At 66.4% G+C, this 113,182-nt stretch carries 108 protein-coding genes, 1 tRNA gene and 2 pseudogenes (1 of these 111 cut by a window edge); 51 read left to right on the plus strand and 60 right to left on the minus strand.

All coding sequences use genetic code 11. The annotated features are described in order from the left end of the window. The 3 genes and pseudogenes from RBB34_RS06540 to RBB34_RS06550 form a co-directional block, all read left to right on the plus strand. Nucleotides 1-218: pseudogene (locus RBB34_RS06540) on the plus strand (P-type conjugative transfer ATPase TrbB); the annotation flags it as partial. 38 nt (nt 219-256) lie between these two features. Continuing rightward, nucleotides 257-544, plus strand: coding sequence for a TrbC/VirB2 family protein (locus tag RBB34_RS06545; protein ID WP_306118548.1), 288 nt, complete (start codon nt 257-259; stop codon nt 542-544). Next, entirely contained in the window at nt 544-816 is a 273-nt protein-coding gene (locus RBB34_RS06550) for a VirB3 family type IV secretion system protein (RefSeq protein WP_306118396.1), read from the plus strand. The genes RBB34_RS06545 and RBB34_RS06550 overlap by 1 nt, the downstream gene beginning before the upstream one ends. A 10-nt stretch (nt 817-826) precedes the next feature. On the opposite strand, the gene RBB34_RS06555 is transcribed toward RBB34_RS06550, so the two are convergent. Next, on the minus strand, nt 827-1,159 hold the full coding sequence (locus tag RBB34_RS06555) for an SH3 domain-containing protein (RefSeq protein ID WP_306118397.1): 333 nt from the start codon (nt 1,157-1,159) through the stop codon (nt 827-829). Between the two features lie 77 nt (nt 1,160-1,236). Between RBB34_RS06555 and trbE the strand changes: the two genes are divergently transcribed. From trbE to trbK-alt, 3 genes are read left to right on the plus strand one after another with little or no spacing between them, the layout of a single operon-like run. After that, a complete protein-coding gene (gene trbE / locus RBB34_RS06560; protein ID WP_306118398.1) occupies nt 1,237-3,708 on the plus strand; it encodes a conjugal transfer protein TrbE in 2,472 nt (823 codons plus the stop codon). Then, a complete protein-coding gene (gene trbJ, locus RBB34_RS06565) occupies nt 3,705-4,460 on the plus strand; it encodes a P-type conjugative transfer protein TrbJ (protein ID WP_306118399.1) in 756 nt (251 codons plus the stop codon). The genes trbE and trbJ overlap by 4 nt, the downstream gene beginning before the upstream one ends. Before the next feature lies 1 nt (nt 4,461). Next, nucleotides 4,462-4,734, plus strand: a complete 273-nt coding sequence (gene trbK-alt / locus RBB34_RS06570) for a putative entry exclusion protein TrbK-alt (protein ID WP_306118400.1) — start codon at nt 4,462-4,464, stop codon at nt 4,732-4,734. Between the two features lie 5 nt (nt 4,735-4,739). Here the strand turns inward: trbK-alt and RBB34_RS06575 are convergent, their stop codons facing one another. Continuing rightward, entirely contained in the window at nt 4,740-5,162 is a 423-nt protein-coding gene (locus RBB34_RS06575) for a cytidine deaminase (RefSeq protein ID WP_306118401.1), read from the minus strand. A 41-nt stretch (nt 5,163-5,203) separates the two neighbouring features. On the opposite strand from RBB34_RS06575, the gene trbL reads away from it, so the two are divergent. The 5 genes from trbL to RBB34_RS06600 are packed head-to-tail and all read left to right on the plus strand — an operon-like array spanning nt 5,204 to nt 9,673. After that, entirely contained in the window at nt 5,204-6,490 is a 1,287-nt protein-coding gene (trbL, locus tag RBB34_RS06580; RefSeq protein ID WP_306118402.1) for a P-type conjugative transfer protein TrbL, read from the plus strand. Beyond that, nucleotides 6,487-7,176, plus strand: coding sequence for a conjugal transfer protein TrbF (gene trbF, locus RBB34_RS06585; protein WP_306118403.1), 690 nt, complete (start codon nt 6,487-6,489; stop codon nt 7,174-7,176). Before trbL ends, trbF begins: the two co-directional genes overlap by 4 nt. After that, nucleotides 7,173-8,195, plus strand: coding sequence for a P-type conjugative transfer protein TrbG (gene trbG, locus RBB34_RS06590; protein ID WP_306118404.1), 1,023 nt, complete (start codon nt 7,173-7,175; stop codon nt 8,193-8,195). Before trbF ends, trbG begins: the two co-directional genes overlap by 4 nt. Then, nucleotides 8,192-9,409, plus strand: a complete 1,218-nt coding sequence (locus RBB34_RS06595; protein ID WP_306118405.1) for a TrbI/VirB10 family protein — start codon at nt 8,192-8,194, stop codon at nt 9,407-9,409. Before trbG ends, RBB34_RS06595 begins: the two co-directional genes overlap by 4 nt. Before the next feature lie 3 nt (nt 9,410-9,412). Then, complete coding sequence (locus RBB34_RS06600; RefSeq protein WP_306118406.1) at nt 9,413-9,673, plus strand: DUF2274 domain-containing protein; 261 nt, start codon at nt 9,413-9,415, stop codon at nt 9,671-9,673. Here the strand turns inward: RBB34_RS06600 and RBB34_RS06605 are convergent. Continuing rightward, a complete protein-coding gene (locus tag RBB34_RS06605) occupies nt 9,582-10,526 on the minus strand; it encodes a LysR family transcriptional regulator (RefSeq protein ID WP_306118407.1) in 945 nt (314 codons plus the stop codon). The genes RBB34_RS06600 and RBB34_RS06605 overlap by 92 nt on opposite strands. Before the next feature lie 75 nt (nt 10,527-10,601). Next, entirely contained in the window at nt 10,602-11,561 is a 960-nt protein-coding gene (locus RBB34_RS06610; RefSeq protein ID WP_306118408.1) for an SGNH/GDSL hydrolase family protein, read from the minus strand. 99 nt (nt 11,562-11,660) lie between these two features. On the opposite strand from RBB34_RS06610, the gene RBB34_RS06615 reads away from it, so the two are divergent. Further along, complete coding sequence (locus RBB34_RS06615; RefSeq protein WP_306118409.1) at nt 11,661-12,188, plus strand: PadR family transcriptional regulator; 528 nt, start codon at nt 11,661-11,663, stop codon at nt 12,186-12,188. Between the two features lie 250 nt (nt 12,189-12,438). Here RBB34_RS06615 and RBB34_RS06620 read toward each other — a convergent pair whose 3' ends face one another. After that, nucleotides 12,439-12,903, minus strand: a complete 465-nt coding sequence (locus tag RBB34_RS06620; RefSeq protein WP_306118410.1) for an Lrp/AsnC family transcriptional regulator — start codon at nt 12,901-12,903, stop codon at nt 12,439-12,441. Between the two features lie 122 nt (nt 12,904-13,025). Here RBB34_RS06620 and RBB34_RS06625 point away from each other — a divergent pair, with 122 nt between their 5' ends. After that, nucleotides 13,026-13,571, plus strand: coding sequence for an alpha/beta hydrolase (locus RBB34_RS06625; RefSeq protein WP_306118411.1), 546 nt, complete (start codon nt 13,026-13,028; stop codon nt 13,569-13,571). Between the two features lie 5 nt (nt 13,572-13,576). Here the strand turns inward: RBB34_RS06625 and RBB34_RS06630 are convergent, their stop codons facing one another. Further along, nucleotides 13,577-14,428, minus strand: coding sequence for a LysR family transcriptional regulator (locus tag RBB34_RS06630; RefSeq protein WP_306118412.1), 852 nt, complete (start codon nt 14,426-14,428; stop codon nt 13,577-13,579). 98 nt (nt 14,429-14,526) lie between these two features. Here RBB34_RS06630 and RBB34_RS06635 point away from each other — a divergent pair, with 98 nt between their 5' ends. The 3 genes from RBB34_RS06635 to RBB34_RS06645 all read left to right on the plus strand — a co-directional run bounded on the left by RBB34_RS06635 (nt 14,527) and on the right by RBB34_RS06645 (nt 17,083). Then, complete coding sequence (locus tag RBB34_RS06635) at nt 14,527-15,864, plus strand: hypothetical protein (RefSeq protein WP_306118413.1); 1,338 nt, start codon at nt 14,527-14,529, stop codon at nt 15,862-15,864. 65 nt (nt 15,865-15,929) lie between these two features. Next, the gene (locus tag RBB34_RS06640; RefSeq protein ID WP_306118414.1) at nt 15,930-16,496 is read left to right on the plus strand and encodes a hypothetical protein; all 567 of its coding nucleotides are present in this window, start codon (nt 15,930-15,932) and stop codon (nt 16,494-16,496) included. Beyond that, on the plus strand, nt 16,493-17,083 hold the full coding sequence (locus tag RBB34_RS06645; RefSeq protein WP_306118415.1) for a cytochrome b/b6 domain-containing protein: 591 nt from the start codon (nt 16,493-16,495) through the stop codon (nt 17,081-17,083). Before RBB34_RS06640 ends, RBB34_RS06645 begins: the two co-directional genes overlap by 4 nt. Nucleotides 17,084-17,366: 283 nt before the next feature. Here the strand turns inward: RBB34_RS06645 and RBB34_RS06650 are convergent, their stop codons facing one another. Then, nucleotides 17,367-18,206 carry a DMT family transporter gene (locus tag RBB34_RS06650; RefSeq protein WP_306118416.1) on the minus strand — a complete coding sequence of 280 codons (840 nt, stop codon included), beginning with the start codon at nt 18,204-18,206 and terminating at the stop codon, nt 17,367-17,369. A 268-nt stretch (nt 18,207-18,474) separates the two neighbouring features. Between RBB34_RS06650 and RBB34_RS06655 the strand changes: the two genes are divergently transcribed. Together RBB34_RS06655 and RBB34_RS06660 are read left to right on the plus strand one after the other, a co-directional pair. Continuing rightward, nucleotides 18,475-19,368, plus strand: a complete 894-nt coding sequence (locus tag RBB34_RS06655) for a LysR substrate-binding domain-containing protein (protein WP_306118417.1) — start codon at nt 18,475-18,477, stop codon at nt 19,366-19,368. Nucleotides 19,369-20,380: 1,012 nt separating this feature from the next. Further along, complete coding sequence (locus RBB34_RS06660; protein ID WP_306118418.1) at nt 20,381-20,689, plus strand: hypothetical protein; 309 nt, start codon at nt 20,381-20,383, stop codon at nt 20,687-20,689. A 103-nt stretch (nt 20,690-20,792) separates the two neighbouring features. On the opposite strand, the gene RBB34_RS06665 is transcribed toward RBB34_RS06660, so the two are convergent. The 8 genes from RBB34_RS06665 to RBB34_RS06700 form a co-directional block, all read right to left on the minus strand. After that, complete coding sequence (locus RBB34_RS06665; RefSeq protein WP_306118419.1) at nt 20,793-22,013, minus strand: DUF6596 domain-containing protein; 1,221 nt, start codon at nt 22,011-22,013, stop codon at nt 20,793-20,795. Beyond that, nucleotides 22,010-22,363, minus strand: a complete 354-nt coding sequence (locus tag RBB34_RS06670; RefSeq protein ID WP_306118420.1) for a YciI family protein — start codon at nt 22,361-22,363, stop codon at nt 22,010-22,012. The genes RBB34_RS06665 and RBB34_RS06670 overlap by 4 nt, the downstream gene beginning before the upstream one ends. 24 nt (nt 22,364-22,387) lie before the next feature. Further along, complete coding sequence (locus RBB34_RS06675) at nt 22,388-22,888, minus strand: SRPBCC family protein (protein WP_306118421.1); 501 nt, start codon at nt 22,886-22,888, stop codon at nt 22,388-22,390. 137 nt (nt 22,889-23,025) lie between these two features. Next, entirely contained in the window at nt 23,026-24,258 is a 1,233-nt protein-coding gene (locus RBB34_RS06680) for a DUF6596 domain-containing protein (RefSeq protein ID WP_306118422.1), read from the minus strand. Beyond that, nucleotides 24,255-24,608, minus strand: a complete 354-nt coding sequence (locus tag RBB34_RS06685) for a YciI family protein (RefSeq protein ID WP_306118423.1) — start codon at nt 24,606-24,608, stop codon at nt 24,255-24,257. Before RBB34_RS06685 ends, RBB34_RS06680 begins: the two co-directional genes overlap by 4 nt. A 102-nt stretch (nt 24,609-24,710) precedes the next feature. Beyond that, nucleotides 24,711-25,493, minus strand: a complete 783-nt coding sequence (locus RBB34_RS06690) for an SDR family NAD(P)-dependent oxidoreductase (RefSeq protein ID WP_306118424.1) — start codon at nt 25,491-25,493, stop codon at nt 24,711-24,713. Between the two features lie 67 nt (nt 25,494-25,560). Continuing rightward, on the minus strand, nt 25,561-26,184 hold the full coding sequence (locus tag RBB34_RS06695; RefSeq protein ID WP_306118425.1) for a hypothetical protein: 624 nt from the start codon (nt 26,182-26,184) through the stop codon (nt 25,561-25,563). Nucleotides 26,185-26,535: 351 nt separating this feature from the next. Beyond that, a tRNA-Arg gene (locus RBB34_RS06700) sits at nt 26,536-26,612 on the minus strand. 668 nt (nt 26,613-27,280) lie between these two features. Between RBB34_RS06700 and RBB34_RS19850 the strand changes: the two genes are divergently transcribed. After that, nucleotides 27,281-28,117, plus strand: a complete 837-nt coding sequence (locus RBB34_RS19850) for an N-acetyltransferase (protein WP_346432530.1) — start codon at nt 27,281-27,283, stop codon at nt 28,115-28,117. A 48-nt stretch (nt 28,118-28,165) separates the two neighbouring features. Here the strand turns inward: RBB34_RS19850 and RBB34_RS06710 are convergent, their stop codons facing one another. From RBB34_RS06710 to RBB34_RS06725, 4 genes are all read right to left on the minus strand, one after another. Further along, nucleotides 28,166-30,862 (minus strand): dipeptide ABC transporter ATP-binding protein, encoded by a 2,697-nt coding sequence (locus tag RBB34_RS06710; protein WP_306118426.1) that lies wholly within the window; start codon nt 30,860-30,862, stop codon nt 28,166-28,168. A gap of 10 nt (nt 30,863-30,872) precedes the next feature. Then, nucleotides 30,873-32,084, minus strand: coding sequence for an ABC transporter permease (locus RBB34_RS06715; protein WP_306118427.1), 1,212 nt, complete (start codon nt 32,082-32,084; stop codon nt 30,873-30,875). A gap of 18 nt (nt 32,085-32,102) precedes the next feature. Further along, on the minus strand, nt 32,103-33,140 hold the full coding sequence (locus tag RBB34_RS06720; protein WP_306118428.1) for an ABC transporter permease: 1,038 nt from the start codon (nt 33,138-33,140) through the stop codon (nt 32,103-32,105). Nucleotides 33,141-33,255: 115 nt separating this feature from the next. Beyond that, nucleotides 33,256-34,902 carry an ABC transporter substrate-binding protein gene (locus RBB34_RS06725; RefSeq protein ID WP_306118429.1) on the minus strand — a complete coding sequence of 549 codons (1,647 nt, stop codon included), beginning with the start codon at nt 34,900-34,902 and terminating at the stop codon, nt 33,256-33,258. Between the two features lie 460 nt (nt 34,903-35,362). Between RBB34_RS06725 and RBB34_RS06730 the strand changes: the two genes are divergently transcribed. Continuing rightward, on the plus strand, nt 35,363-36,169 hold the full coding sequence (locus RBB34_RS06730; RefSeq protein WP_306118430.1) for an undecaprenyl-diphosphate phosphatase: 807 nt from the start codon (nt 35,363-35,365) through the stop codon (nt 36,167-36,169). Nucleotides 36,170-36,176: 7 nt separating this feature from the next. Here the strand turns inward: RBB34_RS06730 and RBB34_RS06735 are convergent, their stop codons facing one another. From RBB34_RS06735 to RBB34_RS06755, 5 genes are all read right to left on the minus strand, one after another. Continuing rightward, nucleotides 36,177-37,169 (minus strand): complex I NDUFA9 subunit family protein, encoded by a 993-nt coding sequence (locus tag RBB34_RS06735; RefSeq protein WP_306118431.1) that lies wholly within the window; start codon nt 37,167-37,169, stop codon nt 36,177-36,179. A 117-nt stretch (nt 37,170-37,286) separates the two neighbouring features. Then, nucleotides 37,287-37,796: a peptidoglycan-binding protein LysM gene (gene lysM / locus RBB34_RS06740; protein ID WP_306118432.1), complete on the minus strand. Its 510-nt coding sequence runs from the start codon at nt 37,794-37,796 to the stop codon at nt 37,287-37,289. A gap of 131 nt (nt 37,797-37,927) precedes the next feature. Continuing rightward, a complete protein-coding gene (arfB, locus tag RBB34_RS06745) occupies nt 37,928-38,365 on the minus strand; it encodes an alternative ribosome rescue aminoacyl-tRNA hydrolase ArfB (RefSeq protein ID WP_306118433.1) in 438 nt (145 codons plus the stop codon). Continuing rightward, complete coding sequence (locus RBB34_RS06750; RefSeq protein ID WP_306118434.1) at nt 38,355-39,041, minus strand: nitroreductase family protein; 687 nt, start codon at nt 39,039-39,041, stop codon at nt 38,355-38,357. Before RBB34_RS06750 ends, arfB begins: the two co-directional genes overlap by 11 nt. 91 nt (nt 39,042-39,132) lie before the next feature. Further along, nucleotides 39,133-40,737 (minus strand): phosphoenolpyruvate carboxykinase, encoded by a 1,605-nt coding sequence (locus RBB34_RS06755; RefSeq protein ID WP_306118435.1) that lies wholly within the window; start codon nt 40,735-40,737, stop codon nt 39,133-39,135. On the opposite strand from RBB34_RS06755, the gene RBB34_RS06760 reads away from it, so the two are divergent. The 13 genes from RBB34_RS06760 to ychF all read left to right on the plus strand — a co-directional run bounded on the left by RBB34_RS06760 (nt 40,736) and on the right by ychF (nt 59,081). After that, entirely contained in the window at nt 40,736-40,864 is a 129-nt protein-coding gene (locus tag RBB34_RS06760; RefSeq protein ID WP_306118436.1) for a hypothetical protein, read from the plus strand. The two genes, RBB34_RS06755 and RBB34_RS06760, sit on opposite strands and share 2 nt — an antisense overlap. 243 nt (nt 40,865-41,107) lie before the next feature. Beyond that, a complete protein-coding gene (locus RBB34_RS06765; RefSeq protein ID WP_306118550.1) occupies nt 41,108-41,815 on the plus strand; it encodes a response regulator transcription factor in 708 nt (235 codons plus the stop codon). A gap of 74 nt (nt 41,816-41,889) precedes the next feature. Beyond that, nucleotides 41,890-43,647 (plus strand): sensor histidine kinase, encoded by a 1,758-nt coding sequence (locus tag RBB34_RS06770; RefSeq protein ID WP_306118551.1) that lies wholly within the window; start codon nt 41,890-41,892, stop codon nt 43,645-43,647. Continuing rightward, on the plus strand, nt 43,640-44,104 hold the full coding sequence (locus RBB34_RS06775; RefSeq protein ID WP_306118437.1) for an HPr kinase/phosphorylase: 465 nt from the start codon (nt 43,640-43,642) through the stop codon (nt 44,102-44,104). The genes RBB34_RS06770 and RBB34_RS06775 overlap by 8 nt, the downstream gene beginning before the upstream one ends. A 139-nt stretch (nt 44,105-44,243) precedes the next feature. Beyond that, nucleotides 44,244-44,645 (plus strand): PTS sugar transporter subunit IIA, encoded by a 402-nt coding sequence (locus tag RBB34_RS06780; protein WP_306118438.1) that lies wholly within the window; start codon nt 44,244-44,246, stop codon nt 44,643-44,645. 14 nt (nt 44,646-44,659) lie between these two features. After that, entirely contained in the window at nt 44,660-44,959 is a 300-nt protein-coding gene (locus tag RBB34_RS06785; protein WP_306118552.1) for an HPr family phosphocarrier protein, read from the plus strand. A 124-nt stretch (nt 44,960-45,083) separates the two neighbouring features. Continuing rightward, the gene (ahcY, locus tag RBB34_RS06790) at nt 45,084-46,499 is read left to right on the plus strand and encodes an adenosylhomocysteinase (RefSeq protein WP_306118439.1); all 1,416 of its coding nucleotides are present in this window, start codon (nt 45,084-45,086) and stop codon (nt 46,497-46,499) included. Between the two features lie 198 nt (nt 46,500-46,697). Beyond that, nucleotides 46,698-49,247, plus strand: coding sequence for a PAS domain-containing sensor histidine kinase (locus RBB34_RS06795; protein ID WP_306118440.1), 2,550 nt, complete (start codon nt 46,698-46,700; stop codon nt 49,245-49,247). A gap of 52 nt (nt 49,248-49,299) precedes the next feature. Next, nucleotides 49,300-50,790, plus strand: a complete 1,491-nt coding sequence (tsaE, locus tag RBB34_RS06800; protein ID WP_306118441.1) for a tRNA (adenosine(37)-N6)-threonylcarbamoyltransferase complex ATPase subunit type 1 TsaE — start codon at nt 49,300-49,302, stop codon at nt 50,788-50,790. Beyond that, a complete protein-coding gene (gene addB / locus RBB34_RS06805; protein ID WP_306118442.1) occupies nt 50,790-53,918 on the plus strand; it encodes a double-strand break repair protein AddB in 3,129 nt (1,042 codons plus the stop codon). The genes tsaE and addB overlap by 1 nt, the downstream gene beginning before the upstream one ends. After that, the gene (gene addA, locus RBB34_RS06810; protein WP_306118443.1) at nt 53,911-57,456 is read left to right on the plus strand and encodes a double-strand break repair helicase AddA; all 3,546 of its coding nucleotides are present in this window, start codon (nt 53,911-53,913) and stop codon (nt 57,454-57,456) included. The genes addB and addA overlap by 8 nt, the downstream gene beginning before the upstream one ends. 67 nt (nt 57,457-57,523) lie before the next feature. Continuing rightward, nucleotides 57,524-57,847 (plus strand): thioredoxin, encoded by a 324-nt coding sequence (gene trxA, locus RBB34_RS06815; protein WP_306118444.1) that lies wholly within the window; start codon nt 57,524-57,526, stop codon nt 57,845-57,847. A gap of 130 nt (nt 57,848-57,977) precedes the next feature. After that, the gene (ychF, locus tag RBB34_RS06820) at nt 57,978-59,081 is read left to right on the plus strand and encodes a redox-regulated ATPase YchF (RefSeq protein WP_306118445.1); all 1,104 of its coding nucleotides are present in this window, start codon (nt 57,978-57,980) and stop codon (nt 59,079-59,081) included. Nucleotides 59,082-59,157: 76 nt separating this feature from the next. On the opposite strand, the gene RBB34_RS06825 is transcribed toward ychF, so the two are convergent. From RBB34_RS06825 to RBB34_RS06855, 7 genes are all read right to left on the minus strand, one after another. Beyond that, entirely contained in the window at nt 59,158-59,367 is a 210-nt protein-coding gene (locus RBB34_RS06825; RefSeq protein ID WP_306118446.1) for a DUF2892 domain-containing protein, read from the minus strand. Between the two features lie 73 nt (nt 59,368-59,440). Next, entirely contained in the window at nt 59,441-60,316 is an 876-nt protein-coding gene (locus tag RBB34_RS06830; RefSeq protein ID WP_306118447.1) for a DMT family transporter, read from the minus strand. Nucleotides 60,317-60,323: 7 nt separating this feature from the next. After that, nucleotides 60,324-60,863 (minus strand): adenine phosphoribosyltransferase, encoded by a 540-nt coding sequence (locus tag RBB34_RS06835; protein ID WP_306118448.1) that lies wholly within the window; start codon nt 60,861-60,863, stop codon nt 60,324-60,326. Between the two features lie 115 nt (nt 60,864-60,978). Beyond that, nucleotides 60,979-61,815, minus strand: a complete 837-nt coding sequence (locus tag RBB34_RS06840; RefSeq protein WP_306118449.1) for a cytochrome c1 — start codon at nt 61,813-61,815, stop codon at nt 60,979-60,981. Nucleotides 61,816-61,844: 29 nt separating this feature from the next. Continuing rightward, nucleotides 61,845-63,161 carry a cytochrome b N-terminal domain-containing protein gene (locus RBB34_RS06845; protein ID WP_306118450.1) on the minus strand — a complete coding sequence of 439 codons (1,317 nt, stop codon included), beginning with the start codon at nt 63,159-63,161 and terminating at the stop codon, nt 61,845-61,847. 13 nt (nt 63,162-63,174) lie between these two features. After that, nucleotides 63,175-63,750, minus strand: coding sequence for a ubiquinol-cytochrome c reductase iron-sulfur subunit (gene petA / locus RBB34_RS06850; protein WP_306118451.1), 576 nt, complete (start codon nt 63,748-63,750; stop codon nt 63,175-63,177). A gap of 157 nt (nt 63,751-63,907) precedes the next feature. Next, nucleotides 63,908-65,818: an ABC transporter ATP-binding protein gene (locus tag RBB34_RS06855; RefSeq protein ID WP_306118452.1), complete on the minus strand. Its 1,911-nt coding sequence runs from the start codon at nt 65,816-65,818 to the stop codon at nt 63,908-63,910. A gap of 108 nt (nt 65,819-65,926) precedes the next feature. On the opposite strand from RBB34_RS06855, the gene RBB34_RS06860 reads away from it, so the two are divergent. Both RBB34_RS06860 and RBB34_RS06865 read left to right on the plus strand, forming a co-directional pair. Continuing rightward, nucleotides 65,927-66,118: a type II toxin-antitoxin system HicA family toxin gene (locus RBB34_RS06860; protein ID WP_306118453.1), complete on the plus strand. Its 192-nt coding sequence runs from the start codon at nt 65,927-65,929 to the stop codon at nt 66,116-66,118. Between the two features lie 48 nt (nt 66,119-66,166). Beyond that, on the plus strand, nt 66,167-66,589 hold the full coding sequence (locus tag RBB34_RS06865) for a type II toxin-antitoxin system HicB family antitoxin (RefSeq protein WP_306118454.1): 423 nt from the start codon (nt 66,167-66,169) through the stop codon (nt 66,587-66,589). A 20-nt stretch (nt 66,590-66,609) separates the two neighbouring features. On the opposite strand, the gene RBB34_RS06870 is transcribed toward RBB34_RS06865, so the two are convergent. Further along, nucleotides 66,610-68,460, minus strand: a complete 1,851-nt coding sequence (locus RBB34_RS06870; RefSeq protein WP_306118455.1) for an ABC transporter ATP-binding protein — start codon at nt 68,458-68,460, stop codon at nt 66,610-66,612. 11 nt (nt 68,461-68,471) lie between these two features. Further along, nucleotides 68,472-68,747 carry a hypothetical protein gene (locus tag RBB34_RS06875; protein WP_306118456.1) on the minus strand — a complete coding sequence of 92 codons (276 nt, stop codon included), beginning with the start codon at nt 68,745-68,747 and terminating at the stop codon, nt 68,472-68,474. A gap of 267 nt (nt 68,748-69,014) precedes the next feature. Here RBB34_RS06875 and RBB34_RS06880 point away from each other — a divergent pair, with 267 nt between their 5' ends. After that, on the plus strand, nt 69,015-69,494 hold the full coding sequence (locus RBB34_RS06880; RefSeq protein ID WP_306118457.1) for a tRNA (cytidine(34)-2'-O)-methyltransferase: 480 nt from the start codon (nt 69,015-69,017) through the stop codon (nt 69,492-69,494). Between the two features lie 6 nt (nt 69,495-69,500). Here RBB34_RS06880 and RBB34_RS06885 read toward each other — a convergent pair whose 3' ends face one another. Continuing rightward, nucleotides 69,501-69,962: a GNAT family N-acetyltransferase gene (locus tag RBB34_RS06885; RefSeq protein ID WP_306118458.1), complete on the minus strand. Its 462-nt coding sequence runs from the start codon at nt 69,960-69,962 to the stop codon at nt 69,501-69,503. Between the two features lie 4 nt (nt 69,963-69,966). After that, nucleotides 69,967-70,209, minus strand: coding sequence for a hypothetical protein (locus RBB34_RS06890; RefSeq protein WP_306118558.1), 243 nt, complete (start codon nt 70,207-70,209; stop codon nt 69,967-69,969). A gap of 145 nt (nt 70,210-70,354) precedes the next feature. Between RBB34_RS06890 and hemF the strand changes: the two genes are divergently transcribed. Both hemF and RBB34_RS06900 read left to right on the plus strand, forming a co-directional pair. Next, nucleotides 70,355-71,269 (plus strand): oxygen-dependent coproporphyrinogen oxidase, encoded by a 915-nt coding sequence (gene hemF, locus RBB34_RS06895; RefSeq protein ID WP_306118459.1) that lies wholly within the window; start codon nt 70,355-70,357, stop codon nt 71,267-71,269. A 128-nt stretch (nt 71,270-71,397) separates the two neighbouring features. After that, nucleotides 71,398-71,577 carry a DUF1059 domain-containing protein gene (locus tag RBB34_RS06900; protein ID WP_306118460.1) on the plus strand — a complete coding sequence of 60 codons (180 nt, stop codon included), beginning with the start codon at nt 71,398-71,400 and terminating at the stop codon, nt 71,575-71,577. Between the two features lie 2 nt (nt 71,578-71,579). Here RBB34_RS06900 and RBB34_RS06905 read toward each other — a convergent pair whose 3' ends face one another. Genes RBB34_RS06905 through RBB34_RS06915 form a run of 3 tightly spaced genes read right to left on the minus strand, consistent with a single transcriptional unit; the run spans nt 71,580 to nt 74,064 of the window. Then, nucleotides 71,580-72,812, minus strand: coding sequence for a CCA tRNA nucleotidyltransferase (locus tag RBB34_RS06905; RefSeq protein WP_306118461.1), 1,233 nt, complete (start codon nt 72,810-72,812; stop codon nt 71,580-71,582). Beyond that, entirely contained in the window at nt 72,809-73,444 is a 636-nt protein-coding gene (locus RBB34_RS06910; protein ID WP_306118462.1) for a CoA pyrophosphatase, read from the minus strand. The genes RBB34_RS06905 and RBB34_RS06910 overlap by 4 nt, the downstream gene beginning before the upstream one ends. Beyond that, a complete protein-coding gene (locus tag RBB34_RS06915) occupies nt 73,441-74,064 on the minus strand; it encodes a DUF1285 domain-containing protein (protein WP_306118463.1) in 624 nt (207 codons plus the stop codon). Before RBB34_RS06915 ends, RBB34_RS06910 begins: the two co-directional genes overlap by 4 nt. A 160-nt stretch (nt 74,065-74,224) precedes the next feature. Between RBB34_RS06915 and RBB34_RS06920 the strand changes: the two genes are divergently transcribed. From RBB34_RS06920 to RBB34_RS06935, 4 genes are read left to right on the plus strand one after another with little or no spacing between them, the layout of a single operon-like run. Further along, entirely contained in the window at nt 74,225-75,229 is a 1,005-nt protein-coding gene (locus RBB34_RS06920; protein WP_306118464.1) for a MoxR family ATPase, read from the plus strand. Between the two features lie 9 nt (nt 75,230-75,238). Further along, on the plus strand, nt 75,239-76,177 hold the full coding sequence (locus tag RBB34_RS06925; protein WP_306118465.1) for a DUF58 domain-containing protein: 939 nt from the start codon (nt 75,239-75,241) through the stop codon (nt 76,175-76,177). Beyond that, nucleotides 76,177-78,999, plus strand: coding sequence for a DUF4159 domain-containing protein (locus RBB34_RS06930; protein WP_306118466.1), 2,823 nt, complete (start codon nt 76,177-76,179; stop codon nt 78,997-78,999). The genes RBB34_RS06925 and RBB34_RS06930 overlap by 1 nt, the downstream gene beginning before the upstream one ends. Before the next feature lies 1 nt (nt 79,000). Then, the gene (locus tag RBB34_RS06935; protein ID WP_306118467.1) at nt 79,001-81,085 is read left to right on the plus strand and encodes a hypothetical protein; all 2,085 of its coding nucleotides are present in this window, start codon (nt 79,001-79,003) and stop codon (nt 81,083-81,085) included. Nucleotides 81,086-81,193: 108 nt separating this feature from the next. On the opposite strand, the gene RBB34_RS06940 is transcribed toward RBB34_RS06935, so the two are convergent. Further along, a complete protein-coding gene (locus RBB34_RS06940; RefSeq protein ID WP_306118468.1) occupies nt 81,194-81,727 on the minus strand; it encodes an N-acetyltransferase in 534 nt (177 codons plus the stop codon). A 243-nt stretch (nt 81,728-81,970) separates the two neighbouring features. Here RBB34_RS06940 and RBB34_RS06945 point away from each other — a divergent pair, with 243 nt between their 5' ends. Then, nucleotides 81,971-83,011 (plus strand): glutathione S-transferase family protein, encoded by a 1,041-nt coding sequence (locus tag RBB34_RS06945; RefSeq protein ID WP_306118469.1) that lies wholly within the window; start codon nt 81,971-81,973, stop codon nt 83,009-83,011. Here RBB34_RS06945 and RBB34_RS06950 read toward each other — a convergent pair. Further along, complete coding sequence (locus RBB34_RS06950) at nt 82,948-83,436, minus strand: NUDIX domain-containing protein (protein WP_346432531.1); 489 nt, start codon at nt 83,434-83,436, stop codon at nt 82,948-82,950. The two genes, RBB34_RS06945 and RBB34_RS06950, sit on opposite strands and share 64 nt — an antisense overlap. A 56-nt stretch (nt 83,437-83,492) precedes the next feature. Here RBB34_RS06950 and RBB34_RS06955 point away from each other — a divergent pair, with 56 nt between their 5' ends. Then, nucleotides 83,493-84,410 carry a metallophosphoesterase gene (locus RBB34_RS06955; protein WP_306118470.1) on the plus strand — a complete coding sequence of 306 codons (918 nt, stop codon included), beginning with the start codon at nt 83,493-83,495 and terminating at the stop codon, nt 84,408-84,410. Here the strand turns inward: RBB34_RS06955 and RBB34_RS06960 are convergent. The 14 genes from RBB34_RS06960 to RBB34_RS07025 all read right to left on the minus strand — a co-directional run bounded on the left by RBB34_RS06960 (nt 84,407) and on the right by RBB34_RS07025 (nt 101,887). Continuing rightward, nucleotides 84,407-85,087 (minus strand): hypothetical protein, encoded by a 681-nt coding sequence (locus RBB34_RS06960; RefSeq protein ID WP_306118471.1) that lies wholly within the window; start codon nt 85,085-85,087, stop codon nt 84,407-84,409. The genes RBB34_RS06955 and RBB34_RS06960 overlap by 4 nt on opposite strands. A gap of 121 nt (nt 85,088-85,208) precedes the next feature. Next, nucleotides 85,209-85,865, minus strand: coding sequence for a hypothetical protein (locus RBB34_RS06965; protein ID WP_306118472.1), 657 nt, complete (start codon nt 85,863-85,865; stop codon nt 85,209-85,211). Nucleotides 85,866-85,993: 128 nt separating this feature from the next. Then, a complete protein-coding gene (gene leuA / locus RBB34_RS06970; RefSeq protein WP_306118554.1) occupies nt 85,994-87,727 on the minus strand; it encodes a 2-isopropylmalate synthase in 1,734 nt (577 codons plus the stop codon). A 385-nt stretch (nt 87,728-88,112) separates the two neighbouring features. Beyond that, a complete protein-coding gene (locus tag RBB34_RS06975; protein ID WP_306118473.1) occupies nt 88,113-89,060 on the minus strand; it encodes a LysM peptidoglycan-binding domain-containing protein in 948 nt (315 codons plus the stop codon). A gap of 66 nt (nt 89,061-89,126) precedes the next feature. After that, on the minus strand, nt 89,127-91,301 hold the full coding sequence (locus tag RBB34_RS06980) for an anthranilate synthase component I (protein ID WP_306118474.1): 2,175 nt from the start codon (nt 91,299-91,301) through the stop codon (nt 89,127-89,129). Nucleotides 91,302-91,760: 459 nt separating this feature from the next. Then, nucleotides 91,761-93,440: a formate--tetrahydrofolate ligase gene (locus tag RBB34_RS06985; protein ID WP_306118475.1), complete on the minus strand. Its 1,680-nt coding sequence runs from the start codon at nt 93,438-93,440 to the stop codon at nt 91,761-91,763. Between the two features lie 301 nt (nt 93,441-93,741). After that, on the minus strand, nt 93,742-94,845 hold the full coding sequence (locus tag RBB34_RS06990) for a DUF2333 family protein (RefSeq protein WP_306118476.1): 1,104 nt from the start codon (nt 94,843-94,845) through the stop codon (nt 93,742-93,744). Between the two features lie 31 nt (nt 94,846-94,876). After that, nucleotides 94,877-96,160, minus strand: a complete 1,284-nt coding sequence (locus tag RBB34_RS06995; protein WP_306118477.1) for a DUF6638 family protein — start codon at nt 96,158-96,160, stop codon at nt 94,877-94,879. Continuing rightward, the gene (locus RBB34_RS07000) at nt 96,157-96,576 is read right to left on the minus strand and encodes a type II toxin-antitoxin system VapC family toxin (RefSeq protein ID WP_306118478.1); all 420 of its coding nucleotides are present in this window, start codon (nt 96,574-96,576) and stop codon (nt 96,157-96,159) included. The genes RBB34_RS06995 and RBB34_RS07000 overlap by 4 nt, the downstream gene beginning before the upstream one ends. Continuing rightward, nucleotides 96,573-96,830, minus strand: a complete 258-nt coding sequence (locus RBB34_RS07005) for a type II toxin-antitoxin system prevent-host-death family antitoxin (protein ID WP_306118479.1) — start codon at nt 96,828-96,830, stop codon at nt 96,573-96,575. Before RBB34_RS07005 ends, RBB34_RS07000 begins: the two co-directional genes overlap by 4 nt. Nucleotides 96,831-96,904: 74 nt before the next feature. Beyond that, nucleotides 96,905-98,815, minus strand: a complete 1,911-nt coding sequence (locus tag RBB34_RS07010) for an AAA family ATPase (protein WP_306118480.1) — start codon at nt 98,813-98,815, stop codon at nt 96,905-96,907. A 204-nt stretch (nt 98,816-99,019) separates the two neighbouring features. Continuing rightward, on the minus strand, nt 99,020-99,406 hold the full coding sequence (locus RBB34_RS07015; RefSeq protein ID WP_306118481.1) for a DUF559 domain-containing protein: 387 nt from the start codon (nt 99,404-99,406) through the stop codon (nt 99,020-99,022). Nucleotides 99,407-99,604: 198 nt separating this feature from the next. Next, the gene (locus tag RBB34_RS07020) at nt 99,605-100,747 is read right to left on the minus strand and encodes a hypothetical protein (protein WP_306118555.1); all 1,143 of its coding nucleotides are present in this window, start codon (nt 100,745-100,747) and stop codon (nt 99,605-99,607) included. 51 nt (nt 100,748-100,798) lie between these two features. After that, a complete protein-coding gene (locus RBB34_RS07025) occupies nt 100,799-101,887 on the minus strand; it encodes a hypothetical protein (protein ID WP_306118482.1) in 1,089 nt (362 codons plus the stop codon). A gap of 191 nt (nt 101,888-102,078) precedes the next feature. Between RBB34_RS07025 and RBB34_RS07030 the strand changes: the two genes are divergently transcribed. From RBB34_RS07030 to RBB34_RS07040, 3 genes are read left to right on the plus strand one after another with little or no spacing between them, the layout of a single operon-like run. Then, nucleotides 102,079-102,858: a DUF2470 domain-containing protein gene (locus RBB34_RS07030; RefSeq protein WP_306118483.1), complete on the plus strand. Its 780-nt coding sequence runs from the start codon at nt 102,079-102,081 to the stop codon at nt 102,856-102,858. After that, complete coding sequence (locus tag RBB34_RS07035) at nt 102,855-103,694, plus strand: isocitrate lyase/phosphoenolpyruvate mutase family protein (RefSeq protein ID WP_306118484.1); 840 nt, start codon at nt 102,855-102,857, stop codon at nt 103,692-103,694. Before RBB34_RS07030 ends, RBB34_RS07035 begins: the two co-directional genes overlap by 4 nt. Next, nucleotides 103,691-104,497, plus strand: a complete 807-nt coding sequence (locus RBB34_RS07040; RefSeq protein WP_306118485.1) for an RNA methyltransferase — start codon at nt 103,691-103,693, stop codon at nt 104,495-104,497. The genes RBB34_RS07035 and RBB34_RS07040 overlap by 4 nt, the downstream gene beginning before the upstream one ends. Before the next feature lie 7 nt (nt 104,498-104,504). Here RBB34_RS07040 and RBB34_RS07045 read toward each other — a convergent pair whose 3' ends face one another. Together RBB34_RS07045 and RBB34_RS07050 are read right to left on the minus strand one after the other, a co-directional pair. Then, nucleotides 104,505-105,731: a hypothetical protein gene (locus RBB34_RS07045; protein ID WP_306118486.1), complete on the minus strand. Its 1,227-nt coding sequence runs from the start codon at nt 105,729-105,731 to the stop codon at nt 104,505-104,507. Between the two features lie 116 nt (nt 105,732-105,847). Further along, nucleotides 105,848-106,330: pseudogene (locus tag RBB34_RS07050) on the minus strand (EipA family protein); the annotation flags it as partial. Nucleotides 106,331-106,806: 476 nt separating this feature from the next. On the opposite strand from RBB34_RS07050, the gene RBB34_RS07055 reads away from it, so the two are divergent. Further along, complete coding sequence (locus RBB34_RS07055; RefSeq protein ID WP_306118487.1) at nt 106,807-107,436, plus strand: histidine phosphotransferase family protein; 630 nt, start codon at nt 106,807-106,809, stop codon at nt 107,434-107,436. A gap of 138 nt (nt 107,437-107,574) precedes the next feature. Continuing rightward, nucleotides 107,575-107,934 (plus strand): response regulator, encoded by a 360-nt coding sequence (locus RBB34_RS07060; protein WP_306118488.1) that lies wholly within the window; start codon nt 107,575-107,577, stop codon nt 107,932-107,934. A 77-nt stretch (nt 107,935-108,011) separates the two neighbouring features. Here the strand turns inward: RBB34_RS07060 and RBB34_RS07065 are convergent, their stop codons facing one another. Then, entirely contained in the window at nt 108,012-108,713 is a 702-nt protein-coding gene (locus RBB34_RS07065) for a response regulator transcription factor (RefSeq protein WP_306118489.1), read from the minus strand. A 404-nt stretch (nt 108,714-109,117) separates the two neighbouring features. Between RBB34_RS07065 and RBB34_RS07070 the strand changes: the two genes are divergently transcribed. Next, complete coding sequence (locus RBB34_RS07070) at nt 109,118-109,507, plus strand: flagellar export protein FliJ (RefSeq protein WP_306118490.1); 390 nt, start codon at nt 109,118-109,120, stop codon at nt 109,505-109,507. A gap of 236 nt (nt 109,508-109,743) precedes the next feature. On the opposite strand, the gene RBB34_RS07075 is transcribed toward RBB34_RS07070, so the two are convergent. Next, on the minus strand, nt 109,744-110,019 hold the full coding sequence (locus RBB34_RS07075) for a DUF1153 domain-containing protein (RefSeq protein WP_306118491.1): 276 nt from the start codon (nt 110,017-110,019) through the stop codon (nt 109,744-109,746). Nucleotides 110,020-110,200: 181 nt separating this feature from the next. Here RBB34_RS07075 and mnmA point away from each other — a divergent pair, with 181 nt between their 5' ends. After that, entirely contained in the window at nt 110,201-111,394 is a 1,194-nt protein-coding gene (gene mnmA / locus RBB34_RS07080; RefSeq protein WP_306118492.1) for a tRNA 2-thiouridine(34) synthase MnmA, read from the plus strand. A gap of 42 nt (nt 111,395-111,436) precedes the next feature. On the opposite strand, the gene RBB34_RS07085 is transcribed toward mnmA, so the two are convergent. Further along, nucleotides 111,437-112,579, minus strand: coding sequence for a DegT/DnrJ/EryC1/StrS aminotransferase family protein (locus tag RBB34_RS07085; protein ID WP_306118493.1), 1,143 nt, complete (start codon nt 112,577-112,579; stop codon nt 111,437-111,439). Between the two features lie 115 nt (nt 112,580-112,694). Continuing rightward, a protein-coding gene (locus RBB34_RS07090) for a Gfo/Idh/MocA family oxidoreductase (RefSeq protein ID WP_306118494.1) crosses the window boundary here: on the minus strand, nt 112,695-113,182 show its 3' portion. It continues 487 nt past the right edge of the window; 488 of the gene's 975 nt are visible here — the last part of the coding sequence; its start codon lies off the right edge, out of view — the gene reads right to left on this strand; it ends in the stop codon at nt 112,695-112,697.

Genomic DNA, 113,182 nt, shown 5'->3' on the forward strand with positions numbered 1-113,182 from the left:
ATGCCGGCTCCGCCGTCGGCGCGCTGCGCCGTCTCGAACAACTCATCCAGGAAGCCGTCGTCACCGTCCCGCGCGCGCTGATCGCCGAGACGATCGATCTCGTCGCCGTGCTCTCCGGCCGCGGCGCTGACCGGCGCCTCGCCGAACTCGCCTGCGTCACCGGCCTCGATTCCCAAGGCGATTACGCGCTCAGCCCCACAGAAGGAGACCCTCAGTGACCAGAACATCCATCCTCTATCCGCGCTGGCCTTACTATCTGACAGCGTTCTTGCTCGGCGTCCTTATCGCCGATCCGGCTTACGCGGCCGGCTCCGGCATGCCCTGGGAGGAGCCGCTGCAGGCGATCCTCGAATCGATCGAGGGGCCGGTCGCCAAGATCGTCGCCGTGATCATCATTATCATCACCGGGCTCACGCTTGCTTTCGGCGACTCCAGCGGCGGCTTCCGCCGGCTGGTGCAGATCGTTTTCGGCATCTCGATCGCCTTCGCAGCTTCGTCCTTCTTCCTCACCTTTTTCGACTTCGGCGGCGGGGCGCTCGTCTGATGGATCGTGAAGTCGACATTCCAGGCTTCATCGCTCCCGTGCACCGGGCGCTGATCGAGCCGATCCTGCTCGGCGGCGCGCCACGGGCGATCGCCATCGCCAACGGCACACTCGCCGCCGCCGTCGGCTTGGGTCTTCGGCTCTGGATCGTCGGCCTGTTGCTTTGGCTGGTAGGGCATCTGCTTGCGGTCTGGGCCGCCAAGCGCGACCCGGACATCGTCGACGTCACGCGCCGGCATCTGCGGTTCCCGACCTGGTTCGGAGCTAGATAAGATGCCGCTTTCAGTTCACCGCAAGCTCGACGGCTCCGTCCGGCACCCAACCTTTCTCGCCGCGCGCGTTCTCGACGAACAGAAAACCGCTCTCTCCAAAGTGCGCGAGAAAGCGATCGCCCGGTTCGACGTTGAGTTCCAATGCCGAGAAATCCCGCTGGATGACCCACTCCTCGCCTCGACGCTCAAGCCAGGCCTGCGGCGTCCAGCCCTCACGCCCGTCTCGCCCGCGGCACCAGACCCAACCGATGATGTCCGTCGATTTGCTCTCGACTTCATCCAACCGCACGGCGTCGCCGGCTCGGACAGAGATCGGGTTTTCGTAGGGCCTCTCATAGCGCATGCGGCCAAGAACTATCGTGTCAGGGGGAAACTGGAAAAACATCTCTCGATCTCAGCGCTCGTCGTCTGGTGCGCACAATGCTGAACCTTCGGGAGTATCGCAACAGATCGCAAAGGCTCGCCGACTTCCTGCCCTGGGCGGCGCTGATCGCGCCCGGTATTGTCCTCAACAAGGACGGCAGCCTTCAGCGGACGGCGCAGTTCCGCGGACCCGATCTCGACTCGGCTACGCCGGCGGAACTGGTCGCCACCGCCGGCCGGCTCAACAGCGCCTTCCGCCGGCTCGGATCGGGCTGGGCGGTGTTCGTCGAAGCGCAACGGCTCCCGGCGCGCGATTATCCGCTCTCGGAATTTCCCGACCCGGTCTCGGCGCTAGTCGATGCCGAACGACGCGCGCAGTTCGAAGAAGCGGGCTCGCACTTCGAGAGCGCCTATTTTCTGACGCTCGTCTGGATGCCGCCGGCGGACGACACGAGCCGCGCTGAGCACTGGCTCTATGAGGGCGCGGAAAACGGCGCCGCCGATCCGCGCGAGCATCTGACGAGCTTCATCAGCCGCACCGACAGCCTGCTCGGGCTGCTCGACGGCTTCATGCCAGCGGCGGCCTGGCTCTCAGACGAAGAGACGCTGACCTATCTGCATTCGACGATCTCGACGCGGCGCCAGCGTGTGCGCGTCCCCGAAACACCGATGTATCTCGACGCGCTGCTTGCCGATTGCGGTCTCGTCGGTGGGTTGGCGCCCAGATTGGGCGATACGCATCTCAAGACATTAACCATCGTTGGATTCCCGACCGCGACCTGGCCGGGCCTGCTCGACGAACTCAACGGTCAGGCCTTCGAATATCGCTGGGCGACCCGTGCCATCTGTCTCGATAAGACCGACGCGGCCAAGCTCTTCACCCGCATCCGCCGGCAATGGTTCGCCAAGCGAAAGGGCATCGCCGCAATCCTCAAGGAGGTGATGACCAACGAAGCCTCGACGCTCATGGATTCCGACGCCGCCAACAAGGCGGTCGACGCGGACGAAGCGTTGCAGGAGTTAGGCTCGGACATGGTTGGCGCCGCCTATGTCACCGCCACCGTGACGGTTTGGGACGAGGACGAGCGCACAGCTGAAGCGAAGCTGAAAACCGTCGAGAAGATCGTCCAGGGCCGCGACTTCACCTGCATGATCGAGACGCTGAACGCGGTCGAGGCCTGGCTCGGATCGCTGCCGGGCCATCTCTACGCCAATGTTCGGCAACCGCCGATCTCGACGCTGAACCTCGCCCACATGATCCCACTTTCGGCAGTCTGGGCCGGGCCGGCGCGCAATGACCATCTCGACGGCCCGCCGCTGTTCTTCGCCGATACGGAAGGCTCGACGCCGTTCCGCTTCTCGACCCATGTCGGCGATGTCGGCCACACGCTGATCGTCGGGCCGACTGGGACGGGCAAGAGCGTCTTGCTCGCGCTCATGGCGCTTCAGTTCCGGCGATACGAGCAAGCCCAAGTCTTCGCCTTCGATTTCGGCGGGTCGATCCGCTGCGCGACGCTCGCCATGGGCGGCGACTTCGAGGACCTCGCCGGCGCGCTGTCGGACGCCGAGGATGCGGTCTCGCTGCAGCCGCTCGCCCCGATCGACGACGCACCCGAACGGAGTTGGGCACAGGACTGGCTGGCCGGTCTGCTCGGGCGCGAAGGGGTGACGATCGATCCGACCGCCAAGGATCATCTCTGGTCGGCGCTGACCTCGCTCGCCTCCGCGCCGGTCGAGGAGCGCACGCTCACGGGCCTTTCGGTCCTTCTTCAATCGCAGGAACTCAAACGCGCTCTTCAGCCTTATTGCATTGGCGGACCCTTCGGCCGGCTGCTCGACGCCGAGCACGAGGCGCTGGGCACCGCCGACGTCCAGGCCTTCGAGACCGAAGGGCTGATCGGAACGCCGGCCGCCCCGGCCGTGCTCGCCTATCTCTTCCACCGCATCGAGGGCCGTCTCGATGGACGGCCGAGCCTGATCGTCGTCGATGAGGGTTGGCTCGCGCTCGACGACGCCACCTTCGGCGGCCAGCTCAAGGAATGGCTGAAGACGCTGCGCAAGAAGAACGCCAGCGTCGTCTTCGCCACCCAGTCGCTGTCAGACGTGGACGCATCAAACATCGCCCCGGCGATCATCGAAAGCTGCCCGACGCGGGTGTTCCTGCCGAACGAACGCGCGTTTGAACCCCAAATCGCCAACATCTACCGGCGCTTCGGCCTCAACGACCGGCAGATCGAGATCCTCGCCCGCGCCACACCGAAGCGCGACTACTACGCGCAATCCCGGCGCGGCGACCGGCTGTTCGAGCTTGGCCTTGGCGAAGTCGCGCTCGCCTTCACGGGCGCGTCGTCCAAGACCGATCACGCGGCCATCACCGAACTGTTCGCCGAACATGGGGCCAGCGGCTTTCCCGCCGCTTGGCTCCAGCATCGCGGCCTCGACTGGGCCGCCGAGCTTCTGGCCTCGAGCCAAGACGCCGAAACAACCTCCGCCGAACCTGCCACCCAAGAGAAGGAGACCCGACCATGACCCGTCAACGCCTGCGCGGCGCACTGCTTGCCGCCGCCGCCTTCACCCTGCCGATCGCCAGCGTATTGACGCTCTCGGCGCCGCCGGCCTACGCCATCCCGGTCTTCGACTCCGCCAACTACGCGCAGAGCATCCTCCAGGCGGCCCGCGCCCTCGAACAGATCAACAATCAGATCACGCAGCTTCAGAACGAGGCGCAGATGCTGATCAACCAGGCGCGCAACCTCACGAGCCTGCCGCATTCGTCGCTCGCCGAGCTGCAGGCCTCTGTTCAGCGCACCCAGCAACTTCTGAGAGAGGCGCAGCGCATCGCGCACGATGTCGCCGACATCGAGCGCGCCTTCACCGAACGCTACGGCGAAGCGGCCGCCGCGGGCGATCACGACGCCATGGTCCAGGGTGCCCGGGAGCGCTGGGCCGACTCCGTCGCGTCATTCGAGGATGCGCTGCGCGTCCAGGCCGGCGTCATCGGCAACATCGACGGCGCCCGCGACGAGATGCAGGCGCTCGTTGCCGAGAGCCAGGGAGCCACTGGCGCTTTGCAGGCCGCGCAAGCCGGCAACCAGCTCCTCGCCCTGCAATCGACCCAGATCGCCGACCTCACCGCCGCCATCGCGGCACAGAACCGCGCCCAGGCGCTCGAAGCCGCGCGGCGCGCCTCGGCCGAGGCCCAGGCGCGAGAGAATTTCAGCCAGTTCCTCGACTATGGCACGGGCTATGAGCCCACCACCGTGCGGATGTTCCAGGACTGAGATGGCGCGCGATCCGCAGATCTTGCTGCGCGCCGTCGCAGTCATTGCCCTGATCGCGGCGACGCTGGCGACGGCCGTTCAGCTCGATCACGAAAGTGCGTCCGATCGCAGCGCCGATACACCGCCCACCGACGACCCGCTCCGCGCCGAACTCGAACGCTGCCAGACGATCACCCCGGAAGAGCTCGCAACCGACACCGCCTGTCAGGCGGCCTGGGCCGAGAATCGCCGCCGCTTCTTCGCGGAAATTGGGTCGTCCGGAGAAGACGAATGATGAGGTCAGAACCTATCGCGCTGGTACTTCCCGGGAAGGAGATCGGAAATCGGCACCGGTGTCCAACTCTCTTCATCATCTGCGTCTGGCATGAGAACGACAGCGCTGGGCGCATAGTCGCAGATCATTTCACGGCACATTCCGCATGGTGCCACGATCCGGATCTTTCCGTCTGCCGAGTGATAGACAGCAACAATCGTCTCGATATCGGACGAACCAATCTCCGTTACAGCACGCCCGAGCGCGATGGCTTCCGCGCAGACGGCGATTCTGCCGATATCCGCTTCCAGATGGACACCGGTAACAACCTCACCCGAGCGCAACCTGAGGGCCGCGCCAACCGCGTGCCATCCATCCCTGAAGCGGCGCTCAAGCACGTCCTTTGCCTCCTGCACGAGATGAGCGTTATCGCTGTTCAAGTAGGCCATCGGTTTCGTCATCCAGAATTCTCTATGACGGCACTATAGAGATGGAGGGCGTCGGCGTCATCGACCGCTTCCTGGACGTCTTCACGTCCTATATCGACTCAGGTTTCGGGCTGCTCAGCGGCGACGTCGCTTTCCTCGCGACCACGCTGATCGTCATCGACGTCACGCTCGCCGCGCTGTTCTGGGCCTGGGGCGCGGACGACGACATCATCGCGCGGCTCGTCAAGAAGACCCTCTTCGTCGGCGTCTTCGCCTTCATCATCGGCAACTGGAACGTCCTGGCGCGCATCGTCTTCGAGAGCTTCGCCGGGCTCGGCCTGATCGCCTCCGGCGGCAGCCTCTCAGCCGGCGAGTTGCTCCAGCCGGGCCGCATCGCACAGGTCGGCCTCGACGCTGGACGGCCGCTGCTCGAAGCCATCGGCGAACTGATGGGCTTCGTCTCCTTCTTCGAGAACTTCATCCAGATCGCGATCCTGATGTTCGCCTGGGTGATCGTGCTGCTTTCCTTCTTCATCCTGGCGATCCAGCTCTTCGTGACGCTGATCGAGTTCAAGCTGGCGACGCTCGCGGGTTTCATCCTCGTGCCCTTCGGCTTGTTCGGTAAGACCGCGTTCATGGCCGAGCGCGTGCTCGGCCTCGTCATCTCCTCGGGCGTGAAGGTGCTGGTGCTCGCCGTCATCGTCGGCATCGGATCGACCATCTTCGGCGAGTTCACGGCAGGCTTCGCCGGCGAGCCGACCATCGAAGACGCGATGGCCGTGGTGCTTGCGGCGCTGTCTCTTCTGGCGCTCGGCATCTTCGGACCCGGTATCGCCAACGGCATCGTCTCCGGCGGGCCGCAGCTTGGCGCCGGCGCGGCGGTGGGCACGGGTCTCGCGGCCGGTGGTCTCGCTGTGGGCGGCGCCATGGCCGGCGGCATGGCCGCTGGCGCCGTTGGAGCAGGCGCGCGCGGGGCGGCCTCCGTCGCCGGCGGCGCATCGACCGCCTACCGCCTTGGCAGGTCTGGCGCTGGCGGCGGCGCATCCGGGGTCGCCGCTGGTCTCGCAAATGTCGGCAAGGCCGGGATGAGCGCAGCCGTCAGCCCGCTGAAGCGGGCCATGTCCGACAGTTATCAGGCCGGATCGCGCGCCGCCTTCACCGCCACCGGCGGCAAGTTCTCGAACACGCCCGATCTGCCCGCGCCCGCCAATGGCGGTCCGCCCGCCTGGGCGCGGCGCCTCAAACGGCAGCAAGCCATGCACCACGGCGTCGCCACGGCCGCCCATGTCGTCCGCTCCGGCGACCATGGCGGCGGTGGGACGTCGGTCAGCCTTTCGGAGAAACCATGAGCCTGTTCAAACGTCCCAGTGTCCGCTACGCCACAAGCCCCGAGCCAGTCACGCCCTATCAGAAGGCGGCGCAAGCCTGGGACGAGCGCATCGGATCGGCCCGCGTTCAGGCGCGCAACTGGCGGCTCATGGCCTTCTGCTGCCTCGCGCTTGCCGGCGGACTCGCCGCCGCGCTGGCGTGGCAATCGACGCAAGGGACCATCGTCCCTTATGTCGTCGAGGTCGACGAGCTGGGACAGGCCCAAGCCGTGGCGCCCGCGACCGCGGACTATCGACCGACCGATCCCCAGATCGCCTTCCACCTGGCCCGCTTCATAGAGAATGTCCGGCAGGTTCCGGCCGATCCGATCGTGCTCAGGCAGAACTGGCTGCGCGCCTACGACTTCACCACCGATCGCGGCGCTCTCGCGCTCAACGACTACGCCCGCGTCAACGACCCCTTCGCGCGGGTCGGCGAGACGCAAGTGTCCGTCGAGGTCTCCAGCGTCATCCGCGCCTCCGACACCAGCTTCCGCGTCGCCTGGATCGAACGCCGCTACCAGAACGGCCAACTCGCCGCCACCGAGCGCTGGACGGCGATCCTCACCATCGCGATCCAGCCGCCGCGCGACACGGAGCGCCTGCGCAATAATCCGCTCGGCATTTTCGTTCACGCCATCAACTGGTCACGGGAGAGCGCCCAATGAAGAACACGAACTTACACTCGGCGTCGCTTCCAGCGATCCTGTTTGCTGCGACCGCGCTGGCGGGCTGCGCGACCTTCCGCCCGCCGCAGATCGAATACGACGAACCGCCCATCGAGGCGACACTTCTGCCCGAACCTGCGCGGCCGGTTGAAGTGGTCGAGCGGCCCGTTCCACTGCCGCTGCCGGGACAGCTCATGCCCGTCGAGGACGGCGGTCCGCCGCCCGAAGCCGGCGAGCCGCCCGAGCGGATCGAGGAGGCCAATGCCGCCGCCCGTATCGAACCTGTCCGCGACGGATTCATCAATGCCGTCCAGCTCTACCCTTACAGTGCCGGGGCGCTCTATCAGGTCTACTCATCCCCCGGACAGGTCACCGACATTGCCCTCCAAACCGGCGAAAGCCTGGTCGGAAACGGTCCGATCGCGGCGGGCGACACGGCGCGCTGGATCATCGGCGACACGATCAGCGGCGCGGGCGAAACCCAGCGCACACACATCCTCGTCAAGCCGACCCGGCCCGACATCGTCACGAATCTCGTCATCAATACCGACCGCCGGACCTATCATCTCGAGCTTCGCGCCCATCCGAGCGCCTATATGGCTTCGGTTTCCTGGCGCTATCCGCAGGACGAATTGATCGCGCTCCGGCGGGGCAATGCCGACGCAGAGGCCGCCCTCCCAATCGGTCGCGACATCGCGCTTGATAGTCTCCGGTTCCGCTATCGCATCGAAGGCGAACGACCACCCTGGCGGCCGCGCCGCGCCTTCGACGACGGACGGCAGGTCTTCATCGAGTTCCCGCGCGGCATCGGTCAGGGCGAGATGCCCCCGCTCTTCATCATCGGACCGGAAGGCGAAGGCCAGCTCGTCAATTACCGCATCCGCCGGAATTACATCATCGTCGACCGGCTCTTCGCCGCCGCCGAACTGCGTCTCGGCGATCGTCAACAGGTGGTGCGTATCATCCGCACCGACGGCGTGCGGCGCGCGCCAGAACGCCATGACGGAGCGGAGTCATGAGCGAGTCTGGCGACGGCCGGGAAGAAAAGGAGATCCGGCCCGGTCCGCGTCCTGAGGCTGAGATCGCGGCCGAGCTCCGGTTGCGTCCCGATCCGCCGCGCGTCATGCGCCTGTCGCGCAAGACCCTCGGCGTCCTCGCCGTCGTCGGTGGCTTGAGCCTCGGCGCGATCCTGATCGTCGCCCTACAGAACCCGGAGCGCGGCGACGGACCGGCGGAGCTCTTCAACACCGAACGCGTTCCGACGGCCGACGAGCTCTTGTCTCTGCCGGAGGATTACAGCCAGGTTCCACAACTTGGTCCGCCGCTGCCGGGCGAACTCGGGCGGCCCGTGCTGGCGGCGCGCGAGCGCGGCGAGCCGGTTCCGGTCGCGCCCGTCGCCCCTGGTCCCGCCATGGACCCGGAAGAGCAGATGCGCTTGCAGGAGCAGGAGGCGGCGCGCCTCAGCCGGCTGTTCCATGACGCCAGCACCGCCGAAAGCGACGGCCTGCTGGACGCCGCAACGCCGACCGGCCCGCAGATCGATCCGCAGACAGTGTTTCCAAAGGTTGCGCAGTCTGGTCCGGAGCCCGACGCCGTCGAACAGCGACAAGCGTTTCTCACCCAGCCCGTCGACAGGCGCACGACCAGCGGCGAGCGTCTCACCGATCCGGTCAGCCCTTACGTGCTCCAGGCCGGCTCGGTCATCCCGGCCGCGCTGGTGACCGGCCTGCGCTCCGACCTTCCCGGTCAGATTACGGCCCAGGTGACACAGCATATCTATGACAGCCCGACCGGGCGCTTCCTGCTGGTCCCGCAAGGCGCGCGGCTCATCGGCGAATATGACAGCCGCGTCGCCTTCGGCCAGCGCCGCGTGCTTTTGGTCTGGACCCGGATGATCCTGCCGAACGGGCGCTCCATCGTGTTGGAACGCCAGCCCGGCGCCGACGAAGCCGGTTACGCCGGGCTCGAAGACGGCGTCGACTATCACTGGGGCCAGCTCCTGCGCGCCGCCGGTCTCGCGACGATCCTCAATATCGGCCTGGAGTTCGGCCAGGACGACGATGACGAGATCGCCGAAGCGATCCGCGACGGGGCGCAAGACACCGTGGGCCGCGCCGGCGACGAGATCGTCCGCCGTCAGCTTACCGTTCCGCCGACCCTGACCATCCGCCCCGGCTTCCCGGTCCGCGTCATGGTCACCCGCGACCTCATCCTCGAACCCTATGAAAGCTGATCGATGACGAAACTGAAACTCGGACCCATTCCCGACGATAAGCCCGTGAAGGTGGCGCTGGAGCTGCCTGCCGACGTCCACCACGACCTGGTCGTCTATGCCGAGGCGCTCGCCCGCGAAACCGGCCAGACCCACGAACCCGCGAAACTTATCGCGCCCATGCTAGCGCGGTTCATGGCGACGGATCGGGGCTTCGCGAAGCTGAGGAAAGAGAAGCGGCCGCCTTCCTCGCCTCGATCCGCGCCAGGCTCACAAACCGCCTGAGCGCCGGATTATCGTTCTCTGGACGCCACGTAAGCGAAAACGGCACCCACTCATCCTCGTCACCGATCCTTATAAATCGAACATTAGGATAATTGATCCCACACCAGTGTTCCGCCACCAGGCTTACGCCGAGACCGAGGCCAACGAGCGTCATGATCCCCTCTCGTCCAAGTCGGTGACGACGCACGTTTACAGTGCGCGCCAGATTGCTGACGCGTTTGAGTATGTAGTCGTGGATTTCTGGACCGGACTCCCGGGCGCTCACCACGAACTGCGCGTCCGCTACGTCGGCCCAAGATAAGTGTCCTTTCTTCGTGAGACGATTGTCCTCCGGCGCGGCAAGCCAGATTCTTTCGCGAGAAAGAACAAGCCCGTCGCCTGCCTCTTCATCAGGATCACCAGGAGCATAGACGGCATCGATCCGCCGGTGACTCAGTAGTGTCAATAGTTCGCTGCGATCAGCAGCAACGAAACCTATCTCCACTCCGCCGTGGGCGGTTAGAAATCCCTCCAGAACCGTTCTAAGCGGACCGCGAGACAAGGAAGCTATCACACCGATCATCAGGCAACCGTTGTCGGCAACGCCCGCGGACCGTGCCGCCTCCTCAGCTATCTCGATATCTTGGGCGATTGCGCGTGCCCGTTCAGCAAACCGACTTCCTGCGTGTGTGAGTCGCACGCCAGTAGTGCGGCGCTCGAACAGCGATACTCCGAGCGAATCTTCCAGGCTCTGTATCCGACGGCTGATTGCCGATTGCCTAACGCCCGACCTTTTCGCCGCCTGGCGAAAACTTCCCGTCTCAGCAACTGCCAAGAAACTTAAGAGCTTCTTTGTATCGATGCTGCGGCTCACACTTTTCTCCGTTGAAAGCCACCGATTATCTCTGGAAGTTGGACTACGGTGCAGACAGTTCGCAGATTGCTGTGCCTACTGGCTTTCGAGCTGCGTGAGGATGAACGCCCCCAAGAGTTCGTGACCTCGGCCGCTCGGATGGAGGCCATCAGCAAAGAGATAGGTTTGCGCCGCATTCGCCTCGACCAAATGAAAAGGCGAGCTGTTGGCACTGTTTCCTGTAGGCGTTGGATTGGCACGTTCCGGGTGAACTGCGGGTTCTGTCACATTCTGCAGACCGTAGGCCGCTGGATCCGCGATGACGGTGTCGAAGAAGCGATATACGTCAGGCATGATGGCGTTGAGGCTGATCTCTTGAGCTTCCAATGCAAATGCTGCGTTGAAGGCTTGAGAAAGGGCAGTCAGATAAGCGGATGTTTCGTCCTGTCCCGCACCGAACATTGGCGTCGAACCGAAGTTCGCGACACCAAAAAGAACGATGCTCTCTGGTCCGGCATCCGCGACGCGCTTCGCTTCATTCGCTAGCGCTCGCCCTGCTGTGGCCACTTGTTCCATGGCCTGTTCTGGAGTGAGCTGGCCTTGCTGGGTAAGCACGGCCGCAAGAACGACGTCCGGTCCCCCACCATCCATCAAGACTATGCTTCCCGATAGATCACCGCCAGTGTGCTCAAGCAGGCGATCGACCTGCCAAGATACCGGGCGTGAGTGGCCGTCATAGAGCCCCTGTTCGACACTGATAAGAGCACCAGACTGAGCGTAGTTTGTACCGCCCGGATTTCGGAAGAATGACTCGCCATCAAAGAAGTAGGCTGGAGCGACCGATCCGCCAAAAGCTCCGGCAACTATTTCGGTCCAGAGAAGGCCGGGTGTTGTCGTGAAGCGCCCTGTTAGCGTCACCGGCGCGAAGGTACCCGTGTCATTGACTGAGTCCCCGACGACATAGACAGGGCCTACCTCTTGGGCAGCAACCCCGCTCGTCACCAAGATGCCGGCCGCAAGCGCTGCGATTAGGCGGCTTTTGAGTGAGTGTTTCATCGGAGGCTTTTCCTCTTCCGTTGATCTGGACGGCGCCGAGTAAGCCCGGTAACCTTCAGTACGAGACTGACAGGTCATTTTTTACATGTTGGAAATTACATGTCAACACGCCATGCTATCCTCTGCCTCCTCGCTGAAGCCCCTATGAGTGGCTATGACGTGGCCAAGCGCTTCGAGCATTCTCTGCAAAGGGTCTGGTTCGTTCGCTCAAATCAGATTTACGTGGAGCTCAAGTCACTCGAAGAGGCCAAGGAGATCGAACTCACCGAATACGGCCCGAGGAATCGAAAGATCTACTCGATCACCGCGAAAGGTCTCGACGAAGCGCGTCAGTGGCTAACAGCGAGCATCGATGAGTCGGGTCGCTCGCTGCGTTTCGAGCCACTTCTCCGTCTGAACTTCCTATGGATGCTGGATGCGCAGGAAGCGATCCAACTGCTCGACGCGGAGGCACTTTACTATGAAGAGCAGGTTCAAATACTCACAGAAGCTATGAAGACACTGCCGAATGACGAGGGGGACGCTTCAATAAGTCATCGACGGAGGGCAGCGATCGTTGGCATTGAGCTTTATAGGTCAATGGCGAAAGCTTCAGAAGAACTTCGCCGTACTTATCAAGAAGGTTGAATTTCTGAGAAAGCATTGCAAAGCTCAGAAGACCGCAGCAGGCTCTGATATGAGCCACTCACGGAAAGGTCTTTTGACGCCGCCATGGTTTCAGAGTTGTGGTCATGTCTCACTCCATGAAGGCTGGATGTGTTGTCATGAACAAGTCCTAACCCCAATCAGGAGCGGCACGGCCACACCGGGCCGCGACTCGAAGGCGGGCTGACTACCGCCTATCTGTTGGGTGAACGCGATCTCGGGACATTCCGGATCAGGCCGCATGGCCGCCTGATGGCGCGATGGGCCTATCGATATAGCTGTTGAAAACCAGGCTCGTCGTGACCGGACCGAATCGGGCGATGACATCGGCAATCTGTTCGAGCGCGGCGGGATCGGACACCGCGACCTTGATGACGAAACAGTCCTCGCCGGAGACCCTGTGCGCTTCGGTGATTTCACGGCGTTCGCGGAAAAGATCGAGGCAGGGTTTGATATGCTCTTGTCCCGTCTTGAGTCGAACGAAGGCGGTGATCGGCAGACCGACCGAAGCAGGATCGACTATCGCCCGGTAGCCGGTGATGACGCCACGATCGTGGAGTTTCTGGACGCGCTCGGACACAGCGGGTTGCGATAGCCCGATCCGCTTCCCGATCTCGGTCAAGGACACCCGACCATCCTGTTGCAGCGCCTCAATGATCCGCCTATCGAGTCGGTCGAGTTCCAACTTTGAATTCATCTGATTTCACCCCGAAAAAGCAATGATCTATCGGCCAAGATGCGCCAAGAACTTTGGGTCAGCAATCTCAAAGCAATAACCAATCCGTATACTCGATCCGGCAAATCGGGAAAGGAAACGGCATGTACTTGACCATACCTGGAATCGGCGGATCGGGGCCGGACCATTGGCAATCGCTTTGGGAGTCGGCGGAACCGGAGTTCGCGCGGATTGAACAGGAAGATTGGGACCGTCCCGATCTGGCGGTTTGGACAGACCGCGCGCAGGCCGTGCTATCTGAACGACACGGACCGGCCATCCTGGTAGCGCACAGTCTCGGTTGCCTGATGGTGCCGCATCTGGCCGCATTGCCCCCGCATGTCACAGCGAGAGTTGTTGGAGCGCTCCTGGTCTCGATGCCTGATCCCGTCGCGTCGGCTTTTCCGAAGCAGGAGGCAGCCACATTTGTAACCATCCCAAAGGAACGCCTGCCGTTCCCGGTGCTCGTTGTCGCCAGTGCGAACGACCCCTTCGGCTCGGTGGCCCATGCCCGCGATCACGCGGTCGCGTGGGGCGGCCGCTGCGTCGAGATCGGCGACTTCGGTCACATCAATGCGCAGAGCGGACTCGGGGCCTGGCCAGAAGGCCGCCGCCTTCTGGAAGCGTTCCGCGCCGGGCTTGCTGTCTGAAGTGCTTAGCGGGTTGGTGCCACGCCGGCCGACTGCGCCGCGTCCACCAGCGCGCGGATGATCGGCCGACGGTCCAGCGTGCGCCAGGCGATGCAGGTCTCGAAGGTCTGACGAAGTGGAACGGCGGGCGTGTTGCTGTCGAGCGACCTAAGGGCGAAATCGGCTGGCGCGGGGAATGGGCCATAGCCCGCCTCCGAAAGGATAGCCGCGCCGAGAATCGTATCCGCCTCGGCAAGCAGTTCCAGCGTGCCGGGGGCGGAGCCCTCGTCACGGGCAAGGCCGCCCATCAGCACCGGCGCCTCGGCTTTGGGAAAGCGTATCAATGGCCGGTCTGGCTCATTGCCAAGGCAGAAGCGGGCCATCGGCGCTTCGGCCAGTTTCTTCTCGGACAGGTCGGAAGAGTGCAGCGGCGGGTGGATGAAGGCGACGTCAATGTGGCGTTGTTCGAGCCGACCCTCAAGGGCCGCGGTCGTACCCTCGGTCAACCGCACCCGGGCCAGCGGGTTGGCCAGACGGAACGCGGCCATGGTCGGGCCGACCACCTGATAAGCAGCGACCTGCGTCATGCCGATCCGCAGTGTCTGGCCGAGGCCGTCGCGTGCGCCGCGCACCGCATCGGCTGTTTCCTCGGCGGCATCGAGGACGCGCCGCGCCCCTTCCAGAAACGCAAGACCCGCCGCCGTCGGCTCGACACCGCCGCGCCCGCGGTTGAAAAGGCGCGCGCCCATCACCTCCTCAATACGCCTGAGGCGGGCCGTCAGCGCCGGCTGTGTGACGCCAAGCCGATGCGCGGCGCGGCGGAAATGGCGCTCATCGGCGATAGCGATGGCGCAGCGATAGTCGGCTAGGGCGAGCATATCGATAACGAGAGCTGATCAAACTTATCATTTCTTAATCTGGAACAGTTTCTTCGTAAACGCATATCGGGCGCGCAACCGCAATTCGGAGCACGCCTATGAAACCCATCATTTCCTTCCTTGCCGGCACCACCATCCTGCTGTTGCCGGTAGCATCCGCCGCCAATGACCGCTTTCCCGCCTTCGACTTCCAAGGCACCGCCATCCTGTCGGTGTCGGATGCCGACATGGTCGCCTCTGCCTATGTGGACGGCCAGCTCGGCCCACGCGAGGGCACGGACGCGCTGAGCGTTATCGCGCTCGGAGGCGATCCGCGTGACTGGCAGGCCGTCGAAATCGAGGCGCCCAATTCCGTCGCTGGGCCGCCCGCCGTAATCGATGTCACGCCCGACGGCCAGACCGCCTTCGTCATCGAGACCTTCACCCAGCGCCCGGACAATGACGATCCGCACACTTTTGGCGACATCGGCTTCGGCAACCGGATCAGCGTTTTCGACCTGTCCGATCCGGCGGCGCCAACGCTCGAACGCGAAGTGCAGACCCTGACTCGTCCGGATGCGCTGCGCGTTTCCAGCGATGGCGCCTGGCTTGCCGTGACCTTCAACAACGAAGGTGCCGGGTCCGAGACGCCGCTGGCACTTTATCCGATCGCCGATGGCGATCTAGGCGAACCGGTGACGCCGGACATTCCCGGCTGGACGGCCGGTCACCGGCTGATAGATGTGGACTGGCATCCTGACGAACTGCTGCTGGCGCTTCTGAACGAGACCGGCGCGGATGTTCGCTTCATGCTGCTAGCGATCAACGACGATGGCGTGTCGCTCGAACCTTACGGCAATGTCGTCGAAACTGAGAAAGCCCAATACCGTGTCGAGTTCACACCGGACGGCCGCAATGTGATCGTCAACGCGCTCTACTGGGGCGCCGACGTTGCCGGCTACTGGATCGAGGCTCCCGATGGCAGTTTGCTGTCGATCCGCCTCAATGCCGGCGAAGCCGCCGACGGTACGCCGCGCCACGCGCTCATTTCGCGCATCGCCACGGGCGTTTCGCCCGAAGGGTTGGCGGTCAGTCCGGACGGGCGCTTCGCGCTGACCACGAATCTCGAGCGGTCCTATCTGCCCTATGACGATCCGCGCATCACCTGGTACTCCTCGCTGACGCTGGCCGCCATCGATCCACAGACGGGCGCGCTGACCAAGATCGGTGACTACCGCTATGACGGCATCCTGCCTGAGGCGGCCGTGTTCGACGCGTCCAGCCGTTATGTGGCCGTGGCCACGTTCGATCAGTTCGACGACCGCCGCCAGGGCGGCTCAATCGACTTCTGGCGCATCACCGGCGACCCGCTCAAACCCGGCGAGATCACCATGATCGAGACCGACCATGCGGTGCCGGTCACGCGCGGTGCCCACTCCATGGTGCTGATCCCCTGACATGCCATTGCGCACGCAGCCCGCCCCGTGCGGGCGGCGTGCGCCCGTTCTCGAAAGGACACGCCATGAAGCCCGTTCCGCTCGCACTCGTCGCCGGATATCTGCTGCTGGCCATGCTGGTGATCGCTCTCGTCCCGTTCGGCAACAGCGGCGCCGATGCATCCGTCGGCAACGAACCGGCGACCGTACCCCTTGCAACCGTCGAGCGCTATGGCGAGGACTTTGTTGCCTACGCCATCGTCCGGCGGACGGACGGCAGTTTCCGGCGCATGCTTATCGCGCCGGAGGTGCTCGCAGCCGTCCAAGCCGATGCCCCGCTGCCCGAAGGCACGCGCATCCTGATGGAGACCTATCACCGGCCCGATCGGGTCGGTACGGTATTTCACAAGCTCAAGGCCGGTGGCCGGTGGCAGTATGGATCACTCAGCGGGACGGGGCGGATTGATCTTGCCACCGGCCCGAAAGCCTCCTGCCTGTCGTGCCATGCGCGCGCCGCCGAGACCGATCTGACCTTCACGCTGCCCGCCATAAGGGCTGCTGCCGCCGGCCATGGCCTGTCCGATTTCGAATGCGGCCGGGGCGGCCGGTCGCCCTGCGCGCTCGACGTCTATCGCGACGGAGCGGCGTGGTGACGGTCTATCCGGTTGCGATCCGTCTGATCCACTGGCTGACAGCGATCCTGATCCTCGCGCAGATCGCGTTCGCGCTGGTCAACGCCGTGGCCTATGAGCAATACCCGAGCCTCGCCGAAGCCGTTGTTCAGGCCCATATCTCTTTTGGCGCCCTGATCCTCGTGCTGACCCTTGCACGCATCGCGGCTCGCGCGCGGCAGGGTGCGCCCGCACTACCGGGCTCAATGTCGCGCGCGGCGCGCCGAGCTGTGCAACTTGTCCACGCGGCGCTCTATGCGCTGCTTATTGCCCTGCCATTCAGCGGCTATGCCAAGCTGGCCTTCCTCGACTTCGCGCCGGTCCTATTCGGTGTCGTGTCGCTTCCGGCCCTTCCGTTCAATTCGGACATGGCCAACGCCGCCCGACTCTTCCATCAGGGCGCTGGCACGCTACTGGGGACGTTGCTTATCGCGCATATCATGGCCGCCCTGTTGCACCAGCGCCTGTTCGGTTCGGCGGTCATCGGGAGGATGGGATGGCCTACGAGGCCGCCGACCGCGCCTCAGATGCCAATTCCGCGCACCGAAAAGCGACAATCAGGTCGATGAACGCCTCGAGCGCGTATGCCCGCAAGCAATGGCTGAATTCTCCAAGGTGGAATGGCATTCGCCGGGTATTGTGGACGGTTACGCGCCAGGAGATACTGACCGCTCAACTCGCTCTCTCTCATTTGCTGCGGTTGACTGGCATCCAAGCGCCGAATGGCGCGTGGCGGTGGCATGACCGCGAGTCGGGGGTTGGTCGAGGCGAACTGGGCGGTTGCAAAAGAAGCCAATGATCAGTTTGGGAGCCAAGAGCAAAACTCGGTTCCCCACTCGCACACGTAGAACGTCAGGTTTTCATCAAAGCAACGCCAAATGCTATTGCTCCTGCGGATGCCCATCGCCATCGACTGACCGGTTCTCGGATAACGAAAGCTGCGATCAATACGGCGAACAGGATGCTCGACTCCCTGAGAGCAGCAACGAGTGCGATAGGCGCCTGGGTGAATGCCCACATAGCGATCCAGTAGGACCCGAGCGACATCGCCCCGGCAGCGAGACCCGCCTTCCACGCCGGCAGCAGCGCCGGAAACGCGGCTGTTCCACGAGTCCACGTCGCATGGACGACCATTCCCACAGCGTCACCGACGACCATCCAAAGGATGAACCCGGAAGCCGTCCCGGCGATCCGTGCACCTATGCCATCAACAAGTGTGTAGCTTGCGGTGAAAGCTGCTGTGGCGATTGCAAAAAACAGCGGCCGACCTGCAAGCCTTCCCGTTGCCGCTCCCTTTGCAGCCATTAGGAAAATACCGAGAGAGATCACAACAATAGCAAGCAGTGAGGTCACCGGCAGGACAACGCCAAGGAAAGCTACTGAGAAAGCAGTGACGATCAAAGGAGCGGTCCCACGAGCGAGCGGGTAGGCAACACTCAGATCTGCCGTTTCATAGGCTTTGACCAGAAATATCTTGTATCCCGTATGAAGCGCGGCTGCGACGCAAATCCATGGCAAAGCTTCAGTTGCTGGCTGAGTTACGAACGGAAGCAAAGGAATGCTGATTATTGCCTGAACAAGCGCCAGCAACAGAACAGTCGACGCTCGGTCCAGCCCCAGCTTCACAACTGAGTTCCATCCCGCGTGAAGGGCAGCCGCAAGAAGCAGGGCGAGAAAGACGTGCGCTTCCATGCCTAGCACCAGAACGGCTTTGATGCTTCCACCCTTCGCTGGTGCTCGCTAATCCCGATGTCCTCGAGACGGGTCGGGTCGAGAGCTTCGAGCGCTCGACGGCTTGTGAAGTTTCGACGCCAGATCCAGAGCCTTGCCCCAAGCGTGCGCACCAGATTCAGTTGGTTGGTACGCTTGATTGCCAACTTATGTGCCATAAGGTCTTATCGCTAAGACGCAGACACCTGAAAAACGATACTTTCTCCCATAGTTTGTGAGAAAACTGCACATGAAGCGCAGCATGCTGCCACTCAACGCATTGCGCGCATTTGAAGCGACTATGCGCCTGGGCCAGATGAAGCTGGCAGCCGACGAGTTGGGCGTGACCTACGGTGCGGTCAGTCGCCAGGTGCGTGCCCTGGAAGACCGCCTGGGCGTCAGTCTGTTCGAAGGCCCGCGAAACAAGCTGGTTCCGACCAAGGCAGCGCAGGACCTGCAGCCCGGTCTTCAGGATGCATTCGATCGACTGGAAAGAGCCATTGACCAGATGCTTCGGCGAGAGCAGCGACAGTTGGACCTCTCGTGCCTTAGCACGCTTGCCATGCGCTGGTTGATACCAATACTGTTCGATTTCCAGAGCCGACACCCTGACATCGAAGTCAGAATGACGGCGGACGATGCACCGGTTGATTTCGCTCGGCAGCGCTTCGATGTCGCGATTCGGGTGGGCAGCGGCCCTTGGGGTCAGTCAATGGTGACGCCGCTGTTCAAGGAAGAAATCGGACCAGTTGTAAGTCCAAGGTTAGCTTCACATCCGAAGGTCTCGAGCTGGCAGGACATTGCAAGTATTCCGCGTATTCACACCAGAACAAGGATCTCGGCCTGGCCCGACTGGTTTGTTCGGAACGGTTTGACACCGATGGGAGGCGGCCAGGAATTCGAGCACTTCTACTTTATGCTGGAGGCAGCGACCGTCGGTTTGGGTATGGCGATAGCGCCAAGAGTTCTGGTTGAAGACGACCTGGAGGCCGGACGGCTGATAGCACCACTCGGATTTCAGCCTTCAGGACACGAGTATGTCGCTTTGACAAGCAAGCACCCGACACAGGAGGCACTTACGTTCGTAAATTGGCTGTCGCAGCATTTGTCGCATCGGCGATCTGTCGATAATAACGAGAATTGAGCAGGTTTCGATGTGATGTCTTCCTTCTCGCTATGGCGATTAAATCGCCAGAAGAGGAATCCTGCATCGGTCCGTAGGAGAGCACTCTTGCCGCGCTGCCGGCCAGCGCCCCAAGGTTTCATGCTGCCCCAGCGGGCGCCTGGCAAGGATCTGCGGCTGTGCAGTCGCTAGTCGGGAGGGCCGCAGGTCATAGTATCGCCCGTCGTCTACAGCTACTTGCGCCGTGGAGAGATCGAGCCAAGTGCATAGGGCGTCGACCGTGACGCGGACTTTGACGCGATCTGCGCCGAAACCAGCGTAGCGGTCTGGTCGAAGCAGATGATGCGTGGGCACTGCGACCGGGTCCAAGCAGGAGCGCCGCGACCAGTCGATCTACCGGTCCAGGGCGTTGCCAGCCTTAAGGCGGCCATGATCTTGCTGGTGCTGCGCTGCTCTTAGGTCGATCGGCTGATCTGGTCGCGACAAGCCGAGGATAACTCGATGGCATGAACCCGCGAGGCCTTTTGCAGACCGCGCTTGCATTCGGACCCGACTATCACGCTCCGTTCGCGGACAACTTCAATAAGATGCCGTAACACCAAGCCATGCCTGGCGCAGAACAGCCTCTGTTCAGTATGGCACTGCAAGGCTACGACCACTATCCGCTCGCGTCGAAAAAGGGGATGGTGACGGCCGACAGGGACTTCGTGCTACCGATCAACGCCAAGCTCCCAGCCGAGAGCTGAAGTCTCACCAAGAGTGTAGCACTATGACGGTGATTGGCCCTTCCCCTCTGTTCGCCACCCGCGATATCCGATTATGTATCACCAGCTATAGAAAGAAGCGGAGGCCTCAAGGTTGGAGAAGATGCACCAGGGATCATGTCTCTGCGGCGATGTACGCTACGAGGTTCGCGGAGAGTTTGAACACTTCTTGCTCTGCCACTGCGGCCGTTGCTGGAAAGGCAGTGGATCCGCTCACGGAGCAAACCTTTTTTCCTCGACCGCGAAGATCACGTGGGTGGCTGGCGAAGATGGGTGCGCTCTCCGGCCTTCCGAACCGGGCGTCGCCTGAAGTGGCGAACACGGCCTCCAAGTTCGGCCTGCAAAGAGCTGCGCAGGCTTTGACGCTGTCACAGCGGAACCAATGCATCGGGATCCGCGTGATCAGTCCGGGCAATGTGGTGACGCCCGAGGTGGAAGACGACATCGCCGAAGGACGCTTCGGCGAGCAAGTGCCCATCGCCATGGCCGATCTGCTGGCAACGATCGACTACATCCTCGGCATCGGGGCGTCAGCGCTTCCCGCTGAGATCACTCTTGAGCAATCGCGTCCCGAATAGGTCGCCGCAGTCCTTGCTTTTGCGGGAGAACCACCCGACCGCGCTGGATGCAGGATCGGCTCGTTCGCGTTGCTTTCCGCACAGCAGTGCGGCGGTGGGTTGGCTACAAGGACCGGCCTCGTTCTCGGCTTGGATCAATCGTGTCGAGCAGCGCCTCCAAATAGCGCCTGAGCGGCGGTTCGACGGTGAGCGAGAGGGCCTTTTCATAAGCCTCTATGGCCCTTGCGGTGTCACCGAGATCGGCGAGAAACTTGCCGCGTGCGGTCCAGAAGGGCTGGAACGCGTGCACAGTCCTTCCATCGAGCCGCGAGAGCGCATCCAGAGCGGCCCGCGGGCCATGGCGTTCGGCTTGCACAACGATGCGGGCGACGGACGCGCCCAGCGACGGGCTGACGCTGTCCAACGCGTAGTAGAGCTTGTCGAGCGCCAGCCAGTCGATCCGGCCGGTCTTGGCGCGGTCCAGATGCAGACCCTGGATCGCCGCCTCGATCTGGAACCGGCCGGGTGCGGCGAGCCGTTGCGCGTCGGCCAGCGCGGTCTGGCCAAAGACGATCAGCCGCCCGTCCCACAGCATTGCGTCCTGCTCGTCGAGCGGCACGAACACATTGTCGCGAACGCGCGCATGGCGCCGCGCATGGCCGAAGGCGATCAGCGCGGCGAGCCCGTGTGCCTCGGCATCGTCCGGCGCCAGATGGCGCAACAGATCGGCAAGGTAGAGCGCCTCCTGGCCGAGCGCATCGCTTGGTGCCAGCCAGTCCAGCGCATGGGCGGCATAGATCGCCTCGCGCACCGCTCCGAGCCGCTCGGGCAGATCGGGCTCATCCGGGATCTGAAAGGGGATGCGCGCATCCCTGATCTTGCGCTTGGCTCGGACCAGCCGCTGCGCCATGGCCGACGGTGTGACGACGAAGGCGCGGGCAATGTCGGCCGCCTCGACGCCGAGCACGGTCTGTAGCATGAGCGGCGTGTGCAGGTCGGCCGGCAGCGCCGGATGGGCGCAGACCAGCATCAGCGACAGCCGCTCGTCGGGCAGGGATCGGTTTTCGCGCACGGGCTCGGGCATGTCGGGGATCGCATCCGTTTCGGGAAAGCGCAGAAGCCGCCTTTGCGTGTCGGTCAGCCGGTTCCGGGCCGCGGTCAAAAGCCAGGCTTCGGGATTGTCCGGCACACCGGTTTCCGGCCAGCTCCTGAGGGCCTTGGCGAAAGCGTCGGCCAGCGCATCCTCGGCGCCGGCAATGTCGCCGCTGCGCTTGGCCAGGATGGCGATCAGCTTGCCGTAGGATGCCCGCGCCGCGCCTTCGGCGGCGCGGGCCGCGTCGCTCATGCGCCGCCCATGGCGGAGGCGCGGATCTCGACCTTGCCGCCCTTGGCGGCAGGGCATTTTTCGGCCCAGGCCATGGCGGCGTCCAGATCGGGCACGTCGATGACGAAATAGCCGCCCAGCGTCTCCTTGGTGTCGGCGAACGGGCCGTCCTGCACGGTCTTGCTGCCGGTCTTCAGGCTGAGCGTCGTCGCGGTTTCGACGGGTTGCAGCCAGTCGGTGTCGACAAAGACGCCCGCCTCCTTGAGCGCGCCGATATAGGCGCCATAGACCTCCTGCATGGCGGCCCAGTCCTCCTGGGTCAGGTCGGCGAAGTCGGCGGGGTCGGAATAAAGAAGAAAAGTGTAGCGCATCGGTCTGTCTCCCTTGGGATGCGGTTAGGCTGCGGTTTGAAGATTGGCAAGGCCGCGCTCGAAGGTCGGGCCGACCATGCGGTCCATGAAAAGGCCCATCACCCGGCCGATCGGATTGAAGCCCATATCGGCCTGCATCGACCATGTGACATGGGCGCCGCCGTCTTTCGGCTCGGCGCGGATGGTCTGCAGCGGCTTGCCCATCGGGCCAAGATCGATCTGGTAGTGCACGGCATCGCCGGTGACCGCGGCGACGGTCTGGCTTCCCTTGCCGTCCTTGCCGGCGAAGTGGAAGCCCGATCCGACACCCGATGCGGGGCCGAACAGCGTGATCGACAGGTCCGGATCGGTGGACTTGTAAGGGTTGAAGCGCTGATAGCCCTCACCGGAGGCGGCGAGCGCCAGCACGGCTTGGGCGTCGGCGTCGATCAGCGCCTGCCGCTCGACATGAACCTGTCGCGGAAGCAGCAGCGTCGAGGCGGCGAGCACGGCAATCACCGCAACCGAACCCGCCAGAATTTGCATCAATATCTTGGTTTCCCCCCTTTCATCGGGGACGAGAGCACGTGCGCTCTCACCCCATGACGAACGGACCTTTGGCCAATCGACAGGCGTTGAGTTTTTTTGCCGCGCGCTGCCGCCGGCCGCACCGCAACCCGCGCTCAACGGGGCCTAAGCATGTCGGCCTGCGTCCAGAGATAGCGGCGGGCCGCCTCGTCATCGCTGAGCCCGATGGCACGGGCGAAGGCCTCGTGCGCATCGGCCTTGTGCCCCAATCGTGCCAGGGCATGGGCGCGGGTCGCCCACCAGGGCTGGTAGGAACGGCGCTGTACTTCGGGCATGGCATCGAGCGCATCGAGCGCCGTCTCCGGCCCAGCCGCCTCGATCAGCACCGCCGCGTGGCCGGTCCGCGCGCCGATCGTCGGCGCGATGGCGACAAGGCCGCGATAGAGCCGTTCCAGTTCGTCCCAGTCGGTTTCGGCGGTGCGCCGTCGCGCCGCGTGCACCGCCTGGATCGCCGCCTCGAGCTGATAGCGGCCGAGACTGGCATGGCGCGCGGCATTGGCGAGCGCGCGCTCAGCGTCGTCCAGCAGGCGAGCGTTCCAATTGGCCGGATCCTGCCGGCCGAGCGGCACGAGGGCACCGGTTTGCGGATCGAGCCGGGCCGGACGGCGGGCCTCGGCGAACAACATGGTCGCAAACAGTCCGTGCGCCTCGGCTTCCCCGGGCAGTTCGGCGCAGATCAGGCTGACCAGCCAGATCGCTTCCTGGGTCAGGTCGGCGGCCTTGCGGTCGCCGGCCGGCATGCCGTTGTAGCCGACCGCGTAGGCAGCATAGATGGCATCGAGTACATCGGCGACCCGCGCCGGCCGATCAGCCTCGTCAGGCAGTTCGAACCCAATGGCTGACGTTTCGATCTTGGCCTTGGCGCGGGTCAGCCGCTGGCCCAGTGTGCCCGGCGCAACAAGGAAGACCGATGCCATGCGGCGCGCATCGAGCCCCAGCACGAGCTGCAGCATCAGGGGCGCGCGAATGGCCGCGTCGATCGCCGGATGGGCGCACACGAACATGAGATTGAGGCGCGGGTCGGCGGCGCCGTCGCCGACTTGCGCTGTGCGTTCCTCGATCATTGCGATGATCTCCTGTTGGCCGGCATGGGCCGTCGCTTCGCGCCGCCAGGCATCGATTGCCTTTCGCCGTGCGGTCTTGAGCAGCCAGCCTTCCGGGTTGTCCGGTACGCCGCGCTCAGGCCAGGTTTCGAGCGCCGCCAAGAGGCTCTCGGCCAGCATCTCCTCGGCGCGGTGGGGCGAACCCAGCCGCGCCGAGAGAATCGCCACAAGCCGGCCATAGGAAAGGCGCGCAACGCGCTCGATCTGCCGGCGCGCCTCGCTCATTGGCTGCGCGTGATCACCGGACGGACTTCGACCGCGCCGCTCGCGGCGGCCGGGTTGCGCGCCGCCCATTCGAGCGCGGTGTCGAGATCGGGAACGTCGATCACATAGAAGCCGCCGAGCTGCTCCTTGGTGTCGGCATAGGGACCGTCCTGGACGTCGCGGCTGCCGTCTCGCACCCGCAGCGTCGTTGCCGTCGCCGACGGGTGCAGTGCCTCGCCGCCGACCAGAATGCCGGCCTCGACCAGCGCTTTCGTATAGGCGCCCCAAACCTCGCCATCGGCGGCATCGCGCACCGATTGCGCATCGGGGTGATCGGCGGGCGGAGTGTAGTTCATGATGATGTATTGCATGGTGTGTCCTATCACGGTTTGAAGCTGGTTGCCGGCTCCGGTTGCCCTCGGCCACCCCCATGACGTGCGGGCCGGGCCAATTTCTACATTGCGGGACGGAATTCAGGAGCTTCCAAGGCCCATCTGGCGGCGCATGCCGCCGAGCAGCGCCGCGCGCGGCAACAGCCGCGCCATTTGCTCAAGCGTCTTCGCCTCGCGTCCGGCCGCCGAGATCGCCGGCGGGCGGGCCATGGCGATGAGGCGCGCGACATGCCGTCCGACGACGGCCGGATCGTCGGCGGTTTGAAACGCCCGCGCGATCGCCGCCTCGACGCGCGCCGGCCTGTCGCCATAGCCGTCCATCGGTTCGCCATGCACCGTCCCGTCGGCGATGGGCGTGCGCATGAAGCCCGGCCGAACGATCAGCGAGCGGACGCCGCTGCCGCGCAATTCCTCGTCAAGGCTCGTCGCATAGCCTTCCAGCGCATGTTTGGTGGCCGCGTAGACGCCCATGAACGGCGCGGGCAGAAATCCGACCACCGACGAGACGTGGATCAGTCGACCCGTTCCCGCCGCGCGCATGAGGGGCAAAACGGCGCGGTTGACGTTCATAGCGCCGAGGACATTGACGGCGAAGGCGTCCGCGACCTGCTCGGGGCCAAAGCCTTCCTGCGGGCCGAGCATGGCGCGGCCGGCATTGTTGACGAGGGCGTCGATGCGGCGGTGCTCGGCATGGACGGCATGCACAAGCCGTTGGGCCGAAGCCGGATCGGTTACGTCCAGCGGCTCCAGTTCCGGCGCGGTCCGGCTCGTGCCGATTATGGTATGGCCGGCGGCCGAAAGCGCCGCCGCGACGGCCTTGCCGATACCGCGCGATGCGCCGGTGACGATGATCACCTTGTTCATGCTGGTTCTCCGCTCGATTGGACCCGGGATCGGCCTAACGGTCCCGGGTCGTGTGGATTCCGGCCGGCTATTGCGTGGCGCCCGCGACGGCGAATGCCGGAACGGCCGGCAGCAGTGCCGTGGGCACCTTGTCGGGCGTGCACATGTCGTTGTCGGCAGGCCGGACCCCGAAATAGACCGACGTCGCGTCCATCGCGAAAAGATCGTGGTCCTCGCCGCATTCGGCGACCGGCTTCCAGTTGGCACAGCCGGTCTCCGAGATGTCGGTCTCCAGATTGGTGGTCAGTCCGCAACCGGCCATGCCCATCGCCGCGACGATCTCGGGATTGTCTGTCAGCAAGGTGAGGTGCTTCCAATCCTCGCCGAACACGCCGTGATAGGCGCCCTCGACATCCGGCGAAGGCTGGCGAATCTCGAAATTGCCGCCGGTGCGGAACTGGAAGGTACGCAAGGTCATGGCCGGATCGAGCGCGTGGGTGAAGGTCAGCGTCCAGCGGCCATCGGCAAAGGTGAATTCGCGCGTGCCGAAGCCGCCATACCATTCCTCCGGCGCGGCGCTGCGATAGGTGCCATGGGCAGCCTGCAGCTCTTCCTTGGGCTTGAATTCGGCCGCATCGGCTTGGACGCCAGCGGCAAGGGCAATGCCGGCAAGCGCCGTGCCGGCTGCGGCAAAGGTGATGAGGGTCGTCATGGATCCGTCTCCTGTTGATCGCAAAGCGCGCATGGCGCTCCGTGCAGGAGACGTTTGAGCGGGGGCGATTTCGACATAGGCTCCAGGAAACGTGACCAGAGCGTCTTCCTGGCGTCTGCGCGCGGCAAAGACAGGGCGTGGCGTAAGAAGATCGCACTAGGACGTGCGAAGGCCCCAGGGCGGGCTACGCGAGACTCGAACCCACAGGCGCAGCAAGGCTTAACGGGTCGACGGTCGTTTCGGCACGCCTGAGTGAGCCGCCAACTCAGGCGAAATTGCCACGTAAGCACCGCGTAAGCACTATTTCTCGGTGAGCGGAAAATTCTAAGATGCTGATATTGTGGAGAAAATTGGCGCACCCGAGAGGATTCGAACCTCTGACCTCCGCCTTCGGAGGGCGGCGCTCTATCCAGCTGAGCTACGGGTGCAACCGGCTCGTCCATATCAAAGCCCATCGGAACCGGCAAATGAAAATCGGCCAGCCGATGCGCCTGCCCCGCAACTGCACCGGAGGCCAGCCGCTTCCAGCGCCGGCTCGTGCGGCAAGATCGCCCTTCCGGCGGGGCAAGGTGAAAGCAGGGCCATCGTCCATGCGAACCGCAGCGCGCGCAAAGGCGGGTGATCGTTAGCGGGCATGGATCATCGCCCGTATGGGATATCGCACCAGGGCGACGTGCCTCGCAACGGCCGTCCCGGCAAGCACCGCAGACCCCGCAACGATCGTGCGACATCCGCGCTCAGCGTCCTTGCCCGGCCTGGACTTTCCGTGGCGAGATCGCATCGTCTGGTGCCCGGCCGGCGCGACGGTCCGCCCGGCCGAGCGCGCGAGCCACGCAGCGGGGCGACGCCGAGCGCCTTGGCGCGGTGGGCGTCCGCCGGCCGCAACCCACCCGAACCGGCTCGACCGGTTTTGGCCATCAAGGATTGCCGGTCGCGCAAACCCGCGACCGGTGGCCGGGCCGGCCTGGTTCAAATCCCACGGCCTTGACCCGAACCGGTCCGGGCACAAGGGGTCGATCTGTTCACGCAACGCCTATGCCCGGCAGCCGATTGCAGCTTATGGTCACCGCTGCGGGCACGAAGGAGCGAGGCAGCGATGCAACGAACGACCGAACCACGCACGGGCCGGCGTGCCGTGCTCCTCACCCACGACGGCGGCGATCGGCGCGCCGCGACGCTGCTGGCCGACCTCGCCGAGGCCTTTGTGGAAGCCGAACACATCGCATTGCCGCAGACCCTTCCATTGCCACAGGCGGCATCGGGCCCTGGCGAGACGGTCGTGGCGCTTGGCTATGGCAGCGGCGCATCCGCCATCGCCGGCCTGCTCGACCGCGCCCACACCCGGCCCGGCCACACGGTTCTGATGCATCCGCGCGCCGGCATCCAGAGGCGCTTCGATTCGGAGCTGGCCGGCCTCGAAGTGCTTGTCACCGCCGGCGCCGCCGACGCCGACATGCCGGCCGAAACGGTCGGCGCGCTGATCGATGCGCTCGATGCCGCCGGCGCCAGCACGCGCGTCTTCTGGCACCGTGGCGGCAGCGAAATCACCGACGAAGAGGTCGCCGCGATACGGGGCTTTGTCGATGCGGTGCGGGCCGCGCTCGCCGACATCGGAGCCCTGCCGGTCCGGCACATCGACGAGGGCGCCAAGGGCCGCTACGTGATCGAGGCGCCCGGCAACGCCATCGCCGAGATGAGCTACAGCCGCGTCAACGCGGCGCTGATCATCATCGATCATACCCAGGTGCCGGAGGTCTTTCGCGGCACGGGCACCGGCCTGCGCCTGCTTGAGGCACTGATCGCCGACGCGCGCCAAACGGGCACGAAAGTGATACCGGTCTGCCCCTTTGCCGCGGCCCAGTTCGACAAGCACCCGCAATGGGCCGACATCGTTTCGGCCAAGGTGCGCGTGAACGCGCGGCCGGGCGGCTGAAACGGCCCTTTGCGCCGTCTGCGACCCGGGCTCGAGCCGGCCGGCGCGTCAGTCTTCGTCCGTGTCGCCGGCCAGCGCCCTGGCCTGGGCGACCCAATCCTCGCGATCGATCCGGCCCTTGAAATTCAGATAGCCGTCCACCCAGCCGCGCTCGGCCCTGGTCCATTGCGCGATCTGGGCGAAGGTGAAGATGCCAAGCCCGTTCAGCGTGTTCTCGATCTTCGGCCCGATCCCCGAAATGCGCTTGAGATCGTCTGGCGCAGCGGGCCGCGCCATCGCCGGCGGCCGCGTGCCGCCCTCCGCCTCGGCCTTCCGGGCGGCATCGGCGCCGGCGGCCCCGGCCGGCTCGGGCGTTGCGGCCGGCGCCGGATCGCGCTGGCGCGCTTCGGCCGGACGGCGCGCGCCGGCCGCCTGCTGGCCGGCGACGTTCACCGCGCCCGAACTCGCCGCGCCGCCCGTCGCCAGCGTCTTGGTCGGCCCGCCCCTCGCCGCGCCGCGTTCGCTGACGGCCCGCGCATGCTCGCGCGCCTCGGCGATTTCGCCGCGCGCCCGGGTCTGGGCACCGACCGTCCTGGGCTTGTCGAGATCGACCGACTTGGACGGATCCTCGTCCTGCCGCGGCTTGAACGAGATCACGGGCTCCATCGACCTGAAGTCGTCCGCGGACAGGTGGCATTTCATGAAATGGCCCGGCTGCCACTCCACTTGCGGCGGCACCTGCGTCTCGCACAGATTGCCCGGCACCTTCTGCTTCCAGCGGCAGCGGGTCTGGAAGGGGCAGCCCGGCGGCGGCTTGAGCGCGGAGGGAATGTCGCCCTCGAGCACGATCCGCTTCTTGTCGACCGATGTGTCGGCGATCGGAATGGCCGACAGCAGCGCCTCGGTATAGGGGTGATAGGGCGGCGAGAAGATCTCGTCGGTCGTCCCCTGCTCGACGATATGGCCCAGATACATCACGACCACCCGGTCGGCGATGTAGCGCACGACGGAAAGGTCATGGCTGATGAACAGCATGGTGGTGCGCGATTCGCGCTGGATGTCCATCAGCAGTTCGGTGACCGCGGCCTGCACCGAAACGTCGAGCGCCGAGACCGGCTCGTCGGCGACCACCACGCGCGGGCCGCCGGCAAAGGCCCGCGCCACGCCGATGCGCTGCTTCTGCCCGCCCGAGAGCTGGCGCGGCATGCGCGTCTCGAAGGCGCGCGGCAGCTTGACGAGGTCGAGAAGCTCGAGCATGCGCTCGCGCCGCTCGGCCGGTGTCTTGCCGACATTGAACTTCTCCAGTGTGCGGATGATCTGGCTGCCCACCGAGTGGCTTGGATTGAGCGTGTCGAACGGGTTCTGGAACACCATCTGGATCTGCGAGACCAGATCCGGCCCCCGATTTTGCACCGCGATCGCCTCGATATCGCGATTGCCGAGCGTGACCTTGCCCTCGGTTGCGGTCTCAAGGCCCAGAAGCACCTTGGCGAGCGTCGACTTCCCGCAGCCCGATTCGCCGACAATAGCCACCGTCTCCGCCTCGCGGGCATCGAAGGAGATGTCCTCATTGGCCTTGACGGTTCGGGTTTCGCCGCCGCCGAAGATCTTGTTGGCGGCAACGTCATAGTATTTCTTCAGGCGATCGATCTGCAGCACCGGCCCGCCCGGTTCGATCGCCTCGACCGGCTTGTGGTCGGCGGGCAGCGCGGCCCAGTCGATCTCCTCAAAGCGCACGCAGCGGCTGTTGTGGGCCTCATGGCCCTTGACCGGGATCATCGGGATCGGCCCGGCATCGCATACCGATTGCTTGAAGTGCAGGCAGCGCGGGCCGAAATTGCAGCCGACCGGCCGTTCGTGCGGCAGCGGCAACTGGCCGGGAATGGCGATCAGCGGATGGGCGTGCTTGTCCGCGCCGGGCAGCGGGATCGAGCGGAACAGCCCCTGCGTATAGGGATGGCGCATGCGGTCGAACACGTCCTCCACATGGCCGGTCTCGACCGCTTCGCCCGAATACATCACCGAGATGCGGTCGCAGGTCTCCAGGATCAGGCCAAGATTGTGCGATATGAACAGCATCGACATGCCGAACTGCCGGCTGAGATCCTTGACCAGGTCGACAATGCCGGCCTCCACCGTCACGTCGAGCGCCGTGGTCGGCTCGTCGAGCAGCAGCAGTTCGGGGTTCGACAGCAGCGCCATGGCGATGACCACGCGCTGCTGCTGGCCGCCCGAAAGCTGGTGCGGATAGGAGTTCATCAGCCGCCTGGGGTCGGGCAGGCGCACCGCCTCCAGCATTTCCATGGCGCGCTTGCGTGCCTTGTCCTGCGAAATGCCTTCATGGATGATCGGCACTTCCATGAGCTGGCGCGCGACCTTCATGGCCGGGTTGAGCGATGCCATGGGCTCCTGGTAGATCATCGCGATCTTCGAGCCGCGCAGATCGCGCAGTTCGGCGTCGCTCATCTGGCCCATGTCGCGGCCCTTGAAGCGGATCGTTCCCGACTTGATCTTCCCGCGATTGCCCATGTCGCGCATGATCCCGAGCGCCACCGTCGACTTGCCGCAGCCCGATTCGCCGACAATGCCCAGCGCCTCGCCCGGCATGACCTTGCACGAATAGTCCATGACCGCCGGAATCTCGCCGGCGCGCGTGTAAAAGGAGATGTGCAGGTTCTCGATCTCGAGAATCGGCGTGACATCGCCCTTCGGCGCCGGTTGCGGGGCGGGTGCGGTTTCGGTTGCCGGTTCGATCACGTCGGACATCGCGTCTACCTCAGTCCTTGAGCGATTCTTCGCGCAGCGCGTCTGCGAGCAGGTTCAGGCCCAGAACGAAGCTCATCAGCGCCACCGCGGGCACCAGGGCGGGCCAGACGTAAAGGCGCAGAAGCTGCGAGCCATCCTTGATGGCCGTCCCCCAGTCGGGGCTTTCCGGCGGCATGCCCAGCCCGAAATAGCCCAGCGTGCCCAGCAGGATCGTCGTGTAGCCGATGCGCAGGCACGCATCGACGATCAACGGCCCGCGCGCGTTCGGCAGCACTTCCCACAGCATGATGTACCATGGCCCCTCGCCCCTTGTCTGGCCGGCGGCGACATAGTCGCGCGTCTTGATGTCCATCACCAGGCCGCGCGTGATGCGGAACACGCCCGGGCTGGAGGCGAACACGACGGCAACGAAGATGTTGAGCTGGCCCGGTTCGATCGACAGCATCTTGAAGACGGGCAGGTCGAACAGGGCGGCCACCGGGGCCAGCCCGTTATTGCGCAGCGCCTGCACGACGAAATCGTTCGAGACCAGGGAAATCCACACCCAGGTGCCGATGACCACGGTCACCGCGATCGCCGACCACATGAATTGCGGCCGCGCCTGGTAGCGGGTGTAGAACATCATCACGAAGAAGATCATCGGGAAGATGAAGAACAGCCCCGCCAGCGTGTAGGGGATCGCCGTCTCGGTGATGCCCGGCGTGACCAGCAGGTAGAACAGCAGGATCACCGGGAAGGCCAGAACCAGGTTGGCGAGGAACGACAGCAGGCTGTCGATGCGACCGCCATAGTAGCCCGCCGGCAGGCCCAGCGTGATGCCGACCATCAGCGCGAAGGCCGTTGCCGCCGGGGCGATGATGAGCACGATCTGCGAGCCGTAGACGACACGGCTGAACACGTCCCGCGCCAGCTTGTCGCCGCCGAGCAGAAAGGCCTGGCCGGTCTCCGGATCGATCGTGCCGGGCGGCGCGTTCTTCAGGATCGGCACGACGCCGATGGGGTCGAACGGCGCGATAACCCCGGCCAACAGGGCGCTGAACAGCCAGAAGCCGATGAAGGCCAGCCCGGCGATGCCGACGCCGGTATCGTAGAGCTGACCGTAAAGGCCCAGGCGGGACCGATAGACAAAGCTCAGCGTGCCCACGATGATCATCGCCGCCCACACGGGCCAGAACCGGATCAGGATCTCGATGACGATCTGGGTCGGGGAGAGTGTTTCCATGCGTCGTCTCCGGACCGATCAGGATACGCGAATGCGCGGGTTGAGGAAGGCATAGCCGACATCGGACAGAAGCTGCGTCAGCAGCACGACGACGACCGACACAAGCGCGCAGGCCAGCAGCAGATCGATGTCGTTGTTGCTGGCCGCCTCGACCAGAAGGAAGCCGAATCCCTGATAGCGGAACATCGCCTCGACGATGACGACGCCGGTCAGCAGCCAGGGGAACTGCAGCATGATCACCGTGAACGGGGCGATCAGCGCGTTGCGCAGCGCGTGCTTGATGACGACGCTGGAGAACGAAAGCCCCTTGAGCCGCGCGGTGCGGATGTATTGCGCGGTCATCACCTCGGCCATCGAGGCACGCGTCATGCGCGCGATATAGCCCATGCCGTAGATCGCCATGGTCATGACCGGCAGGGTGAAGTTGACGAATGTTATGCCCTCGCGCGTTGCCGTCGCCGCCGAACCGTTGAGGACGCCGAGCCATGAGGCGAAGATGACCGTGAAGATGACGCCGGAGACGTATTCGGGCGTCGCCGTCGAGGCGATCGAGGCGACCGACAGGCTTCGATCCGTGCGCGAACCCTCGCGCATGCCCGCCAGCACGCCGACGATCAGCGCGCCGGGCACCATCACCAGCATCACGTAGAACATGAGCCAGCCGGTCGCCTGGAGCGCCGGCACGAGCCGCTCGGCGACCGGCACCTTGAAGCGTGTCGAACAGCCGAAATCGCCCTGCAGAACGCCCGAAAAGCGCGCCTCGGCAGGCTCGTCGCAAAACCGGAACCGCGGCACGGCCTCGCCCGTCGCCGGGTCGATATTGGGTTGCTTCTGCACCACGCCCAGCCATTGGCCGTAGCGCAGGAAGAAATTGTCGCGATAGCCGTTGCGCTCGAGCCAGCTTTCGATCTGCGCGTCGGTGGCGCGCATATTGGTCTGGCTGATGGCGAGCTTTCGCAGATTGGGATCGAGATTGACCAGGAAGAAGACCACCAGGGTCAGGCACAGCATGGTCAGAGCCATGATGCCCACGCGGCGCGCGATGAACGATATCACATGTGCTCTCCCCGAAGGCGCCGACGCGAGAGGTCGGCCGCGGCCGTCATTGTCGGCTCGTTATGCGTGACGGGCGCACCCGGGTGTCCGGATGCGCCCGCAAGGGCGGTCGCGATCAGGCGTCCAGCCATACCCCGTGCATATCCACTTCGTGGGTCGGGTGCTTGTGGTAGTTCATCAGTTCCGGGATGTGATGGTGGTAGAGGGACTGCCAGTACGGCTGGATGATGATGCCCGAATCCTGGAGGATCGTCTCGATCTCGCCCATCACCTCGCGCCGCTGGTCGGCATCGGCGATCGCCAGCGCCTGGATCAGCTTCTCGTCGAACTCGGGGTTCGAATAGCCCGTCTCATTCCAGGCCTCCCCGGTGCGATAGGCCAGCGCCAGGATCTGCACGCCGAGCGGGCGATGGTTCCAGTTCGTCGACGAATAGGGGTATTTCGTCCAGTCGTTCCAGAAAGTCGAACCGGGCAACACGGTGCGCTTGACCTTGAAGCCGGCCTCGCGAAGCTGGGCGGCCACCGCATCGGTCGTGTTCTTGCGATAGTCGTCGTCGATCGAGATGATCTCGTGCTCGAAGTCCATCTGGCCGGCCTCTTCCATCAGGGCCCTTGCGGCCTCGATGTCGCGTTCGATCGGCGGCAGCTCGGCATATTCGGGATGGATCGGAGCGACATGGTGGTTCTCGGCCACCTGGCCGCGGCCGGCGATCCCCAATTGCAGCGGCACGCGGTTGTCGACCGCCAGCTGAAGCGCGTTGCGCACGCGCTCGTCGTCATAAGGCGGGTTGTTGACATTGGTCCGTACGACGACGGTGGCACCGGTCACCGATTCCGAGGTCACCATGCCGAGGCTTTCGAAGATATCCACGAAGTCCCCGGTCGATTCGTAGTTGGCATGGACCTCGCCGGACTCGAAGGCCGCGATGACGGCCGACTGATCGGTGCCGTAGTCGACGAATTCGAAACCGTCGAGCAGTGCCTCGCCGCCCCACCAGGAGCCGTTCTCGCGGCGCTTGTACTCGGCCCTGTCGCCCACGGCGAACGAAACCAGTTCGAACGGGCCGGTGCCGATCGGGTTGGACGCCAGTTCGCCGGTCTCGGCATAGGAGGGATGGACGATAAGGCCGGGATAGTCGGTCATGCCGGCGATCAGCGTGATGTCGGGCCTCGGCAGCATCAGCTTGACGGTATGATCGTCGACCTTGACGATCGTGCCCTCGGCGGCCCTGCCCGTCTCCTCGTCGATCAGCACGGCGAAGCGCGCGGCCATGGAGTTGCCTTCGACGTCGCGCTCGCACCAGCGCTGAAGGTTGAAGATCACGTCGTCCGCGGTGAACGGGTCGCCATTGTTCCAGGTCGCGCCGCGACGCACATTGAGCGTGTATTCGGTGGCGTCGTCATTGATCTCCCAGCTTTCCAGAAGCTTGGGCTCGAAGGTGTAGTCCTTGGTGTATTTGACCAGCGGCTCGAGGAACTGGCGGGCGCCATTGCCCATCTGCGACCAGTCGAAGGTGCGCGGATCCTTGAGTTCGCGCACATCCATCGCGATGGTGACGAAGCCGCCCTTCTTGGGCTCCTGCGCCATGGCGCGGGTCGGCGCCGACAGCCCGATCATGGAATAGGCGGCGGCGGTGCTGGCCCCGAACGTGGTCGCAAGCGCCAGGAACTCGCGGCGATCCATCTTGCCCGCCTTTGCCTGGTCAGCGAGCTTTTCGATATGCGCTGGCATCGGTTTACCATTGCGCTTGAGAATTGCCATTTCAGCCTCCCGGAACGATCGTTGCATATGTCTTAGCTTTGAACACGCCAAACGCTTTGTCAAAGCGCTTGCATTGCCGCCATGTGCATAGCCGAATAACATTTCAAATGCGACATATCCTGTCGCAAAATCGCCAGGCCGCGCGAAAAGGACGCAACGCCCGCGGCAAGGTCACAACCGTGACGCGCGGCAAAATGATGCCGATGCACGTGACAAGGCGCGCGCTGCCACTGCGTGCCAGACATGGGCGCCGGCGCATCGCACGGGCGTCGCGCACGGACCGGGCGCCGCATCCCGATGACGCACTGCCGCATTTCGTGCCGTTTCGACGCGATTTGTAAACCATCACGATCTAGGGTCCGTTCAATGTCACCGAACGGTTGGCAGCGCATCCTTGCCCGCGCTATGCAACCTGCACCGAAGCCAGGCTCGAGCCCGATCCCCCCGAAGAAAGTCCGCCATGGCAGAACAGACCATTGTCGAGGCCGCCATGCTCGGCGTGCTCGAGGGGCTGACCGAGTTCATTCCGGTCTCCTCGACCGGCCATTTGCTCCTCGCCGGCCACTTTCTGGGATTTGAGTCGACGGGCAAGACCTTCGAGGTGCTGATACAGCTTGGCGCGATACTCGCCATCTTGAGCGTTTATGCCGCGCGGTTGTGGCAGATGGCGCTGCGCCTGCCCGAGGACCCCAAGACCCAGCGTTTCGTCGCCGGCGTGCTGATCGCGTTTCTGCCGGCGGCATTCATCGGCTTTCTCGCCCATGGCTTCATCAAGACGGTGCTGTTCGAGACGCCCCTTCTCATCTGCATCGTGCTCATCGTCGGCGGCGTGATTCTGCTGTGGATCGACCGGATGCCGCTCAGGCCGCGCTATGACGACGTGATGGACTACCCGCCCATGCTGTGCCTGAAGATCGGGCTGTTTCAATGCCTTGCGCTGGTGCCGGGCACATCGCGTTCGGGAGCGACCATTGCCGGCGCCCTTCTGATGGGCACCGACAAGCGCTCGGCGGCCGAGTTCTCGTTCTTTCTGGCGATGCCGACCATGGCCGGCGCCTTCGCGCTCGACCTGTTCAAGAACCGCGACATCCTGACCATGGACGACGCGGTGATCATCGCCATCGGCTTCGCGACCGCCTTCGTCATGGCGGTGATCGTCGTGCGCGTGCTGCTCGACTACGTCTCGCGCTACGGATTTGCGCTGTTTGCCTGGTGGCGCATCGTGGTCGGCAGCGCCGGCCTCGTCGGCCTTTGGCTGCTCGGCTGACCGGCGCTCACTCGTTCAGATCGGCGCGCTCGATGGGCGCGCGATACTGGCCGGCGCGGCGGAAACGCCACAGATAGGTCGGCAGGATCGCCTCGACGGTCTTGCCCGTAATGCCCATCGCTTCGAGCGTGCGGCCTTCGTCGATGGCGGCCTGCGAGACGACATTGTCCGTCTTGAGCTGGACGACCTGATCCTCGGTGAGCAATTGGCCGGGCAGCATCTGGAACAGTTTTCCCTGCATATGGGCGGCCCACCACGGAATGTTGACGAAGATGCGCTTGCGCTCGGTCACCTCCAGCATCTCCTCCAGGCACTTGCGGAAGCTCATCACCTCGGGCCCGCCCAGTTCGTAGGTCGCGCCGCCCCGCAGCTTGCCATCGATGGCCTGCGCGAAGGCCTCGGCCACATCGCCCACATAGACCGGCTGGAATTTCGTCGTGCCGCCGCCGATCAGCGGCAGCGCCGGCGAGAAGCGGGCCATGTCGGCAAAGCGGTTGAAGAAGTCGTCTTCGGGGCCGAAGACGATTGACGGGCGCATGACGATCGCCCTGTCTGCGAGGGTTCGTCGCACCCAGTCCTCGCCGCGACCCTTCGAGCGCGCATATTCGGACTCCCCGTCCGGATCGGCACCGATGGCCGAGCCCTGCACGAGCGGGATGTCCCTGTCGCGACACGCCTCGGCGACCGCGCGCGCGCCCAGTTCCTGAACCGCGTTGAACCGCTGTTTGCCGCTTTCGGCGAGGATGCCGACCAGGTTGATCGCCGCGTCGGCACCCTCGACGGCGCGACCGACCGAGCCCTTGTGGCGCACATTGGCCTGCACGGCCGCGATCTGGCCGACATCGCCCAGCGGCTGCAGGTGCATTGCCAGGTCGGGCCGGCGGACCGCAGCGCGCACGCGATAGCCGCGTTTTGCCAGCGCGCGCGTGATGTGGCGACCGAGGAATCCGGAACCGCCGAAAACGGTGATCACCTTGGGCAGATCGGCAAGCATGGTCATGACTGTGTCGTCTCCGCGAGCGGCGTGGGCGGGCCAGGTGCACCCGCCCTGCCCTTTCGGCGCGTGATCTAGACGGTTTGCCGGCGCCGCGAAAGAGGACCTTTTGGCGCGGCGCGGTCAGGCAGTGTCGAGATCGGGGATCCGCAGCACCTGACCGGGATAGATCTTGTCGGGATGGTCCAGCATCGGCCGGTTCGCCTCGAAGATGGCATTGTATTTCGACCCGTTGCCATAGGCCTTTTCGGCGATCGCCCACAATGTGTCGCCCTTTTCCACGGTGTGGAATTTCGGCTCGCTGGCCGGCGTCGCCGCCGCGATGATCGCGTTCATGTCGGCCCCCGGATCGAGCTTCAGCCCGCTTTCGGGTGGCACGACCCTCAGGTCCGACGCCTCGACCTTGGATATCCCCAGCGTGTTGCCCACCGCGACCACGGCCTTCTCGAAGATCGACTGATCCTCGACCACGCCCTTGATCACGGCGGTGTCGCCCTTCACTTCGATGTCGACCGCACCGGTCCCCAGATCGTGCGAATCCAGTTCCGTCTTCAGTGCCTTGGCGTTCTCGGTGTCATCGTCCCCGAACCCGAGTCGCTTGCCGGCATTCTTGACGAAATCGAAAAATCCCATCTCCCGTCTCCCTTGAAGCGGTGTTTGCGCACCCGTGTTTGCACCGGATGGCGGGCAAAGCAAAGCGCTTTGTTGGCGCCGCGACAGTTGCGTGCGCCGCCGCGCCGCCCTTGCCTGCCGGTTCCGCGGGCTCAATCCTCGCCCTTGACCGGCCCGCGCAGCTTCTTGACGGTGCCGCGCGCCGATTTCGCCTTCAGCCGCCTTTCGACCGATCCGCGCGTCGGCCGGGTCTTCTTGCGCGGTGGCGGCGGCGGCGCGAGCGCGCGGTCGATCAGGGAGGCAAGGCGCTCGCGCGCATCGAGCCGGTTGCGTTCGCGCGCGCGGTGCCGGCTCGCCTCGATGACGATCTCCCCGGCCTTGGTCGCCCGGCTGCCGGCCAGCTTGAACAGCCGCCTGAGTTCGGCGTCGGTGAACACGCCCGAGGCCTGCGCCAGCAGGCGCAACTGCACGGCGGTGGCGACCTTGTTGACGTTCTGCCCGCCCGGGCCGGAGGACTGGATGAAGCTTTCCACGAGCGCCCATTCGGGCACGGTGCGCCCCTGCGTCAACCGGATCGGATCAGCGCTCATCGCCACCGATCCATGTGATCGTCTCGCGGGCAGGCTTGCGGGCGATCGCCGGAACCCGTGCGCCCGGCGCCGGATAGCCGGCGACGACCAGCATCACCGGCTTCTCGTTGGCCGGCCGGCCGCAGATGTCGGTCAGGAACCCCATCGGCGAGGGCGTGTGGGTGAGCGTGGCAAGGCCGGCATTGTGCAATGCCGCGATCAGAAGCCCGGTGGCGATCCCAACCGATTCGTTGACATAGTAGTGCTTGATCCGATTGCCGGCCGAATCGAGGCCGTGGCGCGCCGCGAAGATGACGATCACCCAGGGGGCGACCTCAAGGAAAGGCTTGCGCGCGTCCGTGCCCAGCGGCGCCAGCGCGGCAAGCCAGGCCGCGCCCGCCCGTCCCGCGTAGAAGGCACGCTCCTCGGCCTCGGCGGCCAGTCGGATGCGCGCCTTGGTCGCCCCGTCGCCAATCGCGACGAAATGCCAGGGCTGCTGGTTGGCGCCCGAAGGCGCACTCACCGCCGCGCGCAGGCAATCGGCGATCAGCGCGCGCGGCACGGGCCGGTCGGAGAAGTCGCGCACCGTGCGCCGCCGGCCCATCAGATCGGCGAAGTCCGCCGCCCGTCGCGCCGCTTCCTCGGGCGTGCGGTCGGCGAAATCGAGCGGAACGGTCGGTCTGGCTTGCGCGGTCATGGCTGTCTCCGGCGATCAGCATGCACCGCTCGGCCCGCCATGCAAGCGGGTCGATGGCCGCAAATCGTCCGCAGACGGCGTCCGGACGGTCCTATTCAGCGGCCAGCAAAAAAGCCGGGCCGGCATCCACCACGTCAAGATCGACATGATCGGCGAACTTGTCGAAATTGTCGCGGAACATGCCGGCCAGCATGGCCGCCTGCGCGTCGTATTCGGAGGCGTCCGCCCAGGTCGAGCGCGGGTCGAGAATGGTGTCGTCGATGCCCCTCACCGCCACCGGCACCTCGAAGCCGAAATTGGGGTCGGTGCGATAGGCCACGTCCTCCAGCGAGCCGTCGAGCGCTGCGGCGAGCAGCGTGCGTGTCGCCTTGATCGGCATACGCTCGCCCACGCCATAGGCGCCGCCCGTCCAGCCGGTATTGACCAGCCAGCAGCGCGTGCCGTGCTCGGCGATCAGTTCGCGCAGCATATTGCCGTATTCGGCCGGATGGCGCGGCATGAACGGCGCGCCGAAACACGTCGAGAACGTCGCCTCGGGTTCGGTGACGCCGCGCTCGGTGCCGGCCACCTTGGCGGTGTAGCCCGAAAGGAAGTGATACATCGCCTGCGACGGGCTCAGCCGCGCGATCGGCGGCATCACGCCGAAGGCGTCGGCCGTCAGCATGACGATGTTCTTGGGATGTCCGGCGCGGCCGGTCTCGCTGGCATTGGGGATGAAGTGCAGCGGATAGGCGCAGCGCGTGTTCTCGGTCAGCGAACCGTCGTCGAAATCGGGCCGGCGCGCCTCGTCCAGGATCACGTTTTCGAGCACCGTGCCGAAACGCTGCGTGGTCGCGAAGATTTCCGGCTCGGATTCGGCGCGCAGCCGGATCGTCTTGGCATAGCAGCCGCCCTCGAAATTGAAGACGCCGTCGGGGCCCCAGCCATGTTCGTCATCGCCCAGCAGCGTGCGCTCGGCATCGGCCGAGAGCGTCGTCTTGCCGGTCCCCGAAAGGCCGAAGAAGACCGCCACATCGCCGGCGGGGCCGACATTGGCCGAGCAGTGCATCGGCATGACGCCGGCTTTGGGCAAGACGTAGTTGAGCGCGGTGAACACCGATTTCTTCATCTCGCCGGCATAGGCCGTGCCCGCGATCAGCACGATCATGCGCGTCAGGTCGACCGCGATCACCGTATCGGTGCGGCAGCCGTGCCGGCCCGGCTCGGCGCGGAAGGACGGCAGGTCGATGATGGTCATCTGCGGCACGAAACCGGCGAGCGCCTCGCGCCCGGGACGGATGAGCAGATTGCGGATGAACAGCGAGTGCCAGGCCCTTTCGGTGATGACCCTGGTGCCGATGGCGTGGTCTGGGTCGGCGCCGCCGATCAGATCCTGCACGAACAGGTCCTTGCCCTGCATCGCCGCCAGCATGTCCGAGCGCAGCCGTTCGAACGCATCGGGCGTCATCGGCTTGTTGTTGTCCCACCACACATCATCGTCGACACGACCGTCGCGGACCACGAACTTGTCCTTTGCCGAGCGACCTGTATGCTCGCCCGTACGCGCGACCAGCGCACCGTGGGCGGTCAGCTGCGCCTCGCCGCGGGCGAGGGCGTATTCGTAGAGCTCGGGAGCGAGGAGATTGTAGTAGACATTGGCCGCGCCTGCGATGCCGCTCGTCTCGAGATCTGGATTGAATACGCCATGAGCTGTCATGATGGCCACCGGTGTCCGTGTTGCAATGTCGCCGCTCCCGCCGATGCTTTTGGCGGCGCAAGCAGAGACAGAGCGTGAAACAGAATATATGAACAATCTCAAACGATTAATCGTTTTAAAAAGTTGAAAATCGTTTCAATCGTTTGAAATCCGCTTGATCTTTGTGGACAGGTAACCTTAATCGTCAACGCCTTGAGCGGACCCGTGCACGGGTCCGGCATGAACCGGCGAGGGGCGCGGGCGCCGCCCCAAAGGCCGGCATTGCACTGCGAAGATGTGCCACAATTTGCGCCGGTTTTCGGGGCCATGGCGTTCCTCGCATACTCGCGCACAAGAAGGGACATGCGTCATGGCCGGGGAGAATTACACGATGCAGACCATCGCGCTTGTCGACGACGACCGCAACATCCTGACTTCGGTTTCGATCGCGCTCGAGACCGAAGGCTTTCGCGTCGAGACCTTCACCGACGGCGCTTCGGCGCTGGACGGGCTGCTGGCCAAGCCGCCCAACCTTGCGATCCTCGACATCAAGATGCCGCGCATGGACGGCATGGAACTGCTGCGCCGGCTGCGCCAGAAGTCCGATCTGCCGGTCATCTTCCTGACCTCCAAGGACGACGAGATCGACGAGTTGTTCGGCCTGAAGATGGGCGCCGACGACTTCATCACCAAGCCGTTCTCCCAGCGCCTTCTCATCGAGCGCGTGCGCGCCATCCTGCGTCGCACCGCCGCGCGCGAGATCGCCGTCAAGCCCGGCCAGAAGGCCGCCGCGCAGACACTGGTGCGCGGCCATCTTGTGCTCGACCAGGAACGGCATACATGCACCTGGAAGGACAAGCCCGTCACGCTGACGGTGACCGAGTTCCTGATCCTGTTCTCGCTGGCCCAGCGGCCCGGCGTCGTCAAGAGCCGCGACGCGCTCATGGACGCGGCCTATGACGACCAGGTCTATGTCGACGACCGGACCATCGACAGCCACATCAAGCGGCTTCGCAAGAAATTCAAGTCGGCCGATGACAGCTTTGATATGATCGAGACGCTTTACGGGGTGGGTTACCGCTTTCGCGAGGCGGCCTGAGCCCGCCGGCCGAGGCCCGGCGCCGACCGCCGAACCGCAGGGAACGCTGATCGATGGCCGTCGAAACGGACCATATGCCGATCGAGCAGACGCGCCGCCGCCGGGCGGCCGGCGAGGCCGCGCGCCCGCCCCTGATGGCCACCGGGCCGCGCCGTCTGTTCGGCCGGCCCCTGTTCTCCTCCATCACCCGCCGCATCCTGATCCTCAACCTGGCCGCGCTCGGCCTGTTGATGTCGGGAATCCTGTATCTGAACCAGTTTCGCGACGGGCTGATCGACGCGCGCGTCGAAAGCCTGATGACCCAGGGCGAAATCATCGCCGGCGCCATCGCCGCCTCGGCGAGCGTTGAGACCGACGCCATCCTGATCGATCCCGAAAAGCTGCTCGAACTGCAGGCCGGCGAGAGCATCGTGCCCAATGTGGACGGTTTCGACAGCCTCGACTTCCCCATCAATCCCGAGCGCGTCGCCCCGGTCCTGCGCCGGCTGATCTCGCCAACGCGCACCCGTGCGCGCATCTACGATCCCGACGGCAACCTGATCCTCGACAGCCGCCATCTTTATTCGCGCGGACAGATCCTGCGCTACGATCTGGAGCCGCTGGACGCGCCCGACACGCATCTTGTCGAGGACGTTCGCAACTGGTTCAGCCGCCTGTTCCGCCGAAACGACCTGCCACTCTATCGCGAGCAGCCCGGCGGCACCGGCACCGCCTATCCCGAGGTGATGGACGCGCTGGCCGGCGAGCGCAAGCAGATCGTGCGCATCTCCGAACAGGGCGAGATGATCGTCTCGGTCGCCGTGCCCGTGCAGCGCTTCCGCGCCGTGCTCGGCGTGCTGCAACTGTCGACCCAGGGCGGCGACATCGACGCCATCGTGCGCGCCGAGCGCTTTGCCATGTTCCGCGTCTTCGCGGTCGCCGTCGTCGTCAACGTGATCTTGTCCATGCTCCTGGCCGGCACCATCGCCAACCCGCTCCGGCGCCTGTCGGCGGCGGCAGTGCGCGTGCGCCGGTCGATCAAGAACCGCGAGGAGATCCCCGACTTTTCGGCGCGCCATGACGAGATCGGCAATCTGTCGGTGGCCCTGCGCGACATGACCAATTCGCTCTATGCGCGCATCGACGCCATCGAGAGCTTCGCCGCCGATGTCAGCCACGAGTTGAAGAACCCGCTGACCTCGCTGCGCAGCGCCGTCGAGACGCTGCCGCGCGCCCGCAGCGAAGCCTCGCGCAAGCGCCTGCTCGAGGTCATCGAGCACGATGTCCAGCGCCTCGACCGGCTGATCACCGACATCTCGGACGCTTCGCGCCTGGATGCCGAACTGGCGCGCGCCGACGCCGAACCGGTCGATCTGGCCGCCCTGCTCGAGCGGATCGTCACCCAGTGCGGGCTCAGCCAGACCGGCGCGGTCGTGCCGAAGCTGCATGTGCAAAACCCCTCCGACCCCCACCGCGGCTACCGCGTCAATGGCCACGCCTCGCGCCTTGCCCAGGTGATCACCAACCTGATCGAGAACGCGCGCTCCTTCGTGCCCGAAACCGGCGGGCGCATCGACGTCCGGCTTGCCGACAAGGGGCGGTTTGCCGAGATCCGCGTCGAGGACAACGGTCCGGGCATCCGCGCCGACAACATCGAGACGATCTTCAACCGCTTCTACACCGACCGTCCCGATACCGACGCCTTCGGCAACAATTCCGGGCTCGGCCTGTCGATCTCGCGCCAGATCGTCCAGGCCCATGACGGAACGCTGACCGCCGAGAACATCGTCGACGCACATGACCGGTCGAACGTGCGCGGTGCGCGCTTCATCGTCCGCCTGCCCCGTGAGTGACCGGCATCCCACCGGTCCGGTGCACGCCACCGCCATCGCCATTGACGGCCGATGCGTCCTGATCGCCGGCGAGGCCGGCAGCGGCAAGACCACGCTGGCCCTCGAGATCATCCGCCGCGCGCGCGCCGCCGACCGCGATGCGGGCCTGATCGCCGATGACCGGACGGACCTTGTGCCGCACCAGGGGACGCTGCTGGCCCGTTGTCCCGCGCCGATCCGCGGCAAGATCGAGATCCGCGGCTTCGGCATCGCCGATGCGACCGCCATGACCGTGGCACAAGCGCCCGTCGCGCTGCTGGTGCGATTGGTCGAGCCGGCCCGCGCCAGGCGCTTTGCCGAGGGCGAGACCGAAACGCTCGCCGGCTGCCGGCTGCCCTGCCTGCGCCTGCCGGCCGGCCCCGCCCCATCGGCCGCCACGGCCGTGTTCGCCGCGCTCGGCCTGCCGGTCTGGCTGTGACCGGCCAGGTTTTGCCGGTTGTGCCGATATGCTGCACGGGCAAAACAGCGACCCCGCCTTGTCAAACGCCGGCTTTGCTGGTCATGATGAGCGCCCGGTCGGACGCCGAGCCGCAACCTGTGACGGGAGTTTGCCATCGATGATTGGTGTCGTGCTGGTCACGCATGGCGCACTGGCCGACGCCTTCCTGCGGGCGGTCGAGCACGTGGTCGGCCCGCAGGCCGCCTTCGAGACGGTCTGCATCGAGGCCGACGACAACATGGAACAGCGCCGCCAGGACATCATCGAGGCGATCGGCCGGGCCGAGGGCGGCCAGGGCGTGATCGTGGTCACCGACATGTTCGGCGGCACGCCCTCCAACCTCGCCATTTCCGTCATGGAGCCGGGCCGCACCGAGGTGATTGCCGGCGCCAACCTGCCCATGCTGATCAAGCTGGCCAAGGCGCGCCAGACAGGCGACCTCGACAGCACGCTGGAACTGGCGAGCGAGGCGGGCCGCAAATACATCAACGTCGCCAGCCAGCTTCTGGCGGCCAAATGAGCCGCGGCGACCGGATGCCGGGCTCCGGGGCCGATGCGGCCGGACCGATCTGCGCCACCTTCTCCATCACCAACAAGCGGGGCCTGCACGCCCGCGCCTCCTCGCAGCTCGTCAGGCTGGTCGAGCAGTTCGAGGCCGAGATCACCGTGTCCAAGGACGGCACGACCGTCGGCGGCACCTCGATCATGGGGCTGATGCTGCTGGCGGCCGGGCCGGGCAGCCAGGTGGAGATCTGCGCCGACGGTCCCGATGCGGCCCATGCGCTCGACCGGATCGGCACGCTGATCGCCGACCGCTTCGGCGAGGGCGAGTGACCGCGGCACATTCCGTCAGGGCGACGCCGGACATGCAGACATAAAGATTTCTTTATGTTGTCATTGCGCCAAGGCCGGTGCTCTGTTAGGGAGCGCCCACATATTTCGAACAACGGAGCATTTGATGTCAGCTGCACCCCAGTCTGTCGCGACCGACCATGTCGTCGCCGATATCGGCCTGGCCGAATTCGGCCGCAAGGAAATCGCCATCGCCGAAACCGAAATGCCCGGCCTGATGGCGCTGCGCGAGGAATACGGGTCCGACAAGCCGCTCAGGGGCGCGCGCGTCGCCGGCAGCCTGCACATGACGATCCAGACCGCCGTTCTCATCGAGACACTCACCGAGCTGGGTGCCGATGTGCGCTGGGCCTCGTGCAACATCTTCTCGACCCAGGATCATGCCGCCGCGGCCATCGCCGCCACCGGCACGCCGGTCTTCGCCGTCAAGGGCGAGACGCTCGAGGAATACTGGGACTATTGCGACCGCATCTTCCAGTTCCCCGATGGCGGCGCCAACATGGTCCTCGACGATGGCGGCGATGCCACGCTGTATGTCCTGATGGGCGCGCGCGTCGAGGAAGGCGAGGAAGACCTGATCGCCAACCCGACCAGCGAGGAGGAAGAGGCCCTGTTCGCGCAGATCAGAAAGCGCATGGCCGAGACGCCGGGCTGGTTCGTCAAGCAGCGTCACATGATCAAGGGCGTCACCGAGGAGACGACCACCGGCGTCAACCGCCTCTACAAGATGATGGAAAAGGGTCACCTGCCCTTCCCCGCGATCAATGTGAACGACTCGGTCACCAAGTCGAAGTTCGACAACAAGTATGGCTGCAAGGAGAGCCTGGTCGACGGCATCCGCCGCGCCACCGACACCATGATGGCCGGCAAGGTCGCCGTGGTTTGCGGCTACGGCGATGTCGGCAAGGGCTCGGCCGCCTCGCTGCGCGGCGCCGGCGCCCGGGTCAAGGTCACCGAGATCGACCCGATCTGCGCGCTGCAGGCCTCCATGGACGGCTTCGAGGTGGTCCGGCTCGAAGATGCGGTCGAGACCGCCGACATCTTCATCACCACCACCGGCAACAAGGACGTCATCCGCATCGAGCACATGCGGCAGATGAAGAACATGGCCATCGTCGGCAATATCGGCCATTTCGACAACGAGATTCAGGTCGCCGCGCTCAAGAACCACAAATGGACCAACATCAAGGACCAGGTGGACATGATCGAGATGCCTTCGGGCAACGCGATCATCCTTCTGTCGGAGGGCCGGCTTCTGAACCTGGGCAACGCCACGGGCCATCCGTCCTTCGTCATGTCGGCCTCCTTCACCAACCAGGTGCTGGCCCAGATCGAGCTGTGGACCCGCGGCGACAAATACGACAACCAGGTCTACATCCTGCCCAAGCACCTCGATGAAAAGGTCGCCCGGCTGCATCTGGGACGCATCGGCGCGCGGCTGACCGAGCTCGACGCCGATCAGGCCGACTATATCGGCGTCAAGCCGGAAGGTCCCTACAAGCCCGAACACTATCGCTACTGACACGCGCGGCGATCGCCCATTTCGAGCCGGTCCGGTGTTTCGGGCCGGCTTTTTTCGTCGCGAGCCTTCACGCGGATTCGCTGGAAAGTTATCTTTCGGTGATTCGTGCGTAGCGTGTGCTTTGTCGGCCGTGCGGTTGGGGGCCCGCGCATGCGGCCGGCAATGGCGTGCCTGAAGCGCACAGGCAAGGGGACCGGCATGCCGGACATGGGCACGACGCGCCGCCGGCGGCGCGTGGCAGGCATTTTCACAGGCGATCGCGATGCCGGCCGCCGGCTGCCCTGCCTGCCGCACGCCCTGGCGCTTGCCGCGGCCACGGCCCTTGCCGGCCGCCCGGCGCCGGCAGCCGCGCAGCCGGTCACGGCGCCCGGCAACGAGGTACGGGTCTTCGGCCTGCCGCTCGAGACATTCGAAGTCGTCCAGTTCTCGCTTCTTGCCGGCGCTCTCGCCGCCGCCATCGCCTCGGCCGCCTGGCTGATCCGCGAGCGCGCGCGCACCGCCTCGCAGAACCTCGCCCTGCGCGGCAAGATCTCGGCCATGGGCTCGCGCATGAACCAGCTCGAGGCGCTGTCGGGCGCCGACGGCCAGCGCGCCGTGGTATGGACCGACAAGGATGTCCGCCCCGCCATTATCGGCCGGCTGGACAGCCATGTCGGCGCGCCCGAGGGACGGTCCGACTTCCTTGCCTTCGGCCGCTGGCTCGAGCCCCGCTCGGCGGCGCGTCTGGACGAGGCCATCTCCAGGCTGCGCGACAACGCGGTGGCGTTCCACGACGTGGTGCAGACCTCGCTGGGCGCGCCGGTGGAGGTGATCGGCCGCACCGCCGGCGGCAGCGCCGTTGTCCGCTTCACCTCGCTTGTCGGCGAGCGCGCCGACCATGCGCGCCTGGTCGCCGAGCACACCCGTCTGGTGGAGACGCTCGACACGCTCAAGGCGCTGCTGAACCAGGCCGACATGCCGGTCTGGCTGCGCAATGGCCGGGGCGAGCTGGCCTGGGTCAACCGCGCCTATGCCGAGGCGGTCGAGTGCGACGGCCTTGATGCCGTCATCGCGCGGCAGGCCGAACTGTTCGGCAGCGCCGCCAAGAGCCAGATCATCCAGCAGCGCGCCAGCGACGGCCATTTCGCCGACACGGTCTCGACCGTGGTGCACGGCGACCGGCTGATGTACGACGTCCTCGACGTCGCCGGCCCGTCCGGCTCTGCCGGCTTCGGCCATGACCGCACCGAGACCGAGGCCGTGCGGGCCGAGCTCAACACGACCATCCGCAGTCACGAGGAAACGCTCGACGAACTGACGACCGCCGTGGCGATGTTCGACAACGATGCCAGGCTGCGCTTTCACAACCAGGCCTTCCAGCAGATGTGGGAGCTCGATTCGACGTTTCTTGCCGGCAAGCCCGACATGTCCATGTTCCTTGACCGCCTGCGCGAGGAGGGCAAGCTGCCCGAACAGCCCGAATGGCGGCGCTGGAAGGACGATGTGCTCGGCGCATTCCAGGCGGTGGAATCGCGCGAGCACTGGTGGTACCTGCCCGACGGCCGCACGGTGCGCGTCATCGCCAATCCGCATCCGCGCGGCGGGCTGACCTGGGTGTTCGAGAACCTGACCGAGCGCATCGATCTTGAAAGCCGCTACAAGACCATGGTGCGCGTTCAGGGCGAAACGCTCGACAATCTGGCCGAAGGCGTTGCCGTCTTCGATTCCGACGGCACGCTGCGCCTGGCCAATCCGGCCTTCGAGAAGTTCTGGGGCGTGTCGCATCTGATGGCCCATGACCGCGTGCACATTTCGGCGATCGCCCAGGCCTGCGCCGCCCGGCACGGCGATCCGGGCCCCTGGGAACGGTTCGCCGGCATCGTCACCGGCTTCGACGAGGACCGCGCCGAGGCCGATGGCCGCGCACAGGCCGGCGATCTGACCCTGTCCTGGATGGTCGTGCCGCTGCCCAACGGCCAGACCATGATCACCTTCGTCGACATCACCGCCGCCGACCAGATCGAGCGCGCCCTGCGCGAGCGCAACGAGGCGCTCGAGCGCACCGCCCTGCTGCGCGACCGCTTCATCCGCCATGTGTCCTATGAGCTGCGCGTTCCGCTGACCTCGATCTCGGGCTTCGCCGAATTGCTCGAGATGGAGGCGACCGGCCCGCTCAACGACAAGCAGCGCGAATATCTGGGCCACATCGCCGCTTCCTCCAGCGACCTGACCGAACTGACCCGCGACATCATCGACCTGGCCAGCGTCGATGCCGGCGTGCTCGAGCTCGACCTTGCGACGGTCGAACTGCAGCCGGTCATGCAGGCGGTTGCCGACGCGCTCAGGCCGCGCTTTGACGAGCACGGCATCGAACTGGTCTTGCGCATCGATCCCAATGCCGGCAGCATCGTCGCCGACCGCGCACGGCTCGAGCAGATCATGATCAACATCCTGGCCAACGCCGCCGATTTCGCGCCGGCCGACTCCGCCGTCACATTTGCCTGCGAGCGCGGCGAGACCGGCGTGACCTTCCGGATCCGCGACCGCGGCCCCGGCATCGAAGAGGCGGCGCTGGCCGATGTGTTCGAGCGCTTTCACACCGAACGCGCCGGCCGCCGCCGCGGCGCCGGGCTCGGCCTTGCCATCGTCAAGAGCTTCGTCGCCCTGCATGACGGCGACGTCGCGATCAAGTCCTCGTCCGAGCACGGCACCGAGGTGACCGTCTCCTTCCCCCAGGCGCCCGCCCGTGTCAGCGTCGCAGCCCAGTGATACCGCACCCGCGCGCGCGCCACGCCGCCTCGGCCCGCTGACCGAGGCGCAGATGCAGCGTTTCGCGCGCGATCTGGCACGCGCCGCAAGGCCCGGCGACTGCATTGCGCTGTCGGGCGATCTGGGCGCCGGCAAGTCCACCTTCGCGCGCGCCTTCATCCGCGCCGTGGCCAACGATCCCCAGGGCCGGCTCGACGTGCCGAGCCCGACCTTCACCCTGGTCCAGACCTACGCCACGCGCCCGCCCGTCAGCCATTTCGATCTCTACCGCATCGGCGATCCCGACGAGATCGGCGAATTGGGGCTGCACGAGGCGCTCGAGGGGGGCATCGTGCTCGTCGAATGGCCCGAGCGCGCCGCCGACCGCCTGCCCGCCGCCACGGTCACGATCGGATTTGCGGACGCGACCACCGACAGCGGCGCCCAGGCGCGCCTTCTGACCATCGACGCTGATGCGCCCTTCTTCGACCGTCTCGACCGCTCGCTGGCGATCCGGCGGCTGCTGGCCGAAGCCGGCCACGCCGACGCCTGGCGCGCCGAGCTCAGCGGCGACGCCTCCGCCCGCGACTACGAGATTGCCAAGGACGGCGACTGGCAGCGCGTTCTGATGGATGCGCCGGCGACCTTCGACGATATCATCGTCAGGGACGGCATGAGCTATTGCCAGCTCGCCTACTGGGCCGAGGACATCGTCCCCTTCGTCGCCATCCGCAACATCCTCGCCGAAGCGGGCCTGACCGTGCCGCGCATCGACCGCGCCGATTTCGACGCCGGGTTGATCCTGATGGAGGATCTGGGCCGCCAGGGCATCATCGACGCCGAACGCCGCCCGATTGCCGACCGCTACCTGGAAACCGTCGCCTGCCTTGCGCAGATGCACGCCATGAACTGGCCGCAGCGCGTGCAGGTCGCGCCCGGCCGTGTGCACGAGATCCCGACCTTCGACCTGCGCGCCTTCCTGGTCGAGGTCGACCTTCTGATCGACTGGTTCGTGCCGCGCGTCACCGGCGCACCGGCGAGCGACGCCGACAGGGCCCAGTTCCACGCGATCTGGACGGCGCTTTTCGAACGCCTCGACGCCGGACCCAGATCGCTGGTCCTGCGCGACTACCATTCGCCCAACACGATCTGGCAGGCCGACCGGACGGGCATCGCCCGCGTCGGGCTCATCGACTTTCAGGACGCCGTGTTCACCCATCCGGCCTATGACGTGGTCTCGCTCGCCCAGGATGCGCGCGTCGACGTGCCCGAGGCGCTCGAAGCCGCGCTGGTCGACCATTACTGCGCCCTGCGCGCCGACGCCGACCCGGCCTTCGACGAGGCCGCGTTCCGCCGCGCCGCAGCCATCTGTGCCGCCCAGCGCAACTCGCGCATTCTGGGTATCTTCGTGCGCCTTGACGAGCGTGACGGCAAGCCGGCCTATCTGCCCCATATCGCGCGCCTGCAGGGCTATCTTGCGCGTTCGCTCGCCCATCCGGTGCTGGCCGAGCTGAAAGCCTGGTACGAGGCGCGCGGCCTTCTGACGGCGCGCCTGTCGATGTGATGAGCGAGCCGCGCACGCGCTACATTCATCCCAACGTCTTCACCGTCGCGCCCGGCACGCCGTTCCTGCCGGCCCTGGCGCGGGCGCTGTGCGAGGGCACGCTCGTCGACGGCTTCGCCCATGACGGCGATCCGATGACGTTGGCCAGAGCCACCATCTATCTGCCCACGCGCCGCGCCGCGCGCGAGTTGCGCTCGGTCTTCGTCGACCTGCTCGGCAGGCGCAGCGCGCTGCTGCCCGCGATCCACGCCCTGGGCGAGTTCGACGAGGACGCGGCGGCCTTTGCCGGCGACGGCGCGGCCGCGCTCGACATCCCGCCGGCCATCGAACCGCTGGAACGGCAATTGGCGCTGGGCACGCTGATCGCGCGCTGGACCGAGGCAATGACCGACGACCTGCACGCGCTTTACGGCGAAGAGCGGCTGACGACGCCCGTCTCCACCGCCGACGCATTCTGGATGGCGGGCGATCTGGCCGCGCTGATCGACCAGATGGCGACCGAAGGCGTGCATTTCGCGCAGATCGAGGCGGCCGCCCACGCCGACGTCTCGCAATGGTGGCAGGTCACGCTCGCCTTCCTCGACATCGTCAAGTCCACCTGGCCGGACTATCTCGCCGAGCGCAACCGGCTCGACCCGGCCGATCACCGCAATCGCATGCTGCGCGCCGAGGCCGCGCGCCTGCGCGCCAATCCGCCCGACGGCCCGGTGATCGCCGCCGGATCGACCGGTTCGATCCCGGCGACCGCGGAGCTGATCGCGACGATTGCCCGCCTGCCCCGGGGCGCGGCGGTGCTGCCGGGCTATGACACGGCGATGGACGAGGCGACGCTGGCATTGCTCGACGCGCCCGGCGATGTCGCCTCGGTCATCGGTCATCCCCAATACGGCATGCGCAAGCTGGTGCGCGCCATCGGCGTCGTGCCGTCAGCGATCGCCGCGCTCGGCCCCGACCTGCCGCCCGCGCTGGCTGGGCGCCGCGCCTGGGTCGCCGCCGCGCTCGCCCCCGTGCCCAGAACCGCCGACTGGGCCGCGCTTCGCGATACGCTCGATGCTCGCGCCTTCGACGATGTCGCGATCCTGCACGCGGCCAATGAACGGGCCGAGGCGCTCGCCATCGCCTGCGCCCTGCGCGAGACGATCCTTGCGCCCGGCGCCACCGCCGCGCTGGTCACGCCCGACCGCAACCTCGCCCGCCGCGTCGCCGCCGAACTGGCGCGCTTTTCGATCACGGCCGACGATTCGGGCGGGGTGCCCTTTGACCGCACGCCGCACGGCACGCTGCTGGCGCTCGTCCTCGATCTCGCCCATGGCGAGGCCGATCCCGCCGCCCTGCTCGCCTTGCTCAAGCATCCGCTCGCCCACTTCGGTGCCGCGCCCGAAGTCCATGACGCCGCCGTCCAGAGGCTCGAAATGATGGTGCTGCGCGGCAGCGTCGGCCGCATTCGCATGGCCGATTTTCGCGCCTTCGCCGAGACCGGGCTCGGCCAGTGGTCGGACGAACGCCGCCGCAAGCCCGACTGGTTCGCCACCATCGGTTCGGCGACCTTCGATGCGGTGCGCGCGCTCGCCGGCCGGATCGAAACGGCCTTCGCCCCGCTGTGCGCGCTTGCCACGGCCCAGGCACCGACCCTGAACGCCGCCGCCCGCGCCAGCGTGCTGGCGCTCGAGGCCGTCGCGCGCGATGATTGCGGCGACCACGGCCCGCTCTATGACGGCGAAAGCGGCAAGGCGCTGGCGGACCTTCTGGCGCGGCTCGTCCAGAGCGCCGTGCCGGTCGCGGTCACGCTCGATGAATGGCCCGACATGGTCCGTGCGCTGACCGCGTCCATCGCGCTCAAGCCGCCCGCCGGCGGCCATCCGCGCATCGCCATCTGGGGCACGTTGGAAGCGCGTCTTCAGACGGTGGACCGTATCGTGCTCGGCGGGCTCAACGAGGGCACCTGGCCCGCCCAGACCGCCAATGACGCCTTCCTGTCGCGCCCGATGAAGGCCGAGATCGGGCTCGAACCGCCCGAACGGCGCATCGGCCTTGCCGCCCATGACGCGCAGATGGCGCTCGGCCAGGCCGAGATCGTGCTGACCCGTTCGGTCCGCGCCGGCGGCGCGCCGGCGGTCGCCTCGCGCTGGCTGCAGCGCCTGGAGACGCTCGCCGGCGCGGATACGACCGCGCGCCTGCACGCCGCCGGCCAGCGCTTCGCCGAGCTTGCCCGCGCCGTCGATGCGCCGGTCGTCGCGACCCCGGCGAGCCGACCCGCGCCGGCGCCGCCGCCCGCCGCCCGGCCGCCGAGGCTGTCGGTCACCGATGTCGAGACGCTGCGGCGCGACCCCTATGCGCTCTATGCGCGCAAGGTGCTGCGCCTGCGCCCGCTCGAGCCGCTGGTGCGTGATCCCGATTTCGCCGATCGCGGTGCGCTGATCCACCAGGTCATGGAAGCGGCGGTGCGCGCGCGCATCGATTTCACCGCCCCCGATGCGGCGGACCGGCTCGCGCGTATTGCCCGTATGGTGTTCGACGATGAGGCGCTGCCCGCCGAGATCGACACGATCTGGTGGACGCGCATGGGCGCGGCGATCCCGCATCTGGTCGCCTGGGAGGCCGGCCGCGACGACGCGATCGTGCAGCGGCTGGCCGAGGTGCCCGCAGGGCCCGCCCCGATTGCCGACACCGGCGTCGAACTGACCGGCCGCGCCGACCGCATCGATCTGCGCGCCGACGGCCGCGCCGACATCATCGACTTCAAGACCGGTGCCGCCCCTTCCGGCGCAAGGGTCGAACAGCTCGACGCACCGCAACTGCCGCTTGAGGCCGCGCTTCTGGCGCGCGACGGCTTTGCCCAGGCGCGCGGCCACGCGCCGGGCGATCTCGTTTATGTGCGCCTTGGCCCGCGCGGCGAGGTCGAACCCCAGCCCGTTTCCGGCGGCAAGCGTCCCGATGCCGACGCGCTCGCCGACACCGCCTGGGAAAAGCTCGTCGCGCTGGTGCGCCACTACATGGACCCGCGCACCGGCTATGTCTCCCACGCCGCGCCCGACGAGAGCGTGACCCATCGAAACGACTACGATCACCTCGCCCGCTATCTGGAATGGGCAAACGCCCCGCCCGCGCAAGGGGACCGGCATGGCTGAGCCGCGCACGGACAAGCCGGTGCCCGATGCGCGCACCCGCGCCGACCAGGCCCGCGCCGCCGACCCGGCCAATTCGGCCTGGGTCTCGGCCAATGCCGGCTCGGGCAAGACCTATGTGCTGGCCACACGCGTCATCCGCATCCTGCTTTCGGGCGCCGACCCTTCCCGCATCCTGTGCCTGACCTATACGCGCGCCGCCGCCGCCGAGATGAAGGGCCGCGTCTTCTCGCGGCTGGGCGCCTGGGTGACCATGTCGGACGCCGAGCTGCGTGCCGAACTGGCGGCGATCGACGACAGGCCCGCCGATGCCGAGCGATTGCGCCTGGCCCGCACGCTCTTTGCCCGCGCGCTGGAAACGCCCGGCGGGCTGAAGATCCAGACCATCCATGCCTTTTGCGAGGCGTTGCTGCATCGGTTTCCGCTGGAGGCCAATATTGCCGGCCATTTCGAACTCATCGACGCCCAGGCGCAGGCCCTGCTCGTCGCCCAGGCCCGGCGCGGATTGCTGACGGGCGAGGCGGCACGCGCCGCCGGCACCGGCGAGGCCGTCATTCGCCTTCTTGCCGTCACCGGCGAGGACGGCATGGACAAGCTGCTCGACGAGATCGTCGCACGGCGCCTGACCATCACGCGCCTGCTGCGCCGGTTCGGCACGGGCGGCGACCGGCGAGCGATCTATCGCGAGGCGTTCGGCTTCGGCGCTCACGACACGCAGGCAGACATTGCCGCAAGCTGCTGGCCGCTGCCGGGCCTGACGCCCGACATCCTCGAACGGCTCTCCGGCGACCTGCCCGAGGCCGGCGCCAAGGCCGCCCGAGAGCTTGCCGAAACCGCCATTGCCGCCGGCGCGATCGCCGATCCGATGGAGCGGCTGTCGGCGCTCGAGCCGTGCTTCCTGACGAAGGCCGGCGCGCCGCGCGGCACCAAGCCCCTGTTTTCGGCGGCCACCCGCAATGCCCTTGCCGATTTCGAGATCCGCTATCGCGCCGCTTTCGATCATTTCGCCGCGATCCGCGACCGCGTCCTGCTGCTGCGCGAGGTCGAGGCGACGCTCGACGTGTTCGCCATCGCCGACGGGCTGATCGCCCGCTACGAGGCGCTCAAGCGCGCCCGCGGTCTTCTCGATTTCGACGATCTGATCGACCGCACCGCGCAGATGCTGCTGCGCCGGGAGGCCGCGCTCTGGGTCCGCTACAAGCTCGACCAGGGCATCGATCACATCCTCGTCGACGAGGCCCAGGACACCTCGCCCGACCAGTGGGACGTCATCCGCACGCTCGCCGACGAGTTCTTCGCCGGCCACGGCGCCCGGCAGACCGCGCGTTCGGTCTTCGCGGTGGGCGACGAAAAGCAGTCCATCTACTCGTTCCAGGGCGCCGACCCGGACAAGTTCGCCGACACGCGCAATCACTTCGCCGAGACCACGAAGGCGGCCGAACGCCCGTTCGCGCCGGTCGAACTGCAGGTCTCGTTTCGTTCGACGCAGGCCGTTCTTGACGCCGTCGACCGGGTCTTCGACGATCCCGCCCGCCGCGCCGGGCTGAGCCGCGACGATCGGCCGGTGCGCCACCGGGCGTTGCGACGCGGCGCGCCGGGCCGCGTCGAGGTCTGGGAGCGCGTGGACAAGCAAAAGGCCGAGGGCTCGGGCGACTGGGCCGAGCCGGTCGCCGCCGCCGCCGAGCCTTCCGCGATCCTCGCCCAACGCATCGCCGAGACGATCGCGGGCTGGCTGCGCGCCGGCACGGTGATCGAGGCGACCGGCAGGCCGATCGTGCCGGGCGACATTGTGGTCCTCGTGCGCAGCCGCGATGGTTTCGCCGGGGCGCTGTCGCGGGCGCTCAAGGACCGTAGCGTCGATGTCGCCGGCGCCGACCGGCTGACCATGACCGACCATATCGCGGTGCTCGACCTGATCGCGCTCGGTCGCGTGCTGCTCAACCATGCCGACGATCTTTCGCTCGCAGCGCTTCTGAAGAGCCCGCTTTTCGGCCTCGACGAGGACGCCCTGTTCCGTTTCGCCCATGGCCGTGACGGCGCGACGCTGTGGAGCCGCCTCGAGGAGGCCGCCGAGGCGGGCGACGACATCGCCGCCGCCGTCATCGGCCGGTTGCGCGACTGGTCGGCCCGCGCCCGCCGGCTCCCCGTGCACGAGTTCTACGCCCATGTGCTGTCGGCCTGCGACGGCCGGCGCAGGCTTGTCGGCCGGCTCGGCCCGGAAACCGCCGACGTTCTCGACGAATTCGTCGCGCTCACGCTGGCCGCCGAGCAGACCGGCCCGCCGGCGCTCGAGACCTTCCTGAACACGCTCGAGCACCACGCGCCCGAGATCAAGCGCGAGATGGACCCGGCGCGCGGCGAGGTGCGGATCATGACGGTGCATGGCGCCAAGGGGCTGGAGGCGCCCATCGTGTTCCTGGTCGATCGCGGCAGCGCGCCGTTCGAATCCCGCAAGGCACCGGCGCTGGTCGGCGTCGACGTGCCGAGCATGGGCGATCCGGCCGACATCGGCCTGTTGTGGCGCGGCCTGCCGAAACCGTGCTCCTCGGTGCAGGAGAATGCCATGGCGCGCATGCGCCAGGCCGCGATCGAGGAATACCGCCGGCTTCTGTATGTCGGCATGACGCGCGCTGCCGATCACCTGATCGTCGCCGGCTATCGCGGCCTTCGGCCGACCACGGAAACGACCTGGCACGACATGGTCAGCCAGGCGCTGATACCGGCGAGCGATGCGATCGATACCGGCCATGGCACGCTCTGGCGATTTCCGGCCGGGCTCGGCGAACTGCCCACCGCCACGCCCGATGCGTCGGCCGAACCGGCCGCGTCATGGGCCGCACCGGCCGGCTTTGCTGCCCCGGCGCCGGCCGAGCCGCCCGCCGCCCGCCCGCTCGTGCCCTCGGGCGCCTCGGCCCTTGCCATCGATCCCGACACGGTCGACGCGGCCATCGAAGCGCCCGCCTCGCTGCTCGACACGCTCGATGGGGCCGGCCGCGCGACCGGCGCCGCGGCCCGGCGCGGCACCATGGTTCACACCCTTTTGCAGATGCTGCCCGACGTGGCCGCCGCCGAGCGCGAGAACCGCGCCCGCGCCTGGTGCCGTCGCGTCGATCCGCGCGCGGGCGAGGCCGAGATCGAGGCGCTGCTCGCCCCGGTCATGGCGATCCTGGACGACGAACGCTTCGCCCCGCTGTTCGGCCCGCAATCGCTCGCCGAGGTGCCGGTCATGGGCACGCTCGATCTGGGCGGCGAGGCGCGCGCCGTCTCCGGCGTGATCGACCGGCTGGCGATCCACGGCGAAGAGGTGCTGCTGGTCGACTACAAGACCGGCCGCAACCCGCCGCGCGAGGCCGGCGCGGTCTCCGAAGGCCACAGGCGGCAGATGGCGCTTTACGATGCGCTCGTCGCCCGGCTCTATCCGGGCCGGCGCGTGCGCGCGGCGCTGCTTTTCACCGAGGAACCGGTCATGGTCGAACTGCCCCGCACCATGCTGGAGCAGGCGCTCGCGGGCCTGGCGCAGGGCAGCCGATCGGCGTGTTGACCGAGCTTGAAAGCCCGCGCGAAAAACCCCAAATGCTTCGCGACAGACAAGAACGAGGAGGTCCGCCATGGCGACCGTGAAAGTCGACAACAGCAATTTCCAGTCCGACGTTCTGGGCGCGTCCGAGCCGGTCGTGGTGGATTTCTGGGCCGAATGGTGCGGCCCGTGCAAGATGATCGCCCCGGCGCTCGAGGAGCTTTCGGGCGAACTGGACGGCAAGGTCCGGATCGCCAAGGTGAACATCGACGAAAACCCCCAGATCGCCGCGCAATACGGCATCCGGTCGATCCCCACGCTCTACATGTTCAAGAACGGGGAGGTGGTCGACCAGATGATCGGCGCCGTGCCCAAGGGCAAGTTGTCCGACTGGATGAAGAGCGCCATCGCCTGATCGCGATCGGCATGCCACCGGCGCAAGCCCGGCCGCAGCGCCGGGCTTTTGCTTTGCCCGTCAGGCCCTTGACGCGGCCGCGCCACCTCATGCAAAGCCGCGCACGACATCACGAAGGACCTTGCGCCCCATGGGTTTCAAATGCGGCATTGTCGGCCTGCCCAATGTGGGCAAGTCGACGCTCTTCAACGCCCTGACGAAAACGGCCGCCGCGCAGGCGGCCAACTATCCGTTCTGCACCATCGAGCCCAATACGGGCGAGGTCGCCGTGCCAGACCCGCGCCTTCGCGAGATCGCCGCGATCGCCAAGTCGAAGGAAGTGGTGCCCACGCGCATTTCCTTCGTCGATATTGCCGGGCTGGTGCGCGGCGCCTCCAGGGGCGAGGGCCTCGGCAACCAGTTCCTCGCCAACATCCGCGAGGTCGACGCGATCGTCCATGTGCTGCGCTGTTTTGCGGATGACGATGTCACCCATGTCGAGGGCCGCGTCGATCCGGTCGCCGACGCCGAGACCGTCGAGACCGAACTGATGCTGTCCGACCTCGACAGCCTGGAGCGGCGCATCGTGCAGGTGCGCAAGCGCGCCACCGGCAAGGACAAGGAGGCAACGACCATCCTGCCCGTGATGGAGCGGGCGCTGGCGCTGCTCCAGGACTCACGGCCCGTGCGGCTGATGCTCGACGGCATCGCGGCCGAGGATCTGGCGATCCTGAAGAGCCTGAACCTCCTGACGTCCAAGCCGGTGCTCTATGTCAGCAACGTGGCCGAGGACGAGGCGGCGACCGGCAATGCGCAGTCTGAGGCGGTCGAAAAGATGGCCGCCGAGCAGGGCGCCTCGAGTGTCGTCATCTCGGCGGCGATCGAAGCCGAGATCGCCCAGTTGGATGCGGACGAAGCGGCCGAGTTTCTCGACACGCTCGGGCTCGAAGAGCCCGGCCTCGACCGGCTGATCCGCGCCGGCTACGAACTGCTCGACCTGATCACCTTCTTCACGGCCGGCCCGAAGGAGACGCGCGCCTGGACCGTCGGCAAGGGCGCCCGGGCGCCGCAGGCCGCCGGCCAGATTCACACCGATTTCGAAAAGGGCTTCATCCGCGCCCAGACCATCGCGTTCGACGACTATGTCGCGCTCGGCGGCGAGACCGCCGCCAAGGAAGCCGGCAAGGCCCGCGACGAGGGCAAGGACTATGTGGTGCGCGACGGCGACGTGATGCTGTTCAAGTTCAACGTGTGAACCGGCACGCGCGGCACCGAGGGTCTGCTGCGTATCACCACGGGCCGTGCCGTCCCGCCCTGGCAGCCGCCGTCGGTCAGGCGTGCTTGTCGCCGCGCGTGTTCATGCCGAGCACCGAATAGAGCGCGCAGCGCGACAAGGCGCCGGTGGCAAGAAGGATCACCCCGGCAAGGGCGACGATCCAGCCCCACCCGCCCATATCGACAAGAAAGAACAGGGCCAGAAGGACGATCCCCGCGACGATGCGGATGATGCGGTCGGTCTTGCCGACATTGACTTCAAACATTGACCATCTCCATGGGTTCGCTTGCGGTATGGTCATGTATCGACGATTGCTGATAGAGCCGCCTTGCGGCAGATCAAGTCGCACGCCAATGGCCACCGCGCAGCTTCACGATGCCCGAGGAGATGGCGAGACCGGCCAGGATGAGCGCGCCGCCGGCGAAGACCGGCCAGCCCGGCCGCTCGCCGAGAAAGACGATGCTCGCCAGCACCGAAACCGCCGGCATGAGCATGATGAAGGGCGTGACCTGCGAGACCGCGTTGCGCCGCATCAGGTCGAACCAGATCGCATAGGCCAGCGCGAAGGTGACCAGCGCGATGAAGGCAAGCCCGGACCAGGCGGCCGGCGAGGCGGTGGTCAATGCGGTCCACTGGCCGGATTCGAAGGCGATCGTGAAGATCAGCAGTTGCGCGGCGCCATGGAGCGAAACGCGCCTGAGCAGCACCGCGCCGTCGTCGCGCCCCAGCTTTGCGATCAGCACCTGGCCAAGTCCCCAGACCGCGCCGCCGACGGTCATCAGCACGACGAAGAACGGGTCGGGCCGCTGCGCGGGCAGACCCGCGATGACGATCACCCCGGCAAGCGCCAGCACGAATGCGCCGAGCTTGGAAGGCCGAAACGCTTCGGTGCCCAGCAGCCACGCCCACAGCACGGCCAGCGGCACCTGAAACTGCGCGATGATCACACCGGTGGAGGCCTCGAGCCCCCTGAGCGCCGAGAAGATCAGCGCCGCCTGCCCGGAAACGGCAAACAGCGCGATCAACGCGGCAGCGCCCTGCGGCGTCGCCGCCGGCCGACGATCGATCGCCATGAGCACGAGCGCCGTGGCCGCAAAGCTGATCGCCATGATCAGGATCGGAGGGAACTGCTCCATGGTCGGCTTGATGACGGTGAATCCCAGGCCCCACATGGACACGACGAAGACGGCCAGAGCGATATCGCGCGCATTCATGGTGCAGTCAGTCGCCTTCGAACTCGATCAGCGTGCGCACCGGCACGCCGAGCGCCTCGATCTTGCCGCGCCCGCCAAGGTCGGGCAGGTCGATGACGAAACAGGCCGCGATCACGTCCGCGCCCATCTGCTGGAGCAGCTTGACCGCGCCTTCGGCCGTCCCTCCGGTTGCGATCAGGTCGTCGACGAGGATGACCTTCTCCCCCGCCCGGACCGCATCCTTGTGCATCTCCATCTCGTCGACGCCATATTCGAGGCTGTAGGCGATGCGCACGGTCTCATGCGGCAGCTTGCCCTTCTTGCGGATCGGCACGAACCCGGCCGAGAGCTGATGCGACATCGCCCCGCCCAGGATGAAGCCGCGCGCCTCGACCCCGGCAATCTTGTCGATCTTCGTGCCGGCATAGGGATGCACCAGTTCGTCGACCGATCGCCGGAACGCCGAGGCGTTGCCGAGCAGCGTGGTGATGTCGCGGAAGACGATGCCCGGCTTGGGATAGTCGGGTATGGAGCGGATCGCTGCTTCGAGCGTTTCGCGAAGTGTCATCGATGGCGGCCTCGCACGGATTTCAAACGCGCCATTGATAGTCAGTCGGCACGCCCGGGCCAACGAAAAAAGGGCGCCGAAGCGCCCTTCATGGTCATCGGGCCGGCCGGGCCGATCAGTGATCAAGCCGCGACCAGACCTGCTTCTTGGTCAGATAGAGCAGCGCGGCGAAGATCAGAAGGAAGACCATGACCCTGAAGCCCAGTTCCTTGCGTTCCTCCATGTTCGGCTCGGCCGCCCACATCAGGAAGGCCGCGATGTCCTTGGACATGTTCGAGACGGTCGCGGGCGTGCCGTCGTCGAACTCGTGCATGTCGGGATAGAGCGGCTGGGCCATCGCCAGCGCCACGCCACTGGCGAAATAGGGGTTGTACCACAACCCGTCCGGCACGGTGACGTCCTCGGGGACTTCCTCCTCGTAGCCGGTCAGAAGCGAGTAGATGTAGTCGGGCCCGTTTTCGGCATACATGCGGAACGGGTCGAGCACGAAGGCGGGAAAGCCGCGAATGGGCGCGCGTGCCTTGGCGATCAGCGACAGGTCCGGCGGATAGGCGCCGCCATTGGCCGCGCGCGCCGCTTCCTCGTTCGGGAAGGGCGAGGGGAACGTGTCGGCCGGCGTCGCCGGCCGGAAGAACATGTCGCCGAATTCGTCCGGGCCGTCCTCGACCTCGTACTGGGCGGCCAGCGCCTCGATCTGATCGTCCGAATAGCCGAGATCGGAAAGGGTCCGGAACGGCACCAGGCTCATGGCGTGGCAGGCCGAGCAGTTCTCGACATAGATCTTCAGTCCGCGCTGAAGCTGGGCGCGGTCGAAGGTGCCGAACGGTCCGGCGAACGACCAGTCCTGCTCGCGCGGATCCTTCTTGGGATATTCGGTGGCGGCCTGGGCGCTCGCGGCAACCAGTCCGAGCGCGATCGCGGCGGCACCGAGCTTTGCAATCAACTGTTTCATTGCCTTGTCCTTGTCCTTGGTGCCGTCCGTCAGCCCTTGTCCTGAGGCGCGGCCGTGGCGCCGCTTGGCTGCTGTGCGCCGCCGCCCTTCTTCGCGGATTTCTCCAGCACCGCCTCGGTGATCGAGTTGGGCAGCCGCCGCGGTCTTTCGATCAGGCCGAGCAGCGGCATGACGATCACGAAGAAGGCGAAGTAGAAGGCCGTGGCGAACTGCGCCATGGCGACATAGATGCCCTCGGCCGGCTGCGACCCGAGCCAGCCAAGGAAGATGGAATTGGCGACGAACAGCCAGAAGAACAGCCGATACCAGGGCCGGTAGACCGCCGAGCGCACCTTGGAGGTGTCGAGCCAGGGCACGACGAACAGGATGAGCACGGCGCCGAACATGGCGATGACGCCGCCCAGCTTGGCCGAGATCGGGCCGATATCGAAGGTGATCGCGCGCAGGATCGCGTAGAACGGCAGGAAGTACCATTCGGGCACGATATGCGCCGGCGTCACCATGGGATCGGCCGGGATGTAATTGTCCGCATGGCCCAGATAGTTGGGCATGTAGAAGACGAAATAGGCATATGCGGCCAGGAAGATGACCAGCGCGAACGCATCCTTGATCGTCGCATAGGGCGTGAACGGCACGGTGTCGGTCTTCGACTTGACCTCGATGCCCGTCGGGTTGGTCTGCCCGGTCACATGCAGCGCCCAGATATGCAGGATGACCACGCCCGCGATCATGAACGGCAGCAGATAGTGCAGCGAGAAGAAGCGGTTGAGCGTCGGGTCGCCGACCGCATAGCCGCCCAGCAGAAGCTCCTGGATCGGCACGCCGATGATCGGAAAGGCGGTGAAGAAGCCGGTGATCACGGTGGCGCCCCAGAACGACATCTGGCCCCAGGGCAGCACATAGCCCATGAAGGCGGTCGCCATCATCAGCAGATAGATGATGCAGCCCAGGATCCACAGCAATTCGCGCGGCGCCTTGTAGGAGCCGTAATAGAGCCCGCGTGCGATGTGCAGATACACCGCCACGAAGAAGAACGAGGCGCCCACCGCATGCATGTAGCGCAACAGCCAACCCGAGTTGACGTTGCGCATGATGTGCTCGACGCTGTTGAAGGCCTTGTCGGCGTCGGGCACATAGTGCATGGCCAGAACCACGCCGGTGAGGATCTGCACCACCAGCATGATCGAGAGCATGCCGCCGAAGGTGTAGGCGTAGTTTAGATTGCGCGGCACCGGGAACGCAACGAAGCTGTCATACATCAGCCGCGGCAGCGGCATGCGATCGTCGACCCATTTTCCGACGCCGGACTTGGGCGTGTATGTGCCATGCTGTTCGTGCTGAGCCATTGCTTATGCCTCCTCAGACCTGGTCGGTGCCGACGATCAGTGTCGTCCCGTCGGCGAACACATAGGGCGGCAACGGCAGGTTGGTTGCGGCAGGTCCGCGCAGGATGCGCCCGACCATGTCGAACACCGACCCGTGGCACGGGCAGAACCACCCCTCGGGCGCGTTGTCCACGGTGTTGGGCACACAGCCCAGATGGGTGCAGGTGGCCGAGACGATGACCCAGTTGGCCGGCTCGCCGTCCGGACCCGAGATGCGCTCGCGGGCCGGAACGAATTCCTTCATGTCGCCTTCGCCAAGATCGTCGGCAGCGGCGATCTCCTCGTCGAGCAGTTGCCGGATGAAGTAGGGCTTGGAGCGCCACGTCACCACAATGGTCCCGCCAGGCGAGATCGCGCCCAGGTCCACGGTGATCGGAAGGCCGGCGGCGCGCACCTGGGCATCGGGGCGCATCTGGTCGATGAACGGCCAGGCCGCGGCGGCCGCGCCGACCGCGCCCATCATTCCGGTTGCAACATAGATGAAGTCCCGGCGGGTCGGCAGCTCGCCGTCCTGCTCCTGGCCCGTGTCATTGTGGGTCGCGTCGGTCACGGAGACGTCCTTTCCTGGACAACGAAATATGCGTCAAAAAGTCAGGAATTGCGCGCAATCGCGCCACATTTCGGACCGCTAACTATGCCGCCGCGCATCGCTTGTCCAGCCCGGGCAAGGCGATGAAGACACTGTGTCGCAAACCGGCCGGACGGGCCTATTCGGCGGCCTCGGCAAAGCTCAGGAAACCGCCCGACTGGCGCGTCCACATCTTCGCGTAAAGACCGTTCGGCTCGCGCAGCAGTTCGTCGTGCCGGCCCACCTGCACGATGCGGCCCTGGTCGATGACGACGAGCCGGTCCATCGCGGCAATGGTCGACAGCCGGTGCGCGATGGCGAGCACCGTCTTGCCCTCCATGAGCTGGCCGAGATTGTCCTGAATGGCAGCCTCGATCTCCGAATCGAGCGCCGAGGTCGCCTCGTCCAGGATCAGGATCGGCGCGTCCTTGAGCATGACGCGCGCAATGGCGACCCTCTGGCGCTGTCCGCCCGACAGCTTGATGCCGCGCTCGCCGACATGGGCGTCATAGCCGCGCCGGCCGCGCGGATCGCGCGCGTCGAGAATGAATTCGTGCGCCTTGGCCTTCTTCGCCGCCGCCTCGATCTGCGCGTCGGTGACGCCATGCCGGCCATAGGCGATGTTGTCGCGCAGCGAGCGGTGCAGAAGCGAGGGCTCCTGGCTGACCACGCCGAACTGGCGCCGCAGCGAGGCCTGCGTGACATCGGCGATGTCAATGCCGTCAATGGTGATGCGGCCGGCCTCGGGCTCGAACAGGCGCAGCATGAGCGACACGATGGTCGACTTGCCTGCGCCCGACGGGCCGACAAGGCCGACCTTTTCGCCCGGCCGAATGTCCAGGTCGAGACGTTCGAACAGACGGGTGTCGTCCTTGCCGTAGTTGAAGCGCACGCCTTCAAAGCGGATATGGCCGTGCGTGCGCGGCAAGTCGATCGCATCGGCGCGATCGCGGATGGTCGGTTCGACCGAGATCGTCTCGACCGCGTCCTGCACCGTCGAGAAGGCGCGGATCAGCCCGTTGATGTTGAACATCATCCAGCCCGACATCTGGTTGAGACGGAAGACGAGGCCCATCGTCGCCGCGATCGCGCCGGTGGAGATCGAGCCGGCCATCCAGGCCGAGATCGCGATCGCGGCCACCGCGGTCATCATCAGCCCGTTGAGCACGGCGACCGACGTGCGCACCAGCGTGATCATCCGGGTCAGATGGGTGACCGCGCCCAGATAGTTGCCGAGCGCGCCCTTGACGTCGCCATGCTCGCGCCGGCCGGTGTCGAACAGCTTGACCGTCATGATGTTGGTGAAGATGTCGACCAGCCGCCCGTTCAGCACCGAGCGTTCGTTGGCGTTGTTCTTGCCGGCGGCCCGCAGCCGCGGCAGCAGGAAGCGCACGATCAGCGCATAGCCGGCGCCCCAGACGGCGACCACGACGCCCATGCGCCAGTCGAGCGTTGCCAGCACGGTGAAGGTCAGGACGATGAAGGTCAGGAACGACCAAAGCGACTGCAGCGAGGTGACGATGAAATCGCCCACCGATTCGCCCGCCTGCATGATCTTGGTGGCGATCCGTCCGGCGAAATCGTCCTGGAAGAAGGCGTAGGGCTGTTCGATCACCCGGCGGAACGACTGCCAGCGCACCATGGTGTAAAAGCGCGGCACGATGATCTGCTGTTCGACGATCGCCGCGCCGACCATCACCGCCGCGCGCACGACCAGCAGCAGGAAGGCGAGCCCGGCGAGCTGCCAGCCATGCTCGCGCAGCAGCGTTTCGGGCGTTGCATTGTCCAGAATGTCGATCAGCCAGCCGACCGCCCAGTAGAGCGCCGCATCGACCGCGCCGACCAGCCCGCCGACGATCAGCAGCGCGATGAACGGCCATTTCGCCTGCCGCGCGAAATAGGCGATGAACTGCCAGGCATTGCGCGGCAGCACCTCGCGGTTGGTGTCCTCGAACGGGTCGACGAACCGCTCCACCCGGTTCCAGACCGGATGGTCGGTCTGCCGATAGGTGGGATCGGGCTCCTGATCGGTATTGCCGTAGCGGGCCATCTATCCGCCTCCTTCCGTCTCGACCAGACCGATGTTTCGAGCGGCGGATCGTCCAGCCTTGAAATTCGGACTTAAATGTCCGAAGCTATGCTCACGGACGGAGCTGTGATGACACGAACGCAATTCATCCGCAGGCTTCGCAGGATCGCCCGCAAGAACGGGCTCGAGTTCGAGTTGGATAACAGCCGCGGCGCGGGGTCGCACTACATTGTCCGCGTCGGCGACAAGAGAACGACGGTGCAAAGCGATCTCAATCCCAGACGCATCGAGCGCATCATGAAACAGCTCGGTCTCAAATAAGGCCCGAAGTCGGCCGTTCGGAAACCGGTGCAGCAAAGGAGACCAGCAGTGCAGCTTCTCTATCCCGCGACGATCGACACCGAAGAAGGCGAGTTTGTCGTCACCTGCGACGACGTCCCCGGCGTTCTGGCGTTCGGAGACACGGAGGCGGCCGCGCTCGCCGAAGCCCGAGAGGCGCTGGGGGCGATGTTGCTTCACATGGTCGCCAACGGCGAGCCGATCCCGACGCCGTCGGCGCACGGCACGGGACCGCTCGTGGCACCCCATGCCCGCGACGCCGTCAAGCTCGCTCTGATCGCCGCGGTCGCCGATGCGGGCATATCCAAATCCGAACTCGCCGCGCGGCTGGGGCGCGACGAGGCGATCGCACGGCGTCTTCTCGATCCGCGGCACGCGTCCCGGCTGGAACTGATGGAGCAGGCACTGGCCGCTCTGGGCCATGAGCTTCTCATCAGCTCCCGCGCCGCATAGGGACGTGGTTGTCGACAACGTCACTCCGCCGCCTCCGCACTGGCGTCGACACCGATGAACCCGCCCGATTGGCGCGCCCAGAGCTGGGCATAAAGCCCGCCATTGGCGACCAGTGCGTCGTGGCTGCCCTCCTCGATGATCGCGCCCTGGTCCATCACCACGAGGCGGTCGAGATTGGCGATGGTCGACAGCCGGTGGGCGATCGCGATCACGGTCTTGCCTTCCATCAGCGCGTTCAGATTGTCCTGGATTGCCGCCTCGACCTCCGAATCGAGCGCCGAGGTGGCTTCGTCCAGCACCAGGATCGGCGCGTTCTTCAGGAATACCCGCGCGATCGCGATGCGCTGGCGCTGGCCGCCCGACAGCTTGACGCCCCGCTCGCCGACATGGGCGTCGTAGCCGGTGCGCCCCTGCAGATCGAACAGGCCGAGGATATAGTCATGCGCGTTGGCTCGTTTCGCCGCCTCGATGACCTGATCGTCGCTCGCCTCGGGATTGCCATAGGCGATGTTGTCGCGCACCGAACGATGCAGCAGCGAGGTATCCTGCGTGACCACGCCGATCTGCCCGCGCAGGCTGTCCTGGGTGACGCCGGCGATGTCCTGGCCGTCGATGCGGATCTGCCCGCCCTCCAGATCGTAAAGTCTGAGCAGCACGTTCATCAGCGTCGATTTGCCGGCTCCCGACCTGCCGACCAGGCCGACCTTCTCGCCCGGTTCGACGGTCAGCGACAGATCCTCGATCACCCCGCCCTCCTTGCCGTAGTGAAAGCGGATGCGGTCGAATTCGATTTCGCCGCGTTCGACGACCAGCGTCCTGGCATCGTCGCGGTCGGTGACCGCCTGCGGCCGGGCAATGGTATGCATGCCGTCCTCGGCCATGCCGATATTCTCGAACAGGCCGGCCAGTTCCCACATCACCCAGTAGGACATGCCTTCAAGACGCAGCACCAGGCCAACGGCGACGGCGACGGCGCCGACGGTGGCGTTGCCGCCCGTCCAGCCCCAGATGCCGATCGCCGCCACCGAGAACAGCAGCAGCGCATTGGCGATGTCCAGGCTCACATTGAGCTTGGTGACGAGCCGCATCTGCGGATGCACCGTGTCGAGGAACTGGTCCATCGCCTCGCGGGCATAGCGTTCCTCGCGGCCGGCATGGGCGAACAGCTTGACCGTCATGATGTTGGTGTAGCTGTCGACGACCCGGCCGGTCATGGTCGAGCGCGCGTCGGACTGCAGTTCGGAGATGTGGCGCATCTTGGGCAGATAGTGCCACATCAGCGCAACGTAGGCGGCGAGCCAGCCCAGGAACGGCAGCATAAGCCAGGCCTGCAGCGTCGCCAACAGCACCAGCGCGCCGCCGAAATACACGCCCACATAGATGAAGATGTCGACAACCTTGGTCACCGATTCGCGCACGCCCAGCGCCGCCTGCATCACCTTGGTGGCGACGCGGCCGGCGAACTCGTCCTGGTAGAACCCGAAGGACTGGCCGAGCATGTAGCGGTGCGCCTTCCAGCGGATGACCATCGGGAAGTTGCCGAAGATCGTCTGATGCATGATCAGCGAATGGAACAGGCCGGTCAGCGGCAGACCGACAACGATGATGAAGCCCATCCAGAACAGCGTCCAGCCCTCCTCGGCCAGGAACGTGCTCGGATCGGCGTTGGCGAGCCAGTCGACGATATTGCCCAGAAACGAGAAGATCAGCACCTGCAGGATGCTGATCACCGCGGTCAAGGTCGATGTCAGCGCCAGCCAGGGCCAGATGTCCCTGGTATAGTGCCAGAAAAAGGCAAGCAGTCGCCGCGGCGCCTGGTCGGGGCGCTGCGGCGGGAACGGATCGATGCGGGTTTCAAACCAGGAGAACATGCGGGCAGCCTCTAGTGAACACATAGGTGGTAAGCGTCGCGGCGAAATCCACCATCGCGACGCATCGATTCGCCCTTGGGCGCGCATGCCGGCGGCACCGAACGGCCGGCGCTCTGCCCCCGGCTCGCCGGATCGGCCGTCAGAAGCGGCATCAGGAGCCCGGCAATGACACCGGCCACAGCGACCGCGGCGAGCACCGCGCGGGCGGCGAAGCGAAGCGTGTCGCCAGACGGGCGGGCAGACGGGGTACGCGGGACCGGAACCCGCAAGATGATGTCGACGAACATGACCGTATTCCGTTTTGGAGAACCAAACCGGCGGTCACGACATGTGTTGGATTGTGGGGGTCGGAACCGCTGGTGCTAATCAGCCGCAAGGGGCGCTGGGAACGTCAGCATGCCCGTGCGCGGCGCGAACGGGACATTCGGGCTGACAGCCATCATGATTTTCATGCCCGCCTCCTGTTCGTGAGCACCAAGGATGGGCTTGCCATACCGCCCCGCCGGCGCAAAGACAAGTCCGGGGCCACACGCACAGCCAGGCTGCTGACAATAGTGACCGATCCGCCACACACGCCCGGTGCGCATGTCGCGCTGTTCCAGCCCGACATTGCCGGCAACACCGGCACGATCCTGCGCACGGCCGCCTGCCTGGGCCTGGTCGTCCACGTCATCGAGCCGGCGGGGTTCGACCTGTCCGACCGGGCGCTCAGGCGCGCCGGCATGGACTATCTGGCCATGGCGGCCCTCACCCGCCACGACGACTGGGCCGGGTTCGAGGCCTGGCGCGCCGGCCAGGGCCTGCGGCTCACCTTGCTGACAACCAAGAGCGACCGGCCCTACACCGACCATGCCTTCGCGCCCGGCGAGATCCTGCTGTTCGGTTCCGAATCGGCGGGCGTGCCGGACCATGTGCACCAGGGCGCTGACGCCCGGCTGACCATTCCCATGATCGAAGGCGCGCGCTCGCTGAATCTGGCGGTGTCGGTCGGTATCGTCGCCGCCGAGGCGATCCGGCAACGCCGGGCGCGGTGACGGCGCTCAGGCGGGCGCCCGTGCCGGGGCACGCATGTCGCGATGCGCGATGCCCGCATCCATGAACTCGTCCGAGCAGGCGACAAAGCCGAGCTTTTCGTAGAACGCCATGGCGTGCACCTGGCTCGACAGGAACAGATGGCGGCCCGCCGCCTCCGGCCGCCCGGCAAGGTCGGCCATCATGAAGCGCATCAGCGCCGCGCCAAGCCCCTTGCCGCGATGGCTCGGCAGCACCGCGACGCGCTGCACCTTGAACCGGTCGGCGAGCACGCGCACCCGCGCCGTCGCGACGGCCTCACCGCCCGCAAAGCCCAGATAGTGCAGGCATTGCTCGTCCAGCCCGTCGCGTTCCAGGGCCGGCTCGACGCCCTGCTCGACCACGAACACCGCATGGCGGATCGCAAGGCAATGAAGCAGATCGCCGGGCGCGCCGGCCCGGCGCAGGGTCCAGGGGGCGGTGTCGGTCATCGGCTCAGTCGGCACTGGGCAGGCGCCGCATGGTGAACTCGATGACATCGCCCTCGAGCACGCGCCAGCTTTCGACCTGCGTCCAGTAGGCGGCCTTGGGAAACTGCTCGAACCATTCGCGCGCCTTCTTGCGCGCTTCCATGCGCTCCAGACGATAGGTCTGCCGCACGAATCCGCTCTGCCCGCTCTGGCGGGCGGCATTGATGTGCCGGCTGATCAGCGCACGCGGTGGTTTGGGCGGTGCCATGTCGAACCTCGATCGCCATACGATATCACAAGCCGGCCCGCCGCCAAGTCCGGCGATGGCCCTTGATGTGCGTCGCGCGCCCTCCCTTGGCAAGGTGCGCCCCACGCGATAGGCACGCATGGTCACACGCGACCAAGGGAGAACCATGACCGAACGCCCCAACCTGCCGCCCGGACTGCCCGCCGATATCGCCGACAAGCAGGCGCGCGCCAGGGCGTGGTTCGAGGAATTGCGCGACCGCATCTGCGCCGCCTTCGAGCAGCTCGAAGACGAGGTCGCCGGCCCGTTCGCCGAATACGCGCCGGGCCGGTTCGAGCGCACCCCCTGGCAGCGCGACGAGGGCGCGGGCGGCGGCGGCGTGATGTCGATGCTTCACGGCCGGGTCTTCGAGAAGGCCGGCGTCCACACCTCCACGGTCCATGGCGAATTCTCCGAGGAGTTCCGCAAGCAGATCCCCGGCGCCACCGAGGACCCGCGCTTCTGGGCCTCGGGCATTTCGCTGATCGCCCATCCGCAAAACCCCAACGTGCCGGCCGTGCACATGAACACGCGCTTCGTGGTGACCACGTCGTGGTGGTTCGGCGGCGGCGCCGACCTGACCCCCGTGCTGGACGCGCGGCGCACCCAGACCGACCCGGACACCGAGGCCTTTCACAAATCGTTCCAGCTGGCCTGCGAGAAACATCCCGTCGCCGACCATCCGCGCTTCAAGGCCTGGTGCGACGACTATTTCTTCCTGCACCATCGCGGCGAGCCGCGCGGCATCGGCGGCATCTTCTACGACTGGCAGCATTCGGCCGACGAAGCCGGCGGCTGGGAGGCCGACTTCGCCTTCACACAGGATGTGGGACGGGCCTTCCTGGTCGTCTATCCCCATCTGGTCCGGCGCAACTTCAACCAGGCCTGGACCGACGATCAGCGCGAGGAGCAATTGGTGCGCCGCGGCCGCTATGTCGAGTTCAACCTGCTCTACGACCGCGGCACGATCTTCGGTCTGAAGACCGGCGGCAATGTCGCCTCGATCCTGTCGTCCATGCCGCCCGCGGTGAAATGGCCGTAGCGCATCCTCGCCCGGCCCGCTGCCGAAAATTGAGGCATCACGATTTGACCTGCATCAGGGTAAGCTCGCGCACATTGCCGTCAGATTGCTGTGTACCGTGACGGCAAAGCGAAACCGTGGAGGCTTTGATGAAGGAATTCAGGTGCGGCGAACTCGTCCCCGGCTGCGACTGGCATACGAGCGCCGACAGTGAGGCGGAAGTCGTGCGCCGGGCGAGCGAGCACTTGCGCACGGCCCATGGCGAGGACCATATCCGCCCCAACATGGTCGACGAGATCAAGAAGCGGATCCACGATACGCCCAACTAGGCTCAGGCCCTCGCCTCGGCCATCTCCAGCAACCTGGCCCGGTCCAGCGCAAAGCCGCTTTCCACCCAGGCGTCCTCGAGCGCGCGCAGGGTTTCGCCAAGGCCCGGCCCGGCAGGATGACCGCGCGCCAAAAGGTCCTTGCCGCGCACCGGGAAATCCGGCCGCTGCCAGGCCTGCGCATGCGCAAGCAGCGCGGCGAGCGCGGTCGTCGCGTCATGGTGCGGTCCGTGCCGGGCGATCGCAAGCCGCAGCCGGTCGATGACCGCCTGCCGGTCGGCGCGGTAGAGCACCCGCTCGAGCGCATCGAGCGGCGTCGCCGGATCGAACTCGCCGATCCGCGCGGCGGCCACCAGCCGGTCGCGCACCACGTTTGCGACCTTCCAGCGCTTGGCGAGCCCGCGCACCGTCGCCTCGCGCAATGGCATCAGCGTCATCAGCCGCAGCACGGCGTCCGGCGTCCACGAAAAGGCGCGTTCCGCCGCCATCAGCCCGTGAATGCCGTCAATGCCCCATTTCTCGCTTTCGGGCAGCACCAGCGACAGCACCCCGGACTGGCGCATCCACAACAGCGCCCGCGTGGGATCGCGGGCATCGAGCAGCCTGCGCATTTCGGCCCAGACCCGCTCCGCCGACAGTCCCTCGGCGCCCTGCCTGAGCCGCGCGCACGCCTTCAGCCCCTCGGCGTCGGGGCGGCCATCGCCATACCAGGCGAAGAAGCGGAAAAAGCGCAGAATGCGCAGGTAGTCCTCGCGGATGCGCGCCTCGGCCTCGCCGATGAAGCGCACGGTGCGGCTTTCGATGTCGGCCCGGCCGCCGACGAGATCGAAGATCTGCCCTTGCGCATCGGCATAAAGCGCATTGATGGTGAAGTCGCGCCGCTCGGCATCGTGCCGCCAGCTGCGCCCGAACTCGACCACCGCGCGCCGTCCGTCCGTCTCGACGTCCTCGCGCAGCGTGGTGACCTCGAACCCCTTGTGGTGGATCACCGCCGTCACCGTGCCGTGTTCCATGCCGGTGTCGACCGCCTTGATGCCCGCCGCGGTCAGCCGCCGCATCGTCTCGGCGGGCAGCGCCGTCGTCGCGATGTCGATGTCGGTGACCGGATGGCCCATCAGCGTGTTGCGGATCGCCCCGCCGACCACGCGCGCCTGCTCGCCATCGGCGGACAGGACGCCGAGCACCTGCTGCAGGTCGGGATCGGCCAGCCAGTCCGCCTCGATGCGGTCGTCACTCACGCGTAAAGCCTTTCGTACAGGAGCCGGATGATGCCGGCCGTCAAGCCCCATATGCGCCGTTCGCCATACGGCATTTCGTAGAATAGCCGCCGCCTGCCGTTCCACACACGGCTGACGGTGCGGTGATTGCCCTGATCCATGAGAAAGCCCAGCGGCACCTCGAAGATCGCTTCCACCTCGTGCGGGTTGGCGCGCATCGGCGGGTCGCCCTCGATCACCGCCAGCACGGGATGGATGCGAAAGCCCGAACCGCTCAGATAGACGGGCAGTTCACCGACCGGCCGGATCAGCCGCGCCGCGATTCCGGTCTCCTCCTCGCATTCGCGCACCGCCGCCGCAACCGGTGAGGCGTCATGAGCATCGATCCGCCCGCCCGGAAAGGCGATCTGGCCCGAATGGGTGCGCAGCGCCTTGGTGCGCTCTGTCAGAAGCAGTTGCGCCTGCCCGTCGCGCTCGACCGCCCCGACCAGCACCGCCGCCTCGCGCGTGGCATTGGCGCGCACCCAGTCGGCCATGTCGGGATTGATGGTGAAGTCGCCGACCTCGGGCGCGCCGTCGCCGGCCGCCGCACGCCGGGCGCGGGCAGCGAAGTCGTCGGTATCGATGCGCCCGACGCCGGGGGCAGGCCTCACGGCGCCATCTCCTCGAGCGCCGCGCTTTCCATGAGGGGGAACGCCATGGCGTGCGAGCGCATAACGAACATCGAACGCCCGTCCACCGTCTCGTGCCCGCCAAGGCCGATCAGGTCGTACGTCACCGCGCGCGTGACCAGCGCTTCGAGCCGACCGCGCACGAGCAAATAGGGCTTCACGCCCATCGTTTCGGGCTCGATCTCAAAGCGCAAGGGGTGGTCGGGACCGGCCTCGACCAGGTCGCCCACATTGGTGCGGAAGGTCAGCACCTGGGCGCCGTCGCGACGCTCGCCGCGATGCATCTCGACCGCCAGGAACGGCGCGTCGGCGACGCGGATGCCGACCTTTTCCACCGGCGTGACAAGATATGACCGGCCATCGGCATCCTTGCGCAGTACGCTCGCAAACAGCTTGACCAGCGCCGACCGGCCGATCGGCGTGCCCAGATATAACCACGTGCCGTCGGCGGCGATTTCCATGTCCAGATCGCCGCAGAACGGCGGATCCCAGCGGTCGACCGGCGGCGCGGTGCGACCGCCATCGGCCCGCTCGATCATGGCCTGCAGGCCGGGCAGGTCCAAAGATGGGCCGAATGCCTTGGATTTGCCGCTTTCAGCCATTCAGCTTCCCTTGTGACAACGCGCGCGAATCGCCATCGGACCGGTACTGCGGTGCCGCACGACCGGCTGCGGAGTCACGAAATAGTCACCCCGTCTGGACTTGTCAGCACTGGGCCCTGATTTACCTTGAAACAATTGCCGCAGCATACGGAGCCCGTCCATGAGCGTTCATGCCGCCGAGACCGTCGATGAAACCCAGATCGTGGCCGAGGCCGAGCAGGCGCTCAAGGACATCGCCACCGTCAAGGCCGAGATCGCCAATGTGATCTTCGGCCAGGAGCGCGTGGTCGAAAACGCCATCGTGTCGATCCTGTCGGGCGGCCACGCGCTTCTGGTCGGCGTGCCCGGCCTCGCCAAGACCAAGCTGGTCGACACGCTCGGCACCGTGCTGGGGCTCGACAGCGGCCGCGTGCAGTTCACGCCCGACCTGATGCCCGCCGACATCCTGGGCTCGGAAGTGCTCGACGAGGACGAACACGGCAAGCGTCAATTCCGCTTCGTCAAGGGTCCCGTCTTCACCCAGCTCCTGATGGCCGACGAGATCAACCGGGCGAGCCCGCGCACCCAGTCGGCGCTGCTGCAATCCATGCAGGAATATCACGTCACCGTCGCCGGCCGGCATTACGACCTGCCCGCGCCGTTCCATGTTCTGGCAACGCAGAACCCGCTCGAGCAGGAGGGCACCTATCCCCTGCCCGAGGCCCAGCTCGATCGCTTTCTCATGCAGATCGACATCTCCTATCCCGAGCTGGAGGCCGAAAAGCGCATCCTTCTGGACACCACCGGCATCGACGCCGCGGTTGCCCGCCCGGTCATCGGCGCCGCCCGCCTGCAGGATCTGCAGAGGCTGGTGCGCCGCATGCCGGTGCCCGAGAGCGTGGTCGCGGCGATCCTGGCACTGGTGCGCTCGGCCCGTCCCGGCACGGGCATCGAGACCACCGACAAGAACGTCGCCTGGGGCCCCGGGCCGCGCGCCAGTCAGTCGCTCATGCTGTGCGCCCGCGCCCGCGCGCTCTATGACGGCCGCTTCGCGCCCTCGGTCGACGATGTGCGCGCGCTCGCCGAGCCGATCCTCAAGCATCGCATGGCGCTCACCTTCGCCGCCCGCGCCGAGGGCATGGATGTCGGCACGGTGATCGCCGGGCTCGTCGATGCGATGGAGTGACGCTGGCTGATGGCGACCATCGGGCACAAAAGCGCGCCGGCCACCAAGGCCCATACGCTTGAGCGGGCGCGCCATCGCGCCTCGCTGGTGCCCGACCTGCTGGTCGATGCGCGCCGTATCGCCAACACCGTCATGGCGGGATGGCACGGCCGGCGCAGGCGCGGCATCGGCGAGTCCTTCTGGCAGTACCGACCCTACCAGCCCGGCGAGACGCTGGCGCGGATCGACTGGCGCCGCTCGGCCCGCGATGACCACACCTATGTGCGCGATCTGGAATGGGAGGCCGCCCACACGGTCTGGATCTGGGTCGATCTGTCGCCTTCCATGCTGTTCCGTTCCAACGGCGCCCGCACCTCCAAGGAGGAGCGCGCCCTGATCATCGCCATCGCGATGGCCGATCTTCTGTCCTCGGCCGGCGAGCGCATCGGCTATCCCGGGCTTTTGCGCCCGCGCTCTTCGCGCAGCGGCGCCGAGCGGCTTGCCACCGCGCTGATCGGCAGCGATGTCGAGCAGGCGCCGGACTGGCCGGACCTGTCCATGGTGCGCCGCTATTCGGAAATGCTGGTGATCAGCGATTTCCTGCGTCCGATGGATGAGTGCTCGACCTTTCTGGACGAGATCGGCCGCCACGGCGCCCGCCCGCATCTGGTCGAGATCGCCGATCCGGCCGAAGAGGACTTCCCCTATCGCGGCCGCACCGAGTTCCTCGATCCCGAATCGGGCCAGCGCATCACCTCCGGCCGCGCCCAGGACTGGGTGGAAGAGTACCGCACGCTGCGTCGCGCCCGTCGCGCCACGCTGCGCCAGCGCACCCAGTCGCTTGCCGGCAGCTACACGGTCAGCCGCACCGACCAGCTCGCCTCGGAGACGCTGGTGCGCCTGCACGGCATGCTGACCGGCAATCCCGAAGAGGTCGCCTCCCTCGCCGCACCGGAGGTGTCCGCCTGATGGGTGCGATCGGCTTCGTCTATCCGGCCGTCCTGTTCGCGCTGGCGCTTTTGCCGCTGATCTGGTGGCTCTTGCGCTTGGTCCCGCCAAAGCCGCAGACAGAGCTGTTTCCGCCGCTGCGCATCCTTGCCCAACTGGTCAAGAAGGAGGAGACGCCCGCCAAGAGCCCCTGGTGGTTGACCGCCATGCGCCTGGCCCTGACCGCGCTCGTCATCCTTGCCCTTGCCCGTCCGCTGCTCAATCCCGACAGCGACCTGGCCGCCGGCGACGGACCGTTGCTGATCATGGTCGACAATGACTGGTCCACCGCGACCGACTGGGACGACCGGGTGCGCACGGCCGACGCGCTGATCCGTCAGGCCGCCAATCGGGGCCGGCCCGTGGCGCTCGCCTCCACCGTCGCCCCACCGACCCAGTCGGTGCAGCTCGACGATCCCGACGTGATTGCCGAGGCGCTCGCCGCGCTCGAACCGGTCGCCGGCCGCCCCGACCGGGCGCGCGCGCTCGACCGGCTCGTCGCCGCCGCCGAAAACAGCCAGACACCGGCGACGCTTGCCATCATCGACAACGGCCTGGCCGATGCGGGCGATGCAGCGTTTGCCCGGACGCTGGCGCGCGCCGAACTTGGCGAGATCGTGCGCTTTTCGGCCGGCCCCGGCGCCCTGACCGCGATCACCGCGGCCGACAACCGCACCGACGGGTTCGAGATCGTCCTCACCCGCACCGCCGCGGCGGACGAGACCGCCTCGCTTGCCATCTACGATGCCCGCGACCGGCTGCTCGGCCGCACGCAAGCGGCCTTCGAGGACGGCGCGCAGACCACCGTCGCCACCTTCGACATCCCGTTTGAATTGCGCAACGACGTCGCCAGCGTGCGCGTCGACGGCCAGTTCCACGCCGGTGCCGCGCACCTGCTCGACGAGAACAACCGCCGCCGCCGCGTCGCGCTCCTGACCGGGCTCGCCGGCGACGAGGCACAGCCGCTCCTGTCGCCGCTCTACTACATCTCGCGCGCGCTTTCGCCCTTTGCCGACCTGATCGAGCCGCGCACCGGCGACCTGTCCGTCGACATCCCCGAGATGATCGACCAGGGCCCGGCGATGATCGTCATGGCCGATATCGGCGTGCTGCCGGCCACCGCCGCCGCCCGGCTCGACGAATGGCTCGAGGCCGGCGGCACGCTTGTGCGCTTTGCCGGCCCGCGCCTTGCCGCCTCGGCCGGGGACGATCCCTATCTGCCGGTCGAGTTGCGCGCCGGCGAGCGCGAACTGGGCGGCGCCCTGTCCTGGACCGAACCGCAACCGGTCGCGCCCTTCGGCGCCGAAAGCCCCTTCGCCGGCCTGACCCCGCCGCGCGAGGTCACCGTCAACCGCCAGTTGCTGGCCCAGCCCGACGCCGATCTCGCCGACCGCACCTGGGCGAGCCTGGCGGACGGCACGCCGCTGGTAACCGGCGCGCGCCGCGGCGATGGCGCCATCGTGCTGTTCCATGTCACCGCCGAGGCGACATGGTCGAACCTGCCGATCAGCGGCACCTTTGTCGACATGCTGCGCCGCATCACCGATTTCGCGCGCAACACCGGGCCGGGCACCGCCGGCGGCACCGCCGCCATGGAGGATGCCGGCAGCCTGGCGCCGCTGTCGATCCTGCGCGCCGACGGCACGCTCGCCGCCCCGCCGCCCCATGTGCGGCCCTTCGATCCCGAGGACACCGACGCCCGGCCGGACTTCGAAAATCCCGCCGGTCTCTACGGCACGCCCGAAGGCTTCATCGCACGCAACCTGTTGGCCCGCGACGAGACGCTGACCCCGTTCGCCGCCGGGGCCGACGGCGCGGCTCCGGCCGCCCAGCCTCTGCTTGCCGAGGAGCAGGCCGATCTGAGCGGCTGGCTGTTCCTGGCCGCCTTCCTGATCCTGATCGCCGACACGCTCGCGGTGCTGTGGATCAATGGCCGGCTCAATTTCGAGCGCCCCGTGCGACCGGCCACCGCGGCCGGGCTGCTGCTCGCCATCGGCGGCGGCATGCTCGTATCCGGCGCCGGCCAGCCGGCCTTCGCCGACGACACGCGTCCGGGCGACGCGGCGATCCTCGACGCACTGGGCGAAACACGGATCGCCTATGTGCGCACCGGCAACGACACGGTCGACGAGGTCAGCCGCGCCGGCCTTGACGGGCTAAGCCGGTTTCTGACCACGCGCACCGCCTTCGAGCCGGGCGAGCCGATCGGCCTGGACATCGAGACCGACGAACTGGCCTTCTACCCGCTCATCTACTTTCCGATCAGCGTCGATGGCGACATGCCATCGGAAGCCGCGATCGCCCGCCTTGACGCCTACATGCAGGGCGGCGGCACGGTCCTGTTCGACACACGCGACCAGCTCGCCGGCTCGGTCAGCGCCGGCACCACGCCCGAGACCCGGCGCCTGCGCGACATCCTGGGCGGGCTCAACGTGCCCCCGCTCGAACCGGTGCCCGCCGACCACGTGCTGACGAAATCCTTCTACATTCTGGAAGCGTTTCCCGGCCGCTACGGATCGTCCCCGCTGTGGGTGGAAGCGCAGATCGTCGACGATGCGCCGACGGGCCGGCCGGTGCGCACCGGCGACGGCGTCACGCCGATCATGATCACCGGCAACGATCTCGCCGCCGCCTGGGCACTCGACGAGACGGGCCGGCCGCTGTTTCCGGTGTCGTCGGGCGATCCGCTGCAGCGCATCTACGCCTTCCGCACGGGCGTCAACATCATGATGTATATGCTCACCGGCAACTACAAGGCCGATCAGGTGCACATCCCCGCCCTGCTCGAACGGCTGGGGCAGTAGGATGGACACGCTCTCGCTCGCCTTCGATCCCCACCTGGGCTGGCCGTGGATCGCCCTCGCCGCCCTTGCCGCGCTCGCCCTTTCGGCGACGATCATCGCGATGGGCCTGCGCGGCGCCTGGCTGCGCGCCCTGGCCAGCGCGGCCCTGGTGCTCGCGCTCGCCAATCCCGTGCTCGTCAACGAGGAACGCGCGAGCCTTCCGACCACCGTGGCGATGGTGGTCGACAGCAGCCAGAGCCAGCGCCTTCAGGACCGGATCGCGACCACTGACCGCGCCGTCCAGGCGCTGACCGAGAGCTTCGCACGCCACGACCGGTTCGATCTGCGCATCGTGGAATCGGGCGCCGGCGCGGGCAACGAGAACACCGAGACGCGCCTGTTCGATGCGCTGCGCTCGGCCCTGCGCGACGTGCCGCCGGCGCGCGTCGGCGGCGCGGTGATGATCACCGACGGGCAGATCCACGACATCCCGGCCGACCTGTCCGAACTGGGTTTCGACGCACCGCTGCACGGTCTGATCACCGGCTCGGCCGACGAGTATGACCGCAAGATGCAACTGGTCGAGGCGCCGCGCTTTGCCATCGTCGGCGACGCGGTGGAACTGACCTATCGGGTCGAGGATCTGGGCGCGATGCCCGACAGCGCCGGCCGCGCCGTCGATGTCGAGGTGCGCCGCAACGGCGAAACGCTCAGCGTCGATCAGGCCATCGTCGGCGAGACCCTGTCGGTGCAGGTCACGCTCGACCGCGGCGGCGACAACATCATCGAACTGGCCGTCGACGAGATCGACGGCGAACTGACCGCCAACAACAACCGTGCCGTGCTGCGCATGGAAGGCATCCGCGAGAATCTGCGCGTGCTGCTGGTGTCGGGCGAGCCGCATTCGGGCGAGCGCACCTGGCGCAACCTGCTCAAGTCCGACGCCGCTGTGGACCTGGTCCACTTCACCATCCTGCGCCCGCCCGAAAAGCAGGACGGCACGCCGATCAACGAGCTTTCGCTGATCGCCTTTCCCACGCGCGAACTGTTCGTCGAGCGCATCGACGATTTCGACCTGATCATTTTCGACCGCTATCAGAACCGCAACGTGCTGCCGGTGCTCTATTACGACTACATCGCCCAGTACGTGCGCGGCGGCGGCGCGCTGCTGGTGGCCTCGGGCCCCGAATTCGCCGGGCTGAACTCGGTCGCCGCCACCCCGCTGGTCAGCGCCCTGCCGGCCATGCCGACAGGCGATGTCCGGGAGGCCGGCTTCTTCCCGCGCCTGACCGACGACGGCGTGCGCCACCCGGTCACCCGCGATCTGGAAGGCGCCGGCGACGAACCGCCGCAATGGGGCCGCTGGTTCCGCAATGTCGGCGTCACCGACATCGAGGGCACCACCGTCATGCGCGCCGGTAACGACGATCCGCTGCTGGTGCTCGACACCTTCGAGGATGGCCGTGTCGGGCTGATGCTGTCCGACCATGGCTGGCTGTGGGCGCGCGGCTTCGAGGGCGGCGGCCCGCATGTCGGCCTTTACCGCCGGCTGGCGCACTGGCTGATGAAGGAGCCCGACCTGGAGGAGGAGGCCCTGACCGCCCGGACCGAGGGCAACCGGCTGACCATCCGCCGCCAGACCATGGCCGAGACCGCCGCGCCGGTGACCGTCACCACGCCCTCCGGCGAGACGCTGCAGATCGATCTCATCGAACAGGAGCCGGGCCGGTTCGAAGCCGTGCTCGAAACCGACGAGATCGGCCTGTTCGCGCTGGCAGACGGCGATCTGACCGCCCTCGCCCATGTCGGCCAGATCGATGCGCCCGAATTCCGCGACATGATCTCGACCGCCGAGCCCCTGCGCGATTTCGTCGGCGCCTCGGGCGGCTCGGTGCGCCGGCTCGAGGCGGGCGGCGGAGCCAGCGTGCCGAACATCCTGCCCGTGCGCTCGGCCGCCGATGCGTCGGGCCGCGACTGGCTGGGCTTCAAGACCTCCGCCGAGACCGAACTGCGCGGCGTCGCCCGCCAGTCGCTGTTCTCCGGCTTTCTGGGTCTGGGGCTGATGCTGCTGGTCATTGCCTCGATGTGGTATCGCGAGGGACGTTAGGCGTCCGGCCGCCTTTGGCGTCGCCCGCCCCGCCCTTCGCCGTTTCCCCCGCCCGTCATCCCTCCTACGTTTGCGTGGGAGGGCAAAGAGGTGGCGGTTACACCAGGTTCAGGGAGAAGCCAGCGCGGGCGTGGTCGCCGACCGGCTTTCATGCATCACCATGCCAGCCAGTGCGCCCGGCGCCGCGTCACCCAGCGGATGCACGAGCAGCCGGCGCGGGTCGACCGGCCCCGGCAGGCGCACCGCCGAGGGAGCAAGGACAAAGCCGAGCGGGCCGTAATAGGGCAGATCGCCGACAAGCAGCACATAGCCGGCGCGAGTTTCCGCGGCCGCCGAGACTGCCTTGCGCGCCAGCGCGCGGCCGATGCCGCAATTCTTGTGGCCGACATCGACCGCCAGCGGGCCGAGCAGATAGCCGTGCTGCCCGCGCGCGCCGGTCGTCACCTGCGTCATGCGCACCGAGCCCAGCAGCCTGCCATCCGCGTCGAGCGCCACGAAGGACAGCGCCGGTTCGTGCGGGCCCTGCTCGCGCAGCCGAAAGGCCGCGCGCGCGAACCGGCCCGGCCCGAAGGCCTGCTCGTGAAGGACCTCGATCGCGGCGTGATGATGCGCTTGTTCGGGCGCGATGGAAAACTCGGTCATGGGAACGATCCGGATGGGACAGACAAGCACTTGCGCGGAGAGCCGTGGCGGCTTCCGCTTCATCGTCGCTGGCGTCGCGTCCGGTCGGGGCGGGTCATGGTGTCGAGCTAGCACCGCCCGGCGGAGCGGTAAAGCGGAAAAACCGGCCATCCGGGCCGCGGTGAACGGTGCGTTTGCCGCCGGAACGTTGATCCCGGGGCGCCGTTGCCACAATTAGCGGGCAACAGCGCAAGGAGAGTTGCAATGGGACTGCTGATCGACGGCGTCTGGCATGACAAATGGTACGACACGAACAAGACCGGCGGGCGCTTCGTGCGCAGCGACTCCGCCTTCCGCAACTGGGTCACCGCCGACGGCGCGCCCGGCCCGAGCGGCGATGGCGGCTTTGCGGCCGAGCCGGATCGCTATCACCTGTATGTGTCGCTCGCCTGCCCCTGGGCGCATCGCACGCTGATCTTCCGCAAGCTCAAGAAACTCGAGGATCTGATCGGCGTCTCGGTCGTCCATCACTTCATGGGCACCGACGGCTGGACCTTCGAGACCGAGGACGGTGCGTCGGGCGACGCCCTGTTTGGCGCCACGCACCTGCACAGGATCTACACCCGCGCCAAGCCCGACTATACCGGCCGCGTCACCGTGCCGGTGCTGTGGGACAAGAAGACCGGGACCATCGTCTCGAACGAGTCCGCCGAGATCATCCGCATGTTCAACACGGCCTTCGACGGGCTGACCGGGGACGAGCAGGACTTCTATCCCCAGGCGTTGCGCGATGAGATCGACGCGGTCAATGCGCGCATCTACGACACCGTCAACAACGGTGTCTACAAGTCCGGCTTCGCGACCACGCAGGCGGCCTATGAGGAGGCGGTCGGCCCGCTCTTCGACACGCTCGACTGGCTGGAGGCCCGTCTGTCAGGCCAACGCTACCTGATGGGCGAGACGCTCACCGAGGCCGACTGGCGCCTGTTCACCACGCTGGTGCGCTTCGATCCGGTCTATGTCGGCCATTTCAAGTGCAACATCCGCCGCATCGCCGACTATCCGAACCTGTCCAACTACACCCGCGACCTCTACCAGGTGCCCGGCGTCGCCGAGACGGTCGATCTGCGCCACATCAAGGGCCACTATTACGAGAGCCACGAGACGATCAATCCCACGCGCATCGTCCCCGCCGGCCCTGACATCGACTACGACGCGCCGCATGACCGCGACCGCTTCGGTCACCAGACCGGATCGGGCTCCGATCCCGACCGCCATTCGGCGAGCCGGCGCGCGGTTGCCTGAGTGATGTCTTCGGGCAGCGCCTCGAGCGCGAAGAAGCCGGCGGCCAGGATCTCGCGGTCGGCCGCCTTGGGCGCGGTCTGTACCGCGCCCTCGCAGACATAAAGGGCGACATGGTCGCGCACCGAGGCGGCCGGATTGAAGTAGAAGGCGTGGAGACGCAGCGGCGCGCCGAGGCTGACATTGGCCTCCTCGGCGATTTCGCGGCGCACGCAGTCGAGCGCCGTCTCGCCCGGCTCGACCCCGCCGCCGGGCAGGTGCCACCCGGCGACATAGCTGTGCTTGACCAGCAGCACGCGCCCCTCGCCATCGAGCACGATGGCGCGCGCGCCCAGCGTGACCGGACGTCGGACGAGAAACCACCAGTGCATGAGCCGGTTGCGCAGGGCCATCGCGCGCTTGTTGCGCGCCATCGCGCGCGCTGGCAAGCCCGCATTCGCAAAGGCGGTTTTGACACGCCACGAAAACCCCGTAGGTAGCGGGCATGGCGTTCAAGCTCGTGCACATCTCCGACATTCATCTGGGTCCGCTGCCGCGCGTGGAAATCCGCCAGCTTCTGTCCAAGCGCATCACCGGCTATGTCAATTGGCATCGCAACCGCGCCGCCGCCATGGGCGAGGAGACGCTGGCGCGCCTGACCGCCGCGATCGCGCGACACCGCCCCGACCATGTCGTGGTGACCGGCGATCTGACCAATCTGGCGCTCGAGGCCGAGATCCGCGCCGCCGCGCTGTGGCTGGAGGATCTCGGTCCGGCCGACCGCGTCTCGGTCGTCCCCGGCAACCACGATGCCTATGTGCGCGGCGCGCTCGACCGTGCCTTTGCAGGCTGGGCACCCTGGATGACCGACGACGAAGGCCGCGCGCCGCGTTCCAACGCGCAATTCCCTTTCGTGCGCGTGCGCGGCGATGTCGCCCTCATCGGCACGTCGAGCGCGGTGGCAACGCCCGCCTTCGTCGCCGCCGGCCGGTTCGAGGCCGACCAGGCCGAGCGCCTCGGCCGGATGCTCGACGAGACGGGACGGCAGGGCCTGTTCCGCGTCGTGCTCATCCATCACCCGCCGGTGCGCGGGGCGACCAAGCCGAGCAAGCGGCTCTACGGCATCGGCCGGTTCCAGCGCACGATCGCCGATCACGGCGCCGAACTTGTGCTGCATGGACACACCCACCTGCCCCAGCGCAACGCGATGGCCGGCCCTGCCGGCGTGCCGGTCCCGGTCATCGGCGTGTCGGCGGCCGGCCAGGCGCACAGCCATCACATGCCCGCCGGCGCCTTCAACGCCTTCGAGATCGAGCGGGCGGGCAATGGCTGGTCGTGTTCCATGAAGACCTGGTCGGCGACGACCGAGGCCGGCCCCATGGAAGTGACCGACAAGAGGACATTGTGGCCGAACCCGGCCTAGAGAAACTGATCGCGAAAGGCCAGGATCAGCACGCCGATGGCGATGAAGGTCAGAAGGAAGATCCAGCCATAGGTGCTCATGGCCGTCGTGCTTTCCCGACGGGCGGGCGTGGGCGGTGGTGGCGCGGCGGCAGGCTGCGCCGGAGGTGCCCGGTCGTCCTCGGCCGGCTCGGCGTCGCGTTCGGTCGCCTGCGCGGTCCGCCGCGGCTCGGACGCCCGCGCCTGCCGTGACCCGTCCTCGATGCCGGTGCGGAAGCTCACGATCTCGTCGGCGGCGAACGCCATTTCGCGCTCATGCAGCCGCTCGGCGATATACAGCGTGACGCGGTCGGCGATCGGACCGACCGACAGCGACTCGGCGAGCACGACCCGCCCGGCGCGCGTATCGCGCACGAAGCGGTAGGTGCGCCGGTCGCGCCCCATCATCACATGCGCCGTCGCATCGATCCACAGCCGCGGCTGCAGGCCCGACGAGATGGCGAAGTCGAAGCGCTCGTCGTCCAGCGGAACCTCGTCGAACACCGGCCGCAGCTCCTCGGCGAGGATCTGCAGCCGCGCGCGGTCGGCTTCCTTCATGTCGACGACGACATCGTTGCGGTCGGCGGTTGCGATCTTGACCTGCCGCACGGCGTCGACGAGCCGGCGGTCCTGGCTGTCGGTCACTGTGTCCCGGCCCATGGCGAACCTCGTGGCAGAGGAATTGGTTACCGGAAACCTAACAAGAATGGCTTGACAAAGCGAGCACGCAGTTGCGCGCGGTCGCAACGGTCGGGCGGGCCTTGCTTGCCCGCACGCGCGCTCAGCGCCAGACCAGGAACAGGATCACCGTGAGCAGCAGCATGATCGTCGCCAGCGCGAACCAGAAACGCTTGATGTTGCGTACGATGAACGGGCTCATGAGCGGGTCGTGATGGGCGCCCTTGCGCTTGAGCCGGCGCGAGGCGGGCAGCGGTTCGTCCTCGGCCACGCCATCGAGCTTGAACGCGCTGTCGGGCGCGCCGAAATCGACATGGCGGAGCACCGCGGCCGAACCATCGCCATTGGCGCCCGCCGCCTCCGGTCGCCCGGCCGCGCCGCGGCGAACATAGCTCGGCACGTAGGTCCCCTTGGGAATGGCGATTCGCACCGGCTCGTCTCTGCCCTCGCCGGCATAGAACGAGGCGAGATGCTCGCGCAGGCGCCCGGCCTGCACGCGCACGACCGCATCCATGGCGGGATCGAAATCGTCGTCCTTGCCGAACACGTCCTGGGCGATGGTGAACCCCTTCAGACGGCCGGCATCGCCGCGCTGCTCGGTTTCGACCAGATAGGACAGCAACGCCCTTGCCCGGTCCGCGCGAGCGAAGGTGTCGCTATTGACCGCGGCGTGCAGCGCCGCCTCGATCTCGGCCCTGCTGACCTGTGCGGGCGCGTCGCCCAGCGTTTCGTCCCCGAGTTCGGCTGCCTTGTATTGCACAGACCCTTTGCCAGACGGCCCCTGTTGGCTTGTTCTCGTCCATCATGCCGGGGCATGACGGGCGTTTATGCAATGTAGACTACAATGCTTAAGCGCAACAGCAAGCCAAAAGCAGCCTTGACTTAACGTCAGGTTGTAGCACGGACGCGGTTGACGGCGGCCACCACCGCCTCCAGCGAGGCGGCGACGATGTTCCTGTTGATGCCCACGCCGAACACGGTCCGGCCGTCATGCTCCATCTCCATGTAGCAGATGGCGGTCGCGTCCGAGCCCTGCTGCAGCGAGTGCTCCGAATAGCTCTTCACCGTCATGGCGATGCCGTAATGGCGCGCGATCGCATCGACGAAACCGTCGATCGGGCCGGTGCCGTGGCCGCGAATGCACACGCGGTCATTGCCGTCGGTCAGTTCGGCATCGACGATCCGGCCGTCCGGTTCGTCGGGGTCGGGCGCGGTGGTGTGGCTGACGAAACGGATGCGCGGCTGCGGCGGCGACACATAGGTGGCGATGAACTCGTCATAGATGCGCTGAGCGCTCAGCTCGGTGCCTTCCCGGTCGGTGATCGCCTGGATGATCTCGCGGAACTCGATCTGCAGGTTGCGCGGCAGGTTCAGCCCGTAATCGGCATGAAGCACATAGGCGATGCCGCCCTTGCCCGACTGCGAATTGATGCGGATGATCGCCTCGTAGGTGCGGCCCACATCGGCCGGGTCGATCGGCAGATAGGGCACTTCCCAGACCGCCATGTCGCTCTGCCGGATCGCCTTCATGCCCTTGTTGATCGCATCCTGATGCGAGCCGGAAAAGGCGGTGTAGACCAGTTCGCCCACATAGGGGTGACGCTCGGGCACCGCCAGCTGGTTGCAATGCTCGTAGACGTCGCGAATGCGGTTGATGTCGGAAATGTCGAGCTTCGGATCCAGCCCCTGCGTGAACATGTTCAGCGCCAGCGTGACGATGTCGACATTGCCGGTGCGCTCGCCATTGCCGAACAGCGTGCCCTCGACCCGGTCGGCGCCGGCCATCAGCGCCAGTTCGGTCGCAGCGATCGCCGTGCCGCGATCGTTGTGCGGATGCAGCGACACGATCAGGTTCTCGCGATTGTCGAGGTTCCGGCACATCCACTCGATCTGGTCGGCATGCACGTTCGGCGTCGACATCTCCACGGTCGAGGGCAGATTGATGATCAGCTTGTTGTCCGGCGTCGGCCGGACGATCTCGATCACCGCGTTGCAGATATCGAGCGCCACCTCCAGTTCGGTGCCGGTGAAGCTCTCCGGCGAATACTGGAAGCGGTAGCCGCCGCCGGCCCTGGCCGCCATGTCGGTGATCATCTTGGCGGCATCGGTCGCGATTTGCCGGATGCCGGCAACATCCTTGCCGAACACCACGCGCCGCTGCAATTCGCTCGTCGAGTTGTAGAAGTGCACGATGGGCCGGCGCGCGCCATCAAGCGATTCGAAGGTCCGCGTGATCAGTTCGGGCCGGCATTGCACCAGCACCTGCAGCGACACGTCGTCGGGCACGTTGCCCTCTTCCACGCACCAGCGCGCGAAGTCGAAATCGGTCTGCGAGGCGGAGGGAAAGCCGATCTCGATCTCCTTGAAGCCCATGGCGAGCAGCAGCGCGAACATGCGCGTCTTGCGCTCGTGGCCCATCGGCTCGATCAACGCCTGATTGCCGTCGCGCAGGTCCACCGAGCACCAGATCGGCACCCGGGTGATGGTCCTGTCGGGCCAGGTGCGGTCGGGCAGGTCGACCGGCGGATAGGGCCTGTACTTGCTGGCCGCGATCGGCATGCCGGCGGCACCCTTGGTGCCGGCCGCGCCCGCGCGCTCGGCCGTGTCGGCGCTCGCATTCATGGTGTGCTTGGTCATGGTCTTGTCCTTCGTCCGCCCCAGACGGCGGAAAACCCGTCTCGGGCGTGTGTGTTTCATTCGGTTGCGGATGTAAAGACGACCGGGCTGGCGCGTGCGGTTGGCCGCGCGATCGGCCACCGGGCGCCCTGTCGGACGTCAGGCCCGGCAGCCGCCGATAAGAAGGAGAAGGCCGAGATCGCGCGCGCGCGTCGCGCCGGCTGGTGCCGGAGCGGATGTGGCGCCGCCATGGGCGCGGATGCTGCAAGCGCAATTCATGGTCGAATGTGTAGGCGAGGATGATCGAGTTGGCAAGTCTGCGACGCGCGACGAAACGGCCGGGCGCACGCCCGGCCGCTCGGTTGGAGATGTCGCTCGGACAGCGCCCGCCTTACGGGTTGACTTCCTCGATGGACGTCACCTCGACGGTGCCGATGCCCTGCTGGCAGATCGAGACGTCGACCCGATTGCCGCGCACTTCGACATATTCTCCGGCGGTGAACGGGATGTCGTCGCTGACGATCGACCAAAGGTCGCCGTCCGGCGTGCGCAGCGTGTAGCATTCAACGCCCTGCCGCACGCGGCCTTCGAGCGCGATCCCGTCCCGGTCACGGTCGTCCTGGCGCGCGGTGACGTTGAAGACGCCGGACTTGTAGGTGAAGCCGCGGTCGGTATCGACGACGAAGATCAGATCCGCTCCGGGTCTGGCCCATTGCGGCACCCGCACCTCCGCGGCGACTTCACCGTCGGCGGCGACCCGGACCGACCTGATCGCGCGCCATTCCGATGCCTGCCGGCCAACGCCGATGGTGACGAAATCGCGCGGACGCAGGTTCCGCGCGCGCACCGTGACGATCGATCCGGCTGGCCCGCTCCGCGGCCGCACGCGCACCGTTGCGCCCATGTCGTCACCGGGAATGTCGATGACGTCACCGACGATCAGCCGGAAGGGGTTGATGTCTTCGTTGGCATTGATCAGTTCGATCAGCGAAACGCCCAGTGCCTGCGCGATGGAGGCGAGCGTGTCGCCCCGCTCGATGCGGTAGGTGTCGCCGGCGCGGCGGTCGCGGTCCCGCTCGCGATCCCGTCCGTCACCGGCCCGCGCCGTCAGGCGGATATCCTGGCCGACCTCGATGCGGTTGATGTTGTCGATGTCCGGATTGAGGTCGACAATGCGCGCCAGCGGAACCCGGCACTGCTGGGAAATGCGATAGAGCGTGTCGCCCGGTTCGACGATGTAGCTCGCGCCGCAGCGCGACTGAGCCGTGGCCGATGAGGCAAACGCAAGCCCGGCCGCCATCGCGGCGGCTCCGACCACCATGCGTGTTGCTTTGGACATGTCATGCTCCCGATCTGTCGTTGCGTGTGGGCGGCAACGGAAGCATGACGGCTTTGTTCCAACGGTTCAGCGCCCCTGCGCGGCCCGTACCACGTTCTCGATCATCTTCAGGCCGGCATCGCCGCCGAGCGTCATGATCGACTCGGGATGGAACTGCACCGCCGTCACCGGCTCGGTGCGATGCTCGATGCCCATGACCAGACCGTCCTCGGTCTCGGCGGTGACGACGAAGCCCTCGGGCAGCCGCACCGGATCGGCGAAGACCGAATGGTAGCGGCCCACCACGATCTCGCGCGGCAGTTCGGCGAAGACCGAACCGGGCTCGTGCACCCGGATGCGCGAGGGCTTGCCGTGCATGGGATAGTTGAGCTGGCGCAGCGTGCCACCATAGGCTTCGGTCAGCGCCTGCAGGCCCAGGCACACCCCGAACACCGGCAGGTCGCGGTCGCGCGCCCGCCGGATCGTCGCCTTGCAGTCGAAATCGGACGGCCAGCCCGGGCCGGGCGAGAGCACGATGAGCCCCGGCCGGTAGTCGTCGAAGGCGGCATCGGCCACCGGCGAGCGCACCGTGCGCACCTCCGCGCCGGTCTGGCGGAAATAGTTGGCCAGGGTGTGCACGAAGGAATCCTCGTGATCGACCAGCAGGATGCGCAGCCCCTCGCCGGGTCGGCCCCTGGTCGCCACGGCCGCAGCGGCATCGAGCCGGCCCGCCTCGCGGATCGCCGCCAGCATGGCCGAGGCCTTCAGTTCGGTTTCCTCTTCCTCCGCTTCGGGGTCGGAATCGAACAGCAGCGTCGCGCCCGCACGCACCGAGGCGATGCCGTCGCGGATGTGAATGGTGCGCAGCGTCAGGCCGGTGTTCATGTCGCCATTGAACTTGACCATGCCGATGGCGCCGCCATACCAGGCGCGCTGGCTCTTCTCATTGGCCTCGATGAAGCGCATCGCCCACAGTTTTGGCGCGCCGGTCACCGTCACCGCCCAGGCGTGGCTCAGGAAACCGTCAAAGGCATCCATGTCCTCGCGCAGCCGGCCGTCCACGTGATCGACCGTGTGGATCAGCCGCGAATACATCTCGATCTGGCGCCGGCCGATCACGCGCACCGATCCGGGTTCGCACACCCGGCTCTTGTCGTTGCGGTCGACATCCGAGCACATCGTCAGTTCGGATTCGTCCTTCTTCGAGTTGAGCAGCTTGAGGATCTGCTCGGAATCGGCCATCGCATCGGCGCCGCGCGCGATCGTGCCGGAGATCGGGCAGGTCTCGATGCGCCGGCCGGTGACACGCACGAACATCTCCGGCGAGGCGCCGACGAGGAACTCGTTGTCGCCCAGATTCATGAAGAACGAATAGGGCGCCGGATTGGTCTGCTTGAGCCGCCGCGCGATGGCCGAGGGCGCGGTCGTCACCCTTTCGTGGAACATGCGGCCGGGCACGACTTCGAACAGATCGCCGCGCGCGAACTTTTCGCGCGCCTTTTCGACCACTTTTGCATATTCGCCCGGCGCGTGATCGCCCGGCGGCGGGTCGCGGTCCGTCGGCCGGAACGGTGCGGCGACCGGTTCGCGGGCAATGCCCCGCGTCGTCCGGCCGGCGTGGTCGAAATCGTAGCAGTCGACCCATGCGCGCGCGGCGTGGTTGTCCACCACCAGGATCTCGTCGGGGAAGAACAGCACCAGATCGCGCTGGCCGGGATCGCGCGGCAGCCTCTCCGCGACCGGATCGAACTGGAAGGCGAGATCGTAGCCGAACGCGCCGAACAGGGCGAGATCGGCGTCCTCGGGCGAGGAGAAGTGCTCGACAATGGTGCGCAGCACGGAGAACACCGACGGCGCGCGCGACCGATCCTCCTCGGCGACGATCCGTGACGGCTCGGCGATGGCGATGTCGAGCGCATCCTCGCGGCGGACGCGTTCGGCGATATGCGCATGGCCGTCGAGCGCATCGGCGATCATCGCCACGAGCGGCGCGCCGCGCCCGTTGAGCGCGCTGATCGTCATGGCGCGCTTGCGCGCGGCGATCATCACCGGCGGGTCGACGATCGCCGTGTCCCAGCGCCGATACCGGCCCGGATATTCGTAGTTCGACGACAGCACCGCGCCGACGCGGTCATCGAGCGCGGTCATGGCCGCATCGATGGCGGTCGCGAAATCGGCCGGCCGCCGCCCGCGCCTGACCGCGACGCCACCGCGCGTCGTGTAGCGTTCGGCCGCCGATTCGTCCGTGCCGGTTGTGGTCATCGATCCCTCCATTCAGACCCGAAAAGGAAGACGGCCACAAAAAAACCGCCCTGCGGCTCCGGGCGGTTGTCGTTCATGCATAAAATGCGTGTGTGCCACCGCCTTATCGCGATGCCCACCACCATGCATTGTATGCCGCATTGTTCATGGACTTGACGTTAGCGGGCAGGCCCGGCCCTTGCAATCGAAATCTCGACGGATGACGGAAAGAAAGAGAGACCGGATCGGGCGGATTGATCCGGCCTCTCACCCGCCCGAAGGGCAGGCTCACAGGGCTGGTGTTAGCAGGGGAACCATGCCTGTGATCTCGTATAGGTTGATCGATAGGTAATATACAACTTCTGACATGTAAACCCTTCAAATCCCGCATCCGTGGATTTCGGTCAGCCCTTGTGGAAATCGGCAGGAATACACGTCCGGGCAGTGCCGGCCACCGTGTTCGGCCGCGCCGGTTTCCAATCAGAACAGCCCTTCGACCAGACCGGACGCGTTGAAGCGAATCACTTCGGCCGACGGCGTGCGCGGCAGGCCGGGCATGGTCATGATCGCGCCGGTGATGACGACGATGAAGCCGGCACCGGCGGCGAGCCGCACCTCGCGCACTTCCACCGTGTGGTCGGTGGGCGCGCCGCGCAGATTGGGATCGGTGGAAAACGAGTACTGCGTCTTGGCCATGCAGACCGGCAGATCGCCATGGCCCTGCGCCTCGAAGTCACGCAACTGGTCGCGAACCGCCTTGTCCGCCGTGACCTCGCCGGCGTGGTAGATGCGCCTGGCAATGGTCTCGATCTTTTCCCACAGCGGCATCGCGTCCTCATAGAGCGGCGCGAATCGGGCCTGGTCCGATTCGGCGATATCGACGACCCGCCGGGCGAGCGCCTCGGCCCCCGCCGAACCCTCCGCCCAGTGCCGGCAGACGATCGCCTCGGCACCCATCTGCTCGGCATAGGCGCTGACGGTCTCGAGCTCGGCCGCCGTGTCGGTGCCGAAATGGTTGATCGCCACCACCGAGGGCACGCCGAACCGGCGCACATTCTCGATGTGCCGGCCCAGATTGACGCAGCCGCGCGCCACCGCCTGCACGTCCTCGACGCCCAGGTCCTCCCTGGCGACGCCGCCATTCATCTTCAGCGCGCGCACGGTTGCCACGATCACCGCCGCATCGGGTTTCAGCCCCGCCTTGCGGCACTTGATGTCGAAGAATTTCTCGGCCCCGAGATCGGCGCCGAAGCCGGCCTCGGTGACCACATAGTCGGCCAGCTTGAGCGCACTGGTCGTCGCGATCACCGAATTGCAGCCATGGGCGATATTGGCGAAGGGCCCGCCATGCACGAAGGCCGGATTGTTCTCCAGCGTCTGCACCAGATTGGGCTGGATGGCGTCCTTGAGCAGCACCGTCATGGCCCCGTGCGCCTTCAGGTCGGCGCAGTATACGGGCGAGCGGTCGCGCCGGTAGCCGACGATGATCCGGCCCAGCCGCTCCTGAAGATCGTCCCTGTCCCTGGCAAGGCACAGGATCGCCATCACCTCGGAGGCGACGGTGATGTCGAAGCCGCCCTGGCGCGGAAAGCCGTTGGCGACCCCGCCAAGCGAAAGCACGATGTCGCGCAGCGCGCGGTCGTTCATGTCGACCACGCGCCGCCAGGCGATGCGGCGGACATCCAGGCCCAGCTCGTTGCCCCAGTAGATGTGGTTGTCGACCATGGCGGCCAGCAGGTTGTGCGCCGCCGTGATCGCATGGAAATCGCCGGTGAAGTGAAGGTTCATGTCCTCCATCGGCACGACCTGCGCCCGGCCGCCGCCGGCGGCTCCGCCCTTCATGCCGAAGCACGGGCCGAGCGAGGCCTCGCGGATGCAGATCGCCGCGCGCTTGCCGATGCGATTGAGCGCGTCGCCCAGCCCGACCGTTGTCGTCGTCTTGCCCTCGCCGGCCGGCGTCGGATTGATCGCTGTGACCAGGATCAGCCGGCCATCGGGCCGGCCCGCGAGCGAGGCGATGAAGTCGGAGGTGACCTTGGCCTTGTCGTGCCCGTAAGGCAGCAGCGCATCGGGCGGAATGCCGAGCCCGGCGCCGATCTCGGCGATCGGCTTCCTGGTCGCCGCGCGCGCGATTTCGATGTCACTGTCAAGCGCGATCATCACGGCCCCTCCCGTCCGGTTTTTGCGTTCTTTGACCACGGGTCGGGGGCAGGCCGCAATCGCGATTCGGCCCTTGGCTGGGCCAAATGCGACACGGTCGGGCTGTCGCGACGTCCCGCCCTGCCCGGCAAGGTGCAACCGTGCATGCTCGAACCTGCGTCATTGCCGGGCTTGTCCCCCGAAAATCCATGGATCCCGGGCAACACGTGCCGCGATGACGACGCGGCGTGGGCAGCGCCGGCCGATCGGTATGGATCGAAGGGCGGTAGGGGTGGGCAATGCCGGTTTTGCCGTGCCGAACCTACCGATCCAGCACGTCGCGCATCTCGACCAGGTTGGAGCGCACGCGCAGAAGGTCGAAGCCGATCGATTCCAGATGCGACTTGACCATGGACGACGCGCTGCCATTGGCGATGAAGGGCGGGCGCACCTGCAGCGCATCGGCGAGTTGCTCGTCGACGCGTTGCCACAGGCTTTCCAGATTGCGTTGCGCGAACACCGCCCGGAAGTCGCTGCGCGCGGCGGTCAGCACGCCGTGATAGGCGTAAAGCTGGCCATAGGTGAACCAGAACCGGTCGTCGGCGCGCACGTCGAAGCCCATAAAGCTCGCCGCCTCCATTCGCCGCTGCAGGATTTCCGAGGTCGAGCCGATATCGGCGGTCACCCGGTCGAGGAATTGCAGCAGATTGTCGGCGCGCGCGTCGAACCGCGCCTCGCAGGCCCTGAGCTCTTCGTTGAAGGCGAGCAGGTTCCGGCGCGCATCGCGCAGTCGCGCCGGCGTCGAGGGCTGCAGGAAGGGCGGGCTGAAGGTCAGGAACCACGCGTCCTCGCGATAGTTGGCCGCCTCGCGCGCCTGCTGCAGGTTCATGTTGATCGAATCGGTGCCGCGCACGCGGCCCAGCCGGTCGACCAACTCCACCGCGGTGCGCCGGATGGCCTGATTGGTTCCCAACTGGAAGGCCGCCTTGTTGTCGAAGAACGGCGTGTCTTTCCAGTCGATGACGAAGAAGAAGCCGGCCTTGTACAGCGGGTTCGAGGGCACCCAGCTATCCTCATTGACGTTCCGGTCGATCAGGTCGGCGGTCATCTGCACCATCGCCGAGGGCTGGCAGGTGCCGTCGTCGCGCTGCTCGCCCGCTGCCACCGTGACCTCCGAATAGTCGTATCCGGCCACGTAACTGGGATCGTCGCCGCGCCAGAACTGCGTGATGTAGAACAGGTGCAGATAGCTGGCCAGGATGGCCAGAACGATCAAGATGACCGGCACGCGCACCATCCAGCCCCGCCCTCCAAGCCAGGCCCAGAAGGCCGCGAAGGGATAGATCAGCCAGGAGATGACGACGCCGATCCCGTGGCCGATGGCCGAAAACACGCGCCGGAAGAACTCGATTACCGGGTCAAGCATCGGCGGGCTCCTTGGCTGTGGGCAAAGACGGTCATGGCAGGCCGAACAGCCGGTCGCGAAGGCCGGCCTTGTCAGTCAGATAGGTGTTCTTGAGCGTGTCCACAACGAATGCGCGCCATGCATCGTCCCAGCCCTGATATTCGGCATAGAAGAGCTGCTTGTTGAAGACGTAGCGGGTGAGGAAATCGCGCGGCACGAACTGGCTGATCAGCCGGTTGGTCAGCCACGCGTCGGGATGGTCCGGCCGCGCGCGGACGATCTGGAAGCGATGCCGGTCATCGACCTCGCCGACATCGATGCGGCCCGTGCGGGCCAGTTCGCGCCGCGCTGCGTTGAGGAAGGGCACCACGCCATCGGCGTTGATGCGGCCGGCATGGCGCGCCATGAATGTCTGCTGCCAGACCGGATCGATGGCGCTCAGATCGGCCTCTGGCTCGATCTCGTGGATCAGCGCCTTGAGCGCCATGTCGGCGCGATGGTCGAGCAGACCGCTGCGTTCCAGCCAGGACGCGCGCGGCAGGTCGAGACGGCCGCTGCGCGACAGGAACCTGAACACCGGCGCCGGATCGTTGATCGACAGATAGCTGACCTGCCAGGGCCGCGAGCGGCGAAAGCCCGGCGCGCCCGGATCGCAGATGACCGTGGTCGTCCGGTCGTCGACGAAGATGTAGGTGCCGCCGAAATGGCCGGTCCAGAAGGCCGGGTGGCGAAACACCACCTGGTCGGGCACGAGCCGATTGCCGCGTATGTCGCCGGTGATCCTGGCCAGTTCGACCATCTGTTCGAGCATCGCGTCGTCGCGCCAGGCATCGGGCTCGGTCTTCAGCCGGTCGACGAGGGTGCGCAATTGGGCGGCGCTGGACAGCACGTTCTCCGCCGACAGCACCTTGAAGCGCACCTGCTCGATCGACAGCAGATCCTCGATGTCCTCGATGCGCGAGACATTGTCCTCGATCTCGCCATAGATCACGTCCTTGATCGTCAGTGCATGGATCGACCGGGCATTGGCGGTGTAGAATTCGTGCATCAGGGCGCCGGTGTTGGAAAAGCGCGTATGGACGACCGGCAGGCTCGCCTGCGCCGGTGTCAGGATGATGAAGCGCCGGTTGATGCCGTTGGGGTCGAGATAGTCGAAATCGCCCAGTTCCTCGGCGACCTGCGGCGAAAAGCCGGTGCGGTCGATGTCGAAGCTGTCAAGCGCCGTCGTCGGCAGGCCGAACGCGGCAAGCGCCTTGTTGTAGCGCTCGATCAGATGCGGCCGGTCGACCGTGAACAGCCGGCCATAGATCAGGGCATTTTCATAAAGGCGTTTCATGGCGCTGTCTGGAAGACCGGCACACCGGCGGTCTGCGCCGCCCTTTGAAGCGCTGTGTCGAAGGTCGCCAAGGGCAGTCCGCGACGCATCGCGGTTTCCAGATATATGGCGTCATAGATCGTCAAGGTGTGCTCTTCGGCCAGCCCGAACGCGACGCTTCCGGTTTGTTCCATACCTTCCAGATCGTCCGCGATGGGCAAGAGATCGAGGCGCTCAAACGCCGTTGAGATGAAGTCTCGCTCGATCCGCTTGCGACGCGCGGCAGCCAAAAGTCCATTGGCCATCTCGGCTCGCCAATGAAATGGTGTGACGGCGCCTTTGTCAGCGACGTATTCAAGGACCGCGCGCGTGCGACCGTTGACCTCGTCGGGAATGTACCAGGATAGGGTGACCGAGCAATCGACGACGATGCTCAATACTTCCTACCCTCATTTATCAAATCCTTGATGGTGATATCACCCAATGGCTTGACCTCCTTACGCATCTCCCAGATCGCCTCAACCGCCTCTCGGGCCCGTCTGCGGCGTTCTTCCTCATTTTCGAGCTCGACAGCAACCATCTTGACCACGGGCTTGCCATGACGCGTTATGATCACGTTCTCGCCCTTCTCGGCGCGCTCGACCAGCGCGGAGAAGTTGTTGCGGGCCTCCAAGATTCCGACTTCTTCCATGGCAAACTCCAATCTGGCCATTATGGCTAGAATTTAGTACCTTGGGCGACACAACGCAATGTGCCGCGGCGGCGCTAGGCGCTCCAGTCCCCCCGCTCTTTCCGCTCGGCGATCTCCCGTGCCGCGCGTTCGGTCTGCCGCTGGCGGCGGACGATCTCGGCGACCGCCGCGTCGTCGGCCTTGTCCGAATAGCGGAATTCGCTGTCCGCATAGCGGTTGATCTCCTGCATCACCATGTCGATGGTGAACGGCTCGCGCAGATCGGCGATCATGGCGCGCTTGTCCTCATAGGGCTTGTGCAGGAACGTCTCGGGCGCCTCGAACCATTCGTCGGGCAGTTCGATGTCCATGGCGCGCATCTTGATCGCGTCGGTGACGTTCTTGATCGCCCGGCCGGTAAAGCGCGGCTCGACCTGCTTGATCATGTGCAGATAGGTGCCGATGTCGGCAATCGTCTCGGGTTCGCCATGGGTTGCGACGAACCGGTCATAGACATTCAGAAGGCCTTCCTCGGCCGGCTTTTCGTGGCCCTCATAGGCCGCGCGCACGGCCCTTTTGATTTCCTGATCGCCGTAAAGGTCGTGATCGCCCAGCGGAATGGCGTGATTGCGGCCCGCCAGCAGGTGGAAGATGTCGACATAGTCGTTGCGCGTCTGCGGCCCGTCGACCAGCCAGCGCGCCCCGGCCCGCTGGCGCAACGCGTCGTCGACATTTTCGGGATGGTTGGAGAACATGCCGAACGCGCAATTGCCGCGCACCACGGTCATCGCCCCGGCAAAGCTCTCCATCAGCACGGCGGTCACTTCCTGCTGGCCGGCCGAGGCGCGCTCGTCCGAGCGGCGCGCGGCGACCTGGTCGATATCGTCGATCGTTCCGAAGCCGATGGCGCGCGGATCGAGCACGTTCTGGACGAACTGCTTGCAGTTCTGCCCCGACTTGCCCTGGTAGGAGGAGATCTGGTCGATGCCGAAATTCTCGTAGTGGAACGGATAGCCGGCCACCTGGCAGTAATCGTTGACCAGCCCGGCGATCATCTGGATCAGGATCGTCTTGCCGGTGCCCGGCGCGCCATCGCCGATGAAGGTGAAGACGAACCCGCCCAGCTCGACGAACGGGTTGAGGCCGCGCTCGAAATCATGGGCCATCAGCATCTTGGCGAGCTTCATCGCCTGATGCTTGGCGATGTGGTTGCCGATGATCTCCTGCGGCTTCTTGAACGTCATCGCCAGCGGCTTGCGCCGCGCTCCTGGCGCCACGTCGAAGCCGTCCAGTGTGAAATCGTCGCGTTCGATGCGCACATGGCTGTCCTCGAACGCACCGAGCGCGGCGAAGCGCTGCTTGCGCTGCAGCAGCCCTTCGACGCTGTCGCGCGCGAACGCCTTGGCCCGCTGCGCCATGGCCGCCTCGTCCGGCGCGCCCTCGATCGCCGCCGCGAGCCCGCCGATCACCGATTTGAGCGCGTCCTGGGGCATGTCGAAGTCGAAATCGGGCGGCCCGAGATCGTTGCCCGGCTCGGTGTCGGTCTCCAGCATTTGCAGCAGATAGGCGCTCAGCGCGAAGGCGGCGACATAGGCCGCGGCATTGAGCAGGGAGCGAAAGCGATTGGCATCGTCGCCTTCGAGCGGCGCGGTGGCGTTGCGCGCCTGCAGATGCTCGAGCTCTGTCTGCCGGGCGAACATGTCCGCCACCGCCAGCGCAATGGCGACACCGCGCCGCGCCCGGTAGAGCAGCATGTGCTGCGCCGGCGACAGCAACGGATCGTCGGGGCGGATCGCGGCGATCCGCTTTGCCAGCTCGACCTCGTGCGAGCGCCTCAGCCCGCCCGTCGACACGGTCGACACGAAGCGGCGGCCGGTGCCCGCCAGTTCGGTGCGCGAGCGGCCGTCGGCCTTTTCAATGGCGACGAAGCGCGTGACCAGCGACTGCGCCGTGGCACGGTGCTTTTCGATGTCCTTTTCGTCGATCAGCGTCAGGCCGGTGTCCATCTAACGCAACCTTTCCTGCTCGTTGCGGCAATACCCCCCTCTGTCGCTGCGCGACATCTCCCCCACAAGGGGGGAGAGTGGTGCGGATGATGACCGAACTTCCCTGTTCGCCAATTTCGGTGGGGTACGCAAATACGAGTGTCCCTCTCCCCCCTTGTGGGGGAGATGTCCCGAAGGGACAGAGGGGGGTACCCGAAGGCTGCCTCAATCATCGAACTTCGCCTGTTTCTCATGGACCACAGCGACGATATGCCGGCACACGCCATCGATATCGCGTAGAACGTCATCATTCCAGAAACGGACCACCGTCCAACCGTCGGCCTCCAGCGCAGCCGAGCGGGCCTTGTCTTCGGAGGCGATGTCCTCGCGGCCATGCTGTGACCCGTCGAGCTGGATCACGAGGCGGTGCTCCGGGCAGGCAAAATCGGCGATGAACTGTCTGATTGGGTATTGGCGACGGAAGCCGAAACCCATCAGCCGATGCGCACGCAGCTCGGCCCAAAGCTTCTTTTCCGCATCCGTCACATGCCGGCGCATGCGGCGCGCGTTTGCGCGCTGGCGGGCGGGGATGGGTGCATGGCCCGGTTTCATCCCTGACCACACTCTGTCCCTTCGGGACATCTCCCCCACACGGGGGGAGCGTGGCGCTCATGTTCACGCCGGGCACCAAATTCGGCAGCGAAGGAGAGAGGGCCGATCTTTGCTCCATTCTCCCCCCTTGTGGGGGAGATGTCGGCGCAGCCGACAGAGGGGGGTTCATCATCTCCAAATGGGCGCACATTCACAGGCTCAAACATCCGAGATCACGTGTTCGCCCGAGATGATGTGCGTCTTGTAGCCGGCGAAGATGGTCTTGGCCTGCCCCGCCGCGTACAGCGCCTGATAGGCCTCGTGCGGGATCAGCGCGTGCTTTTCATAGGCCGAAACGCCCATGCGCGCCGCCTCCAGGTCGTCCGTGTCGATATGGAATTCCTCGCGCGGCGGCGCCGACGACCACAGCCCCTTGCGCCCAGGCCGTTCGTGCTGCGAGTACACGTCCTGGATCGTCCAGGTCAGAAGCCAGGCGTTCCGCGCCGCGCCGACCTTGTCCAGAATGATCGACACCGTGTCGTTGTTCTGGGTGATGCCGGCCGAGTAGAACGGCCCGAGCACGATGCGCCGCAACTGCTTGGGATGCAGGCTCGCAAATTCCTCGTCCATATTCGCCGCGATCGTGGCCGGGGTCAGCGAATAGGCCGAATTGGCCTCGGCCCACTGGTCGAAGGGCCGGGCCAGTTCGGGATTGAGCAGCCCGCCCACGGGCAGGGGAATATCGACCTTGCGGTTGAAGGCGCCGTCCTTGCCGACCAGCGTCTTGACCATGTCGGGCGTGGAATCCTCGACCACCACCGAATAGACCAGCGGCAGGTTGGCCGAGCCGTCGAAAGCCCCCCAATGGGTGACGTAGTAGGGCCGGCCCGATCGCGGATTGGCCGAAACCTTGATCGTCTCGGGCAGCACGAACGGCGTGAAGAACTCGGCCGCCTCGATGGTCTCCAGATAGAGCCGCTCGGCCAGCGTGTCCTGCAACTCCTTCGGGAAGGCCTTGTGGCGCAGGATGAAATCGGCCATGTCGGCGCGCAGCGCCGCCGGTTCGGGAATGGCGGCAAGACGGTCTGTCGCGCTGCGCCGGTCCTTTTCCAGTTCCAGCACGTTCTGGTAGACCGGAAAACCGCTCTCGGCGCGCGAGATGCGGAACCGGTCGGAGAAGTCGAGCCTGTTGCGCCAGCTGTCGAAGGAGGCGGCCAGCCGCACGAGATAGGGCACCACCGTGCGCGCCACCAGTTCGTGCTGGTAGAGCGGGGAATTGTCGTCGCGCAGGAACGTGTCGAGCCCTTCCAGCGCCGCGCCGATCGAGGCGAAATAGCGCGCCACGGGATTGTCGGCGTCGATATGGGTCGCCCGGCTCACGATGGCTCCGGCCCGCCGGCTGGGACGGGGATCCTAGGTGCGCACATAGTCGGCGGCGTTGTGTTTCTTCATCACCTCCTCGAACCGGCGCGCAAAGGCGTCGTCGGCCAGCTTCTTGCGCCGCTGGATGTCCTGGGTGGCGATCATGTTGCCTTCATGCATTTCCAGAAGATCGGCGATATGGCTTTGCGCCGCCGCGCCGATGCCGGCCATGGTCGTCTCGGCGGCGGTGTCGACCTGGCTGCCCAGCGTGTTGATCTTGTGGGCCACGTCCTGCTGGGCGGCGGTCTTCAGCGAATCCTCGAGCGCCTTGTAAAGGACGATGCGCTGTTCGGTGTCGATCGTCAGCTTGTTGATCAGCGTCTGCTGCGCCGCCTTCTGGTTGTTGAGCGAGTCGACGAAGGTCTGGAACATGGAGGTATAGCGCTCCAGCGTCTGGCTCTCCGCCAGCAGCGTCTGCTCCTTGGCCTGCATCTCGTTGTACTCGGTGGCCAGTTCCGAGCGCTTGCCCTCCAGTTCCGACCGGTCCTTCTGATTGGTCGAGGCGGCGATCTGGTTTTCCATATCCAGCAGCATCGGGTTGAGCTCCTCAATGCGCTTTTGCGTCGTCTCGAGCTCTTCCATGGTCGCCGTGCGCCGGTCGATGACCTGCCTCAGGCTTTGCTCGGAGGAATCGTAGCGCCGGTCGAGGATCTCGCGCTGGTTGGTCAGTATGCCCACGATCGTGTCCGACTTGGTCAGAAGTTCCTGCAGATTGCCGGCCAGCGACATGTTGCGCACGCGCTCGGACCGCATGCGCTGCATGCGCTGCTTGGAGAAAATCCCGATGAACTGCTCCATGGTCGTATAGGACTTCATGGATTCGAACTCGGCGCCGAACACGTTGGTGGCATCCTCCAGCCCGATGATCAGGTCGGCGATGTTCGCCTCCATCACGTTTTGCTGCTGCAGAACGTCCTGGATGCGGGCATTTTCGATGTCGAAATCGACGTCTCCGATCGTCCCGTCCGCCTCGGCGAGCTTGTCGAGCACCGTGCCGGACTGTTCGATCTTGGTCTGCATGTCCTCGACGACCTGCTTGGTGCGTTCGATCTCCGCATCGAAATTCTGCAAACTCGCCATCGGCCGATTCTCCCCAGGGTGCGCGACAGCGCCGATATAAGTCCGGGCGATGACAATTGAAAGTCGACCATCCGTCAAGCATGACGCGCATGCCGGCGCGCGCCGCCGCGCCGGCTTGTCCGATGGCGCGCAGCTGGCGTAGACCGATACCGCACCGACGCCCGCGGCGCGGACGCCGACAGGAGCCGACCATGACGCAAAAACCCTCCGGACAGGTCATCCGCCCCACCGATGCCCAGGCCATCCGGATGGCCAGGACGCTCGTCGCCAGCGCCCGCCACGGCGCGCTGGCGGTGCTGCCGAACGCGGCGTCCGGCTTTCCCAATGTCAGCCGCGTCCAGCTTTCCACCGACTTCGACGGCACGCCGGCGATCCTGGTGTCGGCCCTTTCGCCGCATACCGGCGCGCTGATCGCCGACGCGCGCTGCTCGCTGCTTGTCGGCGAGGTCGGCAAGGGCGACCCGCTCGCCCATCCGCGCATCACGCTTGCCGCCCGCGCCGCCCGCATCGAGCGCGACACCCAGGCGCATGCGCGGATCCGTCGCCGCCATCTGGCGCGCCATCCCAAGGCCAGTCTCTATGCCGATTTCGGCGATTTCGCCTTCTTCCGGCTCGATGTCGTCGCCGGCAGCCTCAATGGCGGCTTCGGCAAGGCCTATGAGCTGACCGCCGAGGACCTGGCGCTTGCCGGCGATGCGGCGGGCATCGCCGAGATCGAACATGGCGCGATCGCCCACATGAACGCCGACCACCGCGATGCCATCGCCCTTTATGCCCGCGTGCATGGCGGCCGGCGGGACGAGGGGCCGTGGTTCATCGCCACCATGGACAGCGAGGGCATGGATCTGGTCTCGGGCGATGCGATCGTGCGCGTCTTCTACCCCGCCCCGCTGGCCAGCGCCGCCGAGCTGCGCAAGGTGCTCAAGCAGATGGCCGACGAGGCCCGTGCCGTGCAAGGTGACCCGTCATGACCCTGCTTGCAGAACGCCACGCCGCCTTCGCGGCCCTGCACCGGTCGGGCTGCTTTGCCATTCCCAATCCCTGGGACGCCGGTTCCGCGCGCATCATGGCGGCCTGCGGCGCCCGCGCGCTGGCAACGACCAGCGCCGGCCTTGCCTTCACGCTCGGCCGGCCGGACATGGGCCGGGTGACACGCGAGGAGGCGCTGGCCCACGCCGAGGACCTGTTGCGCGCCACGCCACTGCCGGTCACCGGCGATTTCGAGAACGGCTTTGGCGATGCGCCCGACGATGTCGCGCTGACGGTGCGCATGGCCGGCGAGATCGGCCTGTCGGGCTGCTCGATCGAGGACACGCAGATGACGGCGGGCAATCCGCCCTATCGGTTCGATGCCGCGGTCGAGCGGATCGCGGCGGCCGTCGATGCGGCAAGGGCGCTCGGCAGGCCATTCGTTCTGTGCGCGCGGGCCGACGGGATCATGAACGGCCACTACGACACCGACGAAGCGATCCGCCGCATCCGCGCCTTCGAGGCGGCGGGCGCCGACCTTGTCTATGCGCCGCTGCCACCGGACATGGCGGCGCTCGAGCGGATCGTCCGGTCGGTCGGCGCGCCGGTCAACGCGCTCGCCGCGGGACCGCATACCGGCATCGGCCTGGCCGAATTCGCCGCCATCGGGGTCCGGCGCGTCTCGGTCGGCTCGGCCATTGCGCGGCTGACACATGCGGCGATCCTCGCGGCAAGCCGTTCCATGCTCGAAGCCGGCGATTTCTCGGCCCTCGCCGCAGGGGCGAGCGGCGACGAGATCGACCGGCTGCTCGAGCAAGGCGCCGACCGCGATCGATGACGGTCACCGAGATCACCGATCCCGACGACCCCCGCCTCGCCGCCTATCGCGACATCCGCGAGCGCGACCTCGTGCGCCGCGACGGCCGGTTCGTTGCCGAAGGCACGACCGTGCTCAACGTTCTGGCGCGCCAGCAGCGCTTCGCCGTCGAGAGCGCGCTGATCCTGAAGAACCGGCTGGCCGGCCTTTCCGACCTGCTCGCCGACCTGCCCGCCGATGTTCCGGTCTATAGCGCCCCGCGGGCCGTCATCGACGCGGTGGCCGGCTTTCCGATCCATCGCGGCGTGCTCGCCATTGGCCACAGGCGCCGGGACTGCGACGGCCCGCCGGCCCATGCGGACCTGCGCAGCTGGACCACCGTCGTGGCGCTTTGCGGTCTTGCCAATCACGACAATGTCGGCGCCGTCTTCCGCAACGCGGTGGCGCTCGGCGCCGATGCCGTGGTCATGGATGCGGCGTCCTGCGATCCGCTCTATCGCAAGGCACTGCGCGTTTCGGTCGGCGGCGTCCTGGTCCTGCCCTGGCACCGCTTCGAGAGCACCACGGCCATGGCCGACTTCCTCGCCGGGCATGGTTTCGCCCTTGTCGGCCTGTCGCCATCGGGCACCGGGCGGCTCGAGAGCTGGACGCCGCCGGCACGCACCGCGCTCGTTCTGGGCACTGAGGGTGCCGGCCTGCCGCCCGATATCCTTGCCCGGGCGCAGACCCTGCGCATCGCCATGGCGCGCGATTTCGACAGCCTCAACGTGGCGACGAGCGCCGCCCTCGTCTTGCATCACATGCGCGCGTTTTCCGCACGGTAACGTGCCGTCAGCCCGGCTTGCCGGTTCCGTCCGCCTTGTCCTGCAGCGCGCGGATGCGGGCCGCCAGGCTGACACGGCCGGCATCGCCTTCCTCGCCATTGCCGGCCACCATGTCCGGGATCGGCGAGCCCTCGCCCTCGAGCATGGCGGCCATGTGGACCACCTGCGCGGCGAGCTGGCCGATCTCCTCGCGCAGGGCCGCCTGGCCGGCCTCGTCGGCGGCGGACGTGGCGCCGTGCAGGCGCGCCTCGGCCGCCTCGGCGCGCGCGCGCTCCTGCTTCACATCGGTCATCAACTGCGCGATCCGCGCGTTCATGCCCTCGATCACCGCTTCGGGGTCGCGACCGCCAAGGGCCTTTATCATCCGGTTGAGCCGAACGGTGACCTCGCCGAGCTCGCGCTCCACCTCCGCGCGTTCGCGCTCGGCGTCCTCGACACGGTGTTCGAGTTCGGCCATCGCCGCCTCGCTGCCGATCCGGTCGTCCTGTGCCGCGCGCATCTGCCGCCGGCGCGACTTGACGCGCTCCTGCAACTCGTCATGGCGCTTGCGGGCCCGTTCGAGCTCGGCTTCGAGCTGTTCGACGCGCTGGCGCTCGCTCTTGAGCAGTTGCGCGGTCTGCTTGGCCTCCGCCGCGCTGGCGCGCGCCTGTTCCTGCTGCTCGCGGGCCTTTTCGCGCAAGGTGCCGATCTGCGCTTCCAGCTTGGCGATGGTGCGCGTCTGCCGGTCGAGATCCGCGCGCGCCTTCTTGAGCTGGCCTTCGGTTTCGCTGGTCAGCCGCTCCAGGCCCTCCTGCTCGGCCTGGCGCGCGGACAGCGTCGCCTGCACCGTGCTCAACTCGAGCCGCGTCTCCGACAGCGCATCGCTGGTCGTCGCAAGTTCCTCCTCGAGCGCGTCGATCCGCGCCGTCAGTTCGGCGATCTCGGCGTCGCGCGCCCCGATGATCTCGTCCTTCTCGCGCATGGCCAGCGCATGTCCGCTGATCTCGGCGGCCTGCTGGCTTGTCACCTCGAGCTGCTTCTTGAGCGCCATGTCGAGCTTGCGTCGGGCGATGGCGTGTTCGGCGCGCAGCCGGTCCTTGTCCGCCTGCAGCTCCTTGACCGTCATCGGCACGGCATTCTCGATGCGCTTGCGCGTCAGATGCACGGCCCGGCGCCAGATCGCCGGGGCCACGATCATCACCAGGAGTATGGCCGACACGAAGCCGGCGGCAAAGAACAGACCAGATTCAATCAACGAGCCAGCATCCGGTTCGGGCGGTCATCGGCCGCACGGGATCCGCGCGACAAAAGGGCCGCCACCGGCAGCCCTGTTATCGCGCGTCCCGCAAGCTGGCAATCGCCCCGGCGATGTCAGAAGGGATTCCAGGTCGGCTGCGGGGTCAGCTTGAGATAGCCCACATTGGCGCCAAGGCGCAGGCCGACGCCGGTGCGCACCGGCACCAGGATGACGTTGTTGCGCTTGAGCACGTTGATGCCGAGCCCGGCGACCAGATAGGCCGAGCCGGCCACGCCGCCATAGCGGCCATGCAGATTGGCGATCGAGGGCAGGTTGTAGACAAGCATCATGGTGCGCGCGCCCTCGCCGCCGAAATCCCAGCCGATCGACGGCCCCTGCCAGAAGACGGCATGGTCGCCCGCATTCTTGGTGTACAGCGTGCCCTCGCCATAGGTCACCCCACCGACGAAGGCGCCCGCGCCCTCCTGGCCCAGAATGTAGCCGTTCGGCAGTCCGTAGGTCGCAAACAGCTGCTCGATCGCCGTCGCCAGCGCGCCCGAGGTGGTGCCGAAGAAATCATGGCCCGCGGCGACGATCTCCGGCGCGCTGTAGGGGCTGGGCTGCGTCTGGTATTGCTGGTACTGCGGCTGCTGATATTGCGGCTGCTGGTACTGCCGTTGCTGGTATTGCGGCTGGCCCTGATACTGCGCCTGCGCCTGGCCCGACCACAACAGGCCGGCCAAAACGACCAGAACCGCCATCGAAACGGCCCATTCGCGCCGCCTGGCAATGTCCGCGGCCTTCGATGTCGTCGCTTGTGCTCTCATGATCCCAACTCCGCCCTTGGGGCTGTCCGGCGCGGCCATGCGGCCCGTCGCGCCCTGTGACCCACACCCGCCGACGATGGACCGGCAATCTGGCGCGGTCGGGGCGCGAGCGCTTTGATGATTAGCTTTACGCCCTTGTGGTTTCCACTTTGTTAAGCGTGACTTGCCTTCTTCCCGCATCACCGGAGCGCGGCATTGCCGGACGTTTCGGCAGCCGTTAACGTCGCTTCACCTCACTGCGCGATTCGCTAGCGACAGGCCAAGAAATGACCGAACCGGACAGGCTCACCCCGTCGGAACTGGCATCCCTGCTTTGCAGCCGCGTCTGCCACGACATCATCTCGCCCGTCGGCGCGATCAACAACGGCCTGGAACTGCTCGAGGACGGAGCCGCCGACGAGGAGGCCATGGATCTGGTGCGCACCAGCGCCGTCAACGCCTCGGCGCGTCTGCAATTTGCGCGCATCGCCTTCGGCGCGGCCGGCTCGGCCGGCGTGCAGATCGACACCGGCGATGCCCACACCGTCGCATCGGCCTTCATGAAGGGCGAAAAGGCCGATTTCGCCTGGCATGGCGAGCGCGCGCTCCTGCCCAAGAACCAGGTCAAGCTGCTGCTCAACCTGATCCTGATCGGCAACGCCTCGATACCGCGCGGCGGCACGCTCGACTGCCGTTTCGAACTCGGCGACGACAAGCCCCGCTTCGCGGTTACCGCCACCGGTCCGATGATGCGCGTGCCGCAGAAATTCGCCGACTATCACGAGGGCCGCTTCGGCCCCGAGCCGATCGATGCCCATTCGGTGCAGTTCTACTACACGCTGGTCCTGGCCGCCGAGTCCGGCATGACCGTCAGCATCGACTGGACCGACGCGGCGATCACCTACGCCGCCGCGTAAACGAAGCGTTGACCGGTCCGGTCAACTCCGACGCACACTCTTCATGGCCGATTAACCGCCTCCCTTAAGGGCGTGGCAAAACCCTTCTGCTAGATTTGCGACGAGCAAAGCGTCCGAGGGTCGAAGATGTCCCGTTGCATGATCGTTGAGAAGTCCAGTGTCGTTCGCAAGGTCGCCAGGCGCATCCTTGCCGCGCCCGATCGCTTCGTCATAGAAGCCGCCTCGGCGGGCGAGGCGCTGGCCATGTGCGAAGCGCAAATGCCCGACTGCATTGTCGTCGAGGCAAACCCGTCGGACATGGTGCTGGAGGAATTCGTGCGCTCGGTGCGTGCCATGCAGACCGACGTCAAGCCACTGATCGTCGTCGCCATGATCGAGCTGGACCTGGTGCGGATGACCAAGGCCAAGCGCGCCGGCGCCGACGACTATCTGCTCAAGCCCTTCGACCGCCACCAATTGCTGGCCCGCTTCGCCAAGTTCGAGCGCCAGGCCGCCTGAGACGCGGAAAGAGTGCGGAAATCAAAAGGCCCGGAGCGATCCGGGCCGTTTTCGTCTGGATTTGGTTGCGAAACCGGTCAGGCCGTTTCGGCCATGGAGACCGGGTCGGGATCGCGCAGAACATAGCCGCGCCCCCAGACGGTCTCGATATAGTTCACCCCGCCCGAGGCGGCGTCGAGCTTCTTGCGCAGCTTGCAGATGAACACGTCGATGATCTTCAGTTCCGGCTCGTCCATGCCGCCGTAAAGGTGGTTGAGGAACATCTCCTTGGTCAGCGTCGTGCCCTTGCGCAGCGACAGCAGTTCGAGCATCTGGTATTCCTTGCCGGTCAGATGCACGCGCTGGCCGCCGACCTCGACGGTCTTGGCGTCCAGATTGACGACCAGATCGCCGGTGGTGATGATCGACTGCGCATGGCCCTTCGAACGGCGCACGATGGCATGGATGCGCGCCACCAGTTCGTCCTTGTGGAACGGCTTGGTCATGTAGTCGTCGGCGCCGAAGCCAAGGCCCCTGACCTTGTCCTCGATGCCGGCCATGCCCGACAGGATCAGGATCGGCGTCTTGACCTTGGAAAGGCGCAAGGTCCGCAGCACTTCATAGCCGGACATGTCGGGCAGGTTCAGATCGAGAAGGATGATGTCGTAGTCGTAGAGCTTTCCCAGGTCGACGCCTTCTTCACCCAGATCGGTCACATAGACATTGAAGCTTTCCGACTTGAGCATCAGCTCGATGCTCTGTGCGATTGCACTGTCATCCTCGATCAGCAAGACACGCATCTTATTCCCCTCGGCGAGTACGAAAGCGTGCGGTGGCCCGTCCCGGTTCGCCCACAACCGCGCAAATCAGCCTGCACCCAATTGGTTAACAAATCCTGTTTCACTCAGGCAAGGTATCAATGCGCATTAATCTTTGCACTGAACCCCTTGATTTCCTCACATTTTTCTCGAGCAAAGCTGAATCGATCTCTCAGCTGCTCCGGCCAACCCAATCATTGGATTCAGCAATTTGCCGGTGCGTCCCGGCCGGGGCGTGGGGGCCATCCGGGGTTTACCGGCCCTTAAAGGTTGCCGCCTATCATTAACGCTGGGTGTAAACGAAAGGTTACCGGCCAGGCTGCACGGCATTGCGCCGCCTGTCGGCGATCCATCATGACGGCCCATCAGCGTGTTGGAGTAAGGGTATGAAATCGAGGGACAACCTAATCAGGCTCAAGCAGTTTCAGGTGACCGAAAAGCACCGCCAGGTCGCCCAGCTCGAGCAGATGATCGCCGAATTCGAGCGCATGGCCAATGAGTTGGACACGCAGATTCAGACCGAAGAACGCAAGAGCGGCATCACCGATGTCGACCATTTCGCCTACCCCACCTTCGCCAAGGCCGCCCGCACCCGCCGTGACAATCTGTTCAATTCGATCCGCGACCTGCAGGCCCAGAAGGCTGGCGCCGAAGCGTCGCTGATGGAAGCGGAGGCCGAACTGCAAAAGGCCGAAAAGCTCGACGTCCGCGAATCCCGCAAGGCGGCCGAGGAAGGCGAGACGAGCCGCTACGACAAGCAGGCCATGATCGGCTGATCCCCGCCTCGGCGCGGCGCGCATGCCGCGCCCTACCCTCCACGCCCCTTCATGCAGCGGCCGCGTCGCTCGCGCGGCCGGTTTTCGCATCGAATGATTGGCGCTGGAAGCCGCGCTGGTCGCATGCGCGGCGGCCGCCGCACGCGGTTCGGACCCCGCAACGGTGATCGGCCGGTCGGGACCGTGGTCTTCGCCGGCCCGGTCCGCAAGCGCCGACGCGCGCCGTCGGCGGCGGTTCAGTGGCGGTATTGCTGAATGCGGGTGGTGCGCAGGCCGGCCAGGCCGTGCTCGTCGATCGAGGCCTGCCAGGACAGGTATTCCTCCACCGTCAGCCGGTAGCGTTCGCAAGCCTCTTCCAGGCTCAGCAGACCGCCGCGCACCGCCGCCACCACCTCGGCCTTGCGCCGGATAACCCAGCGTCGTGTCGTGGTAGGCGGCAAGTCGTTGATCGTCAGCGGCGAGCCGTCCGGGCCGATGACATATTTGACGCGCGGTCTGATCTGATCGGTCATTCTACTCTCTACACGTGACGACCTGCTATGGCCGCCACATTACGGTCACAGCTTTAAAAAACGCCTAAGCGGATGCTAAGGTATTGGTAAACTTCCCTAACGGAGACCGGCACATGCGCGCCCCGGCGGCATTGGCCATCGGCCTTCGGATCTCCTATATGCCGGCGTGAAAGGAACCTCGATGACCAACGCGCTCGACATCGACAAGGCGCCCGAAGACACCCGTGTGGTCGTGGCCATGTCGGGCGGCGTGGATTCGTCCGTGGTCGCCGGGCTGATGCATGCCCAGGGCTTCGAGGTCATCGGCATCACGCTGCAGCTTTACGACCATGGCGCCGCCGTTCGCCGCACCGGCTCGTGCTGTGCAGGCCAGGACATCGACGATGCGCGGCGGGTTTGCGAATCCCTGGGCATTCCGCACTATGTGCTCGATTATGAAAGCCGTTTCCGCGAGGCGGTGATCGACCACTTCGCCGACAGCTATATCGCCGGCGAAACGCCGATTCCGTGCGTCAACTGCAACCAGACGGTCAAGTTCGCCGATCTGCTCAAGACCGCGCGTGACCTGGGCGCCGATTGCCTGGCCACCGGCCACTACATCCTGTCGCGACCCAACGGCGCCCACCGCGCGCTCTACCGGCCCGTCGACGCCCATCGCGACCAGAGCTATTTCCTGTTCGCCACCACGCAGGAACAGGTCGACTACCTGCGCTTTCCGCTCGGCACGATGACCAAGGACGAGACCCGCGCCGAGGCCGAGCGGATGGGCCTGACCGTCGCCGACAAGCCCGACAGCCAGGACATCTGCTTCGTGCCCGAGGGCAACTATGCCGACGTGATCGCCAAGCTGCGGCCCAATGCGGCGCTGGCCGGCGAGATCGTCCATATCGACGGGCGCGTGCTCGGCCGTCACCAGGGTGTGCTGCACTACACCATAGGCCAGCGCCGCGGGCTCGGCGTGGCGACCGGCGAGCCGCTCTATGTCGTCAGGATCGACGCGCGCCACCGCCGCGTCGTCGTCGGCCCGAGGGAAGCGCTCGAAACCCGGCGGGTCGTTTTGCGCGACGTCAACTGGCTGGGCGGCACCCCGCTCGCCGAGCTACCCGCGAGCGGCGTCGACGTGATGGCGCGCGTGCGCTCGACGCGGCCGCCGCGGCCAGCACGCCTGTCGGTCGCTGACGGGGCGGCGACGGTCGAGCTGATCGGCGGCGAAGCCGGCGTCTCGCCCGGCCAGGCCTGCGTGCTCTACGATGGCGAGGGCGCCGGCGCCCGTCTGCTCGGCGGCGGCTTCATCGACGCCACGCGCCGCAGCGAGGATATCGAGCGCCAGCTCGCCGCGCTCGACCGCGACGCCGCGATCATCGCCGCCGAATAACCGGGATCAAGACATCGCCGCGTCCGAAGCCGACCGGCCGCCCTATTCCGCCGCGATCGATAGCGCGTTGCGGCGCACGAAATCGCGGATCTCGGCGATCACCCGCTCCTGATCGTCCTCGGCCAGATAGGGGTGGATCGGCAGGCACAAAATGGTCGACGGCTTGGCCTCGGTCACCGGCAACCCGCCCGGCGCGACCGGGTAGCGCCGATAGACCGCCTGCTGGTGCAGCGGCTTGGTGTAGTAGATGGCCGACGGAATGCCCTTGTCGTCCAGATGCGCCTTCAGCCGGTCGCGGTCGGGCGCCTCGATCGCGTATTGCGCCCAGGCCGACTGCATGCCCTGCGGATTGTGCGCCGCCTTGACCACGTCGCGCAAGCCCGCGTGATAGCGCGCCGCGATCCGCTGGCGCGCCGCGATCTCGTCGTCGAAGATATCGAGCTTGAGGCCGAGCACCGCCGCCTGGATCGTGTCGAGCCGCGAGGTCAGCCCGATGCGCACATTGTCGTACTGGCTCTCGCCCTTGCCGTGAAAGGCGACCGACCGCATCACCGCGGCCAGGTCGTCGTCATCGGTCAGCACCGCGCCGCCATCGCCATAGCAGCCCAGCGGCTTGGCTGGATAGAAGCTGGTCGCGGCGACATGGCCGAACCGCCCGCAGGGCACGCCCTCGCGGGTCGCGCCGATCGCCTGCGCCGCATCGGATATGACCTTCAGTCCATGGCGCTCGGCCAGCGGCATGATCGCGCCATAGTCGGCCACCATGCCAAACAGATCGACCGGGACGACCGCCCGCGGTGTCAGCCGGCCCTCGGCCATGATCGCCGCGATCGCCGCCTCCAGCGATCGCACGTCCATCAGATAGGTGTCCGGATCGATGTCGATGAAGACGGGCTCGGCGCCGAGCAGCGCCACCACCTCGGCCGTCGAGGCGAAGGTGAACGATGGCACGAACACCGCATCGCCCGGGCCAACGCCCCAGGCCATGAGCGGGATCTGCAGCGCATCGGTGCCGCTGGCGCAACCGATCACATTGCGGACGCCGACATAATCGGCAAGGCGCTGTTCGAATTCGGCAACCTGCGGGCCGAGGATGAAGGCGCCACTGTCGGTGACCGTCTTTATCGCCTGATCAAGGGCGCCACCGAGGCGCGCGCGCTGCGCGGCCAGATCGACAAACTGCATTCAACCCCCAACACCCGGATCGGGACAGACCGGCCTGACATTCCCGCGCCCCGCAGTCCGCCGTACCGCGTCGGCACACAAAAATAAAGAGCGCACGGAATCACACCTTACACCGTCAGGTTACGCGGCTTGAAGCCCATTGTCGCGCCCTTTCCAGGATGCGCACAACCTCCAGCCCCTGCGAGCCGGGCGTCAGCGGCTCGGCCCTGCCGGCCGCGCAGTCGAGGAAATGCGCCAGTTCGTCGGTCAGCGCCATGCCCGGCGCGACGGGCCGGAACGCCGGCTCGCCGCGATGCCATCGCCAGTTGCCGTGGCCCTCGCGCGCGGCGCGATGCGGCACCAGGGCGAGCTTGCGCGGCCAGTCGGCCCGGTCGTCCCAGATCGCGCTGGCGCGGTCGCCGGTGACCACGAAGCGCCGCTCGTCATAGGCGCTGTGGCGCGACACCAGCACCTGCGCCGTCGGCCCGCCGGCAAAGCCGAGCGCGATCTGCGCGATGTCGCCCTGCCCGTCCGTGACCGAGGCCTGGCCGATCTCGACGTGATCGGGCGCCGCGCCGAGCAGACCGAGGATCAGCGACAGATCGTGCGGGGCGAGATCCCACA

Origin of the sequence: Roseitalea sp. MMSF_3546 (genome assembly GCF_030732865.1) — a bacterium.
Classification (GTDB): Bacteria; Pseudomonadota; Alphaproteobacteria; order Rhizobiales; family Rhizobiaceae; genus Roseitalea.

Coding starts and splice junctions, on each gene's coding strand:
- RBB34_RS06710 (WP_306118426.1), bottom strand. CDS start 30,862: ATGTCCGACGTGATCGAACCGGCAACCGAAACCGCACCCGCCCCGCAA.
- RBB34_RS07040 (WP_306118485.1), top strand. CDS start 103,691: ATGACGGTCACCGAGATCACCGATCCCGACGACCCCCGCCTCGCCGCC.
- RBB34_RS06630 (WP_306118412.1), bottom strand. CDS start 14,428: ATGCTCGCCCTAGCCGACTATCGCTGCGCCATCGCTATCGCCGATGAG.
- RBB34_RS06620 (WP_306118410.1), bottom strand. CDS start 12,903: ATGAATTCAAAGTTGGAACTCGACCGACTCGATAGGCGGATCATTGAG.
- trbF (WP_306118403.1), top strand. CDS start 6,487: ATGAGCCTGTTCAAACGTCCCAGTGTCCGCTACGCCACAAGCCCCGAG.
- RBB34_RS06860 (WP_306118453.1), top strand. CDS start 65,927: ATGACACGAACGCAATTCATCCGCAGGCTTCGCAGGATCGCCCGCAAG.
- RBB34_RS07030 (WP_306118483.1), top strand. CDS start 102,079: ATGACGCAAAAACCCTCCGGACAGGTCATCCGCCCCACCGATGCCCAG.
- RBB34_RS06655 (WP_306118417.1), top strand. CDS start 18,475: ATGAAGCGCAGCATGCTGCCACTCAACGCATTGCGCGCATTTGAAGCG.
- RBB34_RS06780 (WP_306118438.1), top strand. CDS start 44,244: ATGATTGGTGTCGTGCTGGTCACGCATGGCGCACTGGCCGACGCCTTC.
- RBB34_RS06730 (WP_306118430.1), top strand. CDS start 35,363: ATGGCAGAACAGACCATTGTCGAGGCCGCCATGCTCGGCGTGCTCGAG.
- RBB34_RS07010 (WP_306118480.1), bottom strand. CDS start 98,815: ATGGACACCGGCCTGACGCTGATCGACGAAAAGGACATCGAAAAGCAC.
- RBB34_RS06795 (WP_306118440.1), top strand. CDS start 46,698: ATGCCGGACATGGGCACGACGCGCCGCCGGCGGCGCGTGGCAGGCATT.
- addB (WP_306118442.1), top strand. CDS start 50,790: ATGAGCGAGCCGCGCACGCGCTACATTCATCCCAACGTCTTCACCGTC.
- trbE (WP_306118398.1), top strand. CDS start 1,237: ATGCTGAACCTTCGGGAGTATCGCAACAGATCGCAAAGGCTCGCCGAC.
- RBB34_RS06940 (WP_306118468.1), bottom strand. CDS start 81,727: ATGACCGAGTTTTCCATCGCGCCCGAACAAGCGCATCATCACGCCGCG.
- RBB34_RS06660 (WP_306118418.1), top strand. CDS start 20,381: ATGGGTGCGCTCTCCGGCCTTCCGAACCGGGCGTCGCCTGAAGTGGCG.
- RBB34_RS06885 (WP_306118458.1), bottom strand. CDS start 69,962: ATGACCGACACCGCCCCCTGGACCCTGCGCCGGGCCGGCGCGCCCGGC.
- RBB34_RS06735 (WP_306118431.1), bottom strand. CDS start 37,169: ATGACCATGCTTGCCGATCTGCCCAAGGTGATCACCGTTTTCGGCGGT.
- RBB34_RS06935 (WP_306118467.1), top strand. CDS start 79,001: ATGGACACGCTCTCGCTCGCCTTCGATCCCCACCTGGGCTGGCCGTGG.
- RBB34_RS06610 (WP_306118408.1), bottom strand. CDS start 11,561: ATGAAACACTCACTCAAAAGCCGCCTAATCGCAGCGCTTGCGGCCGGC.
- trbK-alt (WP_306118400.1), top strand. CDS start 4,462: ATGGCGCGCGATCCGCAGATCTTGCTGCGCGCCGTCGCAGTCATTGCC.
- RBB34_RS06770 (WP_306118551.1), top strand. CDS start 41,890: ATGCCGATCGAGCAGACGCGCCGCCGCCGGGCGGCCGGCGAGGCCGCG.
- RBB34_RS07065 (WP_306118489.1), bottom strand. CDS start 108,713: ATGCGTGTCTTGCTGATCGAGGATGACAGTGCAATCGCACAGAGCATC.
- RBB34_RS06930 (WP_306118466.1), top strand. CDS start 76,177: ATGGGTGCGATCGGCTTCGTCTATCCGGCCGTCCTGTTCGCGCTGGCG.
- RBB34_RS06955 (WP_306118470.1), top strand. CDS start 83,493: ATGGCGTTCAAGCTCGTGCACATCTCCGACATTCATCTGGGTCCGCTG.
- RBB34_RS19850 (WP_346432530.1), top strand. CDS start 27,281: ATGCAACGAACGACCGAACCACGCACGGGCCGGCGTGCCGTGCTCCTC.
- RBB34_RS06995 (WP_306118477.1), bottom strand. CDS start 96,160: ATGAAACGCCTTTATGAAAATGCCCTGATCTATGGCCGGCTGTTCACG.
- RBB34_RS06695 (WP_306118425.1), bottom strand. CDS start 26,184: ATGACGACCCTCATCACCTTTGCCGCAGCCGGCACGGCGCTTGCCGGC.
- RBB34_RS06785 (WP_306118552.1), top strand. CDS start 44,660: ATGCCGGGCTCCGGGGCCGATGCGGCCGGACCGATCTGCGCCACCTTC.
- RBB34_RS06555 (WP_306118397.1), bottom strand. CDS start 1,159: ATGCGCTATGAGAGGCCCTACGAAAACCCGATCTCTGTCCGAGCCGGC.
- tsaE (WP_306118441.1), top strand. CDS start 49,300: ATGCAGCGTTTCGCGCGCGATCTGGCACGCGCCGCAAGGCCCGGCGAC.
- lysM (WP_306118432.1), bottom strand. CDS start 37,796: ATGGGATTTTTCGATTTCGTCAAGAATGCCGGCAAGCGACTCGGGTTC.
- RBB34_RS06915 (WP_306118463.1), bottom strand. CDS start 74,064: ATGGCTGAAAGCGGCAAATCCAAGGCATTCGGCCCATCTTTGGACCTG.
- RBB34_RS07055 (WP_306118487.1), top strand. CDS start 106,807: ATGACCGAACCGGACAGGCTCACCCCGTCGGAACTGGCATCCCTGCTT.
- RBB34_RS06890 (WP_306118558.1), bottom strand. CDS start 70,209: ATGGCACCGCCCAAACCACCGCGTGCGCTGATCAGCCGGCACATCAAT.
- RBB34_RS06550 (WP_306118396.1), top strand. CDS start 544: ATGGATCGTGAAGTCGACATTCCAGGCTTCATCGCTCCCGTGCACCGG.
- ychF (WP_306118445.1), top strand. CDS start 57,978: ATGGGTTTCAAATGCGGCATTGTCGGCCTGCCCAATGTGGGCAAGTCG.
- RBB34_RS06855 (WP_306118452.1), bottom strand. CDS start 65,818: ATGGCCCGCTACGGCAATACCGATCAGGAGCCCGATCCCACCTATCGG.
- RBB34_RS07025 (WP_306118482.1), bottom strand. CDS start 101,887: ATGGCGAGTTTGCAGAATTTCGATGCGGAGATCGAACGCACCAAGCAG.
- RBB34_RS06845 (WP_306118450.1), bottom strand. CDS start 63,161: ATGGCTCAGCACGAACAGCATGGCACATACACGCCCAAGTCCGGCGTC.
- RBB34_RS06595 (WP_306118405.1), top strand. CDS start 8,192: ATGAGCGAGTCTGGCGACGGCCGGGAAGAAAAGGAGATCCGGCCCGGT.
- RBB34_RS06575 (WP_306118401.1), bottom strand. CDS start 5,162: ATGGCCTACTTGAACAGCGATAACGCTCATCTCGTGCAGGAGGCAAAG.
- ahcY (WP_306118439.1), top strand. CDS start 45,084: ATGTCAGCTGCACCCCAGTCTGTCGCGACCGACCATGTCGTCGCCGAT.
- RBB34_RS06945 (WP_306118469.1), top strand. CDS start 81,971: ATGGGACTGCTGATCGACGGCGTCTGGCATGACAAATGGTACGACACG.
- arfB (WP_306118433.1), bottom strand. CDS start 38,365: ATGAGCGCTGATCCGATCCGGTTGACGCAGGGGCGCACCGTGCCCGAA.
- RBB34_RS06870 (WP_306118455.1), bottom strand. CDS start 68,460: ATGTTCTCCTGGTTTGAAACCCGCATCGATCCGTTCCCGCCGCAGCGC.
- RBB34_RS06825 (WP_306118446.1), bottom strand. CDS start 59,367: ATGTTTGAAGTCAATGTCGGCAAGACCGACCGCATCATCCGCATCGTC.
- RBB34_RS07060 (WP_306118488.1), top strand. CDS start 107,575: ATGATCGTTGAGAAGTCCAGTGTCGTTCGCAAGGTCGCCAGGCGCATC.
- RBB34_RS06960 (WP_306118471.1), bottom strand. CDS start 85,087: ATGGGCCGGGACACAGTGACCGACAGCCAGGACCGCCGGCTCGTCGAC.
- RBB34_RS06980 (WP_306118474.1), bottom strand. CDS start 91,301: ATGACCACAACCGGCACGGACGAATCGGCGGCCGAACGCTACACGACG.
- RBB34_RS06615 (WP_306118409.1), top strand. CDS start 11,661: ATGTCAACACGCCATGCTATCCTCTGCCTCCTCGCTGAAGCCCCTATG.
- RBB34_RS06670 (WP_306118420.1), bottom strand. CDS start 22,363: ATGCGCTACACTTTTCTTCTTTATTCCGACCCCGCCGACTTCGCCGAC.
- RBB34_RS06625 (WP_306118411.1), top strand. CDS start 13,026: ATGTACTTGACCATACCTGGAATCGGCGGATCGGGGCCGGACCATTGG.
- RBB34_RS07070 (WP_306118490.1), top strand. CDS start 109,118: ATGAAATCGAGGGACAACCTAATCAGGCTCAAGCAGTTTCAGGTGACC.
- RBB34_RS06640 (WP_306118414.1), top strand. CDS start 15,930: ATGAAGCCCGTTCCGCTCGCACTCGTCGCCGGATATCTGCTGCTGGCC.
- RBB34_RS06665 (WP_306118419.1), bottom strand. CDS start 22,013: ATGAGCGACGCGGCCCGCGCCGCCGAAGGCGCGGCGCGGGCATCCTAC.
- RBB34_RS06900 (WP_306118460.1), top strand. CDS start 71,398: ATGAAGGAATTCAGGTGCGGCGAACTCGTCCCCGGCTGCGACTGGCAT.
- RBB34_RS07075 (WP_306118491.1), bottom strand. CDS start 110,019: ATGACCGATCAGATCAGACCGCGCGTCAAATATGTCATCGGCCCGGAC.
- RBB34_RS06985 (WP_306118475.1), bottom strand. CDS start 93,440: ATGATCGCGCTTGACAGTGACATCGAAATCGCGCGCGCGGCGACCAGG.
- RBB34_RS06675 (WP_306118421.1), bottom strand. CDS start 22,888: ATGCAAATTCTGGCGGGTTCGGTTGCGGTGATTGCCGTGCTCGCCGCC.
- RBB34_RS06920 (WP_306118464.1), top strand. CDS start 74,225: ATGAGCGTTCATGCCGCCGAGACCGTCGATGAAACCCAGATCGTGGCC.
- RBB34_RS06840 (WP_306118449.1), bottom strand. CDS start 61,815: ATGAAACAGTTGATTGCAAAGCTCGGTGCCGCCGCGATCGCGCTCGGA.
- hemF (WP_306118459.1), top strand. CDS start 70,355: ATGACCGAACGCCCCAACCTGCCGCCCGGACTGCCCGCCGATATCGCC.
- RBB34_RS06765 (WP_306118550.1), top strand. CDS start 41,108: ATGCAGACCATCGCGCTTGTCGACGACGACCGCAACATCCTGACTTCG.
- RBB34_RS06990 (WP_306118476.1), bottom strand. CDS start 94,845: ATGCTTGACCCGGTAATCGAGTTCTTCCGGCGCGTGTTTTCGGCCATC.
- RBB34_RS06755 (WP_306118435.1), bottom strand. CDS start 40,737: ATGACAGCTCATGGCGTATTCAATCCAGATCTCGAGACGAGCGGCATC.
- RBB34_RS06635 (WP_306118413.1), top strand. CDS start 14,527: ATGAAACCCATCATTTCCTTCCTTGCCGGCACCACCATCCTGCTGTTG.
- trbG (WP_306118404.1), top strand. CDS start 7,173: ATGAAGAACACGAACTTACACTCGGCGTCGCTTCCAGCGATCCTGTTT.
- RBB34_RS06725 (WP_306118429.1), bottom strand. CDS start 34,902: ATGGCAATTCTCAAGCGCAATGGTAAACCGATGCCAGCGCATATCGAA.
- RBB34_RS06715 (WP_306118427.1), bottom strand. CDS start 32,084: ATGGAAACACTCTCCCCGACCCAGATCGTCATCGAGATCCTGATCCGG.
- addA (WP_306118443.1), top strand. CDS start 53,911: ATGGCTGAGCCGCGCACGGACAAGCCGGTGCCCGATGCGCGCACCCGC.
- RBB34_RS06975 (WP_306118473.1), bottom strand. CDS start 89,060: ATGTCCAAAGCAACACGCATGGTGGTCGGAGCCGCCGCGATGGCGGCC.
- RBB34_RS06690 (WP_306118424.1), bottom strand. CDS start 25,493: ATGAACAAGGTGATCATCGTCACCGGCGCATCGCGCGGTATCGGCAAG.
- RBB34_RS07005 (WP_306118479.1), bottom strand. CDS start 96,830: ATGGAAGAAGTCGGAATCTTGGAGGCCCGCAACAACTTCTCCGCGCTG.
- leuA (WP_306118554.1), bottom strand. CDS start 87,727: ATGAATGCGAGCGCCGACACGGCCGAGCGCGCGGGCGCGGCCGGCACC.
- RBB34_RS06875 (WP_306118456.1), bottom strand. CDS start 68,747: ATGTTCGTCGACATCATCTTGCGGGTTCCGGTCCCGCGTACCCCGTCT.
- RBB34_RS06680 (WP_306118422.1), bottom strand. CDS start 24,258: ATGAGCGAGGCGCGCCGGCAGATCGAGCGCGTTGCGCGCCTTTCCTAT.
- RBB34_RS06685 (WP_306118423.1), bottom strand. CDS start 24,608: ATGCAATACATCATCATGAACTACACTCCGCCCGCCGATCACCCCGAT.
- RBB34_RS07015 (WP_306118481.1), bottom strand. CDS start 99,406: ATGAAACCGGGCCATGCACCCATCCCCGCCCGCCAGCGCGCAAACGCG.
- RBB34_RS06750 (WP_306118434.1), bottom strand. CDS start 39,041: ATGACCGCGCAAGCCAGACCGACCGTTCCGCTCGATTTCGCCGACCGC.
- trbJ (WP_306118399.1), top strand. CDS start 3,705: ATGACCCGTCAACGCCTGCGCGGCGCACTGCTTGCCGCCGCCGCCTTC.
- mnmA (WP_306118492.1), top strand. CDS start 110,201: ATGACCAACGCGCTCGACATCGACAAGGCGCCCGAAGACACCCGTGTG.
- trbL (WP_306118402.1), top strand. CDS start 5,204: ATGGAGGGCGTCGGCGTCATCGACCGCTTCCTGGACGTCTTCACGTCC.
- trxA (WP_306118444.1), top strand. CDS start 57,524: ATGGCGACCGTGAAAGTCGACAACAGCAATTTCCAGTCCGACGTTCTG.
- RBB34_RS07085 (WP_306118493.1), bottom strand. CDS start 112,579: ATGCAGTTTGTCGATCTGGCCGCGCAGCGCGCGCGCCTCGGTGGCGCC.
- RBB34_RS06600 (WP_306118406.1), top strand. CDS start 9,413: ATGACGAAACTGAAACTCGGACCCATTCCCGACGATAAGCCCGTGAAG.
- RBB34_RS06835 (WP_306118448.1), bottom strand. CDS start 60,863: ATGACACTTCGCGAAACGCTCGAAGCAGCGATCCGCTCCATACCCGAC.
- RBB34_RS07035 (WP_306118484.1), top strand. CDS start 102,855: ATGACCCTGCTTGCAGAACGCCACGCCGCCTTCGCGGCCCTGCACCGG.
- RBB34_RS06650 (WP_306118416.1), bottom strand. CDS start 18,206: ATGGAAGCGCACGTCTTTCTCGCCCTGCTTCTTGCGGCTGCCCTTCAC.
- RBB34_RS06830 (WP_306118447.1), bottom strand. CDS start 60,316: ATGAATGCGCGCGATATCGCTCTGGCCGTCTTCGTCGTGTCCATGTGG.
- RBB34_RS06760 (WP_306118436.1), top strand. CDS start 40,736: ATGATGGCCACCGGTGTCCGTGTTGCAATGTCGCCGCTCCCGCCGATG.
- RBB34_RS06925 (WP_306118465.1), top strand. CDS start 75,239: ATGGCGACCATCGGGCACAAAAGCGCGCCGGCCACCAAGGCCCATACG.